Source organism: Pseudomonas sp. PvP027 (assembly GCF_017833005.1).
Taxonomy (GTDB): domain Bacteria; phylum Pseudomonadota; class Gammaproteobacteria; order Pseudomonadales; family Pseudomonadaceae; genus Aquipseudomonas; species Aquipseudomonas congelans.
The window spans coordinates 2,070,911-2,186,253 of record NZ_JAFIBK010000001.1; the positions used below are offsets into that span (position 1 = coordinate 2,070,911).

Sequence of the window (115,343 nt, forward strand, 5' to 3'; positions counted from 1 at the left end):
TGGTTTCCTTGTCATGCACGGTGGCGTTGGCAAAGATGCTCAGGCCGCGCGAGGCGTCGCCGTCATGAGTGGTCAGTTGTTGCTGAGCCACGACCCACCAGCCATGCTTGCTGCTGTGCGACTTGAACGCTGCGCCAGTCAAAGCCTGCGGCTGACCGTTCACGTCTTCATAGACATCGTTGGCGTTTGGCGTGCTCTTGTAGTAACCGATACGATACTCGCCAGGCAACGAATTGAAGGATGGAGTCCAGACCAGTTCGACCGGCAGAATCATGCCTTCGGTGCCACTGCCGCTAAGCTTGAAGCCGTTGCCTGTTTCCAGGTTGGACGGGTTCTGCTCGTACACACCCACCTGGGCATACACTTCAGGCGTGATGTTGTACTTGATGCGCAACGCCCACTGGCTGATTGGCCAGTTGTACCAGGTGCTTACGTAGTTACCGACCTGCGAGCCGCAGAAGGACAGGTTCTGGAAGTCGCACGGGAAGCTGTTGAAGTCTTCGCCCGGACCGAAACGGCCGGCCTTGACGTCCAGCGCGCCGTCGAAGTACTTCTGCTTGATCCACATCTGTGTCAGGCGCCAGGTCTGACCACGGCCCCAGACTTCCTGGGAGGAGCTGAGTGTACCGGCGCGAGGATCGCCGATACGGTCATTGGAGATGTTGCGACCGCTACGTTCGGTGATTGCCAGCTTGAACTCTGCGTCGTGCCAGCCGAGAACTTTCTGCAAATCGACTTTCATGCCCAGCGCGAACTGGTCGCTGTAACGACCGGTGGTGTCGTCGTTGTAGCCGCCTTTGAGGTTGCTGGCCATCTCGGAAACGTATTCCAGCGAGAAGTCATAACCCTTGTCCAGCAACTCGGTGCGCTTTCCACCCCAGTCACCCGTCATCCAGGGCGAATCTGCGGCAAATGGCTCGGCGGCGTGAACGCTGCCTGCCAGACCCATCGCACCCAACGCCGACAGCTTGCATACCAACTGGAGCCGGGAAAGCGATTTACCTTTGTTGATCTTCTTCATCCCATCAATCCTCGTTTTATTGTTATTAGCTTTGGTAGACGTGTTGCTTCATTCACTGCCTTGTATTCGCTGGTCGGCCGTGCGTTTTGGCAGCCAACGGCCAGCAAGCGATGCTCGTTGCTGAATCAATTTATCACTTGCGGCTCGACCGGTGACACATTGTTTTCCCGTTCGGCCGCCTGCCGCGCTCCCAGCACGCCAAGACGCTCGCCGCTCTGAGCATCGAAAATCAGCACCCTGGCAGGATCGAACTGCAAGGTAAGGCTCTCGCCCACCTGCGGTGCGACATCCGGGGCAAGGCGACAGCAGACCTTGCTCTGGTTGAGCGTGACGAACACCAGCGTATCCGGACCGGTCGGCTCGGTCACCTGGACCTCGGCACGAATGGTCGGCAGCCCGGTCGATTCAGCGCCGGCCAGCATAATCTGTTCGGGGCGAATACCGAGAATGATTTCTCGATCTTCAAGGCCGGCATCGGACACGCCCACCGGCAGTTCGCAACGGGCCTGACCACTGTCGAGCGCAGCGATCAACTGACCATCCTTGCGTTGCAGGCGCAGCGGGATGAAGTTCATCGGCGGTGAACCGATGAAACTGGCGACGAACAGGTTGGCCGGATCGGTGTAGATCTGCTTGGGCGTACCAAACTGCTGGACGATACCGTCCTTCATCACCGCCACCTTGTCACCCAGCGTCATGGCCTCGATCTGATCGTGGGTCACATAGACGGTGGTGGTTTTGAGGCGCTGATGCATCAGCTTCATTTCGGTACGCATCTCGACGCGCAGCTTGGCATCGAGGTTGGACAGCGGCTCATCGAACAGGTAGATCTTCGGTCGACGTGCCAGGGCACGACCCATCGCGACACGCTGTTGCTGGCCACCGGACATCTGACCCGGCTTGCGATTGAGCAGGTGCTCGATCTGCAACAGCTTGGCAACGCGAGCCACTTCAGCGTCGATGTCGGCTTGCGGCATCTTGCGGATCTTCAACCCGAACGCGATGTTTTCACGCACGCTCATGGTCGGATACAGGGCATAGGACTGAAAGACCATCGCGATGTCGCGGTCCTTGGGGCTGGTGCCGCTGACGTCCTGACCGTCGATCAGAATCTCCCCGCCACTGATGCTTTCCAGACCGGCAATGCAGTTCATCAGGGTGGATTTACCGCAGCCCGATGGACCGACCAGGATCAGAAACTCGCCATCCTTGATCGACAGGTCGATGTTCTTGAGTGTGTCCGGCAGGTTGCTGCCGTAGGTCTTGTTGACGTTGCGTAATTCGAGAGTCGCCATGATTACCCCTTGACCGCGCCGGCCGTGAGCCCACGCAGGAAATACTTGCCAGCCAGTACGTAGACCAGCAGTGTCGGCAGGCCGGCAATCATCGCCGCCGCCATGTCAACGTTGTATTCCTTGGCACCTGTGCTGGTGTTGACCAGATTGTTCAGAGCCACAGTTATCGGCTGAGAATCGCCACTGGAGAACACAACGCCGAACAGGAAATCGTTCCAGATCTGGGTGAACTGCCAGATCAGGCAGACCATCACGATGGGCGTGGACATCGGCAGAATGATGCGCCCGAAGATGGTGAAGAAACCGGCACCGTCAAGTCGTGCAGCCTTGACCAGCGCGTCGGGAATGCTGACGTAGTAGTTACGGAAGAATAGCGTGGTAAATGCCAGCCCGTAGACCACATGAACAAACACCAGCCCGGTGGTCGTGTTGGCGAGGCCCATCTTGCCCAGTGTGAAGGATGCCGGCAGCAGAACGGTCTGAAACGGCAGAAAGCAACCGAACAGCAACAGACCGAAGAACAGCTGCGACCCCTTGAAGCGCCACATCGACAGCACATAGCCATTGAGCGCGCCGATTGCGGTGGAGATGATCACCGCCGGAACGGTGATTTTTATCGAGTTCCAGAAATAACCATCGACCAGGTCCCAGGCCTTTATCCAGCCGATTGCGGTCACTACGCTCGGCCAGCTCAACAGGTTGCCGGTGCCGATGTCTTCGGGGGTCTTGAAGCTGGTGAACAGCATCACCACCAGCGGCACCAGATAAATCAGACAGGCCAGCATCAGCACGGCGTAAATCAGAACACGACTGAAGCTGATGCCCGGTTTGCCAACATGACTAGTCATGGCGTTTGGTCCTCAGCTCGGAATACAGATACGGCACCAGAATCGCCAGGATCGCGCCGAGCATCAGAATGGCACTGGCAGAACCCATGCCCATCTGGCCGCGGCTAAAGGTGAACGAGTACATGAACATCGCCGGCAGGTCGGATGAATAACCTGGGCCACCGGCGGTCATCGCGGCTACCAGGTCGAAACTCTTGATCGCAATGTGCGCGAGAATCATCACGGCACTGAAGAACACCGGGCGCAGGCTTGGCAGCACGACGCGCCAGTAGATCATCGGCAAACTCGCGCCATCCATCTGGGCCGCGCGAATGATCGATTGATCGACGCCACGCAGACCTGCCAGAAACAACGCCATGACGAAGCCGGAGGACTGCCATACCGCGGCGATGACCAGGCAGTAGACCACGCGGTCCTGGTCAATCAGCCAGTCGAAACGAAAGCCTTCCCAGCCCCAGTCGCGCAGCATCTTGTCCAGGCCAAGGCCAGGGTTGAGCAGCCATTTCCAGGCAGTACCGGTGACGATCATCGACAGCGCCATCGGGTACAGGTAGATAGTGCGAATCATGCCTTCGCGACGAATCCGCTGGTCCAGCAGGACGGCCAGCAGGACCCCGATCACCAGGCTGATTGCGATGAACATCCCGCCAAAGACCGCAAGGTTCTTGCTTGCCACCCACCAGCGATCGTTGTCCATGAGACGCGCGTACTGCGCCAGACCGACCCATTTATAGGAAGGCAGAAACGTCGAGTTGGTGAACGACAGTGCGAATGTCCAGAGGATGTAGCCATAGAAACCCACCAGCACGATGAACATGCTGGGGGCCAGCACCAGTTTTGGTAGCCAGCGTTGCAGCGCATCCATTGGCGAGGCTTTGCTGTTCGCAGCGACAGAGCTCATCGGGAGTATCCCATGCGGTATATCGAATCCAGGCCGCAGCCGCAGGTGAAATCAACCAGGGATTTCAACACTGCGGACGACGGTTAAAGGCGGTTCAGAACGAATTACTTGGCAGACTTGATCGCAGCGCCCAGCTTTTTGGCTGTTTCGGCCGGATCAGCTTTCGGGTCATTGATGTAGTTGGTCACCACATCGAAGAACGCGCCCTGCACTGCCAGCGTAGTTGCCATGTTGTGTGCCATGCTTGGCTGCAGACCACCGGTTTTCGAATCAGCCAGGAAGTCCTTCGCAGCGGTTTGCGCACACGAGTCGAAACCGTATTTGCTCATGTCGGACAGCATGTCTTCACGAACCGGGATCGAACCCTTGTTGATGCTGAAGACCTTCTGGAAGTCCTCGCCCATGGCGACCTTGGCCAGATCCTGCTGTGCGGCAGTCGTGCCCTTGTCTTTCTGCTTGAAGACGGCCAGCGAGTCGATGTTGTAGGTAAACGCCTTTTCGGTGCCCGGGAAGGCTACGCACTGGTAATCCTTGCCGGCGACCTTTTTGGCTGCGGTCCATTCACTCTTGGCCCAGTCACCCATGATCTGCATGCCGGCCTTGCCATTGATGACTTTGCCAGCTTCCAGGTTCCAGTCCTGGCCCTTGCCATCGGCATCCATGTAGGTCGCGACTTTCTTGAGTTCGGTGAGCGACTTGACCATGTCTGCGCCGGTCAACGCGCCGTTGTCCAGATCGACCAGGGCTTTCTTGTAGCCGTCAGCGCCCATGACCGAGAGCACGACAGCTTCAAAGACGGTGCTGTCCTGCCAAGGCTGGCCACCGTGGGCAAGCGGGATGAAGCCGGCTTTTTTCAGCTTGTCGCCTGCCGCATAAAACTCTTCGAGCGTAGTCGGCGCCTTGTCGATACCGGCTTTCTTGAAGACTTCAGGGTTGATCCACAGCCAGTTGACGCGGTGAATGTTCACCGGCACTGCGACATAATCACCGTCGTACTTAACGGTGTCGGAGACTTTCTTGTCCAGCAGGGAGTCCCACTTCTCGGACTTGGCGACCTCTTTCAGCGCATCGGTATCGAGCAGACCGGTAGAGGCCCACTCCTGGATATCCGGGCCTTTGATCTGGGCTACACCGGGAGGATTGCCAGCAACCGCACGGCTCTTGAGTACGGTCATGGCCGTGGAGCCGCCGCCGCCTGCAACGGCGCCGTCCTTCCAGGTAAAGCCGTCCTTTTCAACCTGAGCTTTCAGAACATCGACCGCAGCCTTCTCGCCACCCGACGTCCACCAGTGCACGACTTCTACGGTGCCTTTGGATTCAGCGGCATTAGCGCTCAGAGGGAACAACGAAGCGAGAGAGATGACAACAGCGAGACGTGACATGGAATTCATCGAATTGACCTTTCTTGTTGTTATGCATGAGCAAGTCTGGTGCTTGCGCTTCGTGGGAGTCTAACCAAGCCTGAGGCGACGACAGTAACGAAGGGACGCGCGATTGTCACAGGATGGTGACAATTCAAATACCGCTGTAATCACTAGCCAAAAGCCACTGCCCGGCAATTCATTCCGCCGTTCTCGGCAGGTACAACGTTACCCGCAACCCTCCATCACGCAGGTTCTGCAGGCTGACTTCGCCGCCATGACTGTGGGCAATGTTGCGAGCGATCCCCAGGCCGAGGCCATAGCCTTGCTGCTGACTGCCTGCCAGACGGAAATGCGGTTCGAAAACGTGTTCGAGACGCTGCTCGGGAACGCCAGGGCCTTCGTCATCGACATGCAGCACGAACGCCTGGGCATCGTCCTCGACCTTAAGGTGCGCGCGGTGACCGTATTTGAGCGCATTGTCGATCAGGTTGCCGATGCAGCGCTTGAGCGCCAGCGGTTTGCCTGAATAGGCCGCCTGTGCCTCACCCTGCTGTGTGACACGCCCGTTGCCGTCAGCAAGCAGCCAAGGTTCGACCAGACACTCAAGCAGCGCATTGAGGTCCACCGGCTCGATATTTTCATGAATGTCGGTGTCCTTGACGCACTGCAGCGCGCCTTTGACCAGCAACTCCAGCTCGTCCAGATCGCGACTGAATTTGCGTTGCAGCTGCTCATCCTCAAGCAGCTCGACCCGCAAGCGCAAACGGGTGATGGGCGTACGCAGATCATGGGAAATGGCACTGAACAACTGCCCCCGCTCGGTCAGGTAGCGACTGATTCGCGTGCGCATGGCATTGAACGCCCGGCTGACCTCGATGACTTCGCTGCCGCCGCCCTCGACCACAGGCTCGACGTCCGCGCCCAGTGACATGTCCCGTGCGGCCCGCGCCAGGCGCTTGAGCGGGCGACTCTGCCAGTGCACCAGCAGACCGATGAACAACAGCAGAAATGCGCTGGTCAGGACAATGAACGACACCTGCTGAAGAGGCAGTTCCTGTTCCTCCAGCGAGGTGTAGGGTTCAGGCAAAAGAGAAGCGATATAGAACCACTCGCCGGGCGCCATTTCGATTTGCGTGACCAGCACCGGCGGGTTCACCGGCTCGAGTGTCAGCGCATAATGCGCCCACGAACGCGGCAACTCGTCGAGCTTCAGGCCGCTGTTGAAAATCCGCAGTTCTTCGGGCCGCGCAAACCATACGGTGATATCCGGCCCATTGCCCAGACGCTGGCGCAGCACCTCGCCAACCACATCCAGCACCGCCTGCTTGCGAGGGGTGGGCTGCATGATCTGCATGTCCAGCGGGTGATCGTTGAGTGACACCACGAACCGTGTGCCGCCCATACTGCGCAGCTGGTCGAGCACCATAGGCCGGTAAGCCAGCGGCAATGAGCGAAAGTAGCTGACGCTGGCCGCCATCGAGTACGCCAGGCTGCGTGCACTGGTCACCAGGCCTTCCATCTGCGTGGCACGCAGCTGTGACAACCAGATCACGCTGGACAGCGCCTGAGCCAGCAAAACCGCCAGCAAGGTCAGCAACAACATGCGCCCCAGCAACGAGCGCGGCAGAGGCAGGCCGGTTCTCTTCGCTCCTGCCCCAGTCGGTTTAATAGCCGTTGCCTGCTTGCGAGTTGACGTTCGCGGCCAGCAGGTAACCACTGCCGCGAATGGTGCGGATCAGACGCGGTGACTTGCCGGTGTCGCGCAGACGCTGCCGCAGGCGACTGACCGCCATGTCGACGATTCGCTCCAGAGGCATCAGCTCACGCCCACGCGTGGCATTGCCGATGGTGTCGCGGTCGAGAATCTGCTGGGGGTTGTCGAGAAACAGTTTGAGCAGCGCGAAGTCGGCGCCGGACAGAATCACCTCTTCGCCGTCATTGTGAAACAGTCGGTGGCTGACCATGTCCAGTCGCCACTCATCAAACAGGATCACGTCGCCACCCGGACGCTCCTGACCGAACTGGGCACGTCGCAGCAGCGCCTTGATACGGGCCTGAAGCTCACGTGGGCTGAACGGTTTGCCCAAGTAATCATCGGCCCCCAATTCAAGACCGATGACCCGGTCGGCTTCGTCCGAACTGGCGGTCAACATGATGATCGGCACATGCGGTTGGCGCGGATGCTGGCGGATCCAGCGGCACAGACTGAAACCGTCTTCATCGGGCAGCATGACGTCAAGGATCAGCAGATCGCTCGGTTCGTCATTGAACGCCCGGCGGAAATCCGCGCCATCGCCCACCGTGCGCACCTGAAAACCGGCGCGGCTCAGGTAGGTGTCCAGCAACTCGCGAATTTCCTGGTCGTCATCCACCAACAGGATCGATTTACTGACTGGGCTCAAGTTGAAGCGTCCTTGTCTGGCTGTGAATTTTTATTGTTATGCCATATCGCTCAGATCTGCGCACCAAACGCCTGTTGCAGTGCCACGCCTGAACCCATGAGGCCCGGGTATTCGGCCGTAACTAGCCACACCGGCAGGCCGTTGAAATAGTCGCTCATGACGCCCTTCTCGGCCATGGCGCGCTTGAACCCGCTGTTGATGAAAAATTCCGTGAAGCGCGGCACCACGCCGCCGACGATATAAACCCCGCCCAGGCTGCCCAGGGCCAGCACATGATTGCCGACCACTCTGCCGAGAAACACGCAGAACTGTTCGAGTACCGCTGCGGCTACCGGGTCGCCCGACAGCGCAGCAGTGGTGATCGCGGCAGGCGACTTGAGCACCGGTTCGATGTCGTCCAGCGCGCAGCTGACCTGATACAGCAACAGCAAGCCCGCACCGCTGAGCACGACTTCGGCGCTGACATGTTCGTGCTCGGCCATCAACCGCGTCCACAGCAGTGCCTCACGCGCAGTGCCGATGGGCAGATCGGCATGACCGCCCTCGCCCGGCAACGCCATCCACCGACTGTCTTCGAGTTTGATCAGCGTACCGACGCCCAGCCCGGTGCCGGGCCCCACCACCACGCGCGGCCGATCAGGCTTGCCGACACCGTGGCAGACCGTCAGGTACTCATCGTCCTTGAGCCGGGTCATGCCCAGCGCCATGGCGGTAAAGTCGTTGATCAGCAGCAGTTCATCGACCTGCAGATCGGCACAGAAAGCCTTGCGGCTCAGTTGCCAGTGGCTGTTGGTGAACTGGAAAAAATCGCCATCGACCGGCCCGGCCACCGCCAGGCATACATGACCGATATCGCCGCGCTGCAGCTCCAGATCCTGCAGATAGACTTCGATGGCCTTCTCCGGGCCTGCGTAGTCAATGGTCGGGAATACCCGGACAGAATGCAGCGTGTCGTCTTCCCAAATGGCAAAACGTGCATTGGTACCGCCTATATCACCGACCAGGGCCAACTTCACTTAAGCGTCTCCAGACTAGAGGTAAAGGCGCTGGCGCCTTGCTCTGCGGAGCTGAAGGCCATGCGCATGAATCCAAAAAGCTCGCGACCGCAGCCGACACTGTTGTCGATCTGGTTGATGGCCGGTTCTCTGGCGGCCAATTCTGACGCTTCGACCAGAACTTGTAACGTACCTTTTACACCATCCACGCGAATCACATCACCATCACGCACGAGCGCCAGCGGGCCACCATCGAACGCTTCCGGGCAGACATGAATCGCCGCCGGGATCTTGCCCGAGGCGCCCGACATGCGTCCATCGGTGACCAGCGCAACCTTGAACCCGCGATCCTGAAGGACACCCAGAAACGGCGTCATCTTGTGCAGCTCGGGCATGCCATTGCAGCGCGGGCCCTGAAAGCGCATCACAGCGACGAAATCGCACTCCAGCTCGCCCGCCTTGAAGGCATCGGCCAGCTCTTTCTGATCCTGAAACACCTTGGCCGGCGCTTCGACGATCTGATGCTCAGGCGCCACGGCGGACACTTTCATCACGCCACGGCCCAGGTTGCCTTCCATGACCCGCAGGCCACCTTCAGGCGAGAACGGACGAGCAACCGGGCGCAGGATATTTTCATCGAGGCTTTCGAGCGGCCCTTCACGCCAGACCAGTTTGCCGTCTTCCAGGAACGGCTCCTTGGTGTAGCGGCTCAGGCCATAACCGGCCACGGTGTTGACGTTTTCGTGCAGCAGACCGGCAGCCAGCAGCTCGCGAATCAGGAACGACATGCCGCCAGCTGCCTGGAAGTGGTTGATATCGGCCTTGCCGTTGGGATAGACGTGACTGAGGGTTGGCACCACTTCGGACAGGTCGGCCATGTCCTGCCAGGTCAGCTGAATGCCGGCGGCCTGAGCGATGGCCGGCATGTGCAGGGTGTGGTTGGTCGAACCGCCTGTCGCGTGCAGCGCAACGATGGAGTTGACCAGCGAGCGCTCGTCGACGATCTCGCCAATCGGCATGAAGCTGCCACTTTGCATGGTCAGACGCGTCACTTGGCGAGCCGCTTCGACGGTCAGTGCGTCACGCAATGGTGTGTAGGGATTGACGAATGAAGCACCCGGAAGGTGCATGCCCATGACTTCCATCACCAACTGGTTGGTGTTGGCGGTGCCGTAGAAGGTGCAGGTTCCCGGACCGTGGTACGACTTCATTTCCGAGTCGAGCAACTCTTCACGGGTGGCCTTGCCTTCCGCATAGCGCTGCCGTACGTCGGCTTTTTCCTTGTTGGAGATGCCTGAAACCATCGGCCCGCCGGGCACGAAGATGGTCGGCAGATGACCGAAACGCAACGCGCCCATCATCAGACCGGGCACGATCTTGTCGCAGATGCCCAGCATCATAGCGGCGTCGAACATGTTGTGTGACAGGGCGACCGCCGTAGACATGGCAATCACCTCACGGCTGGCGATGGCCAGTTCCATGCCCGGCTCGCCCTGGGTGACGCCATCGCACATGGCCGGCACACCGCCGGCAAACTGCCCGACCGAACCAATGTCACGTAAAGCCTGTTTGATCTGGGCTGGGAAGTGTTCGTAGGGCTGATGCGCCGAGAGCATCTCGTTGTAGGAAGAGACGATTGCCACGTTGGCGGCGTTCATCAGACGCAGGCTTTGCTTGTCTTCCGGTCCGCAGGCAGCGACGCCGTGGGCAAAGTTGGCGCATTGGAGCTTGCCGCGCATCGGGCCATCGCTCGCTGCGCCGCGAATCAATTGAAGGTAGCGCTGACGGGTATCGCGACTGCGGGCGATGAGACGCTCGGTTACTTCAAGGACGCGGGGATGCATGTGATGAACTCCAGGCTAACGTCTAAGGTCACCCGTAAAGACGGCTCCGGTTTTCGAGCAGTGACTGTCAGGGAGCAAAACCCTGATCTCGATCAACTGGGAGTGCCTTTCAGGCTTGTAGTTGTAGATAAAACAAAATATTGCCACTAAAAAGGCTTGTTTTCTATTTCTATGAGAATAATCTTGTAATTCCAACAACAAATTCAGAAGGACGGCTGTATGACTCTTCGTATCGCAATCAACGGTTTTGGCCGAATCGGCCGCAACGTCCTACGCGCACTGTATACCCAAGGCTACCGTCAGGACCTGCAGGTCGTCGCCATCAACGATCTTGGCGACAGCGAAATGAACGCACACCTGCTGCGCTTCGACACCGTACACGGCCCATTCAGCGGCACGGTCGAGTGCGACAAGGACAGCCTGACCGTCAATGGTGACCGTATTTCGGTCAGTGCCATCCGCAATCCGGCCGAGCTGCCGTGGAAAGCGCAGGACATCGACGTGGTGTTCGAATGCACCGGTCTGTTCACCAGCCGCGACAAGGCTGCCGCGCACCTCACCGCCGGCGCCCGCAAGGTGATTATCTCCGCGCCAGCCAGCGGTGCCGATGCCACCATCGTCTATGGTGTCAACCACGACACGCTGCGCCAGTCGCACCAGATCATCTCCAGCGCCTCGTGCACCACCAACTGCCTGGCCCCGGTCGCCCAAGTGCTGCACCGCGAGCTGGGTATCGAAAACGGCCTGATGACCACCATTCATGCCTACACCAACGACCAGAACCTGATCGATGTCTATCACACCGATCCGTACCGCGCTCGCTCGGCCACGCAGTCGATGATCCCGAGCAAGACCGGCGCTGCCGAAGCGGTAGGCCTGGTACTGCCGGAGCTGGCAGGCAAACTCACCGGCATGGCGGTACGCGTACCAGTCATCAACGTTTCGCTGGTCGACCTGACCGTGACCCTGAAGCGCGAAACCACCGCTGATGAAGTCAACGCATTGATGAAAGAAGCCAGTCAGCATTCCAAGGTGCTCGGTTACAACACCCTGCCGCTGGTCTCCCATGACTTCAACCACAACCCGCTGTCGTCGATCTTCGACGCCAATCACACCAAGGTCAGCGGCAAGTTGCTCAAGGTGCTGTCGTGGTACGACAACGAATGGGCGTTCTCCAAACGCATGCTCGACAACTGCCTGGCACTGCATAACGCGCAGTAAAGGATAGCTGTCCAGCAACACCTGCTCTCATGCCCATGCACTGCGTGGGCATGCAGTTGCGGGCGTCTGCGGACAAATATTTACAGATCCAGGGTTGACCGGTCCAGAAGATGAGAAGCATTATCATTTGCTCGCATCTCCGGTCAGGCTTCTCTGTGTCGCACTCAGACTTCAACAAAGTGTTTCTGGCCCAGCGCCCGGTTCTTTTACGCACTCTGCAACGCATGGTCGGCAATCAAAGCGCTGCCGAAGACCTGCTCCAGGAAACCTGGCTGCGCGTCAGCCGAGCATTGACCGAACACCCTGTCGATCATCTTGAACCCTTCGTTTTCCAGACCGCTCGCAACCTGGCGCTGGATCATTTGCGTGCGCGGCGCATCCATGGCCGGACCATGCTCGAAGACGTGTCGCCTGCGCGACTCGAAAGTGTTGTGGCCCAGTTGGGCTCGCCCGAAGATGCTGCACACGCCAAGCGCTTGCTGGACAGCCTCAGCGCCAGTCTGAGCACGCTGAGCCCGCGCCAGCAGAAAATCTTTACCCTCAGCCGCCTCGATGGCCGCAGTTATCTGGAAATTGCCGAGCAGTTGCAGGTCTCTGCCAGTACCGTACAAAAAGAATTGAAACTGATCATGGCGATCTGTGTAGGCGTTCTTTCCAGGCTTGACCCGCCCTGAGCCCTGCCGCACGCTGCCAGACTCATATCGATACAGTTTCAGGATTACCGAGGAACACCGTGGCCCCGAACACAGAACGCCCGCACGCGATTGCGCAGGACGTGTTGAGCAACGCTGCAATGGATCAGGCCCTGACCTGGCTGATCGAACTGGAAGGTGCAGACGATGCACAGCAGGCCCGTTTTCAGGAATGGCTGAATGCCGATCCCGAACATACCCGCGCATTCGAGAAGGCCTGGGCACTCTGGAGCTCGCAGCCGGTTCGGCACGCAGCGGAAAATATTGCACCACCGCGCAAGCGCTCGACATGGCAGCGTGTCCGTCCCCACTGGAAACCTCTGGCCACTGCAGCGGTGTTGCTGCTGGGGCTGTTCAGCTTCAGCAATCTGCCGTTGCGCCTGCAGGCCGATCATCTGACGGTCGTCGGTGAACGCCAGCGCCTGGAACTGGCGGACGGTTCGAAGGTGCTGCTCAACACTGATTCGGCCTTCTCCAGCCAGATCGGAGAAAAACAGCGCTCTGCCCGCTTGTATCGGGGCGAAGCCTTCTTCGACGTCACGCCGAAGCCAGGACTGCCGCTGGAAATCGAAGCTGGCCCGGTACGCATGAGCGCCAACAGCACCGCGTTTTCGGTGCGCTATCTGAACGGCGTCACGCAGGTGCAAGTGCAGCGCGGCGCTGTCGACGTGCATGCCACCCACGGTGACTCCAGCGTCAGCCTGGGGGCTGGAGACAGTGTTCGCGTGGGGCCTGGCGGCTTCGGGCACCGTGAAAAGCTTGACCCGGTCCGGGATCTGGCCTGGGTGCAGGGCCGACTGATCTTCGACAACTCCCCACTGAGCGAGGTCCTGACTGAGCTGCGTCGTTACTATCCCGGCTGGATCGTCAGCACCAATGCGCAACTGGACCGTGTTGCCGTTACCGGCAACTATCGCCTGGACAACCCGCTCGACGTAGTGCGCTCGCTGGCGCAGATAACCTCGGCAAGCATTCATGAAATGCCCGCGCTGGTAATCCTCAACTGAAGCAAAGTTTTTTTACTCGATAGCGACTGCCCGTTCGTCTAGTCATAGCCAATGCAACTGATTCTCATTTTGAAACAGCTTGTAAACACTATGACGAGCAACACCCCAGGGAGCGCTACCGATGTCATCCACGTTCACGCCTGTCGCCCGACAACGCGCAAGGTTCATGCTTTCTCTGCTGACGATTGCGGTACTGGGCAGCAGTCTGCAGATTGCACACGCCAGTGCAGCCAGTCCAGACACCCCGGCGACACGCCCGGCTGGCACCTACCCGTTCTCGATCAGTCAGCAACCTCTGGTATCGGCGCTGAACGAGTTCAGCCGCGTGACCGGCTGGCAGGTAGGCATGTCGGCGGACCTGGCCCAAAACGTCATCTCTCCAGGAGCCAGCGGCGAACTGAGCGCTGCTCAGGCCCTGGAAAGGATGCTCTCCGGCAGCTCGCTGAACTACCGCAATCTGGGCAACAACAGCGTCGTGCTGGAAAAACGCGCCACCACCGCTGGCGTCCTGGCGCTGGATCAGATCACCGTCAGCGCCACACGCCAGGCACAGGGTGTCGCCACGGTGCCGAGCACTGTCAGCGTACATGCCCGTGAGGAACTGGATCGCAGCAACGTCAACACACTCCGTGACCTGGTGCGCTACGAGCCGGGGGTTTCCGTGGGTGGCGCAGGCCAGCGTGCGGGCACGACCGGCTATAACATTCGCGGTATCGACGGCAACCGCATCCTGACCCAGGTCGACGGCGTCGAAGTGCCCGACAGCTTTTTCACCGGTCCCTATGCGCAGACTCACCGCAACTATGTCGACCCGGAGATCGTCAAGCGAGTGGAAATCCTCCGCGGTCCCGCTTCGGCCCTGTACGGCAGCAGCGCCATTGGTGGCGTGGTCAGCTACTACACACTGGACCCGGACGACATCATCAAGCCCGGCAAGGATGTCGGCGCGCGGCTGAAGACCGGCTACAGCTCCGCAGACGAAAGCTGGCTCAACTCGGCCACCGTTGCAGGCCGTCAGGGCGATTTCGATGGCGTGCTGCACCTCAGCCAGCGCAATGGCCATGAAACCGAATCCTGGGGCAGCACCGGCGGTACCGGCTTGAGCCGCACGCAAGCCAACCCTCAGGATGCGCGCAGTACCAACGTGCTGGGCAAACTGGGCTGGAACTATGGCGACGGTTCGCGTCTGGCGCTGGCCTATGAAAAGTACAAGGACGACCGCGACAGCAATCTGAAAAGCGCAGTCGGTGGGCCGTTCACCAACGGCAGCGGTCTGGGGATGTATCGGTCACGCGAGGGTAACGACACCATCACCCGCGAGCGCTTCGGCATCGAAAACAGCTTCGCCCTCGACAGCCTGCTGGTCGATAACGTCAAGTGGAGCCTGAACTACCAGATCGCGAAAACCGATCAGAGTACCCGGGAGCGCTACTTTCCGTTCTCCCGCGATGTCATTCGTGATCGCAACACGCAATACCAGGAGAAACAGTGGGTGCTCGATGCCCAGCTGGACAAGGCATTCTCCATCGCCAGCACTGACCATGTGCTGACCTACGGCACAACGATCAAGCGTCAGAAAGTCACCGGATTGCGCAGCGGCAGCGGCACCTGTGCGCGAGTCTTCGGCTCCTGCCGCGCTGCAGGTGCGGACAGCCCGAGCGACCGGCTGGCCGCAACGAGTGATTTTCCCGACCCGACCATCACCAGCTACGCGTTGTTCGCACAGGACCAGATCAGCTGGAATGACTGGACCTTCCTGCCCGGCGTGCGTTACGACCACACCCGGCTCGATCCGACATTCACCTCGCAATTCCTCAGATCGGTCAGCCTGACCGACCCAGACCAGGCGAACGATGAAACGCGGACCTGGCATCGCCTGTCACCCAAACTGGGCGTGACCTATGCACTCAGTGATGCCTACACGTGGTACGGCCAGTATGCCGAAGGCTTTCGCACCCCTTCGGCCAAGTCGATATACGGACGCTTCGAAAACCCGACGGCCGGCTATGTGGTCGAACCCAATCCCAACCTGAAGCCCGAAACCAGCAAAAGTTACGAAACCGGCCTGCGCGGTCGCTTCGAGTCAGGCTCGTTCGACATTGCGGTGTTCTACAACAAGTACCGCGATTTCATCAACGAGGACGCCATCACACCCGGGTACAGCGAACTCACGTTCCAGTCCAACAACATCCGGCACGCCACCCTCAAAGGCGCCGAGCTGAAAGGCCGCATCAACCTCGACAGTCTGGGTGCCCCGAACGGCCTTTACAGCCAGGCCTCCATCGCCTATCTGCACGGCCGCAACAACGACACGGGCGAGCCGCTCAACAGCGTCAACCCGCTGACCGGTGTCGTCGGGCTCGGTTACGACCGCAATGACTATGGCGGGCTGTTGGGCTGGACACTGGTCAAGCGCAAGAGCCGCGTGGATGACAGCAGCTTTCATACGCCGGACGGCACCTCCAGTCAGTTCAGGACACCGGGCTTCGGCATTCTGGACCTGACCGGCTATTACAAGGTCAGCAACGACGTGACCGTGAATGCCGGCCTGTACAACCTGACCGACAAAAAATACTGGCGCTGGGACGATGTGCGCGGCTACGACGGCGTGGGAGAAGCCGGCGTTACCGCACCCGCAAACCTTGATCGCCTGACCCAGCCCGGACGCAATTTCAGCGTCAACGTGGTGTGGGACATCTGAGCCCGACAGTGACTGAAAGCCCGCCGTCAAAAACTGGCGGCAGGCTTTTTTTACGCTCTCGGGGCTGGCTGTTCGTCCATTCAACAAGCCCTATTTTTCAGCAAGGAAGACTTCGATGCCTCTCGACCCGACCATACCGGCCCTGCGTTCACAACGCCTGAACCAGATCACCCACGCGCCACATGAACAGCTCGATAAGGCGGTCAAGGCCCATGCGCCGTTTGACACGCTGGGCAGCTATTCGCGCTTCGTGGTTGCCCAGTATCTGTTCCAGACCGAACTGCAACACCTTTACAGCGACTCTGCCCTTGAAGCGATCATCAGCGACCTGCCGGCACGCTGCCGGGCCGAACAGACAAGGGCAGACCTTGCCGACCTGAACATGGACCTTCCCCTGCCGCTGGCAGGTGCAGTACAAAAACCGAGCAACGCAGAAGCGCTCGGCTGGCTATTTGTTTCAGAGGGTTCCAAGCTCGGTGCAGCGTTCCTGATCAAACGAGCCCAGGCCTTGAACCTGAGCGACAGCTTTGGTGCGCGGCACCTGGGCGAGCCTGCCGGGGGTCGGGCTGCCGGCTGGAAAGCCTTTGTCAGAACGCTTGATGAACTGCCAATGACTGCCGAACAGGAAGCAGAACTCGATCGCGGCGCCATCGCCGCATTCGAGCGTTTCAACGTATTGCTGCAATACGCCTACGCCGATGCTCCCGTTGCAGACATGACCCAGGCATGAAAAAGCGCCCGGTGCTGTTAAGCTGGCCGGGCTCCCCGAACCTGCCTGTAGAGACCATGACGTACAAACCACCCGGCTCAAGACTTTCACGCCTTTTATACGGCATCCTCGCCTATACCGCGTTGGGCATAGGCATCGTCGCGATCTTCGTTCCCGGCCTGCCGACCACAGAATTCATTCTGCTGGCGGCGTGGGCGGCAACACGCAGTTCGCCGCGCCTGAACGCCTGGCTGGAAAACCATCGTGTGTTCGGCCCGATTCTGTACAACTGGCGCAACGGCAGACTGGTCGCCCGCAAGGCCAAGATCAGCGCTACCATCAGCATGCTTGTCTGTGCCGTGGTGATGCTGAGCCTGATCGGTCATGCATGGTGGCTGTACCTGGCGCTCACGGGGATGGCGCTGGGCAATCTATGGATATGGTCGAGACCGGAGCCGGACAAAATCGACCGTTGAGCGCCGGCATGAGGCGAGCAGCACTCTGCACAAGGCTGAACCGTCCGGTCGCGGTCAGTGTCTGACTGAGCACACTCACCACTTGATGGAGTCACTTCATGTACGAGCCAGGCCATCTGCACCTCACCCACGTGGCGCTTCAACCGTCGGATATCAACTATGACATCCACCTGCGCTACAACGTGGAGGAAGATCCCAAGCAAGGCACGTCCATGCACTTCACCATGCAGGGCGAAATCAATGGCAAGCCGTTCGAAGAGCAATTTCAGTTGCCTCGCGACCTTGCCTTCAACTTCGCCCACGATGCGAGTCGCATCGCGATAAGGCACGGCTTGCCCAACTCGGCCGCACTGCCCATCGCCCAGCACAAGGACTACGACCGAATGTTCGCGGACATTCGCGACAAGCTCCACGCCAAATCAGGCGACCCGGTTAATCCAGAGCATCTGGAGTAAGCCAACGCGGGAGCGTGAGGAACGATAGATGCCTGCAAGAACACCTGCGGGCAGCAATGAGGCATCGGAAAACACCATCGTGCCCATGCTCCGCGTGGGCATGCCGTTCTGGACGCTCTGCGTTCTCTCCTGAATAGGCGGGACGGCATAAATCCATGACGCAGAGCGTCACGAAGGGCATTCCCACGCTGGAGCGTGAGGAACGATAGGTGCCTGCAAGAACACCAGCGGGCAGCAATGAGGCATCGGAAAACACCATCGTGCCCATGCTCCGCGTGGGCATGCCGTTCTGGACGCTCTGCGTTCTCTCCTGAATAGGCGGGACGGCATAAATCCATGACTCAGAGCGTCACGAAAGGCATCCCACGCGGGAGCGTGAGGAACGATAGGCATCCGGGAGAACACCATCGTGCAGTAGCGTGAGGAACGGCAGGCTCCGAAGCACACCAGCGGATTTCACCAAACCTGCCGCCACAAGGCATACTTGCCGCCTTCTCATTCGCGAGCCGTCAACGCCTCATGCGCATCCATGTCAGCTTCATCGACCGCGTCGGTATCACCCAGGAAGTGCTGGCAATCCTGGGTGGACGCAATCTGAATCTGGACGCGGTGGAGATGGTGCCGCCCAACGTGTACATCGATGCCCCGACGCTCAGTCATCAGATGCTTGAAGAGCTCAAGGACGCGCTGTTTCGGGTCCGTGGTGTCGAGGCTATCACCGTGGTCGATATCCTTCCGGGTCAGCGTCGCCACCTGCAACTGGACGCGTTGCTCGCCGCCATGACCGACCCGGTGCTGGCTCTGGACAGCGCCGGACATGTGCTGCTGGCCAACCCGGCACTCATCGCACTGATTGGCCGGGAGCCGGCGGGCGAATCCATCGGTGAGCTGTTCAGTGACCCCAGTCTGCACGTCGCGTTGCTGGAAAACGGCTTTCGCCTGCCGCTGCGCGAGATCACCCTGAACGGAGAAGCGCTGCTGCTGGATGCCACGCCGATCACCGAAGCCGGCGCGCTGATTACCCTGTACCTGCCCAGCCGAATCGGCGAACGCCTGTCGGCATTGCACCACGATCACGCCGAAGGTTTCGACGCACTGCTCGGTGACTCGGCCGCTATCCGCACGCTCAAGGCGCGGGCGCAACGTGTGGCGGCGCTGGACGCACCGCTGCTGATTCAGGGCGAAACGGGCACCGGCAAAGAGTTGGTGGCCCGCGCGTGTCACGCCAGCAGCGCCCGCCACGGCGAACCGTTCCTGGCTCTGAACTGCGCCGCGCTGCCGGAAAACCTCGCCGAAAGCGAACTGTTCGGCTATGCCCCTGGGGCCTTTACCGGCGCCCAGCGTGGCGGCAAACCGGGGTTGATGGAACTGGCCAACCAAGGCACCGTATTTCTCGATGAAATCGGCGAAATGTCACCCTATCTGCAGGCCAAACTGCTGCGTTTTCTCAACGATGGCAGCTTCCGGCGCGTCGGTGGCGATCGGGAAGTGCGGGTCAATGTGCGCATTCTCAGCGCCACCCACCGTGATCTGGAAAAGATGGTCAGCGAAGGCACCTTCCGCGAAGACCTGTTCTACCGCCTTAACGTCCTCAATCTGGAGGTTCCGCCGTTGCGCGAGCGCGGTCAGGACATCCTGCTGCTGGCCCGGTACTTCATGGAGCAGGCGTGCGCACAGATTCAGCGTCCGGTCTGCAGGCTTGCACCCGGCACCTACCCTGCCCTGCTTAGCAACCGCTGGCCAGGCAATGTGCGGCAATTGCAAAACGTTATTTTTCGCGCGGCTGCCATCTGCGAACACACTCAAGTGGATATAGGCGACCTCGATATCGCCGGCACTGCAGTGGCCCGTCAGAACGACAGCTCGATCGACAGCCTCGAACATGCCGTCGAAGCCTTTGAGCGGAATCTGCTGGAAAAGCTTTACGCGGACTACCCTTCAACCCGTCAACTGGCCAATCGCCTGCATACTTCGCACACCGCCATCGCTCATCGCCTGCGAAAATACGGAATTCCCGACAAGCGTTAGTCTATCGGCGTCATGTATCAAAAATATATTCCGAAAAGTTTCACTTAATAACTAATCTGCCGATAACGATCTGGTATCGTCAGTAAACCTCTTATCATCCATTTGAATGGGTGTCCGTAGTGTGATTACGGCCGTAATGGCAAAAAGGTCAGCTAGTACCGGGAAGTCATATGCCAACCTCGCCAGTGGACCGCCCGCTTGTCGACGCTCAGTCTCGCGCTGAAAAAATCGTCGAATCTCGCCGTCAGAAAATCCTCCTCAAGACCGGTGCGCTGCAGGATGCAATTTTCAACAGTGCCTACTTCTCAAGTATCGCAACCGACGAACACGGCGTTATCCAGATATTCAATGTCGGCGCCGAACGCATGCTCGGTTATCACTCCGAGGACGTGGTCGACAAAATCACACCTGCGGACATCTCCGACCCCGCCGAACTCATCATCCGCGCGGCAGCCCTCAGCCATGAACTCAACACGCCTATCACGCCGGGCTTCGAGGCCCTGGTGTTCAAGGCCTCGCGGGGCATCGAAGACATCTACGAACTGACCTACATCCGCAAGGACGGCAGCCGCCTGTCGGCCATGGTCTCGGTCACGTCCCTGCGCGACAGCGCCGAAACCATCATCGGTTATCTGCTGATCGGCACCGACAACACTGCACGCAAGCAGGAGGAAGAGGCTCAGGCCTTGCTTGATCAGCGCTTGCGGGACCAACAGTTCTATACCCGCTCGCTGATCGAATCGAACATTGATGCGCTGATGATGACCGATCCGCAAGGCATCATTTCCGACGTCAACAAGCAGATGATGGCGCTGACCGGACGTACCCGCGACGAGTTGATCGGTGCGCCCTGCAAGAACTTCTTCACTGACCCGGCGAGTGCCGATGCCGCGATCAAGCGCGTGCTCAGTGAGCACAAGGTCAGCGACTACGAACTCACTGTGCGCGCCTACGACGGCACTGAAACCGTAGTGTCCTACAACGCTGCGACCTTTCATGACCGTGACCGCAAGCTCAAGGGTGTGTTCGCCGCAGCCCGTGACGTGACCGAGCGCAAGCGTTTCGAGCGGACGCTGGAAGAAAAGAATATCGAGCTGGAACACGCCAGCCACATGAAGTCCGAGTTTCTTGCCACCATGTCCCACGAGCTGCGCACGCCGCTCAACGCCGTGATCGGTTTCTCCGAAGCGCTCAAGGACGGCATGGTTGGCGACATGACCGATGCCCAGCGACGCTACATAGGCGACATCTTCAACAGCGGCCAGCACCTGCTGTCGCTGATCAATGACATCCTCGACCTGTCCAAGGTCGAGGCCGGGATGATGACGCTGGAGCTCGAGTCAGTCGATCTGGACGAACTGCTGAGCAACAGCCTGCTGATCGTTCGCGAGCAGGCCGCCCTGCAACATATTCAGTTGAAGTTGGAAACAGAGGCCGACTTCGGCGTGCTTGAGCTCGACCGGCGCAAGACCAAACAGATCGTCTACAACCTGCTGGCCAACGCCGTGAAATTCAGCGAGCCGGGGGGATGGGTGACGCTGGCGGTGCGTCTGGTGCCATCTTCCCAGGCAGGTCTTATCGACGGTGACTGGCCGACCTACGGGTTCGCGCTTCCGTCCGGTGACTGTGAGCAGTTTCTGGAACTGAGTGTCAGCGACACCGGAATCGGCATCGCCCAGAGCGACATGAACAAGCTGTTCAAGGCGTTCAGCCAGATCGACAGCGGCCTGGCACGCAAATTCGAAGGCACCGGCCTGGGCCTGGCGATGGTCAAGCAACTGACCGAACTTCACGGCGGCTGCGTCGCAGTCGCCAGCGTGAAGGACCTCGGCGCGCGCTTCGTGGTGTGGCTGCCCATCCGCCAACCTGAATCAGCGGAGGCACGATGGCCCAGATCCTGATCATTGAAGACAATGCGGCGAACATGCGTCTGGCAGAGCTGTTGCTGACCAGCGCCGGGCACGCCGTGCTGTCGGCCGTCGATGCCGAAAGCGGCCTGAAACTGGCTCGCGAGCGTCAGCCCGACCTGATCCTGATGGACATCCATCTGCCGGAAATGGACGGCCTGACCGCCACATCGCTGTTGAAGAAAGACGCCGGCACAGCTGCGATCCCGGTGATCGCACTGACCGCGATGGCCATGAAGGAAGACAAGGAAAAGATCCGACTGGCGGGCTGCAACGCTTATGTCATCAAGCCGTTGCGCTACAAGGAGTTGTACCGGGTCATCGACACCCTGCTGGAAAAAAATCTGCCTCAACAGCCCATTACCTGAGCATTCGATATGACCCAGAGCGCCGCGACCATCCTGATTATCGATGACGACGTCCATGTCCGGGACCTGCTGGAGGTGCTCTTGCAGAACCAGGGTTATCGGACACTGACGGCGGAATCAGGCGAGTTGGCGCTGGCCATGATCAAACGACAGGCACCCGACCTGATCCTGCTGGACATCATGATGCCGGGCATGGACGGCTATGAGGTCGCCAGCCAGATCAAGGCCGAAAAGGGCACCGCCAATATACCGATCATCATGCTCTCGGCACTCGACGACCAGAGTTCCCGCCTGTCGGGGCTGGAGGCCGGGGCCGAGGAATACCTCAACAAGCCTGTGGACAGCGCCGAACTGTGGCTGCGCGTGCGTAATCTGCTGCGCCTCAAGGCGTTCGGCGACTACCTGAAGAGCCACAGCCTGATCCTCGAAGATCAATTGCAGCAACGGACCATCGATCTTGAGCGTTTTCGCACGGTGATGGACGCCTCCGAAGACGCGATCTTCCTGATCAACCGCAACACCATGAGCCTGATCGAATTCAACCGCCGGGCCTGCCAGTTGCTGGGGTATACCGCCGAGGAGCTGTCGCACAAGACGCCTGCCGAACTGGGCGAAACATCCATGGAGCAGCTTGAGGTCGTGTACGACCAGATCATTGCCGGTAAAGGCCCCAGCGAACCTCTGGAAACCCAGATTCGCGACAAGAGCGGCCGGGATGTCGAGGTCGAAATCCATCGCCAGGCTTACCGCACCGGCGAGGACTGGGTCATCGTCGGCATCGTGCGCGACATCACCCGGCGCAAGGAAAGCGACCAACGCCTGCTGACCATGGCTCACTACGACACGCTGACCGGCCTGCCCAACCGCGACCTGTTTTTTACCAGCCTGCAAATGGGCATGACCCAGGCGGCCATCAGTCGCTGGAAGCTGGCGGCCTTGACGGTCGATATCGACGGTTTCAAGAACATCAACGAAACCTGGGGGCATGTGCTGGGCGATGAGGTGCTGCTGGAAGTCAGCCGCCGACTGTCGAACTGCCTGAATGCCAGCGACACCCTTGGCCGCGTGGACGGCGATCAGTTCGCCCTGATTCTGATGCTTCGTCCCGGCCAGGCGGATACCCGGCAAACGCTCGAGCGCATCCGCAACGCATTGCGAGCGCCCTTCCGCATAGAAGGCCAGAGCCTGGTCATGACCGCCAGCATCGGTATTGCGCTGTACCCGGAGGATGGCGAAGACTCACGCGAGCTGATCAGACATGCCTACACCGCCATGAACAGCGCCCGAAAGATCGGCCCGGACAACTACCGGTTCTACACGCCGCAGATGAACGCCGACGTTTCGGCACGCCTGGACCTGGAGGCCGCGCTGCGCGAAGCGGTGCGTAACCAGGCCTTCGAAATCGTCTACCAGCCCAAGCTGGACCTGAACAACGACCGTATCTGCGGACTTGAGGCACTGTTGCGCTGGCCACGCCCTGGCCACCCAGGCGTTTCGCCTGCTGTATTCGTTCCCGTGCTGGAAAGCCTCGGCCTGATCGGTGAAGTCGGCAACTGGGTCGTCGACAGCGTCTGCGCCCAGATCGCGCGCTGGCAGCGCTCCGGGTTGGGATTGTTTCAGGTAGCGGTCAACATTTCCGGGCAACAGATTTCCAGCAGCAGCCTGGTGGCCGACATCCGTCAGGCACTCGAAAAACATAATGTTGCGCCGCAGTGGCTCGAGGTCGAACTGACAGAAAGTTCGTTGATGGAAAATACCGCGCACACCATCGCCACCTTGGGAGCGCTGCGGGCCAATCGCGTGAGTATTTCCATCGACGATTTCGGCACCGGCTATTCAAGTCTGGCGTACCTGCGCCGATTCCCTATCGACAAGCTTAAAATCGACATCGCGTTCATTCGCGAAGTGACCAGCAACCCGCAGGATGCGGCCATCGCCAGAGCCATCATCGAGCTGGCTCACAGCCTCGACCTGCAGGTGATCGCCGAGGGTGTGGAAACCCCTGAGCAACTGGCGTTCCTTCGTGAAAACCACTGCGATCAAATTCAGGGCTATCTGATCAGCAAGCCGCTGCCGCTTGACGAGCTCGAAACATTTTTGCGCTCACCGGAAAGCCGCGCCGGATAAGCCAGTGTCATCGGCACACGCTGTGCCGATCATGCCATTTTTCAAGGAGTTCGCTGCATGCGCTGTTTGCCGGCTGTACTTGTAGGGATGCTAAGTGTGGCGGGCCTGGCTCAGGCGCAAACGCCCAGCGATGCGGGGTTGATCGAGGACAACGCAACAGCCGGTACATCCGCCTCGTCCAATGACGCCAGGGGCGTACTGCGGGCGACCAATCAAGCGGTTCTTGCCAGCGAACTGTCGGGCCGCATCGTTGATCTTCCTTTCCAGGAAGGCGAGTCGTTCAACAAGGGCGACACACTTGCCCGCTTCGACTGTTCGGCCTATCAGGCACAACTCAATGCAGCCCAGGCAGCCAGTCGCGGGGCCAGTGAGGAACTTGCCCACAACCGGCAACTGGCAGCGCTCAACTCGGTGGGCCGTTTCGAGGTGGCTCGCGCAGAGGCCAGGCTCTCCGAAACCCAGGCGCAGTCCGGCGTCTATCAGGTACAGATCAAGCGTTGCAGCGTGGTTGCGCCATACGACGGACAAGTCGTGGAGCGCAAGGTCAAGCGGTACGAGAGTGTTGCAGCTGGTACACCGATGCTCGAAATCGTCGATAACCGCACGCTGGAAATCCACCTGCTGGTGCCCTCGCGCTGGATGAGCAGACTCAAGCCCGGACAAACCTTCAGTTTCGTTCCCGACGAGACGGGCCAGCCGCTGACCGCCACCATCAAGCGCCTGGGTGCGCGCATCGATGAAGGCAGCCAGACATTGCTGCTCATCGCCAGCCTGCCCAAGGCCGAGGGTCTGCTGGGAGGCATGAGCGGCACAGCACATTTTGCGGAGCTCAAGTGAACGCCTCTGCACAGGGCGCGATTGAAAGGGTTTTCGCGCAGTTTCTCGACCTTGAACGGCTGACCCGCGCCGCGCCCACCACCGAGCAACTGGCCTACAGCCTGGTCAACGATAGCCAGGGGCTGTTCGGCTACCGTCATGCGGCGCTGATAATTGCCGGTAAGGTGCGCGCGGTGACGGGTGTCAGCGTCATTGAGCCGAATGCGCCGTTTGTGGCCTTCGTCGAGCATGCGGTCGGCCAACTGCTCAAACTCGAGCAGGTCAAACCCGCCCGCGTCGTGCACATGGACTCGCTGAGCGCTTCGGTACGCGACGACTGGAACAGTCTGTCGGCACCGCATGTTTTCTGGCTGCCGCTACAGGATCGCAAAGGTGATGTCTTTGGCGGCCTGTGGCTGGCCCGCGACACACCCTGGGCTCCGGCAGAGCAAGTCCTGCTGGCACAACTGGGCGATACCTGCAGCCATGCATGGCTCGCCCTGCAACCCGGTAAACCTTGGCGCTTGCGGTTCAATCGTAAACGTCAGGCTCTGTTGGCGATGCTGGCATTGCTGTGCCTGCTGATTCCGGTGCGTCAGTCGGTGCTGGCACCGGCCGAGGTCGTACCGCTGGGCGGGCGGGTAGTGGCCGCACCGCTGGACGGTGTGGTGGCCGAGTTTCTGGTCAAGCCCAACCAGATCGTCAAGACCGGTGATTTGCTGCTGCGCTTCGAGAACACCACCCTCAAGGCTCAGGCCGACGTGGCCGAGCGTGCGTTGGGCGTTGCCGAAGCAGAACTGAAAGCCAATTCGCAACGCTCTTTCGCTGACGCCGAATCCAGTTCGCGAATCGACCTGCTGGCAGCCCGCGTCGAACAGAAGCGTGCCGAACGCGACTACGCTCGCGAACTGTTGAAACGCAGTGAAGTACGCGCCGAGCGCGACGGTATCGCGGTGTTTGCCGATGCCCAGCGCTGGCTTGGCAAACCCGTGCAGACCGGTGAACGGCTGCTGGAAATTGCCGACCCGAGCCAGGCTGAGCTGCGTATCGAACTGGCGGTTGGCGACGCCATCGCACTGCAACCGGATGCAGAAATCGCGCTGTTTCTGGACAGCGACCCGCTGCAACGTCACGCCGCTCGACTGGAGCGGGCGGCGTACGAGGCGCAAGCCACCCCTGGCGGGCAGTTGGCGTACCGCCTGGATGCCAGCTTTCTCGACTCACCACCGCCTCGAATCGGTCTGCGCGGCACCGCCAAGGTATTCGGTGACCGCGCGCCTCTGGCGCTTTACCTGCTGCGCCGCCCTCTTGCCGGTCTGCGTCAGAGTGTAGGCCTGTAATGAGCCTGCCCAGCCTGCGCGCCGACCTGCAGCTCACACCTGCCGCCCCGGACCTCGACGGCTCACCACGCTGGACCCTGGCCGATCCGGTCCGCGGTCGCTATTTCAAGCTGGGCACTCAGGCCATTCGCCTGTTGCGCCATTGGGCACTGGGCGACGCCTCGCGGGTGCTCCAGGCTGCCAATCGCGAACCGGGCCTGCCACTGGGCAACACCGAGGTGGACGAGCTGCTGCGCTTTTTGCGCGGGCATGACTTGATCGCGGCACAAGACCCGGAACAACGCGCCAGCTACGCCGGCAAGGCAGCGGCGTCGCGCCATGGGCTGTGGCAGATGCTCTTGCATCAATACCTGTTTTTCCGCATCCCGCTCTGGCGTCCGGACGCTTTTCTCAACCGGGCCTGGCCGTGGCTGGCGCGCTACGGTTCAAGGCTGCTGCGCTATGGGCTGCCACTCACGCTGGGGTTGGGAATTTTTCTGGTAGCCCGCGACTGGCAGCGGTTTGTCGGCACGTTCCCGCACTTGTTCAGCCTCGGCGGCGCCCTGGCGTTCGGCGTTGCACTGTTTTTTGCCAAGCTCTGTCATGAATTCGGACATGCCTTCATGGCCAAGCGTGCCGGATGCCGGGTGCAGAGCATGGGTGTAGCGTTCATGGTTCTGTTGCCCTTGTTCTACACCGATGTCAGCGATGCCTGGCGGGTCAATGATCGACGCGCCCGCCTGCTGATCGGCGCGGGCGGCGTGCTGGCAGAAATGCTGCTGGCGTGCGTCGCCCTGCTGGCCTGGTCGCTGCTGCCCGATGGTCCGGCACGCACCGCAGCGTTCATGCTGGCCAGCGCCACGTGGCTGACCACGGTCATGGTCAACCTCAATCCATTCATGCGCTTTGACGGCTACTTTTTGATCAGCGACTTTTGGGAAGTCGACAACCTTCAGGGGCGGGCCTTTGCGCTGTGTCGCTGGCGGCTGCGCGAGGCACTGTTCGGTTACGGTCTGCCTGCGCCCGAGCCCTGGTCACCGGCCATGCAGCGTCGTCTGCTGTGGTGGGGCTATCTGTCCTGGCTATGGCGTGCCGCATTGTTTTTCGGTATCGCGCTGGCGGTCTATCACCTGTTTTTCAAGTTGCTGGGGATTTTCCTGATGCTGGTGGAGCTGGGCTGGTTCATCTTCCTGCCGATTTTCAAGGAATGTCGCCACTGGTGGTCAAACCGTGAGCAGGCACAGGCGCCGCGTGTATTGCTCAGCGCAGCAGGCTTGCTGGCGCTTCTGTTACTGCTGAGCGTGCCGTGGCACAGCAGTGTCGAGCTGCCGGTGATGCTGGAGGCCGAAAGCGTGACCGCCATTCACGCCCCCGCCGCCGCCAGGGTCAGACAGCTCAACGTGCAGGACGGTCAGAAGGTCGAACAGGGCGCAGTGCTGATGGAGCTGGAGTCTCCGGATATCGACTCGCGGCAAAGCATCGTGCGCCGTGAAATCAATATTCTGCAGTTGCAGATGCGCCGCCAGGCCGGTCGTAGCGAAACGGCCGCCGATGCAGGCATTCTCGAGCAGCGCCTGGCCGAGGCGGTTGCCGAATATCGCGGTCTGGCAGCACGTCGCGAGCGCTTGGTGTTGCGCGCGCCAAAGGCCGGACAAGTGCGCGACCTGCTGCCGCAATTGAGCGTCGGTCGCTGGGTCTCGACCAAGGATCCCCTGTTGCGTATTGTCGAGAACGGCACGCGGATTCGTGGTTATGTGGCAGAAAATGCACTGTGGCGTATTACTCCCGGTGATCGTGGCCGCTTCATCGCCGACGACCCGATGCGCGAATCACTGGCCGTTGAATTGCTGGAGGTCGATGCCAACGGTGTGGCCTGGCTGGATCAGGAGGCGCTGAGCTCAGACCACCACGGACCGATTGCTGTGCGCCGTGACGAGAATCAACGCGCCGAGCCGGTCCAGGGTCAGTATGGTGTACGCCTCAAACTGGTAGACAACACCGCAGCACCCTCCCAGCCTCTGCGCGGAGTCGCCGTGCTGGACGGCCGCAGCGAATCCCTGCTGGGCGCAACCTGGCGCCGGCTCGCCGCATTGGGAGTGCGTGAAAGCGGGTTCTGAAGCTGACACATGGAAAGAGGACAGCAGACATGCAAAACAAGCCATTTGCCAACACCGATGGACTGGTCGTGCGGCCATCCAGAGAAACCGACGGTGCCTTTCTGCAGATGCTCTATCACTCGGCGCGTCCAGACCTGCAATTGGTCGACGGCGAACGCGATCAGGTGGAAGAGGTGATCGCTCAGCAGTTTCGTGTACAGGATCAGGGGCTGGGAGAGAACTTCCCCAATGCCATGCACTATGTCATTGAAAAGCTCGGAACACTCATCGGTGCGCTGGTCACGGATTTCGGCCATAACGAGATTCGCGTCCTGTATCTGGCATTCATGCCGGCCGCACGTGGCAAGGGTTATGGGCGCAAGGTCTTACAGGGCGTCCAGCAGGCCGCAGAACAGATCCGCTGCCCGGTAGCGACAGTGGTCTGGTCCAACAACCCCCACGCACGCCAGCAGTATCTGGCATTGGGGTTTCAGGTAGAGGAGCAGGATGTGGCAGCGGCAAGGCTGATCTGGTATCCAGGCCAGTCCGCTGCCTTTTGATCAATTGAAGCTGATGCAGTAATAAGCCATGTTCTCGTCGCGGCCCATGGCGGGAACGCGAGAGACGAAAACCCCCGTCAACAGCCCCAGTTCAGGCAGCTCGATAGCACAGGCGCCCTCGACAAACTCGCTGGGCTCCAGTGACTCGAGGGACACGTTGAACGGCATGCGTTGTTGCCGGGCAGCTCGTGCCTGTGGTTTTTCGGCCACCGAGGCGACATGCACAGGCAACCGGCTCCCGTTGCTTGTTTGCAGCAGGCAGGTAGTGCCCAGCAGATTCTGGAAGTGTTCGACCGTAACGTCCTGCAGCATGATGCATCTCCAGCATGAAAGAGTTGGAAGAGCCCGTCCCTGGGCTCGTATCAGTCAATCCCGCTGAGGGAAATAACCCTGCAGCGCAATACTGAAGTTCACCACCAGGAACGGATTCATGCTGTCGAGAGGAAGGCTGCCACCCACGGCCTGCATGCTTCCGCTGATGGCCGTGCTGACGCCCTTCTGCACCACCGGTGCAGTGCCCACACTGGGCGAGAAGATATTGGCGGAGGTCGGGCCGGTAGTCGAAGCGCCGATAAAGGCATTGTCAGCGGTTGGCGCGATGGACGCTCCTGCCACTGCCGGACTGGCCAGGTTGATCGTGGTGGTCGCCGTCAACGCGCTCATCTGATGCACGTGCGACGGCATGTTGGCGATGGCCACAGTGACCTTTTCGACGCCCGAAGCTGTTCCGATCACCCTGCTGGTGAGATTGACCCCGGTCCCCTGATTGACCGGCACCCGGCCCTGCAGGTTGGGCAGCATGAAGCCCTGCGCGCCGTCACCACCATAAGTGACGCCCAACAGGCTGTACAAGGCCATGTACTGATTGATGCTCAATGTTTGTCCATTGCACTGCATCCAGCCACTGGGAGCAAATGGAAAGGCAAACGTCATGATCGAACCCATAAAAACTTCCATACAGCCTCATCCTTCTTCTGTGTCATGGGAAACTTCGATCCACCGGGGCACTGTCCCGCAGGTGGCAGGAAAGGAGCGTAGACGCAGTTTTCAGAGTGTGGATGTATTTGCAGGTCGTCTTTCAGCTATACATCCAGTGACATTTGCCTGGCAAAACCGAAAAGTTCACTACCGTTCATCTGATAGTCATCATCCTTCCCTTGAGGCAGGCCTGTTAAACCGCGGGTCCCGGAGCCATGCACGGCTTTTTCGCTGGCTTCCCTACTTAAGATCTGCACAATGATGTCGAACTACTAGCATACAAGTACATTTTTGTTACGCAGTTCTCACACTCAAGCAAGTCATTCTATGGGTGCATGGATGCAGAAATTCCATTTCATTGCAGGCTTGCCCAGATCGGGCTCCACACTGCTCTCAGCCATTCTTCTACAGAACCCGCGCTTCCATGCGGGCATGAGCAGCCCGGTCGGCTCATTGTTTTCCTGCATTCTGGGGCAATGCAGCGCTGGCAGTGAATTCTCTTCAGTGATCAGCACCGAGATGCGCCGCCGTTTGTTGCGCGGGATATTCGAGTCCTATTACGCCGACAAGGCCGACAAAGACGTGGTGTTCGATACAAACCGCGGCTGGTGCGCGCGCCTGCCTGCACTCATGGACCTGTTCCCGCAAGGCAAAGTGATCGCCTGCGTGCGCAATGTCGCCTGGGTGATGGACAGCATCGAACGCCTGTACCGCGCCAATCCTTTCGAAAACACTAAGCTGTTCAACGACGACGTCGAACGCAACACGGTTTACAGCAGGGTAGAGACGCTTGCGCAGCGCAACCGTCTGGTGGGTTTTGCCTGGGCCTCGCTCAAGGAAGCCTATTACGGAGAGCATGCCAGTTCGATTCTGCTGATCGATTACGACCTCCTGTCTCAGGCACCGGATCGCGTCATGCGGCTGGTCTACGACTTCATTGGCGAACCGTGGTTTGAACACGATTTCAATAACCTTGCCTATGACGCCCCGGAGTTCGATGAAGCGCTCGGCGTGTCCGGCCTGCACAAGGTCAAACCCCGCGTCGCGCTGGAGCCCAGGGCTACCATCCTGCCACCAGACTTGTTCGAGCAGTATTCAGCGTTGTCGTTCTGGAATGACGGGTCTGCCAGCGCAGCCAACGTCATCCGCATGAAATCAGACTCCGCCGTCAACTGACCGCGGTTTTATCACTCGTAACGTTCGATCTCTGGTGAGCAGCATGTGGTGGAACAAACAAAAGTCGCGGACTACAAAGCGGGCACCCTCGAGTGCAACCTCCCCCGTTTCGCCCATGATCATGTCTCTCGAACCGCGCATGCTGTTCGACGGTGCGGTCGCGGCGACGGTCGCTGAAGCGGCCCAGCCGGACAGCCAGCCAACGCCCGACGCATCGGCCAAGAGTGCCGAACAGGCCAGTAGCGCCAGTAAAGACACCCATGCGCAGAGCGGCGCCACGTCGGATGTACCCGTCAAACCGGCCGCCGTGCCCGGCAGTACGGTGGTATTCGTCGACTCCCGGGTCAAGGATTCGCAGGCTCTGCTGACTGGCGTTGCACCCGGCACTCAAGTGGTCGAACTGGACGCTACCAGGGATGGCCTGCAACAGGTTGCCGATTACCTGGAGTCCCATCAGGGCGTCAGTTCAGTGCAGATCATCGCACACGGCAACTCCGGTGATCTGTGGCTGGGCAACAGCTACGTTTCTGCCGACAACATTGCGCAACGCAGCGCACTGCTGGCCGAAATCGGCAATGACATGAACGCTGGCGGCGATATTCTGATTTACGCCTGCAACACTGCCGAAGGTGATCCGGGCCTGAGCTTCGTCGATTCTCTGGCCACCCTCACCGGCCGGGATGTTGCTGCGTCCACCAACCGTACCGGCGTGGGCGGCGACTGGGATCTGGAAATTGCCACCGGCAGCATCGAAAGCGTCAGCGCCCTGTCGCAACAGTCGATGGACGCCTACCAGTGGGGGCTGGCGACCTTCACCGTGACGTCTACCAGCAACACCGGCACAGGCAGCTTGCGCGAGGCGCTGACCAATGCCCAGAACGGCGATATCGTAACCTTCTCGACCGGCATGACCGTTGCACTGCAAAGCCAGCTGGTGGTCAGCAAGAACATCACCCTCGATGGCGACCTGAACAACGACGGCGTGGCCGACGTGACACTGGACGGTCAGAACAGAACCAGTGTCATCAGGGTCAATTCCGGGGTCACAGCCACACTCGATGGCGTGATCATTACCCGAGGCGTGGCCAGCACAGCGGGTGCGAGCAGCGGCGCGAGCATTGCGGCCTCTGATGCACTGGGCGGCGGCATCAACAACGCCGGCAACCTCACATTGCGCAACGTCACCGTCACTGCCAACTCGGCAGCGGGCGGTGGCGGTGGCGGTGGCGTCAACTCGCCAAACGTGGGCGGCGGCGGCGGCGGTGGCGGCGGCATTGGCGGGCAGAACGGTGCTGCGGGTGGCAGTGCCGGCACCTACACATCCACCGCCCCGTCAGCCAATACCGGCGGCAACGGGGCATCGTTCAGCACTGCTTATCTGGCAGGCCAGGGCGGTAATTCAAGCGGCGGCGGCGCAGGGGGAAACGGCACGCCTGTCGGCTACACCAACGGCGGTGCGGGCGGCACCGCGACCAGCGGCGTTCGGACCATCGGCGGCGGTGGCGGCGGCTCGGGCTTTGACGCCAATGGCGGCAGAGGCGGATCAGCCGTCGGCGGCATTTACAACGCCTCGACCGGCACTCTGGCGATCATCGGCACCTCGACCATCAGCAGCAATATCGGGGCCGGCGGTGGCGGTGGTGGCGGCGGCACGATTGGTGGCAACGGTGGCCGTGGTATCGGCGCGATCTGGAACAAAGGCACGGTCAACATCACGTCCAGCAACAACTCGGCGATGACCGGCAACGTCGGCGGCAGCGGCGCAGGCGGCCAGGGAAACGGCAGTACGGGCAGCGCCAACGGCACATCACCCACTGCCGTCAATAACATCCTCAACGATGGCGGCACGCTGAACATTGCCTATACCGCGGATACAACTGCGCCGACGGGCTCCAGCATCGTGATTGCCAACACATCCTTGAGTTCGGGTGGCACGTCGCTGGTCACGTTCACGTTCAGTGAGCCGGTCTTCGGCCTGGAAATCTCCGAGATCACCGTGCCCAACGGTACGTTGAGCAACCTGGTGACCACCAACAACATTACCTGGACAGCCACTCTCACGGCCTCCGGCAATATTTCCGACAGTTCCAATGCGATCAGCCTGCCGTTAACGGCGGTGCAGGACTCTGCCGGCAATATCGGTACCGGAACCGTGACCTCCAACAACTACGCAGTCTCCGATACCGTGCCGCCGACAGCGACCGTCGTGGTGGCGGACACCGCACTCGCTGCAGGCGAAACGTCACTGGTCACCATTACCTTCAGTGAAGTGGTCGCCGGCTTCGACAATACCGACCTCACGGTGGCAAACGGCACATTGACCGCTGTCAGCAGCAGTGATGGCGGCAAGACCTGGACCGCGACGCTGACGCCGACCGCCGACCTTACCAGCACCGTCAACCAGATCAGCCTCAACCGGGCAGGTGTACAAGATCTGTCCGGGAACACCGGATCAGGTGTCGCCACATCCAACAACTACGCCATCGACACCGCACGTCCGACCGCAAGCGTCGTGCTCACCGACAGCGCCCTGAGCATTGGTGAAACCTCACAAGTGACCATCACCTTCAGTGAGGCAGTGACCGGTTTCACCAACGCCGACCTGACCATCGTCAATGGCACGCTGAGCACTCTGACCACGAGCAACAACATCGTCTGGACGGCGACGTTCACACCGACCAATAACATCACCGACAGCACCAATGTGATTACTCTGGCCAACACAGGTGTCAGCGATGCGGCGGGCAATACGGGCTCGGGGACCACAAACTCGAACAACTACGCCATCGATACACAGCGCCCGACCGTGAGCATTCTGGTGGCAGACGCCAGCCTCACGGCTGACGAAACATCACTGGTAACCATTACATTCAGCGAAGCCGTCAGCGGGTTTACCAATGCCGACCTGACAGTGCCCAATGGCACCTTGAGCACCGTCACCAGCAGCGACGGCGGCATCACCTGGACCGCGACCTACACGCCGAACAACAATGTCAATGACACCACCAACCTGATCAGCCTGAGCAACACGGGTGTAGCGGACCTGGCTGGCAACGCCGGGGCCGGGACGAGCAACTCGGGCAACTTTACCATCGACACCGTGCGCCCGAGCGCCACAGTGGTCGTCGACGACAGCGCCCTTTCCGCCGGCGAGACCTCTCTGGTCAGCATCACCTTCAGCGAAGCCGTGACCGGGTTCACCAATGCCGACCTGACCATTGCCAATGGCACCTTGAGCGCGGTGAGCAGCAGTAACGGCGGCATCACCTGGACCGCAACCCTCACACCAGGCGCAAACGTAACCGACACCACCAACCTGATCACGCTGGATACAAGGGGTGTTGCCAACGCTTCCGGTAACGCAGGCACAGGCACGATCAACTCCAACAATTACGCCATCGACACCCAGCGGCCTACCGCCAGCATCGTGGTGGCAGACAACGCTCTGTACATAGCTGAAACCTCGCTGGTGACCATCACCTTCAACGAAGCGGTCAGCGGTTTCACCAATGCTGATCTGAATATCAGCAATGGCACCCTGAGCGCGGTCAGCAGCAGCGATGGCGGTATCACCTGGACCGCAACCCTGACGCCGACAACAGGGATTACCAGCAACAGCAATTCGGTGATTCTGAACAACGGCGGTGTGGCCGATCTGGCGGGTAACGCAGGCAGCGGTCTGAGCACCTCGAACAACTACGCCATCGACACAGCGCGCCCGACAGCCAGTATCTCGATGTCGGACAGCGCCCTGACCGGCGGTGAAACCTCACTGGTGACGGTCACGTTCAGCGAAGCCGTGAGCGGTTTTACCAACGCCGACCTGACGGTGCCGAACGGCACGCTGAGCGCGGTCAGCAGCATCGACGGCGGCGTCACCTGGACCGCGACCTACACGCCGAATGCCAATGTGGCCGATACCACCAACATCATCACTCTGGCCAACACAGGCGTAGCCGATCTGGCAGGAAATATCGGCAGCGGCACGACCGATTCCGGCAATTTCACCATTGCCACACAGCAGCCGACCGCCACCGTCGTGGTCGCCGACAGCGCCCTGACGGTGGGGGAAACCTCGCTGGTGACCATCACCTTCAGCGAAGCAGTCAGCGGCTTCAACAATGCCGACCTGACGGTCGAGAACGGCACATTGAGCGCAGTCAGCAGCAGCGATGGCGGCATCACCTGGACCGCGACCTTCACGCCGACGACCAATGTCACCGACGCGAGCAACCTGATCACGCTGGACAACACCGGGTTTGCCAACGGCTCTGGCGTTACCGGCACCGGCACCACCGCGTCGAACAACTACGCCATCGACACCCTGCGCCCGACTGCGGCCATTGTAATCGCCGACAGTACGCTGAGCATCGGTGAAACCTCGCTGGTGACCATTACTTTCAGCGAAGCGGTCAGTGGCTTCAGCAACGCCGATCTGGTGGTGGCCAACGGTACGTTGAGCGCGCTGAGCAGCAGCGACGGAGGCCTCACGTGGACAGCCACGCTGACCCCATCGGTTGGCACTACCGACAGCAGCAATCTGGTGACCCTGAACAACGCTGGCGTCACCGATCTGGCGGGTAATGCAGGAACCGGTCTGACACCTTCCAATAATTACGCCATCGACACAGTACGTCCGACTGCCAGCATTGTGATGGCCGACAACGCACTGTCAGTGGGTGAGACCTCCCTGGTGACCATCACCTTCAGTGAGGCCGTCGGCGGTTTCGACAACAGCGACCTGAGCGTTGCCAATGGCACCTTGAGCGCCGTCAGCAGCAGTGATGGCGGTGTCACCTGGACGGCAACCTTCACGCCAGCCATCAACATCGCCGACAGCACCAACCTGATCACGCTGAACAACGCTGGCATAGCCGACCTGGCCGGCAATACCGGAAGCGGCGTAACCAACTCAAATAATTACAGCATCGACACCTTTCAGCCGACCGCCACCATTGTGGTCGCCGACAGCGCCCTGTCGGTTGGTGAAACCTCGCTGGTGACCATCACCTTCAGCGAAGCGGTCAGTGGCTTCAACAATGCCGACCTGACAGTCGAGAACGGCACATTGAGCGCAGTCAGCAGCAGCGATGGCGGCATCACCTGGACGGCGACCTTCACACCGACGGCCAATGTCACCGACGCGAGCAACCTGATCACCCTGGATAACACCGGGTTTGCCAATGCCTCGGGCAACCCCGGCAGCGGCATTACCTCCTCCAACAACTACGCCATCGATACCCTGCGCCCTGCTGCGAACATCGTGATCGCCGACAATACGCTGACCATCGGTGAAACCTCGCTGGTTACCATTACCTTCGGCGAAGCAGTCAGTGGCTTCAGCAACGCCGATCTGGTGGTGGCCAACGGTACGTTGAGCGCGCTGAGCAGCAGCGACGGTGGCATCACATGGACAGCCACGCTGACGCCATCGGTCGGCACTACCGACAGCAGCAATCTGGTGACCCTGAACAACGCAGGCGTCACCGATCTGGCGGGTAATGCGGGAACCGGCCTGACACTCTCCAATAATTACGCCATCGACACAGCACGTCCGACTGCCAGCATCGTGGTGGCCGACAACGCACTGTCAGTGGGTGAAACCTCGCTGGTGACCATCACCTTCAGTGAGGCCGTCAGCGGCTTCGACAACAGCGACCTGAGCGTTGCCAATGGCACTTTGAGCGCCGTCAGCAGCAATGATGGCGGTGTCACCTGGACGGCAACCTTCACGCCAGCCATCAACATCGCCGACGGCACCAACCTGATCGCGCTGAACAACACTGGCGTAGCCGACCTGGCTGGCAATACCGGAGGCGGCGTAACCAACTCCAATAATTACAGCATCGCCACCCTTCAGCCGACCGCCACCATTGTGGTCGCCGACAGCGCGCTGTCGGTCGGTGAAACCTCGCCGGTGACTATCACCTTCAGCGAAGCGGTAAGCGGCTTCAACAATGCCGACCTCAGCGTGGCCAACGGTACCTTGAGTGCGGTTTCCAGCAACGATGGCGGCATCACCTGGACCGCGACCTTTACGCCAGCGGCGAATGTGACTGATGCGACCAACCTGATCACACTGGACAATACGGGCGTCAGCAATGCGTCGGGCAACACAGGCGGCGGCACCACGGCCTCGAACAATTACACCATCGACACTCAGCGCCCGACTGCGACCATAACGGTCGCCAACCCGAGTCTGGCCATCGGTCAGACCTCAGTGGTGACCTTCGCCTTCAGCGAGCGCGTGACCAATTTCGACCTGTCGGACATCAGCGTGGGCAATGGCACCCTCTCCAATCTGACCAGCGATGACGGCGGGCGCACCTGGACCGCGACCCTGACGCCGGACACCAATGTCACCGCACTCAACAACTTCATCGTTCTGGACAGTGGCACGGTGAATGATCTGGCAGGCAATGCTGGCGCGACAATAGCGCTCTCCAGTAATTACACCATCGATAATCAGCGCCCGACGGCGAATATCTCTATTGCCAACCCGAACCTGGCGACGGGCCAGACCTCAGTGGTGACGTTTGCCTTCAGCGAGCCGGTCACCAACTTCACGCTGTCGGACATCAGCGTTGCCAACGGCACGCTGTCCAGTCTGGCCAGCAGCGATGGCGGGGCCACCTGGACCGCGACCCTGACACCGACAGCGAACGTGACTGACCCGAGCAATTTCATCGTGCTGGACAGCAGCAACGTGAGTGACCGGGCCGGCAATGCAGGCACAGGCATCGCGCTGTCTGCCAACTACAGCATCACCACGACATCGCTGGCGGGCGACCCGCAGTTCCGGGTCGATGCACCGGCGCCGCTGATCAGCACGGCAAATCTGTCACTTCAACCGGCACTGTTCAGCCTGCCTACCGGCAACCTGGGATCGCCGTTGAGCTTCTCGCCGTTGTTCGAACAGCGCACCACGGGGGGTGATCTGCCGCCTGTGGGCAATATTTTCATTACCAATCGTGCCCTGGCACCGAGCTTCATCGCTCAGGTCTTCGACTCGAACAGTGTCGGGGGCCCGGGGTCCGGGTTCATAGGTTTCGGCAGCGGAGAAGGCAGCGTATTCGGCACCAGTACGCTGTCGACCCTGTTTTCACGTGAAACAGCTACCGGTACTTCGACGACAGCAGCGTTCGAAGGCGCAGGCAGCAATAGCTTGCAAGATTCGTCGCAGAGCATCCAGGCAGGTTTCGGTGCACTGACCCTGGGTCAGCAGTTGCAACAGATCACTGATAACGAGCAAGAAAAACTGCGCGAACTGGCATGGGCTTTAGGGGAAGTCGGTGTGAGTCAAGCGCAAGCCTGAAACAGAGTTTGAGTCATGCGCCGTCCCTGTACGGCGCTCATAAAAAAAGAATGCGGTAGCAAGGGGCGGTCGGAGCATGAAAAGAAGTCATACGTTGTTCAGCATCAGCCTGCTGGCGCTGGTAGTGAGTGGTTGCGCTGTCACCAGCCAGCCGATCGACCGGAGCGTCAGCGAGCAGCGCGCTAAAAGTGACCTGCAACTGATGTACCGGGATCAGGAGCCATTGAACGGCGCCTTGACCCTGCACCAGGCCATGGCCCGCGCGGTGAAGTACAACCTTGAGGCGCGTCTGAAAATCATGGAGGAGGCCCTGGCCAAGCGCCAGTTGGACCTCGCCAGCTTCGACATGCTGCCGCGCATGGCACTCTCCGCCGGCTATGCAGGGCGCAGCAACGTCAGCGCGTCGAGCAGCGAAAGTGTCGAGACCGGAACCCAGTCCCTCGAACCTTCGACTTCGCAAGACCGCAGCCGCCGGGTCGCTGACCTGACCATGGTATGGAACGTGCTCGACTTCGGCGTCAGCTACATCAGCGCCAAACAACAAGGCGACCAGCGCCTGATCGTTCAGGAACGGCGTCGCAAGGTGGTCAACACCATCGTTCAGGACGTGCGCTCGGCCTACTGGCGCGCCGTAGCTGCCGAACGCATGCTCACGCAGATCGACAGCCTGATGGCGCGGGTCGAGAAAGCCCAGGCCAACAGCCAGAAAATGAGCGAGCAGCGTGTGGGTGATCCGGTGCAGGCACTGGGTTACCAGCGCTCGCTGATCCAGGCGACGCGTCAGCTGGAAGAGCAGCGCAAGGCGCTCTCGCTGGCCAAGACCGAACTGGCGACCCTGATCAACCTGCCGTTGGGCACGGATTTGAAGCTGGCCACGCCGGACGACTACTCGATCCCGGAACTCAAGGTCGACATGGCACGCCTGGAAACCGAAGCGCTGGCCAGCCGCCCCGAACTGCGCGAGCAGGATTATCAGACCCGCATCAGCTCGGCCGAAACCCGCAAGGCCATGTTGCGCATGCTGCCGGGCCTGGAGTTCTCGGCAGGAGGCCATTACGACAGCAACTCGTTTCTGGTCAACGACAAATGGGCTGACCTGGGCGTAAAAGTCACCTGGAACCTGTTCAACGTGCTGTCGGCACCTGCCGCCATTGACGCAGCCAAGGCTGGCGAAGAAGTTGCTGCCGCACGCCGCCAGGCGATGTCCATCGCAGTGCTGGCCCAGCTTTATGTAGCCAATGCCAACTACAACGAAGCCTTGCGCCAGTTCAAGACAAGCCAGCAGTTGTCGAACATCGACAGCCAGATTGTCGGCCAGCTGCGCAACCGTTACCAGGCTGCCAGCCTGGGCGAACTGGACTTGATTCAGGGCGAACTAAACACCCTGCAAGCCGACTTGCGGCGTGACCTGGCGTATGCCGACCTGCGTAACGCTTATGGCCAGATCTTCGCCAGCGCGGGACTTGATCCGCTGCCACAGGAACTTCCTTCGACCAAAGTACAGGCCATTGCTGTTGCACTGGGTGCGCGCGAGTCCCAATGGGAAGCAGGAAATATTTCGGTAGCCGCTACCACGCCCAAGCCGTAAACCGCTCTATGAACACCATTCAGCCAGTGCTCATGCGCTGGCTGAATGCGACGACACTCCTGCCGAAACGAAATCGTTCCACTGTAACGTTTTCACTCCAAAGCACTCCACTCCGCGCGTATCAAGGCCTTGATCAGACACACATTTTCAAATGGCTGAACAGTGTATCGATTTCGCTACAGCCAGAATCGGCACGTTCGCGTAAAAAACTGTTAAACCACTGATTTAAATAGATAAATAAAACATGGCCGCTAAATTGCTAAGTCATGACTCATATTGCTCGCGTGCTGCGCGAGCCCTGTTCTCCGAGGAGTTTGTATGAGCGAGTTGCGATTCACCGTTGACCATGAATGGCTGCGTGCCGAAACCGACGGCAGCGTGACGGTCGGCATTACGCCCTACGCGCAGGAGTCGCTGGGCGATGTGGTCTTCGTGCAGCTCCCGGAATTACAGGCCTACACTCAACACGCTGAAGTGTCGGTGGTGGAATCGGTGAAAGCCGCCAGCAGCATCAACATGCCGTTGGACGGTGAAGTCGTCGAGGTCAATTCCGCCCTCGACGCCACGCCGGAGCTGGTCAATGGAGATGCCCTTGGTGCGGGCTGGTTCTTTCGCTTCATCCCACAAGACGCCAACGCCATTCACGGCCTGCTGGATCAGGACGCCTATGACCGTCTGATCAAAGCCAACGCCGAAGCCTGAGGAGCACGCCATGACTGACCGTATTGAACTGACCACTGCCAACGAATTCATCGCCCGCCACATCGGCCCGCGCGCGGCCGACGAACAGGCCATGCTGCAAACGCTGGGTTTCGATTCCATTGAAGCGCTGAGCGACAGCGTCATTCCGGAAAGCATCAAGGGCACCAGCGTTCTGAACCTGCCTGCCGGGCAGAGCGAAGCCGATGCGCTGGCGTCGATCAAGGCCATCGCCAGCAAGAACCAGTTGTTCAAGACCTACATCGGCCAGGGTTACTACAACACCCACACGCCAGCACCGATCCTGCGCAACCTGCTGGAAAACCCGGCCTGGTACACCGCCTACACGCCTTATCAGCCAGAGATTTCCCAGGGCCGCCTGGAGTCACTGCTCAATTTCCAGACACTGATCAGCGACCTCACCGGCCTGCCGATTGCCAATGCCTCTCTGCTCGACGAAGCCACCGCGGCCGCCGAAGCAATGACCTTTTGCAAACGCTTGAGCAAAAACAAGGCTAGCCAGCAGTTTTTCGCGTCCAGCCACTGCCACCCGCAGACCCTGGATGTGTTGCGTACCCGCGCCGAGCCATTGGGCATCACCGTGGTCGTGGCCGATGAGCACGAGCTGGAGGATGTCAGCGATTACTTCGGCGCGCTGCTGCAATACCCGGCCAGCAATGGCGATGTGTTCGATTACCGCGAGCTGGTCGAGCGCTTCCACGCGGCCAACGCCCTGGTCGCCGTGGCTGCCGACCTGCTGGCCCTTACCCTGCTGACCCCGCCAGGCGAGTTCGGCGCTGACGTGGCGATCGGTAGCGCCCAGCGCTTCGGGGTGCCGCTGGGCTTCGGTGGCCCGCATGCGGCCTACTTCTCGACCCGCGATGCGTTCAAGCGTGACATGCCAGGCCGTCTGGTCGGCGTGTCGGTGGACCGTCACGGCAAGCAGGCCCTGCGCCTGGCCATGCAGACCCGCGAACAGCATATTCGTCGCGAGAAGGCCACCAGCAACATCTGCACCGCACAGGTGCTGCTGGCCAACATCGCCAGCATGTACGCCGTCTACCATGGTCCGCGCGGCCTGACACAGATCGCCAATCGCGTTCACCAACTGACCGCGATTCTTGCCGAAGGTCTGAGCACGCTGGGCCTGAAGGCCGAGCAGGCATTTTTCTTCGACAGCCTGACCTTGCACACCGGGGACAGGACCGCTGCACTGCACGCTGCCGCCCGCGCCAGGCACATCAATCTGCGCGAAATCGATGACCAGCGTCTGGGCCTGTCCCTGGACGAGACCACCTCGCAGTCGGCAGTCGAAACCCTGTGGGCAATCTTCGCCGGCGAAGGCCAGAGCCTGCCGGACTTCGCCGCGCTGGCAGACAGCGTGCAGTCACGCCTGCCGGCCGGGCTGCTGCGTCAGTCGGCGATCCTCAGTCACCCGGTGTTCAACCGCTACCACTCGGAAACCGAGCTGATGCGCTACCTGCGCAAGCTGGCCGACAAGGACCTGGCGCTGGATCGCACCATGATTCCGCTGGGCTCGTGCACCATGAAGCTCAATGCCGCCAGCGAAATGATCCCGGTGACCTGGGCCGAGTTCGGCAACCTGCACCCTTTTGCCCCGGCCGAGCAAAGCGCCGGTTATCAGCAACTGACCGATGAGCTGGAGGCCATGCTCTGTGCGGCCACCGGTTACGACGCGATCTCGCTGCAGCCGAACGCCGGCTCGCAGGGCGAATACGCCGGACTGCTGGCTATCCGCGCCTACCACCAGAGCCGTGGCGACGAACATCGCGACATCTGCCTGATCCCTTCTTCGGCGCACGGTACCAACCCGGCGACCGCCAACATGGCCGGTATGCGCGTCGTGGTGACTGCCTGCGATGCACGCGGCAACGTCGACATCGAAGACCTGCGCGCCAAGGCCACTCAGCATCGTGACCAGTTGGCGGCGATCATGATCACCTACCCGTCGACCCACGGCGTGTTCGAAGAAGGCATTCGCGAAATCTGCGGCATCGTTCATGACAACGGTGGCCAGGTCTACATCGATGGCGCAAACATGAACGCCATGGTCGGTCTCTGCGCACCGGGCAAGTTCGGCGGCGACGTATCCCACCTCAACCTGCACAAGACCTTCTGCATCCCCCACGGCGGTGGCGGCCCGGGCGTTGGCCCGATCGGCGTGAAATCCCATCTCGCCCCTTTCATGCCCGGCCATGCCCGCATGGAGCGCAAGGAAGGCGCAGTCTGCGCAGCACCATTCGGCAGCGCCAGCATTCTGCCCATTACCTGGATGTACATCCGCATGATGGGCGGTGAAGGCCTGAAACGCGCTTCGCAGCTGGCGATTCTCAATGCCAACTACATCTCGCGCCGTCTGGAGGAGCATTACCCGGTGCTCTACACCGGCAGCAACGGCCTGGTCGCGCACGAGTGCATCCTCGACCTGCGCCCGATCAAGGACAGCAGCGGCATCAGCGTAGACGACGTGGCCAAGCGCCTGATCGACTTCGGTTTCCATGCCCCGACCATGTCGTTCCCGGTCGCCGGGACCTTGATGATCGAGCCGACCGAAAGTGAGTCCAGAGAAGAACTGGACCGCTTCTGCGACGCCATGATCAAGATCCGCGAAGAAATCCGCGCGGTTGAAAACGGCAGCCTGGACAAGGATGACAACCCGCTGAAAAACGCGCCGCACACCGCTGCCGAAATCGTCGGCCAGTGGAGCCATCCTTACAGCCGCGAACAGGCGGTGTACCCGGTCGATTCGCTGATCGAGAACAAGTACTGGCCTCCGGTCGGTCGTGTCGACAATGTCTTCGGCGACCGCAACCTGGTCTGCGCCTGCCCGTCCATCGAGAACTATCAGGAAGCGTGACAGCCCCTGCCTGGCACTGCCTGATCGCGCTGCGCGAACAGGGAGTGCCATCGGTACGGCCCGCTCAACAAGGAATCGAACATGTCCACAGAATCACTGCTGACCACTCCCCTGCACGCGCTGCACCGCGAACTCGGCGCAAAGATGGTGCCCTTCGCCGGTTACGACATGCCTGTTCAATACCCGGCTGGCGTAATGAAAGAGCACCTGCACACCCGCGCTCAGGCCGGTCTGTTCGATGTCTCGCACATGGGCCAGATTCGCCTTACCGGTGCAGACGCCGCCAAGGCGCTGGAAGCCCTGGTGCCGGTGGACATCATTGACCTGCCGGTCGGCATGCAGCGTTATGCGATGTTCACCGACGAGAACGGCGGCATTCTCGATGACCTGATGGTTGCCAATCTCGGCAACGACCAGTTGATGCTGGTGGTCAACGCAGCCTGCAAGGATCAGGACCTGGCGCACTTGTGCAAGCATATGGCCGGGCATTGCAAGATCGAACCACTGTTTGAAGAACGCGCCCTGCTCGCGCTGCAAGGGCCAGCCGCTGTGACCGTACTGGCACGCCTCGCCCCGGAAGTCGCCAAAATGACTTTCATGCAGTTCGCCGGCGTCACGCTGCTGGGTATCAAATGCTATGTCAGTCGCTCGGGCTATACCGGTGAAGACGGCTATGAAATTTCAGTGCCTGCCGAACAGGCTGAAGCCCTGGCGCGCCGCCTGCTGGAAGAACCGGAAGTTGCCCCGATCGGTCTGGGCGCACGTGACTCGCTGCGGCTGGAAGCCGGCCTGTGCCTGTACGGCCATGACATGGACACGCACAGCTCGCCGATCGAGGCCAGTCTGTTATGGGCCATTTCCAAAGTGCGCCGCGCCGACGGTGAGCGTGCAGGCGGCTTTCCGGGAGCCGAGCGAATCTTTGCCCAGCAGCAGAACGGTGTCAGCAGGAAGCGGGTCGGACTGCTCCCCCAAGAGCGCACGCCAGTGCGTGAAGGTACAGAGATCGTCGATGAACAAGGCACTGTTATCGGTACCGTGTGCAGTGGCGGTTTTGGCCCCTCTCTGGCCGGGCCGCTGGCCATGGGTTATCTGCATAACGATTACACCGCACTGAATACACCTGTGTGGGCAATGGTGCGCGGCAAGAGAGTCCCCATGCTCGTTGCAAAAATGCCTTTCGTTGCGCAACGTTACTTCCGCGGTTAAATAGCGGCGTCAAAAAAACAGCAACACTTCGGTGTTGCTGGAGCACTCTTCCCCTGCAGTGTTTCGGCAGTATTTCAACCGCGTGAACAGTCCGTCATATATGCAAAAAATGCACCTATAAAGTGCAAAATGTTATGAGGGATCAACCACCGTGCACGCCATGCAAACACTCCCGGTATAAGGCCAACCCCCCGGAAACAGGGTGTCCGGCAAGGGGGTTGTATTTGTAACTGGACTTGGCGTAGAGTTTCCGAACTGTGTTTGCATGGGTCGCCGAATCTGGACCTGGGCAGTAGCTCTAGGTTTGCTACAACCCGTTCTACGTTTCTTACTTCCTGCAACCAGCCCCAGTGCTCTTTCATGTGAAAGAGGCTGTAACCAATTCAAGTCAAGCGTCAGGGAAATAAGAAAATGGCTGAACGTCAGAGCGGTACCGTCAAGTGGTTCAACGACGAAAAAGGTTTTGGTTTTATCACTCCTGAGAGCGGGCCGGATCTGTTCGTACACTTCCGCGCGATCCAGGGTAACGGCTTCAAGAGCCTGAAAGAAGGCCAGAAAGTTACCTTCGTTGCAGTGCAAGGCCAGAAAGGCATGCAGGCTGACGAAGTTCAAGCCGAAGGCTGAGAACGACGCACCACGTCTCCACAAGAAAGCCTCTGGCAGCGATGCCAGAGGCTTTTTTGCATGCGGGATTTGCAGGGCTGAGAAAGCGCCCATGAAAAAGCCGACCCAGGGGTCGGCTTTTTCAGTCCTGCAGGTGCATTACCCGGCACGACGTAACAGAAGAACCCCGGCCAGCGCACAGGCTGCGGCAGGCAGCAGTACTGCCAGCAACGGCGGGAAGCCGAACAGCAGGCTCGACGGGCCGAGCAGGTCCTGAATGATGCGGAAGGTAAAGCCGACCACGACACCGGTGAACACGCGCTGCCCCAGCGTAACCGAACGCAGCGGGCCGAAGATGAACGAGATCGCCATCAGCACCAACGCGACAGTCACCGCCGGTTGCAGGACCTTGGTCCAGAACGCCAACCAGTAGCGGCCATTGCTCAAGCCCTGATCAGCCAGATAATGCGCGTAGCTCCAGAGGCCGCTGATGGACAGCGACTCGGGCGGCATGATCACCGTGCTCAGCAGTTGCGGGCTCAATGCCACGTCCCAGCGCTCTACCGGCGTATTGACGACCTCGGTGCTGCCGTCATTGAAGTGCGTGGTGGCGACGTCCTTCAATTCCCAGTAATCGGTCTTGAAGTTGGCCTCTTTGGCAAAGCTGGACGTGAGCATGTGGCGCTGGTCGTCGAAACGATAACGCGTCACACCGAGCATCAGGCCATTGGGCTGCACCGTGTTGATGTGGATGAATTCGTCGCCCTGGCGGTGCCACAGACCATGGCGGGCACTCTGCGCATCACCTGAGCCCTGAGCCAGCGAGCGCGCGGCCTGAGCCTGGTTCTCGGCATAGGGAGCAACATACTCGCCGACCAGCACGCCAGCGATCATCAGTACCAGCATGGGCTTCATGACCGCCCAGACAATGCGCCCGATGGACACACCCGCCGCACGCATGATGGTCAGCTCGCTGCTGCTGGCCAGCGTACCCAGACCGATCAGGCAGCCGATCAGGGCAGCCATCGGCAAGGTGTCGTAGACGCGACGTGGTGCCGTCAGCATGACGTAGCTGAGGGCATCCGCCAGCGTGTAGGTGTCGCTGATATCGCCCATCTCGTCGATGAACGCGAACAGCGAGACCAGCCCCAGAATAATGCCCAGAACCGCGAGAATCGCCAGCAGGACGCTTTTGCCAATGTATCGATCAAGCTTGACCACGAGTCACCTCCGTGACGCTGCGACGACTCGCCATCTTCAGACGCAGAGGCTCCCAATAGAACAACAGCAGGCCGATGGACAGGTAGATGGCATGCACCCACCACATCCCCAGGCTGAGTGGCAGCTTGCCTTTCTCCAGCGAGCTGCGCACCGAAATCAGAATGGCCAGGTAGGACATATACAGCAGGATCGCCGGCAGCAGTTTCAGGTAACGGCCCTGACGCGGATTGACCCGTGACAGCGGAATGGCCATCAAGGTCACGATGAACACCGACAGCGGCAGCGAAATACGCCATTGCAACTCGGCGACGGAACGCGGTGCCGGATTGCCGATCAGTTCGCTGGTCGGAATGGCCTCACGGTCGGTGATTTCTTCGCTGATTTCCGGCTTGGGCAGCATCGCCCCGTAGGTGTCGTACTTGATCACGCGATAGTCGGCCGCCCCCGGATTGCCGTCATAGCGATAACCGTTCTCGAGGATCAGGAAGCGACTGCCATTGGGCCGTACTTCCTGGTGGCCCTTCTCCGCGACCAGCACGGTGATGCCGTTGTCCTTGCTCTTGTCGCTGGACATGCGCTTTTCAGAAATGAAGACACCAGCCAGTTGCGAGCGGTCTTCCGACAGCTCCTTGGTGTAGGTGATACGCGTACCGTCACGCAGCGCCTGAAAACGGCCCGGCACCAGCGTGTCGAACTCGGTCATGGCGTCCTGCTGATTGATCAGCAGCGAAAACTGCGTAGCACCCTGCGGAGCCAGGCTGAAGCTCAACCAGGCAACCAGCAGGCCCACCAGCGTGGCCGGCCCCATGGTGATGGCCAGCAGGCGCTGCTGACTCATGCCGGTTGCGGCCAGCACGGTCATCTCGCTTTCCAGATACAGGCGTCCGTACGCCATGAGGATGCCGAGGAACAGGCCCAGCGGCAGAATCACCTGCAGAAAGCCCGGCAGGCGGAAGCCCATGATCAGGAACAGCACGCCAGGATCGAGCGCACCGGACGCGGCCTGCGCCAGGTACTTGATGAAGCGTCCGCTCATGATGAAGACCAGCAGTACGGCACTGACCGCACTCAAGGTAAGCAGCACTTCTCGGGACAGATAACGGAAGACAATCAAACCAGACACTCCAGAGTTGTCAGGCTCAGGCAGCCAAACAGGGAAAATTTGTGAGCCACGGCAACCAGAGCTTCACGCCGACAAAAGGCGTGGGCCTCAAAAAATATGCGGCATTATCCTGTGATTGTGTGTTTCTGTCACTGCGCACCGGGGATAGTTCGCACATAGACGCCAGACAGGCCGCTTTGCGGGGTTGTCAGCAGTCGTGCAGCGGGGTCAAACTGCAAGGCTTAGCGCAGGCATCGCCCCTGAAAACACTCAGGCCATGCCGCGTACGACATTCATATTGCGACTCTCATCGTCTATTCGGGGACCCCACATGGAATTGGTTGTTAAAAGCGTAAGCCCAGAAACCTTGAAAACCGCAACGCTGGTGGTCACCGTCGGCGAAAGCCGTGTACTGGCCGGTGCTGCCAGGACTGTGGACATCCTCAGCGGCGGAGCCGTTTCGCTGATCCTCAAGCGCGGCGATCTGGCCGGCAAGGTGGGTCAGAGCCTGCTGTTGCACAATCTGCCCAACATCAAGGCCGAGCGTGTCCTGCTGGTCGGCACCGGCAAGGAAGACGAGCTGTCGGACCGTCAGTTGAAAAAAATCGTCGGCGCAGCGCTCACTTGCCTCAAGGGCCTGGGCGGCACCGATGCAGCGATTGCACTCGATGACCTGTCGGTGAAAAAACGCGACACCTATGGCATGGCTCGTCTGCTGGTCGAAGCCCTGGCCGACGGCGAATACGTCTTCGATCGTTTCAAGACCCAGAAGGCCGACGTTCGCGCCCTGAAGAAAATCACCCTGCTGACCGACAAGGTCAAGGCGGCCGACGTCGAGCGCGCTTCGACTCACGCTCAGGCAATCGCCACCGGCATGGCACTGACCCGCGACCTCGGCAATCTGCCGCCGAACATCTGCCATCCGACCTACCTGGGCGAAGAAGCCAAGGCGTTGGGCAAGGCCCACAAGAACCTGAAAGTGGAAGTCCACGACGAGAAGAAACTGGCCGACCTGGGCATGGGTTCTTTCCTCGCGGTAGCACAGGGCAGCGCCCAGCCGCCGCGCCTCATCGTCATGAACTACCAGGGTGGCAAAAAAGGCGACCAGCCGTTCGTGCTGGTCGGTAAAGGCATCACCTTCGATACCGGCGGCATCAGCATCAAGCCTGCCTCGGGCATGGACGAGATGAAGTTCGACATGTGCGGTGCTGCCAGCGTGTTCGGCACCCTGCGTGCAGTGCTCGAATTGAAGCTGCCGATCAATCTGGTGTGCATTCTGGCATGTGCCGAAAACATGCCGAGCGGCACCGCAACACGTCCGGGCGATATCGTCACGACCATGAGCGGCCAGACCGTCGAAATCCTCAACACCGACGCCGAAGGCCGACTGGTGCTGTGCGATGCACTGACCTACGCCGAGCGCTTCAAGCCGCAGGCGGTCATCGATATTGCAACCCTGACCGGCGCCTGCGTCGTTGCGCTGGGCGGCCACACCTCTGGCCTGCTGGGCAATAACGACGCGCTGATCAATCAGTTGCTCGACGCCGGCAAACAGGCCGATGACCGTGCCTGGCAGTTGCCGTTGTTCGATGAGTACCAGGAACAGCTCGACAGCCCGTTCGCCGACATCGCCAACATTGGTGGTCCGAAAGGCGGCACCATCACCGCTGCCTGCTTCCTGTCGCGCTTCACCAAGGCCTACCACTGGGCTCACCTGGACATCGCCGGCACTGCATGGCTGAGCGGCGGCAAGGAGAAAGGCGCCACCGGACGTCCTGTTCCGCTGCTGACCCAATACCTGCTCGACCGCGCCGGCGTATAAAAAGAGACCCTGGCGTATCGGCTGCACAGTCGATACGCCTCCGGTTCTGGAACCCACATGACTCAAGTCGACTTCTACATCCTGCCCAGCGCCGATCCTGCGGCTCGCCTGGACTTTGCCTGCAAGCTGACGGAAAAGGCCTGGCGCCTGGGTCACAAGGTCTATCTGCATTGCAGTGATGCGGCGCAGCGTGAGGACCTCAATGCCCGCCTCTGGCGTTTCAGAGGGGAAGTGTTTCTGCCGCATGGCGACGCCGAGAGCGATCACGATGCTGCCGTGGTACTGGGCCTGGGCGACGATTCGGGCGAACACAGCGACCTGCTGGTCAATCTCGACCTGAGCATTCCGGCCTTCTTCAAACGTTTCGCCCGCGTGGCCGAAGTCGTTGTCGAAGACCCGGCCATACGTCTTGCCGCACGCGAGAGTTTCCGTTCCTACCGTGAACAGGGCTATCCTCCGCAAGATCACCGACTGCAGCGCCTTTGAGGACACGATGGATACTTCAAAAAAAGCTGAATCTGCGCATTTGCTGAACGACCTCGAGTCGATCCGCCAACTGCTCGGCGATGACCCCGCACATTCCCCCCTGGCGAACGACACCACTCGTCCCGAAGGCCAGATTCCCCTGTTGTTCGATGTCGTCGGCGCTCGCCCCGACGCGGCGTATCAACAGGACTTCGACGAAGACGACATCCCGACACTGACACCTGATGCCCCTGCAGCACCCGCCCCGCAGGTGCAGCAGGCGGCCCAGTCGCAGACGCTGCCCAACCCTGATGCACTGCTGCATCTGGACAGCGAATTGCGCGCAGCCGCGCAATTGATCATGCAGGACGTGATCGACGACTTCGCCCCGCATATCGAAAACGAAATCAAGCGTCGGCTGGAGGCAAGGCTGGAGCGGTTATTGGCGCAGCAGCCGAAGTGAAGTTCATGGCTCGGGAACTGCCCCTTGGGTAAATAGATACTTCGTTGGCGAGTATCCAGTCGCGAGCTTATCAGAGCAGCCAGCCGCCCCCGGCCCACTCGCCACCTGCTGACAGATCTGCCAGTTGTGGCCCGGCACTTATGGCTTGTCGCTTACCGTCAGGTCTATACTTACCGGTTTCCGAATCAATGCCACAGGTTCCCGCCGCGCATGGACAAGACTTACCAGCCGCACGCCATCGAAACTTCCTGGTACCAGACCTGGGAGTCCGAGAACTATTTCGCTCCGCAAGGCGTGGGTGACTCGTACACCATCATGATCCCGCCGCCGAACGTTACCGGCAGCCTGCACATGGGCCACGGTTTCAATAACGCGATCATGGATGCCCTGATCCGTTTCCGTCGCATGCAGGGCCGCAATACGCTCTGGCAACCGGGCACCGACCACGCCGGTATCGCTACGCAGATGCTGGTCGAGCGTCGCCTCGAAGCGCAAGGCGTAAGCCGTCATGAGCTGGGCCGCGAGAAGTTTCTGGACAAGATCTGGGAATGGAAGGCCGAGTCCGGCGGCAACATCAGCCGTCAGATCCGCCGCCTGGGCTCGTCCGTCGACTGGAGCCGCGAGCGCTTCACCATGGACGACGGCCTGTCCGAAGCGGTGAAGGAAGCCTTCGTGCGTCTGCATGAAGACGGCCTCATCTACCGTGGCAAGCGCCTGGTCAACTGGGACACCAAGCTGCACACCGCCATTTCCGACCTCGAAGTGGAGAACCACGACGAGAAAGGCCATCTGTGGAACCTGCGCTATCCGCTGGCCGACGGTGCAAAGACCGCCGAAGGCCTGGACTATCTGATCGTGGCCACCACCCGCCCGGAGACCATGCTCGGTGATGCCGCCGTTGCGGTGAACCCGCAGGATGAGCGCTACAAGGCGCTGATCGGCAAGTTCGTCGAATTGCCTCTCGTAGGCCGCCGCATTCCGATCATCGCGGATGATTACTGCGACCCCGAATTCGGTACCGGCTGCGTGAAAATCACGCCGGCCCACGATTTCAACGACTATGAAGTCGGCAAACGCCACAACCTGCCGCTGCTGAACATTTTCGACAAGAATGCCAACGTGCTGCCTGCCGCTCAGGTGTTCAACCTCGATGGCACGCTGAACGAAAGCGTCGACGGCAGCCTGCCCGCCGCCTATGCCGGACTGGACCGCTTCGAAGCGCGCAAGCAGATCGTTGCCGCGTTCGACGCCGCCGGGTTGCTGGTCAGCGTTGATGATCACGCACTGAAGGTGCCGAAAGGCGACCGTTCCGGCACCATCATCGAGCCGTGGCTGACCGATCAGTGGTACGTCTCCACTAAGCCGCTGGCCGAACCTGCGATTGCCGCTGTCGAAGACGGCCGCATCGCGTTTGTGCCCAAGCAGTACGAAAACATGTACTTCTCGTGGATGCGCGACATCCAGGACTGGTGCATCAGCCGTCAGCTCTGGTGGGGCCACCGCATTCCGGCCTGGTACGACGAGTCCGGCAAGGTCTACGTCGGCCGCGACGAAGCCGAGGTTCGCGCGAAGAACAACCTGGGCCCGGAAATCGCGCTGCAGCAGGACAACGACGTACTGGACACCTGGTTCAGCTCGGGCCTGTGGACCTTCTCCACGCTCGGCTGGCCGGAAAAGACCAAGGCACTCGAGACCTTTCACTCTACCGACGTGCTGGTCACCGGCTTCGACATCATTTTCTTCTGGGTCGCCCGGATGATCATGCTCACCATGCACCTGGTGAAGAACGAGGACGGTACGCCGCAAGTCCCGTTCAAGACCGTCTATGTGCATGGTCTGGTGCGCGATGGCCAGGGCCAGAAGATGTCCAAGTCCAAGGGCAACGTGCTGGACCCGCTGGACATCGTCGACGGTATCGACCTCGAAACGCTGGTAGAAAAACGCACCAGTGGCCTGATGCAGCCGCAACTGGCGAAAAAGATCGAGAAACAGACCCGCCAGGAATTCGCCGACGGCATCGCCAGCTACGGCACCGATGCCCTGCGTTTTACCTTCTGCTCGCTGGCGTCGACCGGTCGCGACATCAAGTTCGACATGGGCCGCGTCGAAGGCTACCGCAACTTCTGCAACAAGATCTGGAACGCGGCGCGCTACGTGCTGGACAAGGGCGAAGACTGCGGCCAGAACGGCGAAGCCGTCGAACTGTCGCTGGCTGATCGCTGGATCATCTCGCAGTTGCAACGCACCGAAGCCGAAGTGACCCGTCAGCTGGATCAGTTCCGCTTCGACCTCGCAGCTCAGGCGTTGTACGAGTTCATCTGGAACCAGTATTGCGACTGGTATCTGGAACTGTCCAAGCCGGTACTGTGGGACGAAACGGCGCCGGTCGAGCGTCAGCGCGGCACACGCCGCACGCTGGTCCGCGTTCTGGAAGTCGCGCTGCGTCTTGCGCACCCGTTCATGCCGTTCATCACCGAAGAAATCTGGCAGCGTCTCGCGCCGCTGGCCGGTGCGCAAGGCAAGACCATCATGCTGCAACCCTGGCCGGTGGCCAATGAAGCACGCATTGATCAGGCCGCCGAAGACGACATCGAATGGCTCAAGGGCCTGATGCTCGCCGTGCGCAACATCCGTGGCGAGATGAACATCGGCCCGGGCAAGCCGCTGCAACTGTTCCTCAAGAACGTCAGCGCCGAAGACCAGCGTCGCCTGAGCGAAAACGATTACCTGCTGAAGAAGCTCGCCAAGCTGGAATCGATGACCCTACTCACCGAAGGCGCAGAAGCACCGCTGTCCGCCACCGCGCTGGTCGGTGACATGGAAGTGCTGGTGCCGATGGCCGGACTGATCGACAAAGGCGCAGAACTGGCGCGCCTGGACAAGGAAATCCAGCGCCTGCAAGGCGAAGTGCAACGCGTCGGCGGCAAGCTGTCCAACGCCGCCTTCGTCGACAAGGCACCGCCTGAAGTCATCGCCAAGGAACGCGCCAAGCTGACAGAAGCCGAACAGGCGCTGGGCAAGCTGGCCGAGCAACACGCACGCATCGCCAGCCTGTAAGGTGGCCGGAAAAGCCAGCCCGATCATGGGCTGGCTTTTTGTTATCTGAATATCTGTACTGACTTATTCGCGAGCAAGGCGTACCCCGCCAAAGGCGACGCTTCGCTTGCTCGCGAATAAGCCAGGCAACTCAACCTCACGGCTGACAATCGAATCCATGACCGATACCCGCAAACCACCGCGCAAGAAGCCTCAGCGGCCAGGCAAACCTGCTGCGCCGCGTGAAAAGGCCACCTTGCACCCGCGCAATCGGCATCAGGGCCAGTACGACTTTCCGAAGCTGATCAAATCCAGTCCCGAGCTGGCAGCGTTCGTGATCCTCAACCCCTACGGCAAGGAAAGCATCGACTTCGCCAATCCGCAGGCGGTACGGGTATTCAACCGCGCGCTGCTCAAAGCGTTCTATGGCATCGCCCATTGGGACATTCCGGCCGATTACCTGTGCCCGCCGATTCCGGGGCGTGCGGACTACCTGCACTTTCTCGCCGACCTGCTGGCCGACGACAATGACGGCGTGATACCACGCGGCGCATCCATCAAGGCGCTGGATGTCGGCACCGGCGCCAATTGCATCTATCCCCTGCTGGGGCATAGCGACTATGGCTGGCAGTTCGTTGGTTCGGACATCGACAGCACCGCCATCGCTGCAGCGACCACTATTGTGAAGGCCAACGGCCTGAGCAAGGCCATCAGCGTGCGCCAGCAGGGCAATCGCAAGCAGATCCTGCTCGGACTACTCGACAGCAGCGAACGCTTCCATGTCAGCCTCTGCAACCCGCCCTTCCATGCCTCGCTGGAAGAAGCGCAGCGTGGCAGCCAGCGCAAATGGCGCGCGCTGGGCAAGGCTGATCCCAAGCGTAAATTGCCGGTGCTCAATTTCGGCGGCCAGTCGCAGGAGTTGTGGTGCGAAGGTGGCGAGATCGGCTTCGTGACCCAGCTGATCCAGGAAAGCGCCTTGCTGCCGAGCCAGGTGGCATGGTTCAGCACACTGGTGTCCAAGGCCTCCAACCTGCCGCCGATCCAGAGCGCGCTGAAAAAAGCCGGCGTACTTGAAGTGAAAATAGTGGAAATGGGCCAGGGCCAGAAGCAAAGCCGCTTTGTAGCCTGGACGTTTCTCGACAAGGCTCAGCGCGCGCAGTTTTGACTGGCATGCTCCGGACGCTCGGCGTCCAGACCAGAGTATGCAGTGCGGCTCAGCCATGTGACGCAGAGCGTCACGAACGGCATTCCCACGCGTGGCGTGAGGAACGATAAACGTCCGCGGAATCAAGCGCCCACAAAAAAGCCGTGCCCGGTTAACCGGTGCACGGCTTTTTCACAGCAAGCGGTTGCTTACTTGTTGATCGAGTCGGTCAGCACTTTGGCTGGAACGAACTTGATAACTTTCTTGGCAGCGATTTCGATGGCAGCGCCAGTCGAAGGGTTGCGGCCAGTGCGAGCCGGACGCTCTGCAACTTTCAGTTTGCCGATACCTGGCAAAGTGATTTCCACGCCGTTTTCCAATTGGTCGGCAACAATTTGGCCCAATTGCTCAAGAGCATTACGCGCGGTGGTTTTTGGCGCGTCGATAGCTTCAGCGATATCGGCGATCAATTGGTCTTTAGTAAGAGCCATGGTGGTGTTCCTTCCCTATCAAATTCATTTGGATTGCAGAGCGCAACGTCGGCCCGTGGCCAGGCAACGAACCTGGCCACCCGCTAGCAGCCACGATTAATCGCGAAAGTGTAGATACTGAAACCGGGCAATGGTTCGACCTACGTGTGCGCTAACTGCATGCTTGACGCGCTAAGTGCGCAAGACCGCGCAAAACTAGCACAGAGCCGGGCAAATATCCGCCTCTACCTATCCTTTTGGTCAGGTTTTAATACTAATTGCACAAAAAACACCCAGCAAACGCTCGCTGCTGGCGAAAACCAGCCTGCCCGGGGCCATCAGACGCATGCGTGCGTTACACTTGGCATCTTGCAACGAGCTGCACGCTCTTCACCTTTTTCAGCCGAGAAGCCCATGCCGATCCGTCACTGCATCGTCCACCTGATCGATAAGAAACCCGACGGTACGCCCGCTGTTCTCCATGCACGCGACTCCGAACTCGCTGAGTCCCAGGCCATCGAGAACATGCTGGCCGACCTCAACGAAAGCTATAACGCCAAACAGGGCAAGGCCTGGGGCCTGTTCCATCCCGAGTCCGGTGCGCACCCTTTCAGCGGCTGGCTGAAAGAATATATCGACGGTGGCAATGACTTCACGGCGTTCTCGAGGGTGGCGGTGGAGCACCTGCAAAAGCTCATGGAAGAATCCAATCTTTCAGTCGGTGGCCACGTGCTGTTCGCCCACTATCAGCAAGGCATGACCGACTACCTGGCCATCGCCCTGCTGCACCACAGCGAAGGCGTGGCTGTGAATGCCGAACTGGACGTGACCCCGTCCCGACACCTGGACCTCGGCCAATTGCACCTCGCCGCCCGGATCAATATTTCCGAGTGGCAGAACAACAAGCAGTCCAAGCAATACATCTCGTTCATCAAGGGCAAGAACGGCAAGAAGGTTTCCGAGTACTTCCGCGACTTCATCGGTTGCCAGGAAGGCGTGGATGGCCCCGGCGAAACCCGCACCCTGCTCAAGGCGTTCAGTGACTTCGTTGAAAGCGAAGACCTGCCGGAAGAATCGGCCCGCGAGAAAACCAAGACCCTGGTCGATTACGCCAGCAGTCAGAGCAAGATGGGCGAACCGATGGGCCTGGAGGAGCTGTCCGAGCTGATCGACGAAGAGCGTCCGCGCGCGTTCTACGATCACATCCGTAACAAGGACTACGGCCTGTCTCCGGAAATACCGGCGGATAAGCGCACCCTCAATCAGTTCCGCCGCTTCACCGGCCGCGCCGAGGGCCTGTCGATCAGTTTTGAAGCCCATCTGCTGGGCGACAAGATCGAATACGACGAAACTGCCGGTACCCTGATCATCAAAGGGCTGCCGACGCAACTGACCGACCAGTTGAAGCGACGGTAACCGACATGCTGCTGCGCACCCTCAAGAAATTTGCCCTGATCATGCTGGTGGTCGTGATTTACCAGAACTGGGGGAGGATCGAGAATTTCGTCAACCCGCCGCCGGCAGACGTCGCGCAGAGCTACAGCCAGGCCAAAGTGGTGATGTACGCCACCGACTGGTGCGGCTACTGCAAGCAGACCCGGCGTTTTCTGGACAGCAAGGGGATCGCGTATCAGGAGTTCGACATCGAGAAGTCGGAAGAAGGCCGTAAGGCGTATGAAGCGCTGGGCGGGAGAGGTATCCCGTTGATCGACGTCAACGGCACACTGATCCGGGGCTTTGACCCGGATCAGATACTGGCGGCGTTGAAGTAGCTCAACCTGACTATCGTGCCGATGCTCCGCGTCCCCTTGGCGACGCAGAGCATCGTTGAACCTCAGCGTTTCTCGATCCGATAGCCCATTCTCGGGAAGTGCACATGCACGACACCCGCACGCGCGTCCTCGCGGCGCAGGATCAGTTCTTCGCGGCCGGTAAATACCAGCTCGCCCTCAACCGCTTCGACGCCATAGTCGACCGCAGAAACCGCAACCTGGTCACCTGCCTTGAAGCCATTCGGATCAACCAGAGTTTCCTCGGGCAACGGCGCAGGCGTGGCGTTTCTGGCGATCTCGATGGCATCTGCCGAGCTCAGGTCGCTGAACGTGCCATGACCAAACCCCAGAACGCGATCAAGCCAGCCCCTGACAGTCGGATAATCATCGACAAAGGGCGCGGTGACCGGCGTCTGCTTGAGGAACCACAATGTATGGGCGACCGAGAAATCGGCAATCGACGCTACGCCGAACAGGAAGTCGCCGCCGTGCGAGAGTTGCAGCTCCAGGCGCGACATCAGGGTGGGCCATTGGTGTTTGACCTGCTCCACGGGCGGCCGCGACGCAGTGCCACCGTTGAACAGCGTCGAACGATCGGCCACGAACGCCTTGGCGGCGTCGGGCGGCACCTTGGCGAAGCGCACAGCCATTGATTCAGGCTGAAACACCAGACTCACAGCATGCATGAACAACACCGAATCGGCCCAGGCGGCCAGCCCGGCAACGTTGAACTCCTGCCCTTTCGGGTAAAAGGCAGGCGAAGCTTTTTCCTGCTCCAGACGCCGAGCCATCAGCGCAGTGTCACAGTAGATGTCTGCACCGGCCTGCAGTACCGGGGTTCTGCGGTAGCCGCCCGTCAAGGCGGTCAGGTCAGGCTTGGGCATGATCGAAGGGATAGTCACCGAACGCCATGTGAGGCCTTTGAAACCCAGCATCAGACGGGCTTTTTCGGCGAACAGCGACGTGGGGTAGTGGTGAAGGATCAACTCGGACATGTTCAGCCTCTGTGCACGTGGGAAAAACACAGCTTAACCCGCAGCACCCTGTCCGCCCACGACCTCAAACTGATGGGACGACATCAAGGTCATGGATCGATGAGTTTACGTAGCTGGCAACCAACGCCTCTTTGGCGATTTTTTTGAGCTTCTTGATCAACCGTTCATGGCGCAACGCTTCGCCCTTGCTGGGCCATTGTTCAACGTAGACCAGTGCCATCGCCGGGCTCGAAGAGAAAAAGCGCGCGCCCTTGCCGCTCTGGTGCGCAGCGAACCGCCGCTGCGGGTCATCACTGATGCCACAGTACAGTGAGCCATTGGCAGCGCGCACAAGATAGACAAACCAGGGTTTACCGAGCGCCTGTTCGGCAGTCGACGCAGTCGAAGTGCTGGCAACCTCAGGCACGGCGGCTCTCTGAAAAGGTTTTCAGACCCTTGAGCGCCTGAGCCCTGACGGCATTGCGCACCAGTGGCGTCCAGCCAAGCAACAGGCCCTTCAGACCCAGCGCCTGACGCGACCAGCGCCACATATCGAAATGATCACGATGCTCGCAGATCTTGCCATCGCGGAACACGAAGCGGGCCTGAATATCGTTCACCACTGTGCGCCCGGTCTGACTGAACAGATACGTCGCCACCCAGTGCGCACTGCCAGTCTGGTCATCGGCTCGCACCTGATCGAAGACCACCGAGAAATTCTTCGCCCGGGAAGTCAGCATGCGCCACATGTCGCCGACCTGAGCGCCGCGCAATTCACCAAAGGCAGGGTCGCTGAACAGCACGTCATCGGTATAGCAGGCAGTCATCGCCTCGGCATCCAGCTGCGCGAATGCCTCGTAAAACCGGGTGATCAGTGCGCTGTTGGCCTGACTTTGTTCTTCGTAGTTCATGCGTGCACATCCCTTGGCGAATTATCCGTGCACGATAAGCGGCGCCGCGGAAAATGGCGAGGGGTTGATGGCGCATCAGCCATCACTTTGCCTGTCGGGATAACGATTTCGCGCGGCACTGAAGGCCTCCGAGTTTTCAATGACCCAAGTCCACAGTGGAATCATTTGTACCAGCAGCCCCATGCCCAGGTCGGTCAACGAATACTCCACCCTGAGCGGCTTCTCGCGGTAGTCGTGGCGGGTGATCAGCCCGTCCTGCTCGAGCTGGCGCAAGGTATGGGTGAGCATACGCTGGGTCACACCGTGCAGCCTTCGGCGCAATTCGGCATGGCGCAGAGGGCTGCTGACGCCGAGGGCATGTACCACGCCCAATGACCATCGGTTACCGGCGTGGCCGAGAATCTCCCGCTTGAGACCATCCTCATCATCGCTGAGCGCAGCACAGGCCGCTTCGGAGCGTCTGACCACTTCCTGCGCGTCGAGCCCGCCCGGTATCACCGATGTGCCTACTTTTTGTCTGTCGACAGGCATGCCAGCATCTCTCCCGCCTGAATTGAAAGGCCGTCCAAAGGGGTCACCATGCAAGCCGATAACGCAAACGTCAAACAACGCATTCTGGTAATAGGCGCAGGAGAGCTTGGGCTCGCCGTGCTGCGAGGGCTGGTCGAGAAAGCCGGAGCACATGACTTGAGCATCGCCGTGCTGCTACGCCAGAGCAGCTTGAGTACCGAGGCGCCTGCCAAGCGTGTGGAAATCGAAGAGATCCGCACGCTGAACATTGCCATCGAAACCGCCGATCTGGCCGATGCCACCGTGGACGAACTTGCCACTGTCATGAAGCGCTACGACACAGTAATCAGTTGTGCAGGTTTTGCCGCTGGCCGGGGCACTCAACGCAAACTGACCGATGCAGCGCTCAAGGCCGGCATAAAACGCTACCTGCCCTGGCAGTTTGGCGTTGACTACGACCTCATCGGCCGGGGCAGCCCTCAGGATCTGTTCGACGAGCAGCTCGATGTGCGAGAAAAGCTGCGCGCCCAGCAGCACACCGAATGGGTGATCGTTTCAACCGGTATGTTTACAAGCTTCCTGTTCGAACCCGCGTTCGGTGTCGTCGATCTGCAAGGCGCGCGGATCAATGCGCTGGGCAGCCTCGATACTGCCGTGACGGTCACGACCGCGGAGGACATTGGCAGGCTGACTGCGGCCATCGTGATGCACGAGCCGCGCATCGTGAATCAGGTGGTGTACACCGCTGGCGACACATTGACCTACGCCGGGCTTGCCAACCTTGTGGAGCGTGTCACAGGGCGCGATATCGAGCGGCACGTATGGAGTGTTGCGCAGTTGCAGGCCGAACTGACGGATATGCCGGATGACAATCTGCGCAAATACCGGACCGTCTTTGCCATGGGCCGAGGCGTGGCATGGGACGTCGCCGGTACCTACAACGCGCAATCAGGGCTGAGCGTCACCAGTGCCGAACAATGGGCACTGGCCAATCTGACTCAGGCTTGAAGCAACTCAAGCCCGGGCCGAACGATCGACAATCATCGAAAATCAAACCTTCTCGCTGCTGACCTGAACCTGCAGCGCCCGACCGGCGCCCATGCCCGCGATGATGGCGCCCAGCCCGAGTACCGCGAAGATCCAGCCAATCGCGTTCCAGCTGCCGGTCATGTCATGCACCACGCCCACGGCAAAGGGTCCGGTCGAGGCGATGGTGTAGCCGACGCCTTGCGCCATGCTCGAGAGGTTGGCGGCGACATGAGAGTCACGCGAGCGCAGGACAATCAAGGCCAGCGCCAGACTGAACGTGCCGCCCTGCCCGATCCCCAGCAGGATCGCCCAGCCCCACAGCCCGCCAAGCGGCGCGTACAGGCAGCCGAACAGACCGGTCAGGGTCAGCGACATGACCAGCATGATCGCCAGACGCTGATCCTTGCCGCGTGTGGCCAGATAAGGCACCGCCAGCGCGCTGATGACTTGGGCGATGATCGAGCCGGACAGCAGCAGACCGGCCTGGGTCGGCGTCAGGCCGCGACCGATGAGGATCGAGGGTAACCAGCCAAAGACGATATAAGACAGCGACGATTGCAGGCCCATGTACAGCGTGACCTGCCAGGCCAGCGGGTCGCGCAGCAAGCCGCGGACCCGGTAGACATCACGATGCGTGCCATGCACTTCACGCGCCTGCGGAAACCAGAACGCGGCGGCAATCAGGGCCGGCACCAGCCAGAAGCCCAGGCCAATCTGCCAACTGCCACCGACGTACTGACTCAGCGGCACCGTCGAACCGGCTGCAATCGCCGCGCCTAGGCACAAGGCCATTGTGTAGACACCGGTCATGGCTCCGGCCTTGTGCGGGAAATCACGCTTGACGATACCCGGCAGCAGGACGCCGACGATTCCGATGCTCGCACCCGCCAGCAGACTGCCGGCAAACAGTCCGGTCTGGCCAAACAGACTGCGTACTGCCAGGCCTGCGGCCAATGTCAGAAGCACCACCAGAACCACCCGTTCACTGCCAAACCGGCGGGCAAGAATCGGTGCCAGCGGCGCGAACAGGCCCAGACACAGGACCGGCAAGGTGGTCAGCAATCCGGCTTCGGCAGCCGACATGCCAAGGCTGTCGGACACCGTGTCAAGCAGTGGCGCGATGCTCGACAGCGCCGGGCGCAGGTTGAGGGCGACCAGTACCAGACCCAGCAGCAACAGCCAGGGGCGCTTCAAGGCAGAGTGGGGTTTATCGGTAGTCGGTTGTGGGCTGGGTTGAGCCTTGGCAGTCATCGGTTTCTCGGTCATCAGGTATGTCGACCCTTTTCAGGGGGGCGGTATCCTGTTGGAGAATCATCGCGAATACAAGGTTCAGCGCAATTGCATACAACCCAAGCAGTAACGACAGGCATAAAAAAACCGGGCACATGGCCCGGTTTTTTACTCAGCAGATGTCGACTCAGTGAATGATCTGACTGAGGAACAGCTTGGTACGGTCGCTCTGCGGGTTATCGAAGAAGTCGTTCGGCGCAGCCTGTTCGACGATTTCGCCCTTGTCCATGAAGATCACCCGGTTCGCCACGGTACGGGCAAAGCCCATCTCGTGGGTCACGCACAGCATGGTCATGCCTTCTTCAGCCAGACCCACCATGGTGTCGAGCACTTCCTTGACCATTTCCGGGTCAAGGGCCGAAGTCGGTTCATCGAACAGCATGATTTTCGGCTTCATGCACAAGGCACGGGCAATCGCCACACGCTGCTGCTGACCACCGGAGAGCTGACCCGGAAACTTGTGGGCCTGCTCAGGAATACGCACACGCTCCAGATAGTGCATGGCGATTTCTTCGGCTTTCTTCTTCGGCATGTTGCGCACCCACATCGGCGCCAGCGTGCAGTTCTGCAGGATGGTCAGGTGCGGGAACAGGTTGAAGTGCTGAAACACCATGCCCACTTCGCGGCGGATGGTCTCGATCTGCTTGAGGTCCGAGGTCAGCTCGGTGCCATCGACAATGATGCGACCCTGCTGGTGCTCTTCCAGACGGTTGAGGCAGCGAATAGTGGTCGACTTGCCCGAACCCGACGGGCCGCACAGCACGATACGTTCACCCTGGCGCACATTCAGGTTGATGTCCTTGAGTACATGGAACTGGCCGTACCACTTGTGTACGCCCTCCATGCGGATCATGCCTTCAGCGCCCAGAGGCTTATTGATAACTTCACTCATCACAAAACTCCTAACGCTTGTGGCCTGTGTCCAGCTTACGTTCCAAATGCATGGAATAGCGGGACATGCCGAAACAGAAGATCCAGAACACCAGGGCCGCGAAGACGTAGCCTTCAGTGGCCATACCCAGCCATGCCGGGTCGGCGGTAGCCTGCTTGACGCTGTTGAGCAGGTCGAACAGACCGATAATGATCACCAGACTGGTGTCCTTGAACAATGCAATGAAGGTGTTGACGATGCCGGGAATGACCATCTTCAACGCCTGCGGCAGGATCACCAGACCCATGCTGCGCCAGTAACCCAGGCCCATCGCCGAGGCAGCTTCGTACTGGCCCTTGGGGATGGCCTGCATGCCGCCGCGCACCACTTCAGCAATGTACGCGGACTGGAACAGGATGACGCCGATCAGTGCACGGAGCAGCTTGTCGAAGTTCATGCCCTCTGGCATGAACAGCGGCAGCATGACCGACGACATGAACAGCACGGTAATCAGCGGCACGCCGCGCCAGAACTCGATGAACGTCACGCACACCACACGCACGGCCGGCATGTTGGAACGACGGCCGAGCGCCAGCAGGATACCCAGCGGCAAGGCGCCGACGATACCTACGGTGGCGATGACCAGAGTCAGCATCAGACCGCCCCACTGGCTGGTCGGCACGTTGGTCAGACCGAACGCACCGCCATGCAGCAGGTAGAACGCGACCACCGGGTAGATCACCAGGAAGGCAATACCGTAGACAGCCTTGCGTGGAAACTTCGAGATGAACAGCGGCGCAGCACCGACAATCGCCAGGATAGCGGTCAGGTCGACCCTCCAGCGCAGTTCATTGGGGAAGTAGCCATACATGAACTGACCGAAGCGCTGCTCGATGAACACCCAGCAGGCACCCGCCTTGGTGCAGTCTGCCTTGGTCGTCCCGATCCAGTTGGCATCCAGCAGGGCCCAGCTGATGATCGGCGGCACGACCAGATAGATCAGATACAGCGAGAGCAAGGTCAGCAGGGTGTTGATCCAGCTGGAGAACAGGTTCTGCCGCATCCACGCCATCGGGCCGAACACTTTGCCCGGTGGTGGCATATCAGGTTTGAAAGTATGAGTTGTCATGCGCTTTTCCTCACCGCTCGATCAGCGCAATGCGCTTGTTGTACCAGTTCATCAGCAGGGAAATGCTGATACTGATCGCCAGGTACACGCTCATGGTGATGGCAATGACTTCAATGGCCTGTCCGGTCTGGTTGAGCACCGTACCGGCAAACAGGGAAACCATTTCCGGGTAGCCGATGGCTGCTGCCAGCGAAGAGTTCTTCGCCAGGTTCAGGAACTGACTGGTCAGCGGCGGAATGATCACTCGCAGCGCCTGCGGGATGATCACCTTGCGCAGCGTCGGCCCAGGGCGCAGGCCCAGTGAGCGGGCCGCTTCGGTCTGGCCGTGGCTGACCGACTTGATGCCGGAACGCACGATTTCGGCGATGAACGCCGCCGTGTAGATGGTCAGTGCCAGGGTCAGGGAGATCAGTTCAGGGATCAGCACCCAGCCGCCCGAGAAGTTGAAGCCCTTCAGTTGTGGCAGCTCCCAGTGCACCGGGCTGCCGAAGATCAGCATGCTCAGGCCAGGGATGACCAGCAACAACGCCAGGCCGACCCAGAACTTGTGAAACGGCTGGCCGGTGGCTTCGAAGCGCTTGTTGGCCCAGCGCACCATCATGACGATGGCGATCACGGCAACGACGAGACTGACCAGGAATGCCCACGCGCCTTCGGCAGGCAATGCTCTGGGCATGTTGAGCCCGCGGCTGCTGACGAAGAACATGTCCAGATAGCCATGCGCCTGACGCGGACCGGGCAGCGTGAGGAATACGGCGGTGTACCAGAAAAGGATCTGCAGCAGTGGCGGAATGTTGCGAAAGACTTCGACATACACGGTGGCCAGCTTGCTGATCATCCAGTTCGGAGACAGGCGAGCGACACCAATGACAAAGCCCAGCAAGGTCGCCAGGACAATACCGATAACCGACACCAGCAAGGTATTCAGCAGGCCGATGACGAACACACGGGCATAACTGTCCGCTTCGCTGTAGTCGATCAGGTGCTGAGCGATACCGAAACCGGCACTGTTCTCAAGAAAACCGAAACCCGAGGTGATACCACGGTGTTGCAGGTTGGTCTGGGTGTTATCGAAGATAAACCAGCCCAACGCGATCACCGCCACGACAGTGATGATCTGAAATAACCACGCGCGCACTTTCGGATCGCTCAGAGAGAGCTTTTGCTTGGGTGCGACGATTTGCTTTTCCATGAAATGCCCCAGGAAAAATCCAACAGAACAACGCCCGACAGGCTGGGAAGCCTGTCGGGCGCCGGGTCAATCAGCGAATAGGTGGAGCGTACTGAATGCCGCCGGCATTCCACAGAGCGTTCTGACCGCGCTTGATTTTCAGCGGGGTGCCTTCGCCCAGGTTGCGTTCGAACACTTCGCCGTAGTTACCTACCTGCTTGACGATCTGCACGACCCAGTCTTTCGGCAACTTGAGGTCCTTGCCGTAAGTACCGTCGGCACCCAGCATACGGGCTACGTCAGGGTTCTTGGTCGACTTGGCTTCAGCTTCAACGTTCTTGGAAGTGATTTTGGCTTCCTCGGCGTTGAGCATGGCGAACAGGGTCCAGCGAACGATCGAGAACCAGTCTTCGTCGCCTTTACGCACGACAGGGCCCAGAGGCTCCTTGGAGATCACTTCAGGCAGCACGATGTAATCGTCCGGCTTGGCCAGCTTGCTGCGCTGTGCGTAGAGTTGCGACTGGTCGGAAGTCAGTACGTCGCAACGGCCGCCTTCCAGCGACTTGGCGCTTTCGTCGGAGGTGTCGAAGGTGATCGGAGTGTATTTCAGGCCGTTCGAGCGGAAGTAGTCGGAGACGTTCAGCTCGGTAGTGGTACCGGCCTGGATGCAGATGGTTGCACCGTCCAGTTCCTTGGCGCTTTTGACGCCCAGCTTGTTGTTTACCAGGAAGCCGATACCGTCGTAATAAGTCACGCCGGTGAACACCAGGCCCATGCCCGCATCACGGGAGCTGGTCCAGGTGGTGTTACGCGAAAGGATGTCGATCTCACCCGATTGCAGTGCAGTGAAACGCTCCTTGGCGTTCAACTGGCTGAACTTGACCTTGGTGGCGTCGCCGAATACTGCGGCAGCGACTGCGCGGCAGACGTCAGCATCGATACCGGTGATCTTGCCGGTGGAGTCCGGAACGGAAAACCCTGGCAGGCCATCGCTGACGCCGCACTGAACAAACCCTTTCTTCTGAATAGCGTCAAGCGTGGCACCGGCGTTGGCAGCCCCGGTCACACCAAACGCGGCCAAGGCGGTGACGACAGCCAGGGTGGATTTCAACATCTTCATTCAAAAACCTCCAGTTTGCTCTTTGTTGTGTAGGTGTCTCAGTCGCGTCGCACCTTTGTGAGGCGCTAATGACCCGTGCTGGCTTATTTTTGGGTCATGCGACGCTGGGCCTGAATAATGAATTGCCTGCAGGATCATCCCGTCATTCGTCTTCATCACTCAGAATCGGCCCCGTGGACTGAAACCCCATGATTTTCCCGGACCTGAGCGGTACAGGTTGAATCGTGCCGCGAATCCTGACGCATGGACTCCCGAGCTGCTTTTCGATCGCTATAAGTAATAGCCTTATAGTGTTACCGAACGATGTGAGCAACTCGACTCCAGTCCTGCTGTAGCAAAGCCCGTACCAGCATGCTGGCTAAGTCGAATTAGCGACAGGTCAAGACAAAAACTTGTAACCTTGCGACATCTTCTTTCATTTTTAATCTAACCGCGCACTTTATTAATGCGTTCAAAAAGAGCCCGCGCACACAAATGGAGCAGACATGAGCGATTCTCTGATCATCGAACCTTCCAGCCCCGCCGACGCCTGCGTTATCTGGCTGCATGGACTGGGCGCTGACCGCTATGATTTTCTGCCGGTCGCCGAAGCACTGCAGGAGTCGTTGCGTACCACTCGCTTCGTACTGCCTCAGGCACCGACACGCGCGGTGACCGTCAATGGCGGTTATGCAATGCCCAGCTGGTATGACATCAAGTCCATGAGTTCAGAGGCCCGGGCCATTGACCATGATCAGATGGAGGCCTCGGCGCAGAAGGTGCTGGACCTGATCGAACAGCAGCGCGACAGCGGCATCGATCCGGCGCGAATTTTCCTGGCCGGCTTCTCCCAGGGTGGCGCGGTGGTCTTGCACGCCGGCTACCGACGCTGGCAGGGCCCGTTGGGCGGCGTACTCGCGCTGTCCACTTATGCCCCCACATTCAGCAGCGAGATGACCCTGTCGGCGAGTCAGCAACGCATCCCGGCCTACTGCCTGCATGGCAAGCATGACGCGGTCGTGCACTATCCGATGGGGCGCGCCGTCTACGACCACCTCACCGCCCGGGGTGTAACCGTTGAATGGCAGGAATACCCAATGGAGCATCAAGTGTTACCGGAGGAAATTCGCGATATCGGCGTCTGGCTGGCTGAAAGGCTTCGCTGAAGCGCTCTGAACCCCTTGCGGCGGACCGCTTTTTGTAGCCCGCCATGGATGGCACTACGCCGAGCACGGTTCTTGCTTTACACTGCTCGGCGTACATTCCTTAACCAATTGATGAGATGACCGTGCTCAAAGCACTTAAAAAGATGTTCGGTAAGAGCGAGGCTGAGCAGCCTGCGCCTACTCCGATAACCTCTATTCCCGCCTCTCCCGCTGCCACAGGCGACACACCGGATCATGCTGTCCAGACTCAGGCTCTGGACACGACCAGCGAGCCCTCCAAAGCCAGAGCGCCGCGCACCGACAAGCCAAGGGCAGAACGCCCGCGTCGCGAGCGTGTGACAAAACCGCCTGCGCCGGCCTGGAAACTCGAAGATTTCGTCGTCGAGCCCCAGGAAGGCAAGACCCGCTTCCACGACTTCAACCTCGCACCTGAGCTGATGCACGCCATTCAGGACCTTGGTTTCCCGTACTGCACACCAATCCAGGCGGGCGTACTGGGCTTCACCCTCAAGGGCAAGGATGCGATCGGACGCGCCCAGACCGGCACCGGCAAGACCGCTGCGTTTCTGATCTCGATCATCGAGCAGTTGACCCAGACGCCTCCGCCTGCAGAACGCTACATGGGTGAGCCGCGCGCGCTGATCATCGCACCGACCCGCGAACTGGTGGTGCAGATCGCCAAGGACGCCGCCGACCTGACCAAGTACACCAACCTGAACGTCATGACGTTCGTCGGTGGCATGGACTTCGACAAGCAGCTCAAACAACTCGAAGCGCGGCACTGCGACATCCTGGTCGCCACGCCAGGCCGCCTGCTGGACTTCAACCAGCGCGGCGAAGTGCATCTGGACATGGTCGAAGTGATGGTCCTCGACGAAGCCGACCGCATGCTGGACATGGGTTTCATCCCGCAGGTACGTCAGATCATCCGTCAGACGCCGCACAAGGGTGAGCGCCAGACCCTGCTGTTCTCTGCGACCTTCACCGAAGACGTGATGAACCTCGCCAAGCAGTGGACGACGGACCCGTCCATCGTCGAGATCGAATCGTTGAACGTTGCCAGCGACAACGTCGAACAGCATATCTATGCCGTCGCCGGTGCCGACAAGTACAAGCTGCTCTATAACCTGGTAACCGACAACGGTTGGGAACGGGTCATGGTCTTCGCCAACCGCAAGGACGAAGTCCGACGCATCGAAGAGCGTCTGGTGCGCGATGGCGTGAACGCGGCGCAGCTGTCAGGCGATGTGCCTCAGCACAAGCGCATCAAGACCCTCGAAGGCTTCCGCGAAGGCAAGATCCGCGTGCTGGTCGCCACCGACGTAGCCGGTCGCGGCATTCACATCGACGGCATCAGCCACGTGATCAACTTCACCCTGCCCGAAGTACCGGACGATTACGTGCACCGCATCGGCCGTACCGGTCGCGCTGGCGCCGATGGCGTGTCGATCAGTTTTGCCGGTGAGGATGACTCTTACCAGTTACCTGCCATCGAGGAAAAACTGGGCCGCAAGATCAGTTGCGAGACACCACCGACTCATCTGCTCAGGGCAGTGGTGCGCAGTAACGCCTGATGTTTACTTCCAGCGATCAGCCGCCTGGTGATCGCTGTGACGGCCTTCGACCCAGCGCGTGCCTTCCGACGTGTTTTCACGCTTCCAGAACGGCGCACGGGTCTTGAGGTAATCCATGACGAAATCACAGGCTTCGAATGCCGCCTGACGGTGCGCGCTGGCAACGCCCACGAACACGATCGGCTCGCCGGGCTCCAGCGCACCGACCCGATGCAGCACATCCACACGCAGCAACGGCCAGCGCTGCTCGGCTTCGGCAACGATTTTCGCCAGTGCCTTCTCGGTCATCCCCGGATAATGCTCCAGAAACATGCCGGACACTTCTCGACCTTCATTGAAATCCCGAACATAGCCGACAAAACTGACTACCGCGCCGATGCCCAGGTTGGCAGCATGCAGCGCGTTGACTTCAGTACCGGGATCGAAAGCTGCTGCCTGGACGCGAACGCTCATCATCAACCTCCGGTCACGGGCGGAAAGAACGCGACTTCATCGCCATCGGCCAACGGCTCGTTCGGTTTGCACAGTTCCTGGTTGCGAGCGCACATGAGGTTCTGCTCGCCAAGCACCTGCCAGGCGTCACCGCGCTGCAGCAGCATCTGGCGCAACGCGTCCAGCGTGGCGAACTCGCCTTCGACAGACTCGTTATCCAGGCCCAGAACTTCACGGTAACGGGCAAAATACTGAACCTGAACCTTCATGAGGAGACCTGTGCCTGATCGGCAATAAAGTGACCGCTCTTGCCGCCCAGCTTTTCCAGCAGACGAACCGACTCGATGACCATGCCACGGTCTACCGCCTTGCACATGTCGTAAATCGTCAGCGCGGCAACGCTGGCAGCCGTCAGGGCTTCCATTTCCACACCGGTCTGACCGGCCAGCTTGCAGCTCGCGGTAATGCGCACGGCATCATCACCCTCGGCAGCGAGGTGGATCTTGATGCTGGTGAGCATCAACGGATGGCAAAGCGGGATCAGATCGCTGGTTTTCTTCGCCGCCTGAATACCGGCGATACGCGCAACGGCAAACACGTCACCCTTGGGATGACCACCGCTGACAATCATTTGCAGCGTCGTCGGCAACATGCGCACGAACGCTTCGGCCACCGCCTCACGGGACGTCACGGCTTTATCCGTGACATCAACCATATTGGCGCGACCCTGGGAATCGAGATGAGTGAGCACAACGTTACTCCTTGGCAGAAGCAAGAAGTGTAGAGGGAGTGGCAGTTACACGCTACAAGCTGCAGGCAAGGAACCCATTTACGCATGGGCTCCCCGCTTGCCTCTTATTTACAAATGACTCTCCGCGTATTCGGCCAGTATCGAGCGTGGCACGCCTTGCAGGGTGATGTGCACGCCGTTCGGGAAGTCCTTGAAGCGCTCCGTCAGGTAGGTCAGCCCGGAACTGGTGGCCGACAGGTAAGGGGTGTCGATCTGCGCCAGGTTGCCCAGGCAGACCACTTTGGAACCGGCACCGGCACGGGTGATGATGGTTTTCATCTGGTGCGGAGTCAGGTTCTGGCATTCATCGATCAGGATCAGGCTTTGCTGGAAGCTGCGACCTCGAATGTAGTTGAGGGATTTGAACTGCAACGGCACCTTGCTGAGGATGTAGTCGACACTGCCATGGGTGTTTTCGTCATCCATGTGCAACGCTTCGAGGTTGTCGGTGATCGCACCGAGCCAAGGCTCCATCTTTTCCGCTTCGGTGCCGGGCAGGAACCCGATTTCCTGATCCAGCCCCTGAACGCTACGGGTGGCAATGATGCGCCGATAGCGCTTGGTGACCATGGTCTGCTCGATGGCAGCAGCCAGGGCCAGAATGGTTTTACCCGAGCCTGCAGCGCCTGACAGGTTGACCAGATGAATATCCGGATCGAGCAGCGCGAACAGCGCCAGCCCCTGATAGATATCGCGCGGCTTCAGCCCCCAGGCCTCCTGATGCAGCAAAGGCTCCTGGTGCATATCCAGAATCAGCAGTTCGTCGTTCTTGACGCCCTTGATCCAGCCTACAAATCCCTGCTCATCGACAATGAACTCGTTGATATGAACCGCCGGCAGCATTTCGGTAAGCTGCACGCGGTGCCAGGTACGGCCGCGCTCCTGACGGGTATCGACCTTGCTGACGCGGTCCCAGAACGAACCGGTCATGTCGTGGTAGCCACGCGACAACAGCGAAACGTCGTCGACCAGCTGGTCGGTGCTGTAATCCTCGGCAGCAATGCCGCAGGCGCGCGCCTTGAGGCGCATGTTGATGTCTTTGGTCACCAGCACGACGCTCAAGTCCTTGTTGCGCGCATGCAGGTCGATCAATTGGTTGATGATGATGTTGTCGTTCAGGTGCTCGGGCAGCAGACTGTTGGGTTCCTCGCGCTTGCTCATCAAAATCGACAGGTAGCCCTTGAGCACGCCTGTTCCACGGTCGATGGGCACGCCCTTCTCGACTTCCTCAGGCGAAGCTTCGCCCAGAGTCTTGTCGATCAGGCGGATGGCCTGGCGGCACTCGGCAGCAACCGAATGTTTACCGGCCTTGAGCTTGTCCAGTTCCTCCAGAACCGTCATGGGGATGGCGACGTGGTGTTCTTCGAAGTTCAGCAGTGCGTTTGGATCATGAATCAATACGTTGGTATCGAGCACGTAAAGGATTGGCTGGTTGGTGGAAGGGGTGCGTCCGTGGTCATCCATACTCGCTCACCTTTATAGAAGCCGGGCGACGCAGAACCACGACAGTACTGCGCCACGAAAAGGCCGCCGGATTCTCCCCTTCAGGCAGGGCAGAAATGTCGCTCAAGGTGGGTCTTGGAAGACGCCACCTGTGTTGCAGGTTTCGGCGGTCTGTATTCGTAATACAGCAAAAGGGATGACAGAAAAAAGCTCTTTGACAGTTTTTTGAAGTTTATTTCACAGCCTGACGAATAGGGCTTGGCGGACGTACCCGGCGCGTTTAAAGTCGGAAGTCCGCCCACGCCGAATCTGCCTTCATTCCCCTTCCGGCGCAGCCTCTTCACTGCTCTGCGGCCCTTGTTCCACGGGCGCTTCAGAGATATTCCGGCAATCTTCCCAGATCAACTCGCTTTGCGCGGTATTGGCCAGCAGCAATGGCAGCGCTGACTGCGCCTTGTTGGCCACGTCATGGAATACCACCGTCCCTTTGCGCCAGAGCAGCATGAGGGTCAGTACACGGTCGCCCACCTGCTCCGCAGAAAGCCGTCCGGTGTCGTCTTCGGCGTCGATATTCCACAATGACACGCGTAGATGCTCGGCGCGGAAGAAGTCGCCGCTGTCGGCACGTCGATGGCCATAAGGTGGGCGAAACAGCGGCACAAAGTTGTCCGGCAACACCTGCTGAACCAGTGCCGCGCTGCGTCGCACCGAGTCCTGCCAGTCCAGCCACTGGCTGTGCGAGCGGTACTCCCAGCCCTGAATGCCCACACATTGCTGGCGATACAACGCCTGCAGGCCTGCGACCGATGTGCTGTCGAGGCGCTCCTGAAGGCTTTTGCCCAGCACGAAGAAGGTGGCGGTCATCTTCTGCTGGCGCATGAAGTCGGCCAGCCAGTCGGTGCCACCGTCGGCCGGGCTCGGGCCACTTTCGAAGTTGAGCATGAAGGTGCGATCCGGCATCTCGTCGCCGCTCATCTCATCGGAGTTGTAACGCTCGATCTCGCTGCTGGTCTGCGGAAACAAGGCAGCCATGAACAGCAGCTCGTTCAGATAACGCTGGTGGAATACGGCGCCGGGTCTGGCCCAGTTGGCGTAGAACGAATCGTTCGATACCTGATACTCCTCGGCGCGCTGTCGCAACTGGTCCATGTCCTCGACCAGCACACAGAAATTGGCGTCCTGCTCGCAGCTCTTTTGCGCGTTCTGGTAGTTCTCCAGCAAGCGCAGCCACAACCGATGACGAACCACGTTCAACGACGGCACGTTGACGAAACGCAGGCCGAGGCGCTGCTTGAGGCCCTCCTCGTCCAGCTTTTCGCTCAGGTACAGTTCGTGGGCAAAGGCAAGGATCTCCGCACGCGACGCGACGTCGAACAACTCCGGCGTCTCGAGCCGCTCCGGCCAGACACTGCGGTCAATGGTGGCAATGACCGGCGCAGCCGCCTGCGCCTGAAGCCAGAACAGACCTGCACACACTGCTAAAACGATACGCAAACCCGATGTCCTCTCGATCAACCATTAACGTCATGACCAGCGCGCCACTATAGCTGATATGCGCCTGGCTTCTTATGTCGGCGCGCATACAAAGCCGCACGCCCTGACGCCATCACCATCGGAGCGACCTCTATCGCTACCATAGCTGGAGTCGCAGGCTATCAGCCCCTAGAATCCACGGACGATAAAAAGGAGACGACTTCATGCTGATGGTGATTTCCCCGGCAAAAACCCTCGATTTCGAGACACCGCCCACTACCGGCCGCTTCACTCAGCCGCAATACCTGGATCATTCCCGGGAGTTGATCGACCAGCTTCGTGAACTGACGCCGGCGCAGATCAGCGAACTGATGCACCTGTCCGACAAGCTGGCCGGACTGAACGCGGCACGCTTTGGCAGCTGGAGCCCGGACTTCACCCTCGACAACGCCAAGCAGGCGCTGCTGGCCTTCAAGGGTGATGTCTACACTGGCCTGGAAGCGGAAACACTGAGCGAAGCGCAGCTCGACTACGCGCAGGGACACTTGCGCATGCTGTCAGGCCTTTACGGCCTGCTGCGTCCACTGGACCTGATGCAGCCTTACCGGCTGGAAATGGGTACACGACTGGCCAACGCTCGTGGCAAGGACCTTTACGCTTTCTGGGGCACGCGGATCAGCGAGTGGCTGAATGAAGCGCTGGCCGATCAGGGCGACGACCTGCTGCTCAACCTTGCCTCGACCGAATACTTCTCAGCCGTCAAGCGTTCGTCGCTCAAGGCTCGGATCATCGATACCGAGTTCAAGGACTTCAAGAACGGGCAGTACAAGATCATCAGCTTCTACGCGAAAAAAGCCCGCGGCATGATGAGCCGCTTCGTTATAGAAGAGCGCATCAACCGCCCCGAGGCATTGCAGGCGTTCGATGTACAGGGCTACCGTTACAACCGCGAACAGTCGACCCCCGACAAGTTGGTATTTTTGCGCAACATCGCAGAAGACTAGATACTGTAACCGTCGTGTAACCGCGCGCTGTTACACGACCTGTCCTACGATCCAACACTGAATGCCAACTTCATGACGCCAGACAAACGTCAAGTTTTCGACTGCTAGCTCGAGTGCGATTTTTTCTTAAAAAAAAATCCACTTTTTTAAGTAGTGGCGCTTCAGTATTTTGCAGTAGTGGCACTCTTACCCCCTCCCCTCTACACCCCTCGTAATTCGAGGCTTTTAAGAAAAAAGCCATCATCTCGATACCGTCCCCGTGACAAAACGGATACATCAAAATCTGCAAATCAGGACGAGTGGCCAGGAACTAAATGCGAATTCGTACGCTCCTACATCCCGTAACAATTCTGGGCTGACGTGTAAGAGATCACTTACAGGTCGCCTTGAAGAACGGGAAGTTACCGACAGGGAAGCCGGGTCCACGTGGCCCTGGCGTCAGGTACCAGAATTAAACTCACATCACTAGTTGATGTTGTAGACAGGCGAAGCGCCGACCCGGTGTGATGCGCAGGATTCGAACAGGACGGCCATGGCTAGCGCCATAGGCATTCTTACCGAGGTCCGCCGTCAATCGTCAAACAAGGAGTGGTTTACTGCATCCAAGGAGAGCAGGGCCCTGACCGAACGGACAGGTTACTTGCCGCTTGCACTTAGTGTCATTTGAGTTCGCCTCACTTGTTTTGGGCACTCACTCATTAAATATGCCTGCGTTAGTTCCACGGCGTTGTTAGCCGTGAGGGATGGCGCGTGACATCTGCTGGCCAAAATTAATATCCAGCCAATTTATGGCGTGAAAAATCGAGGAGAATACGATGCGTATCAGCATATTTGGTTTGGGTTATGTCGGTGCAGTCTGTGCCGGTTGCCTGTCTGCCCGCGGTCACGAAGTAGTTGGTGTGGATATTTCCAGCACCAAGATCGACCTGATCAATAGCGGCAAATCACCTATCGTTGAACCGGGTCTGGAAGAGTTGCTGCAGAAAGGTATCAGTACCGGAAAACTGCGCGGCACTACAGACTTCGCCGAAGCCATTCGCGCCACCGATCTGTCGATGATCTGCGTCGGTACGCCGAGCAAGAAGAACGGCGATCTGGAACTCGATTACATTGAATCGGTGTGCCGCGAAATCGGTTATGTCCTGCGTGACAAAGACACCCGTCACACTATCGTGGTTCGCAGTACTGTATTGCCGGGCACTGTTGCCAACGTCGTTATCCCGATTCTGGAAGACTGCTCCGGCAAGAAAGCCGGCGTTGACTTCGGCGTGGCCGTGAACCCTGAGTTCCTGCGTGAAAGCACCGCGATCAAGGATTACGACCTGCCGCCAATGACCGTGATCGGCGAGTTCGACAAAGCGTCGGGCGACGTTCTGCAATCGCTGTACGAAGAACTCGATGCACCGATCATCCGCAAGGACATCGCCGTTGCCGAAATGATCAAGTACACCTGCAACGTGTGGCACGCGACCAAGGTTACTTTCGCCAACGAAATCGGCAACATTGCCAAGGCCGTCGGCGTCGATGGCCGTGAAGTGATGGACGTGGTCTGCCAGGACAAGGCGCTGAACCTGTCCCAGTACTACATGCGCCCTGGCTTCGCATTCGGCGGCTCCTGCCTGCCGAAAGACGTTCGCGCCCTGACCTACCGTGCCAGCAGCCTGGACGTTGAAGCCCCCCTGCTCAACTCGCTGATGCGCAGCAACACCTCGCAAGTGCAGAACGCTTTCGACATGGTCGCCAGCTACGACACCCGCAAGGTTGCACTGCTGGGTCTGAGCTTCAAGGCCGGCACTGACGATCTGCGTGAAAGCCCGCTGGTAGAGCTGGCCGAAATGCTGATCGGCAAGGGCTTCGACCTGAGCATCTTCGACAGCAACGTTGAATATGCACGCGTTCACGGTGCCAACAAGGACTACATCGAATCCAAGATTCCGCACGTCTCCTCGCTGCTGAACTCGGACTTCGACAAAGTCATCAATGACTCCGACGTCATCATCCTCGGCAACCGCGACGAGCGTTTCCGCGCCCTCGCCAACAAGACCCCTGAAGGCAAGCGCGTCATCGATCTGGTGGGCTTCATGGCCAACGCCACAAGCGAAGACGGTCGTGCCGAAGGTATCTGCTGGTAAATCAGCCGCAAGCCACAAGCGCCAGGCTCCAGGCCACAGGCTCAAGCAATGTGCTTGCAGCCTGGGGCTTGAGGCTCGCAACTGACTTAGGGATACGATTATGCAGAGGCTCAAGCACGGCCTGTTACAGGCCGCCGGTTGGCTGTTCTATTTAAGTTTACTCATGGGCCTTGCCGCGGCATTGCCTACCAGTATCTTCGACTCGCAGTCGAAGAACTTTATATTCCTGATTGGCGCCGTTGGTATCTGGCGCTACTCGATGGGGATCACGCACTTCGTGCGCGGGATGATCTTCCTGTACATCGTTTACCCGCACTTGCGCCGCAAGGTTCGCAAGCTGGGCAGCGCAGCAGACCCATCCCACGTGTTTCTGATGGTCACCAGCTTCCGTATCGACGCGCTGACCACCGCCCAGGTGTACAACTCGGTTATCCGCGAAGCCATCGACTGCGGCCTGCCGACGACTATCGTCTGCTCGCTGGTGGAAATGTCCGATGAACTGCTGGTCAAGAGCATGTGGGCGAAGTTCAACCCGCCTGAGCGCGTCAAGCTGGACTTCGTACGCATTCCGGGCACCGGCAAGCGCGACGGTCTGGCCTATGGCTTCCGTGCCATCTCGCGGCACTTGCCCGACAGCCGTGCCGTGGTTGCGGTGATCGACGGCGACACCGTGCTCAACGAAGGTGTGGTCGCCAAGACCGTGCCGTGGTTCCAGCTGTTCGACAACGTCGGCGGCCTGACCACCAACGAGTTCTGTGAAGTACGTGGCGGCTACATCATGAGCGAGTGGCACAAGCTGCGTTTCGCTCAGCGCCACATCAACATGTGCTCGATGGCCCTGTCCAAACGCGTGTTGACCATGACCGGTCGCATGTCGGTGTTCCGCGCAACCGTGGTAACCGACCCCGAGTTCATTGCCGACGTGGAAAGCGACTCGCTCAATCACTGGCGTCTGGGCACCTTCCGCTTCCTGACCGGCGACGACAAGTCCAGCTGGTTCAGCCTGATGCGCCTGGGTTACGACACGTTCTACGTGCCGGATGCGGCAATCAACACCGTGGAACACCCGCCCGAGAAGAGCTTCCTGAAAGCCAGCCGCAAGCTGATGTATCGCTGGTACGGCAACAACCTGCGTCAGAACTCGCGGGCACTGGGTCTGGGCGTACGTCGCCTGGGGATCTTCACCAGCATCGTACTGTTCGACCAGCGCGTGTCGATGTGGACGTCCATCCTCGGCCTGACCGTTGCCCTGATCGCCAGCTTCAAGTATGGCGGTGCGTTCCTGCTGATGTATCTGCTGTGGATCGGCATGACCCGCCTGATCCTCACTCTGCTGCTGTCCCTGTCGGGACACAGGATCGGGCCTGCCTACCCGATCATTCTCTATTACAACCAGATCGTCGGCGCGCTGATGAAGATCTATGTCTTCTTCCGCCTGGACCGCCAGTCCTGGACACGCCAGGACACCAAACTAAGCCGCGACATGGCCAGCTTTCAGGGCTGGTTCAACACGTGGTCGTCCCGAACCATGACTTTCTCGGCTGGCACCATCTTCGTCGCTGTGCTGTTGACGATGGTTTGACCGGGCCAACGGATTAATCGCTTAAGTAGGAAAAATAGCCATGAATACAGCCGTGAATGCGAACGTCGTACATGAATCCGAAGCCCAGCGCCAACACGCGCGGATCAAGATCCCTGCCAAGCTGCGCCTGCTGAACGATCAGCCCAACGCGCCACTGGTGCGTGTCGAAGATCTGTCGGCCGGTGGCCTGAGCTTCGTTGCTCCGTCCGGGCAGAAATTCAGCGAAGGTCAGATCGTCAAGGGACGCCTGCAATTCATCATCGACAACCTTGGCCTGGCCATGGACGTCGATCTGCAAGTGCGCTCGATAGACAACGCCAGCAACCGCATCGGTTGCCAGTTCCAGAACCTGGAACCTCAGGACATTGCTACCCTGCGTCACCTGATCACCTCGCACCTGTCCGGCGAAGTCGTCACCCTTGGCGAAGTGCTGGCCACGCTGCAGCGCGACAACTTCACCAAAGCCCGCAAGGTCAAAGGCAAAGACAGCGGCATGAGCGCCATGGGTCGCCTGCGCGCCGTGACGTTCAGCCTGGGCGTCTTCATTGTCGGTCTGGCCGCTTTCGGCTTTATCTTCAAGACGATCTACGGCCTGTACTTCGTCAGCCATGCATCGGCCGGCCTGGTCACCATTCCAAGCATGGATGTGACCATGCCGCGTGAAGGCACCGTGCAAAGCCTGGTCGCCCCGAACGGCGAAGCCGCCAAAGGCGCGCCACTGGCGTCCTTCAACACCAGCATGCTGGAAATGCTCAAAGGCAGCCTGACCGGTGAAGATCTGCAGCCAGCCAAGATCGAAGAGCTGTATGGCAAGCAGATGAGCGGCACCATGACCAGCCCGTGCGATTGCGTCGTGGCTCGCCAACTGGTTGCCGACGGTCAGTTCGCGTCCAAGGGTCAGGTAATCTTCCAGCTGGTACCACGCAACGCGCCGGCCACTGTTGAAGCACGCTTCACCTATCGCCAGTTCAACGACGTGAAGCCAGGCACACGTGTCAGCTTCCAGATCGCTGGCGAAGACAAACTGCGCACCGGCCAGATCATCAGCAGCACCAACCTGAGCGACGCCGACCTGTCCACCGACATCCGCGTGCAGATCAAGCCTGACGAAAGCCTGAGCAGCTCGCTTGCCGGTCGCCCTGTCGAAGTGGTCAGCGATCGTGGCCCGTCCGTGAACTGGCTGATCGATAAAGCAATGGCTGCGGGTCTGTAACCATGAACAGCCCACTACGACGCCTGTCGACCCCCACGCTATTGAGCCTCGCCGTCGCGCTCGGCCTCAGCGGCTGTGCCGGCCTGCCTGATCAACGCCTTGCCAATGAAGCCCTGAAAAACGGCGACACTGCATTGGCGGAGCAGAACTATCGGCAGCTGGCGGACCTGGGCTATAGCGACGCGCAAGTCGGCCTGGCTGATATTCAGGTCGCGACTCGCGACCCGGCTCAGCTCAAGCAGGCCGAGGCTACCTACCGCGCTGCAGCACAGACCTCCCCCCGGGCGCAGTCGCGCCTGGGCCGTCTGCTGGCTGCCAAGCCCGACGCTACCGAAGCCGAACATCGCGAAGCCGAGGGCCTGCTGAAAAAGGCCTTCGCCAATGGCGAGTCCGGCACGCTGATCCCACTGGCGATGCTTTATCTGCAATACCCGCACACCTTCCCTGAAGTGAATGCGCAGCAGAAGATCAGTGAGTGGCGCGCCGCCGGTTATCCGGAAGCAGGTCTGGCTCAGGTGCTGCTGTATCGCACTCAAGGCACTTATGCTCAACACCTCGACGAGGTCGAGAGCATCTGTAAACAGGCGCTGTCGGCCACCGATATCTGCTACGTCGAACTGGCCACTGTCTACCAGACACGCGGCCAGGCAGAGCAACGCACGGCCTTGATCGAAAAGCTCAAGAGCGAATACGCCGCTGGCCGCGTCAATGCACAACGAGTGGACAGCGTCGCGCGTGTACTGGGTGACTCCACCATCGGTACGCCGGACGAAAAGACCGCTCAGCAATTGCTGGAAAGTGTCGCGCCGGGCTACCCGGTCTCGTGGGTCACGCTGGCCAAACTGCTTTACGACTTCCCCGAACTGGGCGACGTCAACAAGATGATGGAATACCTGAACAATGGCCGCGCGGCAGACCAGCCTCGCGCCGAGCTGCTGCTTGGGCGCCTGTACTACGAAGGCAAGTGGGTCACGCCCGATGCCTTCAAGGCCGAGGAGCACCTGAAGAAAGCCACCGCCACGGAAATCTCTGCCCATTACTACCTGGGGCAGATCTACCGTCGTGGCTACCTGGGCCAGGTTTACTCGCAAAAAGCCGTGGACGAGCTGCTGACCGCCGCCCGTGGTGGCCAGAACAGCGCCGACTTCGCCCTCGCGCAACTGTTCTCGCAGGGCAAGGGCACCATGCCCGACCCGGTCAACGCCTGGGTGTTCGCACAACTGGCACTGGCCAGTCAGACCCCGCAAGCGACCGAGCTTGCCGAGGCCCTCAACACACAACTGCCGCCTGAAAAGCTCGCCACCGCCAAAGACCTGTTGGCACGCGAGCAAAAAGTCCGGGGCGCTACCGCCACTCAGAACGCGATGGCATTGCAAGCCCTGCAAGAAGAAAAAGACGGTGAGGAAGCATTATGAAGTTGAATCCCCTGATGGCCGCCGGCATGGGCCTTGGCTTCACCCTGTTGTGGGCCTGCCCGACGCTGGCAGCGCTGACCGAACAACCGCAAAATTTCGGTATCGAAATCAAAGCCACGGCGCAGGCCGAGGATGATCGCGATCTGGGCACCCGTTCGGGCGGCGACGTCAACGGTGTGGGCCTGGACCTGCGTCCCTGGGTCTATGGCGAGCGCGGCGACTGGAGCGGTTACGCGATGGGCCAGGTGGTCACTGCCACCGACATCATCCAGACCGACCCGCTGGAGCAGAGCAACAGCGACGGCAGCGGCACGCAGACGTCGCGTGGCACGGCCAGTGAGCGCGAAACCGACAAGACCTACGCGGCACTGCGTGAGTTCTGGATCGGCTACAGCGGTTTCACGCCCTACCCTGGCGAGATCCTGAAAGTCGGTCGTCAGCGTCTGCGCAACGACGACGGTCAATGGCACGACACCAACATCGAGGCCATCAACTGGTCGTTCGATACCACACTGCTGCGCGCTGAACTGGGTGCTGCCCAGCGTTTCAGCGAATACCGCACCGACCTGACCGAACTGGCACCTGACGACGAAGATCGCAAGCACCTGTTCGGCTCGGTCAGCTATCAGTGGACACCAGGCAACTGGGCCGGCATTCGCGCTCACCACAGCGCTGACGACGGCAAGCTCAAGTCCCAGGGCCAGGTGCTGGATGATCTGGACAAGACCTCCAATGGCGATCTGACCTGGGTCGGCCTGCAGGCTGACAGCGATGCCTACAACTATCGCAGCAACACCAATCAGCTCAACTACTGGGGCAGCCTGACCTGGCTCAACGGAACGCGCGACGAAATCGGCGTGACCTCCGCTCCCAACGACCAGTTCATCGCCGGCGAAAAGAACAGCCGTGACATGAATGGCTGGGCCACTGACCTGGGCCTGCGCCTGCGCCTGGATCCGCAATGGCAAGTCGGCGCCGCCTACTCGCGCGCCAGCAAGGACTATGTCCAGAACGGTCTGGAAAGTAACCGCTCCAACTGGACCGGCACACGTTCACGCATCCATCGCTTCGGTGAAGCCTTCCAGGGCGAAATGGCCAACGTGGAAACCGGTTCGCTGTTCGCCTCCTGGCAGATGAACGAGGAATACGACGCGTCGCTGATCTACCACAAGTTCCGTCGCGTGGACGGCAACACCGGTATCGGCGGCTCGGGCATCAACGCGGTGAACGACAACCAGGACGGTACGTTCAGTTCGCTGCCACTGGAAGACGGAAGCAAGGACCTGGGTCAGGAAATGGACCTGGTCGTGACCAAGTACTTCAAGCAAGGCCTGCTGCCAGCCTCGCTGAGCCAGTCGTTCGATGAACCTTCGGCACTGGTGCGTCTGCGCGCAGGTGTCTTCAAGCCAGGCGACGCGTATCAGAACAACGTGGACAGCTACATGCACCGCGCTGTTGTCGACGTCATCTGGCGCTTCTGATGCGAACCGCCAAAGGAGTGCCAGAGATGAACAGTCATACAAGCAACGGGCGTAGCCGGCACTGGCCGCACGCCCTGCTCGAAAGCGCACTGCTGACCAGCGCCCTGCTGATGGTCAGCGGTGTGGCGCTGGCCAACGCGCCTGTCGTACCCGACGCACAGAAGGCGGTGGTCAAGGAGTTGCACCAGGCCAAGACCTACACCATCACCAGCCCGCCGACCGCGCCGCTGGAAATGGCCAAGCCGGTGTTGCCCGACCTCAAGGGCTACACCGCAGAAGCCGCCTTGAAAAAGATCGTGCGCAACAAGCCGGGCAAGGTCACTGTTTCGCGGATGATGGAAGAAACCGGCCTGAAGGAATTCATCGGCGGTGACAACAAGATGGCCGAGTGGGTCAACCGCCAGCGCGGTATCCCGCAGGCCATCATGATTTCCGACGGCTACGTGAACCTGCAGGACCTGGCCAAAAAGGTGCCCAAGCAGTTCCTCAACGAGGTCTCGCCAGGTGTCTACGTGGCGCGCCTGCCGATTCTGGTAAAGGAAACCGGCACCTTCGAGATCGACAGCAAGACCAAGGAATTGCGTCTGTCTCAGGAAAAGGGCTCGTTCATCGTCAGTGAAGGCAAGATGCTGATCACTCACACTCAGGTCAACGCCTGGAGTGAAACCCGCAACAGCCTGGCGACCTATCGCAAGCCTGACGAGTTTCGCCCTTTCCTGCTGACCTGGGGTGGCTCGGAAACCTGGATCGCCAACACCAAGATGGCGAGCCTGGGCTATGACCAGAGCAAGTCCTACGGCATCAGTATTTCCCAGTACACGCCCAACACCGCGAAGGTGCTCAAGCGTCCCGAACCGACGGGCTGGATCATCGATTCAGAGTTCTCGGACATGTGGTACGGCTTCTACTGCTATGAAACCCGCGACTTCGTGGTCAAGGGCAACACCTACCGCGACAACATCATTTACGGCATTGACCCGCACGACCGTTCGCACGGTCTGATCATCGCCGAAAACGACGTTTACGGGACCAAGAAGAAGCACGGGATCATTATTTCCCGGGAAGTGGACAACAGCTTCATCTTCCGCAACAAGAGCCACAACAACAAATTGTCCGGCGTGGTTCTGGACCGTAACAGCGTCGGCAACATCGTCGCCTACAACGAGATTTACCAGAACCACACTGACGGCATCACCCTGTACGAAAGCGGCAACAACCTGCTGTGGGGCAATCGCGTGATCGCCAACCGCCGCCACGGGATCCGCGTGCGTAACAGTGTGAACATCAAGCTGTACGAGAACGTCGCCATGGGCAACGGCCTGATGGGCGTTTACGGCCACATCAAGGACTTGAGCGACACCGACCGCGACATCGAGCTCGACCCGTTCGACGCTCAGGTATCGCTGATCATGGTCGGCGGCGAGCTGTCCAGCAACGGCTCCGGCCCGCTGTCCATCGATTCGCCACTGAGTGTCGAGCTGTATCGCGTCTCGATGCTGATGCCTACCAAAGAAGTCGGCATCAGCCTCAACGGCGTCCTCGGTGAGCGCCAGGACGAAATCCTCGACCTGCTGGTACGCCAGAAAAAAGCCGTATTGATCGACCCCGTCGAAAGCCAGACCGAGCTGCGGGAATGAGGAAGGGTATTGTTATGCACGCACATCTGATCAAGCTGTTGAGCCTGTCCAGCCTCACCGCCGCCTTGATGGCCGCCGCTGGTGTCGCTCGGGCAGACGACGCGCAAGCGCCGACGTTCAAGGCCGAGCCTTGCTGCTCGCTGTGCCCGGCCGCACATGATGCGAAAAACTACACCACGCGCTATCAGCAGAACTTCACCACGCTGGTCCAGGCTCAGGGCGACTGGCTGTTCCGGACACAGGAAGACCTGCGCACCGAGTTCGACACCACACCTGCCGGCTACCGCCGCATGAAAGAACTGCACGATGCGTTCAAGAGCAAAGGCGTCGAACTGGTCGTGGTTTATCAGCCAACCCGTGGCCTGGTGGATCGCAACAAGCTGTTCCCGGCCGAACGCGACAAGTTCGACTACGACAAGGCGCTGAAAAACTATCAGGCCATGCTCGGCCGCTTCAGCAAGATGGGCTACTGGGTCCCTGACCTGTCGCCGTTGACCAACGAGCAACAGGCGCATGACTTCTACTTCCGCGGTGACCAGCACTGGACGCCGTATGGCGCGCAGCGTACGGCGAAGATCGTTGCTGAAACCGTGAAGAAAGTTCCGGGTTATAGCGACATCCCGAAGCGTGAGTTCGAAAGCCATATTTCCGGACGCATGGGCAAGACGGGCACTTTGCACAATATGGCGGGTCAATTGTGCGGCACCAGCTACGCGATCCAGTACATGGACCAGTTCACCACCGAGCCCAAGGGTGAGGCGGGCGACGGCGACCTGTTCGGCGATTCCGGTAACCCGGAAATCACCTTGGTCGGTACCAGCCACAGCGGCAAGAACTACAACTTCGCGGGCTTCCTGCAGGAGTACATGGGCGCTGACGTGTTGAACGTGGCGTTCCCTGGTGGCGGTCTGGAAGGTTCGATGCTGCAGTACCTGGGCAGTGAAGACTTCCAGAAGCGTCCGCCGAAAATTCTCATCTGGGAATTCTCGCCGCTGTATCGCCTGGATCAGGAGACCATCTATCGCCAGATGATGTCGCTGCTGGACAACGGCTGTGAGGGCAAGCCTGCCGTCATGAGCGCCAGCACCACACTCAAGCCGGGCACCAACGAAGTGTTGGTCAATGGCAAGAATGGCATCAAGGATATTCGCAACGGCAGCAATCAGATCGACATCAAGTTTGACGACACCTCGGTGAAAGTCCTTCAGGCCAGACTCTGGTACATGAACGGTCGCCACGAAGATCTGAAAATCGAGAAACCGGAAACGTCAGACACCGATGGACGCTTCGCCTTTGAATTGCGCGAGGACGAGGATTGGGCCAACCAGCAACTGCTGGCGCTGGAAATCCAGGGACCGGAAGCAGGCACGGCACCACAAAAAGTCGAAGCCAAAGTATGCAAACGCAACGTGTTCCCGAGCGCTGCGACACACACCGCTCAAGCCGGACTATGAGGTGACTTATGCAGACTCCTAAACTGATACGCCCTACCCTGCTGTCGATGGCAATCCTGTCATCGATGGCCTGGGCCACGGGCGCGTCCGCCGCACTGGTTCCACCCAAGGGCTATGACGCCCCGATCGAAAAAATGAAGACTGGCGATCACAACTTCAGCTGTGAAGCCATTCCAAAGCCCTACACCGACAAGCTGGTCTTTCGCAGCAAGTACGAGGGTTCGGACAAGGCACGCGCAACGCTCAATGCAGTCTCCGAAGAAGCGTTCCGCGATGCGACCAAGGACATCACCACCCTTGAGCGTGGCGTCAGCAAAGTCGTGATGCAGTACATGCGCGACGGTCGTCCGGAACAACTCGATTGCGCGCTGAACATGATGACCACCTGGGCCAAGGCCGATGCGCTGGAGTCACGCGAGTTCAACCACACCGGTAAATCCATGCGCAAATGGGCACTGGGCAGCATGTCCTCCGCCTACCTGCGCCTGAAGTTCTCCGAGTCGCACCCGCTGGCCAATCGTCAGCAGGACGCAAAGATCATCGAAACCTGGTTCAGCAAGCTGGCCGATCAGGTGGTCAGCGACTGGAGCAATCTGCCGCTGGAAAAAATCAACAACCACTCGTACTGGGCTGCCTGGTCAGTGATGGCAACCGCTGTCGCCACCAATCGTCAGGACCTGTTCGACTGGGCCGTGAAGGAATACAAGGTCGCTGCCAATCAAGTGGACAAGGACGGTTTCCTGCCCAACGAGATGAAGCGCCGTCAGCGTGCACTGTCGTATCACAACTACGCATTGCCACCGCTCGCGATGATTGCCAGCTTCGCCCAGGCCAATGGCGTGGACCTGCGTCCGGAAAACAATGGCGCCTTGAAGCGTCTGGGTGACCGGGTTCTGGCCGGCGTCAAAGACCCTTCGATATTCGCTGAACACAACGGCGAGAAACAGGACATGACGGACCTGAAGAAAGATCCGAAATTCGCCTGGCTCGAACCGTACTGCTCGCTCTACAACTGCAGCCCGGATGTGCTGGAAGAGAAACACGAAAAGCAGCCATTCAAAACGTTCCGCCTGGGCGGTGACCTGACCAAGGTCTACGACCCGTCGCACGAGAAAGGCGACAAGGGCGACAACGTCAGCGAGTGATGCGCAGTTGATTTTTGTCGAAGCTGGCCAGGCGATGCATCCCTGAAAGCAGGGCTCGCCTGAACAGCTTCGCAAGCGCGCAGTGAAGTGATTTACCCCTCCTTTTTTACGGGGGGGTTTGGGGGGGCTTTGAGCCCTTGAATGTTGGACAAACGGAGAGATAAGGATGGTTTTCTCATCCAACGTGTTCCTGTTCCTGTTCATGCCGGTCTTTCTCGGCTTGTACTACCTGAGCGGGCAACGCTATCGCAATCTGCTGCTGCTGATTGCCAGCTATATCTTCTACGCCTGGTGGCGAGTGGACTTTCTGGCGCTGTTCATCGGCGTGACCGTCTGGAACTACTGGATCGGTCTCAAGGTAGGCGCAGCAGGTGTGCGGACCAAGCCGGCACAGAAATGGTTGCTGCTTGGTGTGATCGTGGACCTGTGTATTCTGGGCTACTTCAAATACGCCAACTTCGGCGTGGACAGCATCAACGCAGCCATGACCTCGATGGGTCTTGAACCGTTCATCCTGACTCACGTGCTGTTGCCGATCGGTATCTCGTTCTATGTCTTCGAGTCCATCAGCTACATCATCGACGTTTACCGCGGCGACACCCCGGCCACGCGCAACCTGATCGACTTCGCTGCATTCGTCGCGATCTTTCCGCACCTGATCGCCGGCCCCGTGCTGCGTTTTCGCGATCTGGCCGACCAGTTCAACAACCGTACACACACGCTGGACAAGTTCTCCGAAGGTGCCACGCGCTTCATGCAGGGCTTCATCAAGAAAGTGTTCATCGCCGACACCCTGGCTGTAGTCGCCGACCACTGCTTCGCCCTGCAGAACCCGACCACCGGCGACGCCTGGCTGGGTGCGCTGGCTTACACCGCACAGCTGTACTTCGACTTCTCCGGTTACAGCGACATGGCCATCGGTCTGGGTCTGATGATGGGTTTCCGCTTCATGGAAAACTTCAAACAGCCTTATATCAGCCAGTCGATCACCGAGTTCTGGCGTCGCTGGCACATCAGCCTGTCCACCTGGCTGCGTGACTATCTTTACATCACGCTGGGCGGTAACCGTGGCGGCAAATTCGCGACCTACCGCAACCTGTTCCTGACCATGCTGCTGGGTGGTCTGTGGCACGGTGCCAACGTCACCTACATCATCTGGGGCGCCTGGCACGGCATGTGGCTGGCGATCGAAAAAGCGGTCGGCATCAACACCAAACCCTACAGTTTCAACCCGATCCGCTGGGCACTTACCTTCCTTCTGGTAGTCATAGGATGGGTCATCTTCCGCGCTGAAAACCTGCACGTCGCCGGTCGTATGTACAGCGCAATGTTCAGCTTCGGCGAGTGGCAGCTGTCGGAACTCAACCGTGCCAGCCTGACCGGTCTGCAAGTCGCGACACTGGTAGTGGCTTATCTGACGCTGGCGTTCTTCGGTCTGCGCGACTTCTACCAGAACCGCGAAAAAGACACCGGCAAGAGCGCCAAGGCCGACGGTCCTGCGACCGCACAACCGGGCACCATCAAAGCGGTTCCTGGCGACGCGCCTGGCAGCCTGCACATGCCTGGCTACACCGTGGGCAGCGAAGCCCAGGTGCAACCTGCCTACTGGGTTGCCGACTGGCCACGTTACGCCATGCGCGCACTGATCCTGCTGCTGTTCGTGGCTTCGATTCTCAAACTTTCGGCGCAAAGCTTCTCGCCGTTCCTTTACTTCCAGTTCTGAGGAGCCTGACATGACCCGTTCATTACGAATCCTCTACATCGCCCTCTTCCTGGCCATTCTGCTGGTCCTGGGCGTCTGGTCGCTGCGCAGCTTCAGCACTTTCTCGACTTCTGCCGAGACCACCGTGCTCAACGGCAAATGGACCAAGGCGGCGGAAACTCATTACGACGATGAGTTCCCGATCAAGCGCCTGGGCACCAACCTCTGGGCGGCGCTGGATTTCAAACTGTTCAACGAAGGTCGTCCGGGCGTCGTGCTCGGCAAGGACCAGTGGTTGTACACCGACGAAGAGTTTGATGCGGTTGCCAACGGCGAGCAGAACGAAGCCGACAACCTGGCGATCATTCAGGGTGTGCGTGACGCACTGGAAAAACAGGGCACCAAGCTGGTCCTGGCGATTGTTCCGGCGAAGACGCGCCTGTACCCGGAACACATCGGTAACACCAAGCCTGCCAGCCTGCACGCCGATCTGTATCAGCAGTTCCATGCTCAGGTGGCCAAAGCCGGGATCTTTGCCCCTGACCTGCTGGCGCCACTGCAAGCTGCCAAGCAACAGGGCCAGGTTTTCCTGCGCACCGACACCCACTGGACGCCAATGGGTGCCGAAGTCGCCGCGCAGCAACTGAGCGCCGCGATTGCCCAGAAAACGCCACTGGAAGGCGAACCTGAGCAGTTCGTCACACAAGCCAAGGGAACCGAAGCTTACAAAGGTGACCTGACTACATTCCTGCCGCTCGATCCGCTGTTCAGCAACATGCTGCCCAAGCCGGACGAATTGCAGAAACGCAGCACCGATCCGGTAGCAGGCGAAGCGGCAGGCGGTGACGCGCTGTTCGCAGACAGCGACATCCCGGTGGGTCTGGTGGGTACCAGCTACAGCGCCAACCCTAACTGGAACTTCGTCGGAGCCTTGAAAGAAGCGCTGCGCAGCGACGTCGTCAACTACGCCGAAGACGGCCATGGCCCGATCCTGCCGATGCTCAAGTACCTGCAGACCGATGCCTTCAAGAACACCCCGCCGCAAGTGGTGATCTGGGAATTCCCGGAGCGCTATCTGCCGGCCCACAACGACCTTGGCGAGTTCGATCCGAAGTGGATCGCCGAGCTGAAGAAATCGCGTGACACCCAAGAAAACGTGGCGCTCAACGCCAAACAATCCGAGTCGCCCAACCGGGCGCAAAACTGAGAGGACTGACTCATGACTTTTAACACTACTGCTAACCGTTCGGCCGCAAAACGCCTGTTCAAAACCTGCGCAATGGCCGCCGGTCTGGGCCTGATGTCCCTGCAAGCTTTCGCCGGTGACTCCGCCCTGTACGGCCCGACCGCACCAAAAGGCTCGACCTTCGTGCGTGTCTACAACGCCAGCAACGCCGAAATCAGCGCCACCGTTGGCAACACCAACCTCAACGAAGTGGCGCCACTGGGCAGCACTGCGTTCAGCTTCATGCCGCAGGGCGACTACACCGCCAAGCTGGGCAGCCAGAGCCTGCCGGTGAAACTGGCGGGTGATCACTACTACACCATCGTCAACAACGCCAGCGGCAAACCACAGCTGGTCGAAGAGCCACCGTTCAAGAACAAGCAGAAATCCCTGGTTCGTGTGCAAAACCTGAGCGACAAGTCCCTGACCCTGAAAACCGCTGATGGCAAGACCGACGTGGTCAAGGCTGTAGCGGCAAAAGGCACCGGTGAGCGTGAAATCAACCCGGTCAAGGTCAGCCTGGCGCTGTACGACGGCGACAAGAAAGTCACCGATGTGAAACCTGTGGCACTGGAGCGTGGCGAAGCCGCTGTGCTCTACATCACCGGCAGTGGCAGCAGCCTCTCGCCAGTGTGGGTCAAGCCACCGGTCGCTACCCGCTAAACGGATTATGCCGGTCGGTTCAGGGCATAGCGCTGAGCCGGCCCGCGCGGAACAAGAACAAGACAGAAACGACAGACACCTCGTACGGCCCTAATTGAATGCTTTTGGAGAAACAAAATGATTCCAGTTATCTTGTCAGGCGGTAGTGGTTCACGACTCTGGCCGCTTTCGCGTAAACAATTCCCTAAACAGTTCCTGGCATTGACCGGCGAGCACACCCTGTTCCAGCAAACCCTGGAGCGTCTGGTGTTCGAGGGCATGCAGGAGCCTATCGTGGTCTGCAACAAGGACCACCGCTTCATCGTCAACGAACAACTCGGTGCGCTGAACCTGGAAACCCAGGCGATCCTCATGGAACCGTTCGGCCGCAACACGGCGCCAGCCGTTGCACTGACTGCCATGAAGCTGGTCAACGAAGGCAATGACGGCCTGATGCTGGTGCTGCCGGCCGACCACGTCATCGAAGACCAGAAAGCCCTGCAACGCGCTCTGGCACTGGCAACCGTAGCCGCAGAACGTGGCGAAATGGTGCTGTTCGGCGTACCGGCCAACAAGCCTGAAACCGGCTACGGCTACATCAAGTCCACCGCCGATGCCCTGCTGCCGGAAGGCGTCAGCCGCGTGTCGCAGTTCGTCGAAAAACCTGACGAAAAACGCGCCAAAGAGTTCGTTGAAGCCGGTGGCTATTACTGGAACAGCGGCATGTTCCTGTTCCGCGCCAGCCGCTTCCTTGAAGAGCTGAAAAAGCACGACCCGGACATCTACGACACCTGCCTGCTGACCCTCGAGCGCAGCGTGCAGGACGGCGATGCTCTGGAAATCGACGCCTCGACCTTCGCCTGCTGCCCGGACAACTCCATCGACTACGCAGTCATGGAAAAAACCCAGCGCGCCTGCGTTGTACCGCTGTCGGCCGGCTGGAGCGATGTCGGCTGCTGGTCGTCGCTGTGGGAAGTCAACGCCAAGGACGCCAACGGTAACGTCACCAAGGGCGACGTCGTCATCCAGGACAGCCGCAACTGCATGATCCACGGCAACGGCAAACTGGTGTCGGTGATCGGTCTGGACAACATCGTCGTCGTCGAAACCAAGGACGCGATGATGATTGCCCACAAGGACAAGGTCCAGGGCGTCAAGCAGATGGTCGCTACCCTGAACGAACAGGGCCGCACCGAGACCCAGAACCACCTCGAAGTGTACCGTCCGTGGGGCTCCTACGATTCGGTGGACATGGGCGGTCGTTTCCAGGTCAAGCGTATCTCTGTCAAGCCGGGCGCCTGCCTGTCGCTGCAGATGCACCACCACCGCGCCGAACACTGGATCGTGGTATCCGGTACTGCGCAGGTCACCTGTGACGAGAACGTGTTTTTGCTCACTGAGAACCAGTCCACCTACATCCCGATCGCCTCGGTCCATCGCCTGCGCAACCCAGGCAAGATCCCGTTGGAAATCATCGAAGTACAATCGGGCAGCTACCTGGGCGAAGATGACATCGAGCGTTTCGAAGACATCTACGGTCGTTCGAACGCGCTGGAAGCAGGTGTGAAGACCCAGACTATCGCTCGCTGATAGCGTTTCAAGCGGCAACAAGCGGCAAGTAAGACAACCCTCGACAGCTCTTTACGTATGTTTATACGTGGAGAGTTGTCGGGGGTTTTTCATTTGCGCGACTTCCCCCTTACAGGTTCTGTAGGATGTCCTGCACTCACCCCCGCTGGAGAATCGCCGCATGTTCATCGGCATCCTGTTAATCCTGACCTGGCTCATCCTTCTGCTCCGCTACCCGGCAAAGGCCTTGCCCGTTTCGCTGGCTGCGGCGGTCGGGCTCGGGGCGGTGGCGGCTATCGTCATCTGGCAGGACAGTCGGGAAACACGCCAGCTTGAGCGTCTGGATATCCGCCTGAGTTACGACCCGCAAGGCTGCCCGGCAGACCGTCCCTTGCAGGTCAGCATCACCAACACCAATCAGGTCACCCTGCAGGAACTGCGTTGGCGGATTGCTGCCTATGCGCCCGGTGATTCGGTGAACCTGACCGACAACACCTACGCGTCCGCACGCTATCGCGGCCCTGGTGAACTTCAGGCCAAAGGCACGTGGCAGGATTGCGTGCCGGTACCGGCACTGCGCAGCGGGTATCGCCCACAAACCCTGGAATTTCGCGCAGAACATCTGCAAGGCAGTTTCTCGGACTGACCACAAGGATCGTAAACATGCCTATTGCTCTTATAACTGGCTGCTCCAGCGGAATAGGCCGCGCCCTGGCCGACGCGTTCAAGGCCGCTGGCTATGAAGTCTGGGCCACTGCACGCAAGGCCGACGATGTCGCGGCACTCAGTGCAGCGGGTTTCATCGCCGTGCAACTGGATGTCAACGACAGCCTGGCGCTGGAGCAACTGGCCGCCGGTCTGGAACACAGCGGCCTGGATGTGTTGATCAATAACGCTGGCTATGGCGCGATGGGCCCCCTGCTCGACGGCGGTGTGCAGGCCTTGCAGCGGCAGTTCGAAACCAATGTGTTTTCCGTGGTGGGGGTGACCCGGGCGCTGTTTCCGGCACTGCGTCGCAACAAGGGTCTGGTGGTGAACATCGGCAGCGTATCCGGTGTGCTGGTCACGCCGTTTGCGGGTGCTTACTGCGCGTCCAAGGCGGCGGTGCATGCTCTCAGTGATGCGCTGCGTCTGGAGCTGGCGCCGTTCGGCGTTCAGGTAATGGAGGTACAGCCCGGCGCGATTGCGTCGAGTTTCGCGCAGAACGCCAGCCACGAAGCCGAGCAACTGATCAGCGAGCAATCGCCCTGGTGGCCGATCCGCGAGGGCATTCGTGCACGCGCCAGGGCTTCACTGGACAACCCTACCCCCGCCACGTCATTCGCTCGCGACCTGCTCAAAGCCGTGCAACAAATCCATCCGCCACGCCTGCTGCGCCTGGGCAACGGCTCACGCCTTTTGCCGTTGATGGCGTGGTTGCTGCCCAAGGGACTGCTGGATATGGGCCTGAAAAAACGCTTTGGGCTGAACGCTGATCTGTAGCCGAGTCGTGTAACTATCGTGCCAATGCTCCGCGTTGGCATGCCGTTCTGGACGCTCTGCGCCCTCAAGCATCAGCCGTCTACCGGCCTGACAATCACGGTGCAGGTCATCCCTGCTGCCAGCAACACGCCCTCTGGCACCTGATCCAGGTGAATGCGCACCGGCACGCGCTGGGCCAGGCGTACCCAATTGAAGGTCGGGTTGACGTCGGCGATCAGTTCGCGGCTTTGCGGGTTGTCACGGTCGTAGATGCCGCGTGCGATGCTTTCGACATGGCCCTTGAGCACCTCGCCGCTCATCAGTTGCAGGTCCGCCGGATCACCCACTTTCAGGTGCGGCAACTTGGTTTCCTCGAAGAAGCCGTAGACCCAGAACGAGTTCATGTCGACCACAGCCATCTTCGCTTCACCGATGCGCGCATAGTCGCCGCGATGGACATTGAGGTTGGTCACATAACCGTCCACCGCAGCCAGCACTCGTGTGCGTGACAGGTTCAGCTCCGCCGCCTCCAGTTGCGCCTGGGCCAACTGGTAATCGGCCAGGGCCGAGGTGGCAACGTTGCTCGCGTCGTCACGATTTTCCGCAGAGATGACCAGTTCATCCATGTCGGCACGCCGCCTGGCATTCAGTTTGCGCATCTCCCAGGTCGCCTTGCGCGAAGCCAGCAAGGCCTGCGCCTGCTTTACGGCGATCCGGTAATGCTCCGGGTCGATCTGCATCAGCAGATCGCCACGTTTTACCCACTGGTTGTCATGCACCGGGACGTCGACCACGGTACCGGACACATCGGCGGCCACGTTGATGATATCGGCGCGTACCCGGCCATCGCGGGTCCACGGAGTATCCATGTAGTCGACCCACAGCGTACGACCGATCCAGAGCGCGATTGCCAGCACCAGCAAGGTGGCAAACAGACTGAAAAGCTTTTTCATCCAGAGATTTTTCCCGACTCAGGCGTCAACGATAAAGGGGCAGCGCCAACGCGCCGAAGATGCAGATAAACAGGCTCAGACGCAGCAGGGCCGGGTGCCAGAAATGCCGGTACAGGTCAAAACCGGCCAGCAGTCGATCCAGCCGCCAGGCCAGAACCACGGCCAGCAGAAAGATCAGCGTGAGGGCCGGCATGTACAGGCCGTGGAAGGCTATTTCACGCGGCATGAGCGACTCCTGAAGCGGTTCGCGCGACGCCATAGGCGGCCAGCGGCGACTGCGGGTCCAGCAGCGAGGTGCGGATAAAGTGCAGATAGCTTTTTACCCGGCGCAGCACCGACGTGTCGAAATGCGAGGCGAAGGGTTCATCCGCTTCCTGCACCCGCTTGATGGCCTGATCGACTGCCGACAGACAGCGCTGCAGATTGACTGCATCAGGCAGGATGAACAGCCGCACCAGAGCGCGACCCATGACTCGCAGCGCGATGCGCCAGGGCTGGTAGTCGGCGTAGGCAGGGTGAACCGGCAGAATCGCCTGCTCATGGCGCAGCTCGATAATGGCGTGGCCGATTTCCAGCACCACGAACATCCAGCGCAACAGCTCGCGCTGTACCAGCGGTTTGCCAATCGCCAGGCCATACGCCTGATGCATCAGGTCGCGGGTCTGGCTTTCGAAGCTTGAGCCCAGACGCTTGAGCGGTGCGCTGATCGCAAACACCACCTGATTGCGCACGGCTTGCTCGAGGCGTTGCCACATCCAGCGGCTGTTGGGTGGCAGGATGATTGCCCCGGCAGCGGCACAGATCAGCATGCCGATGACCATTGCGATGTAATCGTTGATGAAGGTGTAAGGGTCATAGATCGTCAGGTTGTCCGGCACCGAGCCCAGGCTGAAAAAAATCAGCAGCCCCAGCCCGTACCCCGTCCACTGTGGGCGTGAGCCCAGGTACGCGCCGAGCACAAATACCGGGGCCAACAGCAGGCACAGCAACGGAAAACCGTCGATGTGCGGGAACAGAAAAAACGTTTCGATAAAGCCCGACAGCGCGCCGAGCAACGTTCCGCCGGCCATCTGCAGCGACATGCGCCTGGGGTTGTGGGTGGTCGACGACAGTGCAACGGTGGCCGCCGAGGCCAGGACCATGCTTGCGCCGCTGGGCCACGCCGTCAGTACCCAATACACACTCATCAGACCGACCACGCAGGTCGCCCGGGCGCCGGCTGCCAGCGCGGTCATCCAATGGGTGCGCGGCACGAACGAGCCTTTCCACTGTTCACGCTCATGGCTGTGCTCGGCCAGCGATGCATGGGTTCTTGCGTAGTCGAGCAACTCGCTGAGCAGGCGGTACAGCAGCTCGAACGAGGTGTGAAAGTCCAGTCGCTCGGCGTCGCTGGGCAGGCTGCGCTCCAGCTCGGCGCGCAGGCTTCTGACCTGCTCGGGAAAGTGCGCCCTGCACGACTCCAGGCGCGTGACCAGCAGCGCAGCGTCATCGTTGGTCAAGGCGCGCTCGGCGAAGCCGTCGAGCAGTTCTGCAAGGTTCTCAAGGCCAGGATCAATATGCTTCAACACCTGATCGGCCTGCTCGAGACGCAGACGCTCGAGCAATTGGTGCAGGGCATTGAAACGTGTGGTGACCGCCATGAATTCGCTGTTCAAACGGTTGAGTCGCCCGTTGCGGCGTCGCATGTGCGGGTCTTCGAATACCGTGACGCTGCGCAGTCCCTCCAGGCCGATGGCCTCGGCCACAAAGCGTACGTTGCCGGTTTCAAATTCAGCGCGTGAAATGTCGCCGCGCAGGCCGTTGGCCACGAAGCGAGCGAACCCGCCGAAGCGCAGATACAGCGCGTTGCGCATCGCAGCGCTGGAACTCTGCGGCAGCACCGCCGCACTGATTGCCGTAGAACACAGGATGCCCAGAGTGATTTCCACTACCCGCCACACCGCCGACATGAACGAACCTTCAGGATGCGCCAGCGCTGGCAGGCCCACCATGGCGGCCGTGTACCCGGCCAGCACAAAGCCGTACGCGCGAAAGTTGCGATAGCGCGCCGCACCGGCCGAACACAGGCCGACCCAAAGCGCGAGACTGCCGAGAAACGGTAGCGGATTCTGCGCAAACAGGGCCATCAACAGCACCATCATCGCCGACCCGGCCAGCGTTCCCAGCAGGCGATAAAAACTCTTGGCGAACACCTGGCCGCTCTGCGGTTGCATGACGATGAACACCGTGATCATCGCCGTGTGCGGCTGCGGCAGTTCCAGACGCAGTGCCAGCCAGTAGGTGAGGAATGCGGCGAGCAGCACCTTGAAGATGTAAACCCAGGTCACCCCGTCACTGCGCGCCCAGCTGTGCAATTCGCGACGCCACGGCAGGTCGGTGATGCGTTGCAAAGAGGCAATCATTGCCCGCCCCCGGATTCGGCAGCAGTGTGTGCGGAATGATCATCGCCATTGTCATTGCCGCCACCGTCACCACCCAGCGCCACCACCAGCCCGGCGTAGGCTTCAAGCCGCGCGGCCTCGACCTGTTGCTGAACCTGCTGCTGGCGAAACAGTTGCGTGCGCGCATTGAGCACGTTCAGGTAGTCGGTCAGGCCGCGCTGCCAGGCAATCAGGGCAATGTCGTAGGTCTTTTGTGCAGACGCCACCGACTCGGCGGCGAGTGCCTGTTGCTTGTCCATCGAGGCGCGCCGAATCAACTGGTCGGAAACACCTTTCAGCGCCATCACCAGCGTCTGGTTGTAATGCGCCACGGCCTGATCGTAAGCAGCCGACGCCCGTCCCAGCTCCGCCCGCAAGCGTCCACCGTCGAAGATCGGCAGGCTGATGGCCGGTCCGACCTTGTAGCCCAGCTTGCTGCCGGTCAGAAACTCCAGCATGCCGCCGCCCGTGGCCATATAGCTCAGGCTGCCGAGCAGATCGACATTGGGATAAAAGCCGGCATGCGCAACGTCGATACCGCGTGCCTGCGCCGCCACCTGCCAACGAGCAGCCACCACGTCAGGCCGCTGACCGAGCAGTTCGGCTGGCAATGCCGAGGGCAATGTCAGTGCGGTGTGCAAGGACAGCGCGGGCCGTCGCAACGCCGCGCCCTGCCCCGGTCCCTTGCCTGCCAGTGCGGCCAGCTGGTTGCGACTCAACGCGATGGCCTCTTGCAGCGCATCGATCTGCCGATGCGCCTCAGGCAGCGGGGTTTCGGCCTGACTGACGTCGAAGTGCGTGCCGATCCCGCCCTTGAGGCGACGCTGCGCCAGGTCGAGTATCTGTTGCTGCTGGGCCAGGGCCGCCTCGGCGATATCCAGTCGGGCGTAGTCGAGGGACAGCTGGATATAGGCGCGGACCACGTTTTCCTGCAATTCGAGCTGCGCCTGACGCTGCTCGGCAGCACTCGCGTGCGCCAGATCAACGGCCTGCTCGCTGGCATTGCGTTCGCGTCCCCACAAGTCCAGCGCGTAGCTCAAGCCCAGCGCCGCATTGTTGTCCCAGCTGCGAGTATCGGCCAACGCTCCGGGGCCATAAAACTGATCCTCGGGCCAGTCGTGACGCATCAGGCTGGCGCTGCCTTGCAGCTGCACAGACTCGGCGGACTCGGCGACCTGCGCCATCGCTTTTGCCTGGCGCACACGCGCAGCGGCAAGGGCCAGGCTCGGGCTGCCCAGCGTCGCCATCTCGACCCAGCGGTCCAGTTGCGCGTCGCCGTAGGCACGCCACCATTGCGCCGCGGGCCAATGGGCGTCGAGGGCAGCGCTCTGAATCGCCTGATCGGTGGCCAGGTTGTCAGCGTGCAGGACACTGCCCTGCGGTTTGATTCCATGTGTTCCGATACAGCCGCTGGTGACCAGCGTAAAAGCCAGAAGACCGACGGGCCAGAGCCCTCTGATGATGCGACGCGGCACAGCTGCAAGTTCCCGAACGAAGGTGACACACCTTGAATGGCGGCGATTCTAGGCGGCGCTCGGGGCGGCGATAAGCGGGGAGATTTGTGAATCTTTGTTACTGAAACGGCGATAATCCTTTGGTCTGGATACATGCATCCGTTACTTCATGTCACAATTTGCCATCTACTCAGAGAAGTACCCATGGACACCCTGCAAAACATGCGTGCCTTCAGCTGCGTGGCGCAAGCGGGCAGCTTCACTGCTGCCGCCGCCGTGCTGGATACCACCACCGCCAACGTCTCGCGTGCGGTCTCCAACCTTGAAGCGCATTTACAGACGCGCCTGCTCAATCGCACCACTCGCCGCATTGCTCTCACCGAAGCAGGCAAGCGTTATCTGTTGCGCTGCGAGCAGATTCTCGCCTCGGTAGAAGAAGCCGAGGCCGAAGCCAGCGACGCCCATGCCCGCCCGGCCGGGCAGCTCAAGGTGCATTCCATGCCCGGCGTCGGCCAGCATTATGTGATCGACGCCATCGCACGTTACCGACGCAACCACCCGGACGTGGCGTTCGACCTGACCATGACCCACCGCGTGCCGGACTTGCTGGAAGAGGGCTATGACGTGTCGATCGTGCTCGCCAGCGAACTGGCCGACTCGGGTTTTGTGTCTCAGCGCCTGGGCATTACCTACAGCATCGTCTGCGCGTCCCCCGAGTACGTCAAAACGTTCGGCATGGCGCACAAGCCTGCCGACCTGCTGAATCATGCGTGTCTGCGTCTGGTGAGCCCGGTATTCCCGCTGGACAAATGGCTGTTCGATGGCCCGGAAGGTCAGGAGATGGTCACCATCAACAGCTCGCCGCTGCTGGTCAACTCTGCGGATGCGATGAAGACTGCGATTTCCAGCGGCATGGGGATTGGCATCCTGCCGATCTACTCGGCGATCGAGGGGCTGCGCAACGGCACGTTGGTGCGCGTGTTGTCCGATTACCGTTCGCAGGAGCTGAACCTGTACGCCATCTACCCGTCACGCCAGTATCTGGATGCGAAGATCAGAACCTGGGTTGAATACCTGCGCGGGTCCCTGCCGGAAATTCTCGCTGCCGATGAAGCCGATCTGCATGTGCAGGCCCTCAAGTCATCGTTCTGACATCGTACAACTGCAAAAAGCGGCTGCCAAAGAGCGGGGAGGAATGTTAGCGTGCTACTCATTCAACCGCTCGAGAGTGACTGCCCAATGAAAAAAACCGTACTCGCCTTCAGCCGTGTTTCTCCTGAAATGGCCGAGCGCCTGGCGCAAGACTTCAACGTGATCGTGCCCAACCCCAAGCAGGGTGATATCAACGCCCAGTTTGCAGAAGCCTTGCCTGAATCCCACGGGCTGATCGGCGCAGGCCGCAAGCTGGGTCGCGAACAACTGCAGAACGCCACCAAGCTGGAGGTGGTGTCCAGCATCTCGGTGGGTTACGACAACTACGACGTCGACTACCTGAGCGAGCGCGGCATTCTGCTGACCAACACGCCGGATGTACTGACCGAAAGCACTGCTGACCTGGGCTTCTCGCTGATCATGAGCAGCGCCCGTCGAGTAGCCGAACTGGACGCCTATACCAAGGCCGGACAGTGGACGCGCAGCATTGAACCGCCGCACTTCGGCACCGATGTGCATGGCAAGACGCTGGGTATCGTCGGCATGGGCAATATCGGCGCAGCCATTGCCCGGCGCGGTCGTCTGGGCTTCAACATGCCGATTCTGTACAGCGGCAACAGCCGCAAGACCGAACTCGAACAGGAACTGGGCGCACAGTTTCGTAGCCTGGATCAATTGCTGGCCGAGGCGGATTTCGTCTGCCTGGTCGTGCCGTTGAGTGAAAAGACCAAACACTTGATCGGCCGCCGCGAGTTGAGCCTGATGAAGCCAGGCGCAATCCTGGTCAACATCGCCCGCGGCCCGATCGTCGACGAACCCGCGCTGATCGAGGCGCTGCAGAACGGCACCATTCGCGGTGCCGGTCTGGACGTCTACGAAAAAGAACCGCTGAGCGAATCGCCGCTGTTCCAGCTCAAGAACGCAGTGACCCTGCCGCACATCGGCTCAGCCACCACCGAAACCCGCCAGGCCATGGCCGACCGCGCCTACGGCAACCTGCGCAGCGCACTGCTCGGCGAACGACCGCAGGATCTGGTCAATCCGCAGGTGTGGAAAGGCTGAGGCCGCACCTCTGCCGATCTGCAGAAAAGTAACGGTCAACATCGATTCAGGCCAGTTTGCCGTCGATCACGACGGCAACCGGTCTGATCTTCCTGAACACCAGCACATTGCCGACCATCACCAGCAGCAGACCCAGCAGCGCAGCCGAGGTCCACTGATAGCCCTCCACCCAGGCAGAAATATTCAGCGCCACGACCGGGAACAGCACCGTGCAGTAAGCCGCGCGCTCCGGGCCCATGCGCCCGACCAGGGTCAGGTAGGCAGTGAACGCAATCACCGAGCCGGGGATAACCAGGAACAGCAGTGAGCCTACATAGCGCGTGTTCCATTCGAAGGTGAACGGCGTGCCGCTCAGCAGGCAATACATACCCAGTATCGTCGCCCCATAGAACATGCCCCATGCATTGGTGGTCAGCGGACGCAGCCCGGCTTTCTGCTGCAGGCTCGACAGCATGTTGCCCGCCGAAAAGCACAGCGTGCCCAGCAAGGCCAGTCCCAGGCCGATGAGGGTTTGCTGGCTCGCGCCATGCCCGGACATCTCAGGCCAGAACAGACAGGCCAGACCGATCAGACCCATGGCGCCACCGGCCAGTACATTGCCGGCGATTTTCTGGCGAAAGAACACCCGTGCGTTCAGCGCATTCCACAGCGTCGAGGTCGAGAACACCACGGCGATCAGGCCGCTGGGTATCCACTGGCTGGCCGTGTAGAAACACATGAAGTTGACGCAGAACAGGCACACGCCCTGCGCCAGGCAAATCAACTGGCCACGACGATTGACCGGCTGCAGACGTTTGCTCAGCAACAGGAATGCAAACAGCACCAACGCTGCCAGGGCGAAGCGATAGACGATCGATACCGGAATCGCCACATCGCCGAGTTGAAGTTTCAGGGCAATCCAGGTGGTGCCCCAGATCAGCACGGTCAGCAGATAAAGCGAGAGGTTCATGGTGCAGGCTCCTTGGTGAGCCATCAGTCTGCTGCGTGCCGGCCTGCCAGCGCTTGCACAATCTTGCGCATTTGCTTCAGGCGCTACTGGCAGCGGCGTCGCCAGCGAGTAGGATACAAATCCAAGAGGAATCGTCATGCCCGCCATTGAATCCATCCAGGTCTTTCAGGCCCTGAACAGTTCACCCAATGCCAATCTGGAGCAGAGCGCGCCGCTGGGCGACGGTCTGGTGGCGGCACTGTGGAACAATCGGCATGACTCGCAGGAGTATCACGCACCGACCCACCATACGCTGTCGTGCTATATCGAGGACGGTACCGGGACTTTCCGACGCGGCAGACCCGACCAGAAAGGCGCGCCGGGCAAGCTGTGCATATTGCCTGCCGGCCATGAGTCCGCCTGGGTAGTGAATGGCGAGATCCGTCTGGCGCATCTGTATTTCAGCCCGGAACAGTTCGCGCTGGGCTGCGTGACCCTGCTGGATCGCGAGCCGCGCGAGATGCAGCTGCGGGAAAACACCTTCCTGGAAGACCCCGCACAAGCGGCACGCTTCCGGCAACTGATTCGCCTTAACTGGGCAGAACCCGGCGAGCGCCTGCTGACCAGCAGCCTGGCGCACGAGATGGTCAGCCACGCGCTGCTCAGCCAGGCGGGCCTGCGCGACGGGCTGCGTTTGAAGGGCGGCCTGGCGCCGCATCTGCGCCGGCATCTGGTGGACTTCATCGAAATGCATCTCGCCGACCCGCTGAGCCTTGGCCAACTGGCAGGCCTGTGCGCGCTGTCGGAATACCACTTCGCACGCATGTTTCGCGAAAGCTTCGGTTTGCCGCCGCACCAGTACCTGCTGGCGCGGCGTATCGAGCAGGCGCGACAGTTGCTGCGCAGTACCGGCAAGCCGCTGGGCGAAATCGCGCTGGCCTGCGGTTTCGCCAGCGCCAGCCATTTCAGCAACCGTTTTCGTCAGGCCATGGGGGCGACACCTGGTGAGTACAGGACGGCCTTAGGCCAATAACTGACTCACCGCTGCCAACGGGCTCAGCAGCACACCGCACCCCACCAGCGCAAGTACCCAACGCGGCCGGAACGACAGCAACGCAACCAGCAGCACCGCACTGCCCATCAGCGCAGCGAACCAGTGCACCGTCCCCATCATCCAGCCATGGTCATCAACCGCCGCCCACGACGACAGCAACAGCGCGCCCCAGCCGGCCAGCTTGAACGCCCGACGCCGCTGCACGGTCAATGGGCCCTTGAGCAGTTCGCCGTAATGGCGCGCCATGGACAGGCACAGGCATGTGAACCCCACGTAGCACAGCAAGGCTGCCAGCAGCATCAGGGAGTCTCCCGAGGTACGACCGGCAACGAGACGCGCGTGGCTTTAGCGGCGACAGGTGCAACCTTGAACTTCAGCGCCGCCCAGCCCAGAAACAGCCCGGTGACCAGCGCCGTCAGGTCAAAAGCCACCAGCACCCAGTGTCCTGACATCAAAGCACCCAGCAGGTAGCGACCGCAGGTCAGCAGATCGAGCAGCGGCAGACCGGCGAACAGCAGCGCGCCCAGCCCCAGTTGCTCTCGCCATGCATGACGCCCCTTGCGCAGTACAGCGTGCATGACTGACAGGGCCCAAAACGTGAAGAACACGCTGACCTCCCAATCGGCACGCCCGGCGAATTCGCCCGGCAGCAAACGATTGGCCCAGAAGAAGCTGGCCACGGCAATCATCAACCCGGACATGCTGGCAATGTTCAGCACTTCGACCACACGCAATTCCAATGGCAGCACGCCGGCCTTTGCATGCTTGAGCTGACGCTTGCCCAGCCACATGACCGACCCGGTGCCGATCATTGCAGTCCCGGCGACACCGAAAATGAAGTACAGCCAGCGCAGCAAGGGTTCGGCGAAATGGCCCACGTGCAGGCCGTACATCCCGCTGGAAATCAGCAGCGCCAGCGGGCGCTCGGGGACTTCGTTCAACAGCTCGCCACTGGCACCGCTGAACGTCAGCGCCCCGCCCCGGTCCGGCACGATGCTGCCCTTGTCGTCACGCGTCAGCAAAACCGAGGCGCTGCTGTCTCCCGGATTGTTGACGATGACCCGACCGACCTGGCCGCTGTCCCATTTCGCATTCGCTGCATTGACCAACGGCGCAAGCGCCACCAGCGGCGCAGCCGTGCCTTCACGCTTGACCGTTTCCGGAAACGGATAGGCTTCACTGTAGAAAGCCTGAACAGTGTCGTACTGGCTGAGGATGCTCGCGGGCATCACCATCGACATGAAGATCACCAGACTGCTGTAGGTGATCATCAGGTGGAACGGCAGCACCAGCACGCCCAGCGCGTTATGCCCGTCCAGCCAGGAACGCTGGCCCTTGCGCGGACGGAAGGTGAAGAACTCCTTGAAAACCTTTTTGTGAATGATGATGCCGGTGATCAGCGCGACCAGCATCACCATCGCGGCGCTGGTTGCCAGCCAGCGGCCCCAGGGATAAGGCATCTGTAATTGATAGTGAAAACGGTAGAAGAAATCGCCACCGCGCGTGTCACGCGCCTGCACCTCGCTGCCGGTTTGCGGATCGAGCAGCTTGCGCACGAAGTTGTTGCGCTGGCCCTGCTTGCCTTCGGGCAGCCAGCCGACCATCAGGCCTGGCGTGCGCTGATCGGGCAGGCTGATGAACCAGCGCGTGGCCCCGGCCGCATGGCTTTGCAGGTAATGCTGAGCCTGTTGCACGCTGGTGCCTGCATCGAGGGTGCGCACCGGAATCTCCGGCTGCATCCAGTGGGTAATCTCGTCCTTGAAATAGGAAAGCGTGCCGGTCAGAAAAATCGCGAACAGCAGCCAGCCAAACAGCAAACCGACCCAGGTGTGCAGCCAGGCCATCGACTGGCGAAACCCCTCCTTCACAGCAACCACCGACCGCAGGCATAGGCCGCCCCCAGCAATGCAGATGGCGTCAGCACCCCGACCCATGCCTGCAGCGCCGTGCGGCAGGCAAAACACCAGAGCACCGCGCCCAGATAAGCGAGGAACGACAGCATCATGCCCGTCACTACTGCCTCGGCACGGGTAATCGGCAGCCATTGTGCGATGCAGGTGCTGAACAACGAGGCCAGCAGGTAACCGGCAAATACCGCAGCCAGTGACCGCGAGGCAATGGCAAGGCGATAGGCAGCCGTCACGCCACTGGTTCTGGCTTTTGCCGCGCGTTTTTCCGGCAGCGGGCGGCTTGCAGTGGTGACATCCATCAAAGGGTCTTCATTGATTCATGAAACCTGGGAAGCCGGTCCTGGGCGACCGGGAAGCGGTCGCAACGAAAGCCAGCGGTATGCGCCATTCATCCCGGACGGGACAAATGAACCGCAATATTAATGATAAATATTCTCATACGCAAAAGAGTCTGCCAGAATCCACGCCACCAATGAGTCCCCGTGGATTGTTCCCCGTGATGCCCGTCGCCCACTCCGCTCTCAATCACACTGTCGAAGGCCTGTACAGGGCACACAACGCCTGGCTGACGACCTGGTTGCGACGCAGGCTCGGCTGCCCGCACAGCGCAGCGGACCTGGCCCAGGACACCTTCATAAAAGTGCTGGGCGCACGCGATACACCGCAAATCGTCGAGCCGCGAGCCTTCCTGACAACGATTGCCAAGCGTGTGCTGTGCAACCACTACCGGCGTCAGGACCTGGAGCACGCCTACTATCAGGCACTGGCCGAACTGCCGGAGAGCGTGGCGCCTTCGGAAGAAGAGCGGGCGATCATTCTCGAAACCCTGGTCGAACTCGACCAACTGCTGGACGGCTTGCCAACCCTGGTCAAGCGGGCATTTCTGCTGTCGCAGGTCGATGGGCTGAGTCATGGCAGCATCGCTGTCGAACTGGGGATTTCCATCGCCACGGTCAAGCGCCACCTGAACAAGGCCGCCCTGCGCTGCTATTTCGCCCTATGAATCCGAACAGTGACTCCCTGAACAAATCCGACATCTCGCCTGCCGTGGCACAGCAGGCCGTTGGCTGGCTGCTGGAAATACAGGAAGGCACGCTGGATGCCCGCCGTCAGCACGCCTGGCAGCTGTGGCTCAATGGCAACGCCGAGCACCAGCGGGCATGGGCGCACATGCAGCGGGTCAATCAGCGCCTGAGCGGGCTGTCCTCGCCGCTGGCGCATGCGGCACTCAATGCGCCGAAGTCCGCCAGCCGTCGGCATGCGCTGAAACTGCTGTTGCTGCTCGGTGCGGGCTCGGCAGCGGGCTGGAGCCTGCGCGAGCAGATCGCCCTGCAACCTTTGCTGGCCGACTACGACAGTGGCGTGGGCGAACAGCGCAAGGTGGCGTTGAGCGACGGCAGTCAGGTGCAGTTGAATACGGCCAGCGCAGTGGATGTGCGTTTCGATGCACAGCAGCGCCTGATCGAACTGCTGCAGGGCGAAATCCTCATGACTGCCTCGGCGGACACGCGCCCGCTGAACCTGCTAAGCACCGAAGGTACGGTCAAGGCGTCGACAGGCGCCAGCCGTTTCAACCTGCGCCAACTGAATGGGCGCACGCAATTGGCAGTATTTGCCGGAGCGCTTGAAATATCCCCTGCCGGCAAGAGCGGCCCCGGTTTGATGCTGCAGGCCAGTCAACAAGTGACGTTCAGTCGTGATGCCTGGGATAAGGTTGGTCCGCTGGACGCTGGCAGTGGCGCCTGGGCGGACGGGATGCTGGTGGCGTCGCGCATGAGGCTGGCGGATTTTCTCGCAGAATTGAGCCGCTACCGCCGCGGTCGCCTGAACTGCGATGCCAGGGTTGCCAGCCTGCTGATTTCCGGTAGCTACCCGCTGGCCGACAGCGAGCGCATCCTCGACATGCTCGAACTCGCCCTCCCGGTGCGCGTGCAACGCTTCACCCGCTATTGGGTGAACGTGCAGGCGCGGGTGTGATCGTGATTGCTCGTTCCCACTTTTCAGTACTCACGTGGACATACGCGTCTTGGAGAGCCCGAAATACAGGGCTGACTACGCTGACTATCGTTCCCACTCAGCGTGGGAATGCAGTTCGTGACGCTCTGCGTCACACAGCGGTTCTGTGACATCAGTGATGACTATCGTTCCCATGCTCCGCGTGGGAACGCCTTTCGTGACGCTCTGCGTCACACAGTGGTTCTGCGATGTTAGTTGGATTGGTGTTTGGCTCCGGTCACCTTTGCGCCCTTACGGCGCCTTACTTTGAGGGACCAAAGTAAGCAAAGTCCCCGCTCCGTTTCCGGCCCGACTTCGTCGGGTTCCTTCGCCCTGTCACTGATCCGGGGGTCGCCGCAACGGGCCATCCATGGCCCGGTGCGGCTAGCCTGGCGTCCTGCCAGGCTAGCCCCGGATCAGCGCCAGGGCTCAGCCGTCACTTACGTCGCACTCTGCGTCGTCTGTGCCACCGTGGTTGGACTATCGTGCAGACGCTCCGCGTCGGCATGCAGTTGACTATCGTTCCCACGCTCCGCGTGGGAATGCCGTTCGTGACGCTCTGCGTCACACAGCATTTTTTGGATGTCAGGTGGATTTGCACTGGCCAGTTAAAAATTTTCAAAATCCGTGAGCCGTTTTTCAATGCTCGCGTGACAGACAGGGAAAGCCTCTCTCAACCTTCCGGTCAAAGGACTCCCGCATGTCAGCCCGCCCTACTCAACTTTCTCCGCTGGTGCGCACATTGCGCCATGTCATTTTCGGCGCCAGCCTCTCGGTCGGCAGCCTGTCGATGGCGCAGGCCACCGAGGTCGCACCCAAGGTGTATCACATTGCGCCAAGCGAGCTTGAAGCGGCGCTGAACCAGTTCGGTCGTGAGTCCGGCGTGCTGATTTCCTATGGCTCGCAGATTACCAGCGGCCTGAAAAGCCGTGGCCTGGAAGGTCAGTACACACCCGAGCAGGGCCTGAATGCCTTGCTCGAAGGCACCGGCCTGCAGGCCATGGCCGATGGCAATAACGGCTTCACCCTGCAATCGGCAAATACGGCTGGCGCGCCGATCGAGCTGGGGGTTTCCACGGTGGTCGGTGACTGGCTGGGCGCTGCGCAGCAAACCAACGTTTTCGAACATCCCGGCGCACGTGACGTGATTCGCCGTGAGGAATTCGAGCGGGTCGGTGCGACGTCGGCGCGTGAAGTGCTCAATCGTATTCCGGGCGTCAATGCTCCGGACAACAACGGCACCGGCAGCCATGACATGGCGTTGAATTTCGGCATTCGTGGCCTCAATCCACGCCTGGCGTCGCGTTCTACCGTGTTGATGGACGGTATCCCGGTGCCATTCGCGCCCTACGGCCAGCCGCAACTGTCGTTTGCGCCGATCAGCATGGGCAACATGGACGCGGTCGATGTGGTGCGTGGCGGTGGCGCAGTCCGTTACGGTCCGCAGAACGTGGGCGGCATCGTCAACTTCGTGACCCGCGCGATCCCCGATGCCCCAACTCTCAAGGGCGGCATACAAACCGAGACCAGCCCGTCTTCCAGCCACGACGGTTTCAAGACCACCGGTAACCTGCTGGCAGGTGGCACCGCGGACAACGGCCTGGGCGGCGCGGTTCTGTATTCCGGCGTACGCGGCGGAGACTGGCGCGAGCACAGCGACACCGAAATCGACGACCTGATCCTCAAGGGTAAATACCAGATCGACGACGCCAACAGCCTTAACGCCATGGCGCAATACTACGATGGCGAAGCGCAGATGCCAGGTGGCCTCAGCGTCGCGGACTACGATGCCGATCCGTACCAGTCGACACGCTTGAAGGACAAGTTCTGGGGCCGTCGCACGATGTTCAACTTCGGCTATCGCTACGAACAGGACGCGCGCGTTTTCACCGCCAACACGTTTTTCACCAAGACCCTGCGCAGCGGCTATCTGGATCAGGGAAGCTTCGTTTCCCTGTCGCCTCGCGAATACTGGGTGCGTGGCTTGGAAACACGATTCTCGCAAGGCTTTGCGCTGGGCGAAACCTGGCATGAAGTCGGCGTTGGCTACCGCTACGTCAACGAGGCCGGTCACGAACTGCGCTACCGCGAGCCGGTCACCGGCAACCTGCCGACCACCGCCAGCCGCAACGACCGCGACACACGCGGCGCGACCGAAGCGCATGCGTTCTACATCGACGACCGCATCGATATCGGCAAGTGGACCATCACGCCGGGCGTTCGCTACGAGATGATCGACACCGCCCAGAACAACAACCTGACCAATGCCCGATACCAGGGCGACTACAGCACTGCGCTGCCCGCGTTGAATGTGCTTTATCACCTGACCGACACCTGGAATCTGTACGCCAACACCGAAGGCTCGTTCGGCAGCGTGCAGTACAGCCAGATGCCTAACCGCGTCACCGGTGACGAAGTCAAACCGGAAAAAGCCCGCACCTGGGAACTGGGCACACGCTACGACAATGGCAACCTGAGGGCCGAGATCGGCGCGTTCCTGATCAACTTCGACAACCAGTACGACAGCAACCAGACCAACGACACGGTGATCGCACGCGGCGAGACGCGCCATCAGGGCATCGAGACCAGCGTCAACTATGCGCTGGAGGGGCTGAGCCCGGTGCTGGCCGGGTACGATATCTACGCGACCTACGCCTTCGTCGACGCCACGATTCGCGAAGACGGCCCGAACAAGGGCAATCGCGTGCCGTTCTCGTCAAAGCACAAGGGAACGATGGGCGTCAGCTACACCGAAGGGCCGTGGAAGCTCAATTTCGACAGCTCCTTCCAGAGCGATCAGTTTGCCGACAACGCCAATACCTCGGCTGAAAGCGCCGACGGCAGCACCGGCAAGATCCCCGGGTACATGCTGTTCAGCACCCGCGCCAACTACGATTTCGGACCGCAACTGTCCGACCTCAACGTAGCGGTCGGGATGAAAAACATCTTCAACCGCCAGTACTACACCCGCTCGTTCGACGACAACAACCGCGGCAAGTACGTCGGCGAACCGCGCACCGTTTACGTACAGACGTCGGTCGCGTTCTAGTTTTCGGGCGCAAGAGCGAGAGCAGTGTTCTCCCGGACACCTCTCGTTCCTCGCGCTCTGCATGGGAATGCCGTTCCGGACGCTCTGCGTCCGCTCCTGATTCGCAGCCTCGCGCCAAGGCAGCCATTTTTTGCTGCGAAATATTTCTTACACATTGGGGTTGAATTGTCAGGCCATTGCCGCCAACACTGTGAATGAGCGCAAACGAAAACGATTCCGAGAGGAATCATGCAGTCCAGCCTCGCACGAGCAAGCCCTAATAAGGATTAACTATGCAAATCCAGGTCAATAGCGATAATCACATCGAAAGCAGTATCCGACTGGAGGAGTGGGTTCGTACCACCGTTGAAAGCACGCTCGAACATTACGATGAAAACCTGACCCGCGTGGAAGTCCACATCCGCGACGAGAACGGCGACAAGCCTGGCCCGCACGACATCAAGTGCCAGATGGAAGCTCGCCCCAAAGGACACCAACCCATTTCTGTTTCCCACAAGGCTGATACGGTAGATCAGGCTGTGGATGGCGCTGCTGTAAAACTCGATCATGCCCTCGAGCATCTGTTCGGTAAACTGCGCGGCAAACGAGGCGCCGCACCGACCATCGTCGAACAGGATGAAGATCCGGTCAGCCCGGACGCGCTGCTCGAAGAAGAATTTCTGGAAAAAGAGCAGGAGAAAGAAGCCGCTCGTCTGACCTGATGCTTCACTGACACGTTTTGCAAGAAAAGGGCGAACCGGCAACGGTTCGCCCTTTTTGTTGCGATGGGCCGACAAGCGCACCACAAACGGTCGCTGCACAGCTTTGGCCACCTTGACCCATCGCTCGCCTCGCAGCCATTTTGATCGCCGCGTGCCGTCCATCGAATTTAACATCTTGCGCCGAACAGCCTGAGCGCTGCGCCTGACAGCCATCAGCGAGCAAAAAATCATGCCGCTCCCCTCCATGAACGGGCGGGTCAGCCCTCCATACCGGCAACCGCTCAACACTCTTCTCGCCGCTCCGCCGCACGACGCTCAACACCAGAACCTGGACAGTGGACGAGTACGGTTTCGACCCCGTCTTTACGAATCTCTGACGTCAAGATTCGGTTGTCGGAGTGTCAGACAATCATTCGAAAAAGTCATACCGCAACTGCATCCGCGAGAGGACCAGACCATGTGCGAGACATGTTTCCAGCCCGTTTTGGAGAGCACTTTTTTCAGCCGAATTGACTGGTTCGTCTTGCTGCAACGCAACCCACGAAGCGGCTTCGCAGTGCTCCCGCTCGGCGGTTTCCAGCGCATCGCCCCTGCAATATGGCCCGAACCGTGCAGTGTCCTCTAGTAAGCGCCACGAGGCTGGCCAACAGGACGGCTACTTCCTGACGCGGACTCAATGTTGTAAATGCCGCAAAGCTTGTCGAAACGCAACCTTTCATCAACGCGAAAGACGACAGCAACACTGTCAGCAGCCAGCGCAGGAGTAACGCAACCGCTGATCAGTCGTCGAGAACCAAAAGGACTACTACCCGGTCAACTTATGCAGACCATTGAGCAGGTGAATGATATGGACAATCCTTTTCAGATGATCACGGACACTTTTCACCCCGACTATCGGGTGAATCTGAGCATTCAAGGGCTGGACGGCAGTATCATGCTGACCTTGTCCAACGAACGCGGAGTCGTTGCGAAGCGCTTGATCAGCGCCGCCCAACGCAATGACCCACAACGCCTGCGCAAGCTGATAGAAAGCGTGCAATTCGGCATCGCCATCGAACGTGGCGACAGCGCGATCAAGATTCTTGCGGCGATGACCGATGGCGCGACCCTGAAAAAGACGCCTGTCCCGGCCAATGGTCTGTGGCCACAGAGTCAGGCAACGGTGAATGCCGGGGTTTGATTCACACCTGCCCTTCCCTTCTGTGCAGTGCCGTTGTCGGCGCTGCACAGAGCAAGAATAGGTTGATGCCTTTCAATATTCTCCAGCCTGCTTGAACGAGCTTCTCCCCCCGTAGAACCGGCCTTTCGCTATCATTCCCCCTCCCTCCTCTTCAGCAAAAGTACAGATACATCCTGCTACAACAATCCTTGCGCAGAAACATTCGAGCGACTGAGCACTGAGTTCAGCGCCACTGCACCTGCGGTTGATTCCGAGGAGGCAACATGTATTTACGTTATGGGGTATTGATCGCATCACTTGCGATAGCGTCAGGCTGTGTCGAGGAGCGTGTGGTCCACGAACGACCGCACGTCCATCATGAATACGTCGAAGAAGTGATCGCGCCGCAACCGCCACCGGAGCGCGTGGTCGAGGTGGAACCGGCCCCTCGTCCAGGCTATGTATGGGCACGCGGTTACTGGCACTGGAACGGCCAGCGATTCGTCCCGGTACATGGCCACTGGGAAACCGAACGACCCGGCTATCACTATGTGCATCCGCACTGGGAAAGCGCTGGTGACGGCTGGCACTGGCGTGCCGGGGTCTGGCTGAACTGATTGCCTTCTTTTAGTAAGCAGCGTGCTGGCGGCATCTTGCACAGATGCCGCCATTGCCTTGATCAGATTTCGCCCTTCTCTTCCGTCACTGCACCTTTGACGGCGCTGGAAGAATCGGGAATCTTCGCCGACGGGTATTTGTACGACGCGTAGCGCACCACCAGAATCGCAAAGGCCAGCAACAGGATGCCGCCACACAGGTAGATGATGCCGATATCCGGTGGGTTGTGGTGGGACACGTCGGAAATCAGCAGGCGGGTCAGTGCAGTGATCGCGACATAGATCAGGAAGCGCACGGGCATGTGGTTGGTCTTGAAATAAATCCCGGTCATCGCCCCCAGCTCGAGGTAGATGAACAGCAGCAGGATGTCATCGACCGTGACGTTGCCTTTCTCGACCATCCCCAGGAATGCGACCACTGACGCCCAGGCAGTGATTGCGCCGATCGCGAACAGGGCGAGAAAGTGGAAGCTCTCTACACACAGATTGCCCAGTGACTCGGCCTGCGCATGCACGCGGTGTCTTATCTTTACTGCCCATTTGTTTCCCATGACGCGTTACCTCTGAAACTTCGTTTATGCCGACCGGATGATGCCGGGTACTCGTGACACCGTTGTGGCCTGCTTTTTAAAGCAGGAACAGGGCCATAGGCTATGGTTGAGAGCGCGGCGGGTTGTCGCAAGGCACATTTGCGGCGCAAAAAAGATGCGTAAACGCCACTATTCAGGCAGGGCTTGATTGGCACATGGCTTTTACTGTATAAAAACACAGTAATCGAGAAATCGCTTTCGCTGTTGCGTCGCAGGTCAGCTTCCATAAAGGCCTTCACGCAGTGCCCCGCTACACCTGACCGGCGCGCTGGTCATGCACGATCAATGCTTTGCATACCCGCTGGTCAGAGCACAAAGCGCTGAACGTCCGGGTCTAGCCCTTTCAACACTGGATAAGACGACGAGGCCAAAATGGCTGTTGAAACCCTTTACCGCAGTACCCGCGATCTGGAGACTACTTTCGTGGACCGTAAACTCGCCGATGCGCACGACCAAATGCTCGAGCTGGCCGAGCTTCTCACCGACGTCCTGATCAAGAACGTGCCGGGGATCTCGGAGAAGCATGCGGAGGACGCGAGCATTTACATGGCGAAGAATCGCGCCGTGTTCGCAGCGGCTTTCAAAAACAACGCGACCGCGCTCAGCGAGCTGTCGGAGCCGGCCGAGGCGAAAGACTGATTCCGCTGTGGGCTGCGACTCCCCTCATTGCGAGGGGGTCGCCAATCATTCTCATTTAAAGGCTGGGCAATCATTCGTATTGCTGCTACAACTCAATACTGTATATGCCGCACAACTTGAACAGTATCTAAGCCCATTCCTAACATCCCGTCTGCCTGTCAGCGTGTCAAACTCGATACCTAATCAAAGTTCCCGACCGTCATTATATTAGCGTCATTTTTGTGAACCCCTTCTCTCTTCCTGTCATTAAACAGGCGTCAGGATTCTGCTGTAGTGACGCATGCCTCAGCGCTGCCCTTTTTGTTGGAGCTTTTTGCCATCAGCCATAACTATCGCGGGTAGGTTGGCATTCAAAGCAGTCGGAAAAGCGTTACTGAAAACCTCTGAAATCCACGTATTCATTGGTCATAACGTCATTTTTCAAAAAAACAATCCTGTACTGACCGTGGTGAAATTCTAAAGTTCATACCCATCATTACTTTGAAAAATACTTAATAAAACGTTTTGCTTTATTATCTTGTTCTGTTAATAATCCCGACAACTCCGGGTAACAAGGCATATTGCTACATTCACACTGAAGTGAACATCGAGCCACAAACTCCGATCTTTCCGCCCGAGAAATTCATCAACTCGCAAACGACCAAGCTGTTCTCAGCCTGGTTTTTTTGCTGCTGTGCGGCGCGCTAAAGGCGCGGGAGGAAATAATGGCTGGTCTGCACCCCAGAATGAAGGTCCTTTCCATTTTCGGTACTCGTCCGGAGGCCATCAAAATGGCTCCCCTGGTCAGAGCACTGGCTGCAGAGCCAGGTATCGACTCAAGAATCTGCATTACCGGGCAGCATCAAAGCATGCTGCAACAGGTGCTGGACATGTTCGAGCTCAAAGCCGACTACAGCCTCGATGTGATGCGCCCCGATCAGACACTGAACTCGCTGACAGCTGCGCTTTACGCGGCGATCGACCCGATTCTGGACGAGATGAAGCCGGACAAGGTGCTGGTTCACGGCGACACCACATCGGCAATGGTGGCGGCCATGTCGGCCTTTCATCGCCGCATCCCCATCGGCCACGTCGAAGCAGGCCTGCGCACCGGCGACATCCGTCAGCCATGGCCTGAAGAGATGAACCGTCGTTGCATCGATCTGATTTCCGATCACCTGTTCGCCCCCACCGCCGAGTCGCGCCGCAACGTGCTGGGCGAGCGCCTGCAGGGGATCTCGTTCGTGACCGGTAACACCGTGATCGACGCCCTGCACCTGACCGCGCAACGAATCGACAGCAACCGTCAGTTGCGCCACGCCCTTGATCGCCAGTTTTCGTTCCTGGTGCCCGAGCGCAGAGTATTGGTTGTGACCGGTCATCGTCGCGAGAACTTTGGCGACGGCTTCCTGAACATCTGCAAGGCGCTGGGCGAACTTGCCAGACGCGACGACATACAGATCGTCTACCCGGTGCACCTGAACCCCAACGTGCTGGGGCCAGTGACCGAGCACTTGGGCGAACTGCCCAACGTGCACCTGATCAAACCGCTGGACTACCTGTCGTTCGTGCGCCTGATGCAACGCGCTCACGTGATCCTCACCGATTCCGGTGGCGTGCAGGAAGAAGCGCCGTCGCTGGGCAAACCGGTATTGGTCATGCGCGATGTCACCGAGCGCCCGGAAGCGGTCGCCGCAGGCACCGTGCGCCTGGTAGGCACAGAAACGGACGCCATCATTCGTGGCGTGAACGCCCTGTTTGACGATGACGTCCTGTGGCAGAACGCCTCCCGCTCAGCCAACCCTTATGGCGACGGTAAAGCCAGTTCACGGATCGTCGATGCCCTGATGGGCCGTCCGGTGGATGAATTTGTCGCCGAGCTGCCGCGTCAGCGCCAGGACCCGGTGGACATGCAACTGGATACGCGAATCAAGCCCCAGCACGAACATGCAGAGTTGCGCTCGATGGCCAGTTAGCACGAAGGACGCGCAGGTAGCGCAAGCAAACCCTAAAAATCCGCAGGAAGCAGTCCGCAAACGATACGGGCACCCGGTTCAGACCGAGTGCCCGAAAAACGTTGTAGAAGACCGGCGCCTGTATCAAGACCCAATGGCCTTGAGCCTTTACCGAGATCTGCACGATGAAATCTTCCGTTGCCGTAAACATGGGCGCGTTTGGCGTACTTGCCTGCGGGGTGAGCCTGCTGGCTCTGATGCCTGCATTCGCCCTGGCTGCCGAAAGCCCGCTGACCCAGGCGATCAACCGAATCACTGCCGACAATCGCCAGGAGAGAGTGGTCGAGCTGAGGGAGCTGGGTATTGATCGCCCGATCATCCTCAATGCCAGCGATGCCCGCCGCGAGCTGTACCTGCCGGTGCCTGCCAATGTGCCGTTGACCGAGGCCACGCTGAATTTCGATGCCAGCTATCTGAACGGCGAGGCAGGCCGCAACACGCTGCTGCTGTCGCTGGACGGTTATCCGGTACGTGCGCTGGGCCTCAGTGAAGAACAGGGCAACGCCAGTGCGACACTGGGCGTCGACAAGGCAGCGCGCGAAAACGGTTCTGTGCGGCTGGGGATTGCCTGGTCGTCGGTGATCTCGAAAGTGCTCTGCGAAGATGAACGCGCTATCGGCAACGTGTTGCGCATCGATCCGCACACGCGCCTGACCTACAGCTACGACGCCAGCCAGTTGCAGGACGTCGGCGCAGTATGGAATGCACTGCCCGGCAAGCCCGGGCTGCTGGTTGCACCCGGCACATTGTCGAACGCCAGCTACGATGCCGCCTGGCGTCTGGGCGTAGCGCTGGAGCGCATCGGCAAGCAGGCACGCATCCTGCCGTTCCCTGCGGTGCAGGACAGCGTGGACCTGAGCGGCCTGACTATTCCGGCAGAACTCAAGCAGATCCCGGCGTTTGCAGGGCTCGAAGGCAAGGGCCAGTACACCCTGCGCGACCCGGCGGAAATCGGTGCATTGCTGATGCTCGGCCAGACACCGGCCTTGCAGGCCGACCTGGCGATCAGCGATCCACAGCTGCTCAAGGCAATCGACGACGCCATGGACGCT

At 59.9% G+C, this 115,343-nt stretch carries 96 protein-coding genes (2 of these 96 running past the window's edge); 59 read left to right on the plus strand and 37 right to left on the minus strand.

The window, feature by feature from the left end; all coding sequences use genetic code 11:
• The 9 genes from JOE33_RS08565 to edd form a co-directional block, all read right to left on the minus strand.
• On the minus strand, positions 1-1,021 hold the 5' portion of the coding sequence (locus JOE33_RS08565) for a carbohydrate porin (RefSeq protein ID WP_010431724.1). It extends 341 nt beyond the left edge of the window; 1,021 of the gene's 1,362 nt are visible here — the first part of the coding sequence; the start codon lies at positions 1,019-1,021; its stop codon lies off the left edge, out of view.
• A 125-nt stretch (positions 1,022-1,146) separates the two neighbouring features.
• A complete protein-coding gene (locus JOE33_RS08570; protein WP_011266834.1) occupies positions 1,147-2,316 on the minus strand; it encodes an ABC transporter ATP-binding protein in 1,170 nt (389 codons plus the stop codon).
• A gap of 2 nt (positions 2,317-2,318) precedes the next feature.
• Complete coding sequence (locus JOE33_RS08575; protein WP_003433593.1) at positions 2,319-3,164, minus strand: carbohydrate ABC transporter permease; 846 nt, start codon at positions 3,162-3,164, stop codon at positions 2,319-2,321.
• Positions 3,157-4,065, minus strand: coding sequence for a sugar ABC transporter permease (locus JOE33_RS08580; RefSeq protein ID WP_003314048.1), 909 nt, complete (start codon positions 4,063-4,065; stop codon positions 3,157-3,159). Before JOE33_RS08580 ends, JOE33_RS08575 begins: the two co-directional genes overlap by 8 nt.
• Positions 4,066-4,169: 104 nt before the next feature.
• Positions 4,170-5,456, minus strand: coding sequence for an ABC transporter substrate-binding protein (locus tag JOE33_RS08585; RefSeq protein ID WP_032615781.1), 1,287 nt, complete (start codon positions 5,454-5,456; stop codon positions 4,170-4,172).
• A gap of 169 nt (positions 5,457-5,625) precedes the next feature.
• Positions 5,626-7,032, minus strand: coding sequence for an ATP-binding protein (locus JOE33_RS08590; protein WP_010431707.1), 1,407 nt, complete (start codon positions 7,030-7,032; stop codon positions 5,626-5,628).
• 61 nt (positions 7,033-7,093) lie between these two features.
• The gene (locus tag JOE33_RS08595; protein ID WP_003408952.1) at positions 7,094-7,831 is read right to left on the minus strand and encodes a response regulator transcription factor; all 738 of its coding nucleotides are present in this window, start codon (positions 7,829-7,831) and stop codon (positions 7,094-7,096) included.
• Positions 7,832-7,881: 50 nt separating this feature from the next.
• A complete protein-coding gene (locus JOE33_RS08600; RefSeq protein ID WP_032615783.1) occupies positions 7,882-8,847 on the minus strand; it encodes a glucokinase in 966 nt (321 codons plus the stop codon).
• The gene (gene edd, locus JOE33_RS08605; RefSeq protein WP_010431703.1) at positions 8,844-10,670 is read right to left on the minus strand and encodes a phosphogluconate dehydratase; all 1,827 of its coding nucleotides are present in this window, start codon (positions 10,668-10,670) and stop codon (positions 8,844-8,846) included. The genes JOE33_RS08600 and edd overlap by 4 nt, the downstream gene beginning before the upstream one ends.
• 219 nt (positions 10,671-10,889) lie before the next feature.
• On the opposite strand from edd, the gene gap reads away from it, so the two are divergent.
• From gap to JOE33_RS08680, 15 genes are all read left to right on the plus strand, one after another.
• Entirely contained in the window at positions 10,890-11,891 is a 1,002-nt protein-coding gene (gene gap, locus JOE33_RS08610; protein WP_209924067.1) for a type I glyceraldehyde-3-phosphate dehydrogenase, read from the plus strand.
• A 155-nt stretch (positions 11,892-12,046) separates the two neighbouring features.
• The gene (locus JOE33_RS08615; RefSeq protein ID WP_187625138.1) at positions 12,047-12,565 is read left to right on the plus strand and encodes a sigma-70 family RNA polymerase sigma factor; all 519 of its coding nucleotides are present in this window, start codon (positions 12,047-12,049) and stop codon (positions 12,563-12,565) included.
• Between the two features lie 59 nt (positions 12,566-12,624).
• On the plus strand, positions 12,625-13,590 hold the full coding sequence (locus JOE33_RS08620; RefSeq protein WP_187625139.1) for a FecR domain-containing protein: 966 nt from the start codon (positions 12,625-12,627) through the stop codon (positions 13,588-13,590).
• 121 nt (positions 13,591-13,711) lie between these two features.
• Positions 13,712-16,291: a TonB-dependent receptor gene (locus tag JOE33_RS08625; protein ID WP_187625140.1), complete on the plus strand. Its 2,580-nt coding sequence runs from the start codon at positions 13,712-13,714 to the stop codon at positions 16,289-16,291.
• A gap of 115 nt (positions 16,292-16,406) precedes the next feature.
• Complete coding sequence (locus JOE33_RS08630) at positions 16,407-17,021, plus strand: biliverdin-producing heme oxygenase (RefSeq protein ID WP_122693563.1); 615 nt, start codon at positions 16,407-16,409, stop codon at positions 17,019-17,021.
• Positions 17,018-17,476 (plus strand): YbaN family protein, encoded by a 459-nt coding sequence (locus JOE33_RS08635; protein WP_010431683.1) that lies wholly within the window; start codon positions 17,018-17,020, stop codon positions 17,474-17,476. Before JOE33_RS08630 ends, JOE33_RS08635 begins: the two co-directional genes overlap by 4 nt.
• Positions 17,477-17,574: 98 nt before the next feature.
• Entirely contained in the window at positions 17,575-17,931 is a 357-nt protein-coding gene (locus JOE33_RS08640) for a DUF5064 family protein (protein ID WP_096124952.1), read from the plus strand.
• A gap of 519 nt (positions 17,932-18,450) precedes the next feature.
• On the plus strand, positions 18,451-19,959 hold the full coding sequence (locus JOE33_RS08645; RefSeq protein WP_122579338.1) for a sigma-54-dependent transcriptional regulator: 1,509 nt from the start codon (positions 18,451-18,453) through the stop codon (positions 19,957-19,959).
• Positions 19,960-20,129: 170 nt separating this feature from the next.
• Positions 20,130-21,860 carry a PAS domain-containing sensor histidine kinase gene (locus JOE33_RS08650; RefSeq protein WP_032615797.1) on the plus strand — a complete coding sequence of 577 codons (1,731 nt, stop codon included), beginning with the start codon at positions 20,130-20,132 and terminating at the stop codon, positions 21,858-21,860.
• Entirely contained in the window at positions 21,845-22,234 is a 390-nt protein-coding gene (locus tag JOE33_RS08655) for a response regulator (protein ID WP_003314036.1), read from the plus strand. The genes JOE33_RS08650 and JOE33_RS08655 overlap by 16 nt, the downstream gene beginning before the upstream one ends.
• Before the next feature lie 9 nt (positions 22,235-22,243).
• Entirely contained in the window at positions 22,244-24,361 is a 2,118-nt protein-coding gene (locus JOE33_RS08660) for an EAL domain-containing protein (RefSeq protein ID WP_187625141.1), read from the plus strand.
• 87 nt (positions 24,362-24,448) lie between these two features.
• Positions 24,449-25,198 (plus strand): efflux RND transporter periplasmic adaptor subunit, encoded by a 750-nt coding sequence (locus tag JOE33_RS08665; RefSeq protein WP_082429570.1) that lies wholly within the window; start codon positions 24,449-24,451, stop codon positions 25,196-25,198.
• Positions 25,195-26,517: an HlyD family efflux transporter periplasmic adaptor subunit gene (locus JOE33_RS08670; RefSeq protein ID WP_010436700.1), complete on the plus strand. Its 1,323-nt coding sequence runs from the start codon at positions 25,195-25,197 to the stop codon at positions 26,515-26,517. Before JOE33_RS08665 ends, JOE33_RS08670 begins: the two co-directional genes overlap by 4 nt.
• Positions 26,517-28,613 carry an HlyD family efflux transporter periplasmic adaptor subunit gene (locus tag JOE33_RS08675; protein WP_187625142.1) on the plus strand — a complete coding sequence of 699 codons (2,097 nt, stop codon included), beginning with the start codon at positions 26,517-26,519 and terminating at the stop codon, positions 28,611-28,613. Before JOE33_RS08670 ends, JOE33_RS08675 begins: the two co-directional genes overlap by 1 nt.
• Before the next feature lie 29 nt (positions 28,614-28,642).
• Positions 28,643-29,152, plus strand: coding sequence for a GNAT family N-acetyltransferase (locus tag JOE33_RS08680; RefSeq protein ID WP_010436694.1), 510 nt, complete (start codon positions 28,643-28,645; stop codon positions 29,150-29,152).
• Here the strand turns inward: JOE33_RS08680 and JOE33_RS08685 are convergent, their stop codons facing one another.
• Both JOE33_RS08685 and JOE33_RS08690 read right to left on the minus strand, forming a co-directional pair.
• Positions 29,153-29,464 (minus strand): hypothetical protein, encoded by a 312-nt coding sequence (locus JOE33_RS08685; protein ID WP_010436691.1) that lies wholly within the window; start codon positions 29,462-29,464, stop codon positions 29,153-29,155.
• 54 nt (positions 29,465-29,518) lie between these two features.
• Positions 29,519-30,109, minus strand: a complete 591-nt coding sequence (locus JOE33_RS08690) for a tail fiber protein (protein ID WP_010436688.1) — start codon at positions 30,107-30,109, stop codon at positions 29,519-29,521.
• Positions 30,110-30,469: 360 nt separating this feature from the next.
• On the opposite strand from JOE33_RS08690, the gene JOE33_RS08695 reads away from it, so the two are divergent.
• The 7 genes from JOE33_RS08695 to JOE33_RS08725 all read left to right on the plus strand — a co-directional run bounded on the left by JOE33_RS08695 (position 30,470) and on the right by JOE33_RS08725 (position 45,616).
• Positions 30,470-31,306 (plus strand): sulfotransferase, encoded by an 837-nt coding sequence (locus JOE33_RS08695; protein ID WP_187625143.1) that lies wholly within the window; start codon positions 30,470-30,472, stop codon positions 31,304-31,306.
• Positions 31,307-31,445: 139 nt separating this feature from the next.
• Positions 31,446-38,621 carry an Ig-like domain-containing protein gene (locus tag JOE33_RS08700; protein ID WP_209924148.1) on the plus strand — a complete coding sequence of 2,392 codons (7,176 nt, stop codon included), beginning with the start codon at positions 31,446-31,448 and terminating at the stop codon, positions 38,619-38,621.
• Positions 38,622-38,715: 94 nt separating this feature from the next.
• Complete coding sequence (locus JOE33_RS08705; RefSeq protein ID WP_187625184.1) at positions 38,716-40,209, plus strand: TolC family protein; 1,494 nt, start codon at positions 38,716-38,718, stop codon at positions 40,207-40,209.
• 318 nt (positions 40,210-40,527) lie between these two features.
• Positions 40,528-40,911, plus strand: coding sequence for a glycine cleavage system protein GcvH (gene gcvH / locus JOE33_RS08710; protein ID WP_187625144.1), 384 nt, complete (start codon positions 40,528-40,530; stop codon positions 40,909-40,911).
• 10 nt (positions 40,912-40,921) lie between these two features.
• Positions 40,922-43,786: an aminomethyl-transferring glycine dehydrogenase gene (gcvP, locus tag JOE33_RS08715; RefSeq protein ID WP_032615803.1), complete on the plus strand. Its 2,865-nt coding sequence runs from the start codon at positions 40,922-40,924 to the stop codon at positions 43,784-43,786.
• Positions 43,787-43,867: 81 nt separating this feature from the next.
• On the plus strand, positions 43,868-44,992 hold the full coding sequence (gene gcvT / locus JOE33_RS08720) for a glycine cleavage system aminomethyltransferase GcvT (RefSeq protein WP_032615805.1): 1,125 nt from the start codon (positions 43,868-43,870) through the stop codon (positions 44,990-44,992).
• Positions 44,993-45,403: 411 nt separating this feature from the next.
• The gene (locus JOE33_RS08725; RefSeq protein WP_003365337.1) at positions 45,404-45,616 is read left to right on the plus strand and encodes a cold-shock protein; all 213 of its coding nucleotides are present in this window, start codon (positions 45,404-45,406) and stop codon (positions 45,614-45,616) included.
• Between the two features lie 138 nt (positions 45,617-45,754).
• Here the strand turns inward: JOE33_RS08725 and lptG are convergent, their stop codons facing one another.
• The gene (gene lptG, locus JOE33_RS08730) at positions 45,755-46,816 is read right to left on the minus strand and encodes an LPS export ABC transporter permease LptG (RefSeq protein ID WP_054993100.1); all 1,062 of its coding nucleotides are present in this window, start codon (positions 46,814-46,816) and stop codon (positions 45,755-45,757) included.
• Positions 46,803-47,930: an LPS export ABC transporter permease LptF gene (gene lptF / locus JOE33_RS08735; protein WP_003316899.1), complete on the minus strand. Its 1,128-nt coding sequence runs from the start codon at positions 47,928-47,930 to the stop codon at positions 46,803-46,805. The genes lptG and lptF overlap by 14 nt, the downstream gene beginning before the upstream one ends.
• A 319-nt stretch (positions 47,931-48,249) precedes the next feature.
• Between lptF and JOE33_RS08740 the strand changes: the two genes are divergently transcribed.
• The 5 genes from JOE33_RS08740 to rlmF all read left to right on the plus strand — a co-directional run bounded on the left by JOE33_RS08740 (position 48,250) and on the right by rlmF (position 54,869).
• Entirely contained in the window at positions 48,250-49,740 is a 1,491-nt protein-coding gene (locus tag JOE33_RS08740; protein ID WP_122592238.1) for a leucyl aminopeptidase, read from the plus strand.
• 57 nt (positions 49,741-49,797) lie between these two features.
• Positions 49,798-50,226 carry a DNA polymerase III subunit chi gene (locus JOE33_RS08745; protein ID WP_187625145.1) on the plus strand — a complete coding sequence of 143 codons (429 nt, stop codon included), beginning with the start codon at positions 49,798-49,800 and terminating at the stop codon, positions 50,224-50,226.
• Between the two features lie 7 nt (positions 50,227-50,233).
• On the plus strand, positions 50,234-50,668 hold the full coding sequence (locus JOE33_RS08750; RefSeq protein ID WP_010435411.1) for a hypothetical protein: 435 nt from the start codon (positions 50,234-50,236) through the stop codon (positions 50,666-50,668).
• Positions 50,669-50,878: 210 nt separating this feature from the next.
• Positions 50,879-53,725: a valine--tRNA ligase gene (locus tag JOE33_RS08755; protein WP_054993101.1), complete on the plus strand. Its 2,847-nt coding sequence runs from the start codon at positions 50,879-50,881 to the stop codon at positions 53,723-53,725.
• Positions 53,726-53,882: 157 nt separating this feature from the next.
• Positions 53,883-54,869, plus strand: coding sequence for a 23S rRNA (adenine(1618)-N(6))-methyltransferase RlmF (rlmF, locus tag JOE33_RS08760; protein WP_010435416.1), 987 nt, complete (start codon positions 53,883-53,885; stop codon positions 54,867-54,869).
• A 188-nt stretch (positions 54,870-55,057) separates the two neighbouring features.
• Here rlmF and JOE33_RS08765 read toward each other — a convergent pair whose 3' ends face one another.
• The gene (locus tag JOE33_RS08765) at positions 55,058-55,339 is read right to left on the minus strand and encodes an HU family DNA-binding protein (protein ID WP_002552279.1); all 282 of its coding nucleotides are present in this window, start codon (positions 55,337-55,339) and stop codon (positions 55,058-55,060) included.
• Positions 55,340-55,732: 393 nt separating this feature from the next.
• Between JOE33_RS08765 and yejK the strand changes: the two genes are divergently transcribed.
• Positions 55,733-56,734 (plus strand): nucleoid-associated protein YejK, encoded by a 1,002-nt coding sequence (yejK, locus tag JOE33_RS08770; protein WP_032615817.1) that lies wholly within the window; start codon positions 55,733-55,735, stop codon positions 56,732-56,734.
• A 5-nt stretch (positions 56,735-56,739) separates the two neighbouring features.
• Positions 56,740-57,090: a glutaredoxin family protein gene (locus JOE33_RS08775; RefSeq protein WP_003408919.1), complete on the plus strand. Its 351-nt coding sequence runs from the start codon at positions 56,740-56,742 to the stop codon at positions 57,088-57,090.
• A 62-nt stretch (positions 57,091-57,152) separates the two neighbouring features.
• Here JOE33_RS08775 and JOE33_RS08780 read toward each other — a convergent pair whose 3' ends face one another.
• From JOE33_RS08780 to JOE33_RS08795, 4 genes are all read right to left on the minus strand, one after another.
• Positions 57,153-58,085 carry a glutathione S-transferase family protein gene (locus tag JOE33_RS08780; protein WP_122530403.1) on the minus strand — a complete coding sequence of 311 codons (933 nt, stop codon included), beginning with the start codon at positions 58,083-58,085 and terminating at the stop codon, positions 57,153-57,155.
• Between the two features lie 64 nt (positions 58,086-58,149).
• Positions 58,150-58,491 (minus strand): GIY-YIG nuclease family protein, encoded by a 342-nt coding sequence (locus JOE33_RS08785; RefSeq protein WP_187625146.1) that lies wholly within the window; start codon positions 58,489-58,491, stop codon positions 58,150-58,152.
• Positions 58,484-58,975, minus strand: a complete 492-nt coding sequence (locus tag JOE33_RS08790; RefSeq protein ID WP_010435425.1) for a nuclear transport factor 2 family protein — start codon at positions 58,973-58,975, stop codon at positions 58,484-58,486. The genes JOE33_RS08785 and JOE33_RS08790 overlap by 8 nt, the downstream gene beginning before the upstream one ends.
• A 75-nt stretch (positions 58,976-59,050) precedes the next feature.
• A complete protein-coding gene (locus tag JOE33_RS08795; RefSeq protein WP_010435426.1) occupies positions 59,051-59,506 on the minus strand; it encodes a helix-turn-helix domain-containing protein in 456 nt (151 codons plus the stop codon).
• A gap of 48 nt (positions 59,507-59,554) precedes the next feature.
• On the opposite strand from JOE33_RS08795, the gene JOE33_RS08800 reads away from it, so the two are divergent.
• On the plus strand, positions 59,555-60,493 hold the full coding sequence (locus tag JOE33_RS08800) for an aromatic alcohol reductase (protein ID WP_187625147.1): 939 nt from the start codon (positions 59,555-59,557) through the stop codon (positions 60,491-60,493).
• A gap of 42 nt (positions 60,494-60,535) precedes the next feature.
• Here JOE33_RS08800 and JOE33_RS08805 read toward each other — a convergent pair whose 3' ends face one another.
• The 5 genes from JOE33_RS08805 to JOE33_RS08825 all read right to left on the minus strand — a co-directional run bounded on the left by JOE33_RS08805 (position 60,536) and on the right by JOE33_RS08825 (position 66,095).
• Positions 60,536-61,765 carry a CynX/NimT family MFS transporter gene (locus JOE33_RS08805; RefSeq protein ID WP_025991060.1) on the minus strand — a complete coding sequence of 410 codons (1,230 nt, stop codon included), beginning with the start codon at positions 61,763-61,765 and terminating at the stop codon, positions 60,536-60,538.
• 166 nt (positions 61,766-61,931) lie between these two features.
• Complete coding sequence (locus JOE33_RS08810; protein ID WP_003365366.1) at positions 61,932-62,696, minus strand: amino acid ABC transporter ATP-binding protein; 765 nt, start codon at positions 62,694-62,696, stop codon at positions 61,932-61,934.
• A gap of 10 nt (positions 62,697-62,706) precedes the next feature.
• Positions 62,707-63,804: an amino acid ABC transporter permease gene (locus JOE33_RS08815; RefSeq protein WP_010435434.1), complete on the minus strand. Its 1,098-nt coding sequence runs from the start codon at positions 63,802-63,804 to the stop codon at positions 62,707-62,709.
• A 10-nt stretch (positions 63,805-63,814) separates the two neighbouring features.
• Positions 63,815-64,996: an amino acid ABC transporter permease gene (locus tag JOE33_RS08820; protein ID WP_032615821.1), complete on the minus strand. Its 1,182-nt coding sequence runs from the start codon at positions 64,994-64,996 to the stop codon at positions 63,815-63,817.
• Between the two features lie 70 nt (positions 64,997-65,066).
• Entirely contained in the window at positions 65,067-66,095 is a 1,029-nt protein-coding gene (locus JOE33_RS08825) for an amino acid ABC transporter substrate-binding protein (RefSeq protein ID WP_002552268.1), read from the minus strand.
• A gap of 485 nt (positions 66,096-66,580) precedes the next feature.
• On the opposite strand from JOE33_RS08825, the gene JOE33_RS08830 reads away from it, so the two are divergent.
• Both JOE33_RS08830 and rhlB read left to right on the plus strand, forming a co-directional pair.
• Positions 66,581-67,240, plus strand: coding sequence for an alpha/beta hydrolase (locus JOE33_RS08830; protein WP_010435439.1), 660 nt, complete (start codon positions 66,581-66,583; stop codon positions 67,238-67,240).
• 116 nt (positions 67,241-67,356) lie between these two features.
• On the plus strand, positions 67,357-68,814 hold the full coding sequence (gene rhlB, locus JOE33_RS08835) for an ATP-dependent RNA helicase RhlB (protein WP_162492623.1): 1,458 nt from the start codon (positions 67,357-67,359) through the stop codon (positions 68,812-68,814).
• Positions 68,815-68,817: 3 nt separating this feature from the next.
• On the opposite strand, the gene moaE is transcribed toward rhlB, so the two are convergent.
• The 5 genes from moaE to JOE33_RS08860 all read right to left on the minus strand — a co-directional run bounded on the left by moaE (position 68,818) and on the right by JOE33_RS08860 (position 72,973).
• Entirely contained in the window at positions 68,818-69,267 is a 450-nt protein-coding gene (gene moaE / locus JOE33_RS08840) for a molybdopterin synthase catalytic subunit MoaE (RefSeq protein ID WP_010435442.1), read from the minus strand.
• Positions 69,268-69,269: 2 nt separating this feature from the next.
• Positions 69,270-69,515: a molybdopterin converting factor subunit 1 gene (gene moaD / locus JOE33_RS08845; RefSeq protein WP_010435444.1), complete on the minus strand. Its 246-nt coding sequence runs from the start codon at positions 69,513-69,515 to the stop codon at positions 69,270-69,272.
• Positions 69,512-69,997 (minus strand): cyclic pyranopterin monophosphate synthase MoaC, encoded by a 486-nt coding sequence (gene moaC / locus JOE33_RS08850; RefSeq protein WP_010435447.1) that lies wholly within the window; start codon positions 69,995-69,997, stop codon positions 69,512-69,514. The genes moaD and moaC overlap by 4 nt, the downstream gene beginning before the upstream one ends.
• Before the next feature lie 108 nt (positions 69,998-70,105).
• Positions 70,106-71,500, minus strand: a complete 1,395-nt coding sequence (locus JOE33_RS08855) for a PhoH family protein (RefSeq protein WP_003365383.1) — start codon at positions 71,498-71,500, stop codon at positions 70,106-70,108.
• 294 nt (positions 71,501-71,794) lie between these two features.
• Positions 71,795-72,973, minus strand: a complete 1,179-nt coding sequence (locus tag JOE33_RS08860; RefSeq protein ID WP_122693553.1) for a polysaccharide deacetylase family protein — start codon at positions 72,971-72,973, stop codon at positions 71,795-71,797.
• Between the two features lie 203 nt (positions 72,974-73,176).
• On the opposite strand from JOE33_RS08860, the gene yaaA reads away from it, so the two are divergent.
• The 15 genes from yaaA (at position 73,177) to JOE33_RS08935 (ending at position 92,635) form a co-directional block, all read left to right on the plus strand.
• Positions 73,177-73,956, plus strand: coding sequence for a peroxide stress protein YaaA (gene yaaA / locus JOE33_RS08865; RefSeq protein WP_032615825.1), 780 nt, complete (start codon positions 73,177-73,179; stop codon positions 73,954-73,956).
• An 815-nt stretch (positions 73,957-74,771) separates the two neighbouring features.
• Positions 74,772-76,088 carry a nucleotide sugar dehydrogenase gene (locus JOE33_RS08870; RefSeq protein ID WP_010435458.1) on the plus strand — a complete coding sequence of 439 codons (1,317 nt, stop codon included), beginning with the start codon at positions 74,772-74,774 and terminating at the stop codon, positions 76,086-76,088.
• A gap of 97 nt (positions 76,089-76,185) precedes the next feature.
• Positions 76,186-77,670, plus strand: coding sequence for a mannuronan synthase (gene alg8, locus JOE33_RS08875; RefSeq protein WP_170846032.1), 1,485 nt, complete (start codon positions 76,186-76,188; stop codon positions 77,668-77,670).
• 40 nt (positions 77,671-77,710) lie between these two features.
• Positions 77,711-78,883 carry an alginate biosynthesis protein Alg44 gene (locus JOE33_RS08880; protein ID WP_010435461.1) on the plus strand — a complete coding sequence of 391 codons (1,173 nt, stop codon included), beginning with the start codon at positions 77,711-77,713 and terminating at the stop codon, positions 78,881-78,883.
• A 2-nt stretch (positions 78,884-78,885) separates the two neighbouring features.
• Complete coding sequence (gene algK / locus JOE33_RS08885; RefSeq protein ID WP_010435463.1) at positions 78,886-80,298, plus strand: alginate biosynthesis TPR repeat lipoprotein AlgK; 1,413 nt, start codon at positions 78,886-78,888, stop codon at positions 80,296-80,298.
• Positions 80,295-81,779 (plus strand): alginate export family protein, encoded by a 1,485-nt coding sequence (locus JOE33_RS08890; protein WP_010435466.1) that lies wholly within the window; start codon positions 80,295-80,297, stop codon positions 81,777-81,779. The genes algK and JOE33_RS08890 overlap by 4 nt, the downstream gene beginning before the upstream one ends.
• Before the next feature lie 26 nt (positions 81,780-81,805).
• Positions 81,806-83,416: a mannuronan 5-epimerase AlgG gene (gene algG, locus JOE33_RS08895; protein WP_010435469.1), complete on the plus strand. Its 1,611-nt coding sequence runs from the start codon at positions 81,806-81,808 to the stop codon at positions 83,414-83,416.
• A 14-nt stretch (positions 83,417-83,430) separates the two neighbouring features.
• On the plus strand, positions 83,431-84,870 hold the full coding sequence (locus JOE33_RS08900; RefSeq protein WP_010435472.1) for an alginate biosynthesis protein AlgX: 1,440 nt from the start codon (positions 83,431-83,433) through the stop codon (positions 84,868-84,870).
• An 8-nt stretch (positions 84,871-84,878) separates the two neighbouring features.
• The gene (locus JOE33_RS08905) at positions 84,879-86,015 is read left to right on the plus strand and encodes a mannuronate-specific alginate lyase (protein ID WP_010435474.1); all 1,137 of its coding nucleotides are present in this window, start codon (positions 84,879-84,881) and stop codon (positions 86,013-86,015) included.
• Positions 86,016-86,181: 166 nt separating this feature from the next.
• Positions 86,182-87,738 carry an MBOAT family O-acyltransferase gene (locus tag JOE33_RS08910; protein ID WP_010435476.1) on the plus strand — a complete coding sequence of 519 codons (1,557 nt, stop codon included), beginning with the start codon at positions 86,182-86,184 and terminating at the stop codon, positions 87,736-87,738.
• Positions 87,739-87,748: 10 nt separating this feature from the next.
• A complete protein-coding gene (locus JOE33_RS08915) occupies positions 87,749-88,924 on the plus strand; it encodes an alginate O-acetyltransferase (RefSeq protein WP_010435479.1) in 1,176 nt (391 codons plus the stop codon).
• Between the two features lie 12 nt (positions 88,925-88,936).
• Positions 88,937-89,605: an alginate O-acetyltransferase AlgF gene (locus JOE33_RS08920; RefSeq protein WP_003316943.1), complete on the plus strand. Its 669-nt coding sequence runs from the start codon at positions 88,937-88,939 to the stop codon at positions 89,603-89,605.
• A gap of 117 nt (positions 89,606-89,722) precedes the next feature.
• The gene (locus tag JOE33_RS08925) at positions 89,723-91,174 is read left to right on the plus strand and encodes a mannose-1-phosphate guanylyltransferase/mannose-6-phosphate isomerase (protein WP_096129682.1); all 1,452 of its coding nucleotides are present in this window, start codon (positions 89,723-89,725) and stop codon (positions 91,172-91,174) included.
• A gap of 160 nt (positions 91,175-91,334) precedes the next feature.
• Complete coding sequence (locus tag JOE33_RS08930; protein WP_122530411.1) at positions 91,335-91,799, plus strand: multidrug transporter; 465 nt, start codon at positions 91,335-91,337, stop codon at positions 91,797-91,799.
• Positions 91,800-91,816: 17 nt separating this feature from the next.
• Positions 91,817-92,635, plus strand: coding sequence for an SDR family oxidoreductase (locus tag JOE33_RS08935; protein WP_187625149.1), 819 nt, complete (start codon positions 91,817-91,819; stop codon positions 92,633-92,635).
• A 71-nt stretch (positions 92,636-92,706) separates the two neighbouring features.
• Here the strand turns inward: JOE33_RS08935 and JOE33_RS08940 are convergent, their stop codons facing one another.
• From JOE33_RS08940 to JOE33_RS08955, 4 genes are read right to left on the minus strand one after another with little or no spacing between them, the layout of a single operon-like run.
• The gene (locus JOE33_RS08940) at positions 92,707-93,567 is read right to left on the minus strand and encodes an HlyD family secretion protein (RefSeq protein WP_010435486.1); all 861 of its coding nucleotides are present in this window, start codon (positions 93,565-93,567) and stop codon (positions 92,707-92,709) included.
• A 25-nt stretch (positions 93,568-93,592) separates the two neighbouring features.
• Positions 93,593-93,793: a DUF1656 domain-containing protein gene (locus tag JOE33_RS08945; protein ID WP_010435489.1), complete on the minus strand. Its 201-nt coding sequence runs from the start codon at positions 93,791-93,793 to the stop codon at positions 93,593-93,595.
• Positions 93,783-95,969, minus strand: a complete 2,187-nt coding sequence (locus JOE33_RS08950; protein WP_010435491.1) for an FUSC family protein — start codon at positions 95,967-95,969, stop codon at positions 93,783-93,785. The genes JOE33_RS08945 and JOE33_RS08950 overlap by 11 nt, the downstream gene beginning before the upstream one ends.
• On the minus strand, positions 95,966-97,462 hold the full coding sequence (locus tag JOE33_RS08955; RefSeq protein WP_010435494.1) for an efflux transporter outer membrane subunit: 1,497 nt from the start codon (positions 97,460-97,462) through the stop codon (positions 95,966-95,968). Before JOE33_RS08955 ends, JOE33_RS08950 begins: the two co-directional genes overlap by 4 nt.
• 183 nt (positions 97,463-97,645) lie before the next feature.
• Here JOE33_RS08955 and JOE33_RS08960 point away from each other — a divergent pair, with 183 nt between their 5' ends.
• A complete protein-coding gene (locus JOE33_RS08960; protein ID WP_002552240.1) occupies positions 97,646-98,593 on the plus strand; it encodes a LysR family transcriptional regulator in 948 nt (315 codons plus the stop codon).
• A gap of 87 nt (positions 98,594-98,680) precedes the next feature.
• Entirely contained in the window at positions 98,681-99,655 is a 975-nt protein-coding gene (locus tag JOE33_RS08965) for a D-glycerate dehydrogenase (protein WP_010435500.1), read from the plus strand.
• 46 nt (positions 99,656-99,701) lie between these two features.
• On the opposite strand, the gene JOE33_RS08970 is transcribed toward JOE33_RS08965, so the two are convergent.
• Positions 99,702-100,604, minus strand: a complete 903-nt coding sequence (locus tag JOE33_RS08970) for a DMT family transporter (RefSeq protein ID WP_010435504.1) — start codon at positions 100,602-100,604, stop codon at positions 99,702-99,704.
• Between the two features lie 136 nt (positions 100,605-100,740).
• Between JOE33_RS08970 and JOE33_RS08975 the strand changes: the two genes are divergently transcribed.
• Complete coding sequence (locus JOE33_RS08975) at positions 100,741-101,616, plus strand: AraC family transcriptional regulator (RefSeq protein WP_187625150.1); 876 nt, start codon at positions 100,741-100,743, stop codon at positions 101,614-101,616.
• Here JOE33_RS08975 and JOE33_RS08980 read toward each other — a convergent pair.
• From JOE33_RS08980 to JOE33_RS08990, 3 genes are read right to left on the minus strand one after another with little or no spacing between them, the layout of a single operon-like run.
• On the minus strand, positions 101,605-101,937 hold the full coding sequence (locus tag JOE33_RS08980) for a DUF3325 domain-containing protein (RefSeq protein WP_187625151.1): 333 nt from the start codon (positions 101,935-101,937) through the stop codon (positions 101,605-101,607). The two genes, JOE33_RS08975 and JOE33_RS08980, sit on opposite strands and share 12 nt — an antisense overlap.
• Positions 101,937-103,481 (minus strand): PepSY domain-containing protein, encoded by a 1,545-nt coding sequence (locus JOE33_RS08985; RefSeq protein ID WP_187625185.1) that lies wholly within the window; start codon positions 103,479-103,481, stop codon positions 101,937-101,939. The genes JOE33_RS08980 and JOE33_RS08985 overlap by 1 nt, the downstream gene beginning before the upstream one ends.
• A gap of 20 nt (positions 103,482-103,501) precedes the next feature.
• A complete protein-coding gene (locus tag JOE33_RS08990; RefSeq protein ID WP_010435515.1) occupies positions 103,502-103,846 on the minus strand; it encodes a DUF3649 domain-containing protein in 345 nt (114 codons plus the stop codon).
• Positions 103,847-104,046: 200 nt separating this feature from the next.
• Between JOE33_RS08990 and JOE33_RS08995 the strand changes: the two genes are divergently transcribed.
• The 6 genes from JOE33_RS08995 (at position 104,047) to JOE33_RS09020 (ending at position 111,068) form a co-directional block, all read left to right on the plus strand.
• Positions 104,047-104,550 (plus strand): sigma-70 family RNA polymerase sigma factor, encoded by a 504-nt coding sequence (locus JOE33_RS08995; RefSeq protein ID WP_010435518.1) that lies wholly within the window; start codon positions 104,047-104,049, stop codon positions 104,548-104,550.
• Positions 104,547-105,524, plus strand: coding sequence for a FecR family protein (locus JOE33_RS09000; protein ID WP_096125178.1), 978 nt, complete (start codon positions 104,547-104,549; stop codon positions 105,522-105,524). The genes JOE33_RS08995 and JOE33_RS09000 overlap by 4 nt, the downstream gene beginning before the upstream one ends.
• A gap of 718 nt (positions 105,525-106,242) precedes the next feature.
• The gene (gene fecA / locus JOE33_RS09005; protein WP_187625152.1) at positions 106,243-108,591 is read left to right on the plus strand and encodes a TonB-dependent Fe(3+) dicitrate receptor FecA; all 2,349 of its coding nucleotides are present in this window, start codon (positions 106,243-106,245) and stop codon (positions 108,589-108,591) included.
• A 272-nt stretch (positions 108,592-108,863) separates the two neighbouring features.
• Entirely contained in the window at positions 108,864-109,292 is a 429-nt protein-coding gene (locus tag JOE33_RS09010; protein WP_010437598.1) for an HPF/RaiA family ribosome-associated protein, read from the plus strand.
• 847 nt (positions 109,293-110,139) lie between these two features.
• Positions 110,140-110,472 carry a DUF3509 domain-containing protein gene (locus JOE33_RS09015; RefSeq protein WP_025991111.1) on the plus strand — a complete coding sequence of 111 codons (333 nt, stop codon included), beginning with the start codon at positions 110,140-110,142 and terminating at the stop codon, positions 110,470-110,472.
• 263 nt (positions 110,473-110,735) lie between these two features.
• Positions 110,736-111,068 carry a YXWGXW repeat-containing protein gene (locus JOE33_RS09020; RefSeq protein WP_010437601.1) on the plus strand — a complete coding sequence of 111 codons (333 nt, stop codon included), beginning with the start codon at positions 110,736-110,738 and terminating at the stop codon, positions 111,066-111,068.
• A gap of 62 nt (positions 111,069-111,130) precedes the next feature.
• Here JOE33_RS09020 and JOE33_RS09025 read toward each other — a convergent pair whose 3' ends face one another.
• Positions 111,131-111,619, minus strand: a complete 489-nt coding sequence (locus JOE33_RS09025; protein WP_010437603.1) for a phosphate-starvation-inducible PsiE family protein — start codon at positions 111,617-111,619, stop codon at positions 111,131-111,133.
• Positions 111,620-112,030: 411 nt separating this feature from the next.
• Here JOE33_RS09025 and JOE33_RS09030 point away from each other — a divergent pair, with 411 nt between their 5' ends.
• From JOE33_RS09030 to JOE33_RS09040, 3 genes are all read left to right on the plus strand, one after another.
• On the plus strand, positions 112,031-112,297 hold the full coding sequence (locus tag JOE33_RS09030) for a YebG family protein (RefSeq protein WP_003365454.1): 267 nt from the start codon (positions 112,031-112,033) through the stop codon (positions 112,295-112,297).
• Between the two features lie 704 nt (positions 112,298-113,001).
• The gene (gene wecB / locus JOE33_RS09035) at positions 113,002-114,252 is read left to right on the plus strand and encodes a UDP-N-acetylglucosamine 2-epimerase (non-hydrolyzing) (protein ID WP_025991112.1); all 1,251 of its coding nucleotides are present in this window, start codon (positions 113,002-113,004) and stop codon (positions 114,250-114,252) included.
• Between the two features lie 164 nt (positions 114,253-114,416).
• Positions 114,417-115,343, plus strand: the 5' portion of a protein-coding gene (locus JOE33_RS09040; protein WP_025991113.1) for a cellulose biosynthesis cyclic di-GMP-binding regulatory protein BcsB. The gene runs 1,290 nt beyond the window's last position; 927 of the gene's 2,217 nt are visible here — the first part of the coding sequence; the start codon lies at positions 114,417-114,419; the stop codon falls past the right edge of the window.

Excerpts from the sequence above, each read along its gene's own strand:
- JOE33_RS08570 (WP_011266834.1), bottom strand. The coding sequence starts at position 2,316 with ATGGCGACTCTCGAATTACGCAACGTCAACAAGACCTACGGCAGCAAC.
- JOE33_RS08575 (WP_003433593.1), bottom strand. The coding sequence starts at position 3,164 with ATGACTAGTCATGTTGGCAAACCGGGCATCAGCTTCAGTCGTGTTCTG.
- JOE33_RS08580 (WP_003314048.1), bottom strand. The coding sequence starts at position 4,065 with ATGAGCTCTGTCGCTGCGAACAGCAAAGCCTCGCCAATGGATGCGCTG.
- JOE33_RS08585 (WP_032615781.1), bottom strand. The coding sequence starts at position 5,456 with ATGAATTCCATGTCACGTCTCGCTGTTGTCATCTCTCTCGCTTCGTTG.
- JOE33_RS08590 (WP_010431707.1), bottom strand. The coding sequence starts at position 7,032 with ATGTTGTTGCTGACCTTGCTGGCGGTTTTGCTGGCTCAGGCGCTGTCC.
- edd (WP_010431703.1), bottom strand. The coding sequence starts at position 10,670 with ATGCATCCCCGCGTCCTTGAAGTAACCGAGCGTCTCATCGCCCGCAGT.
- gap (WP_209924067.1), top strand. The coding sequence starts at position 10,890 with ATGACTCTTCGTATCGCAATCAACGGTTTTGGCCGAATCGGCCGCAAC.
- JOE33_RS08625 (WP_187625140.1), top strand. The coding sequence starts at position 13,712 with ATGTCATCCACGTTCACGCCTGTCGCCCGACAACGCGCAAGGTTCATG.
- JOE33_RS08630 (WP_122693563.1), top strand. The coding sequence starts at position 16,407 with ATGCCTCTCGACCCGACCATACCGGCCCTGCGTTCACAACGCCTGAAC.
- JOE33_RS08635 (WP_010431683.1), top strand. The coding sequence starts at position 17,018 with ATGAAAAAGCGCCCGGTGCTGTTAAGCTGGCCGGGCTCCCCGAACCTG.
- JOE33_RS08640 (WP_096124952.1), top strand. The coding sequence starts at position 17,575 with ATGTACGAGCCAGGCCATCTGCACCTCACCCACGTGGCGCTTCAACCG.
- JOE33_RS08645 (WP_122579338.1), top strand. The coding sequence starts at position 18,451 with ATGCGCATCCATGTCAGCTTCATCGACCGCGTCGGTATCACCCAGGAA.
- JOE33_RS08650 (WP_032615797.1), top strand. The coding sequence starts at position 20,130 with ATGCCAACCTCGCCAGTGGACCGCCCGCTTGTCGACGCTCAGTCTCGC.
- JOE33_RS08655 (WP_003314036.1), top strand. The coding sequence starts at position 21,845 with ATGGCCCAGATCCTGATCATTGAAGACAATGCGGCGAACATGCGTCTG.
- JOE33_RS08660 (WP_187625141.1), top strand. The coding sequence starts at position 22,244 with ATGACCCAGAGCGCCGCGACCATCCTGATTATCGATGACGACGTCCAT.
- JOE33_RS08665 (WP_082429570.1), top strand. The coding sequence starts at position 24,449 with ATGCTAAGTGTGGCGGGCCTGGCTCAGGCGCAAACGCCCAGCGATGCG.
- JOE33_RS08675 (WP_187625142.1), top strand. The coding sequence starts at position 26,517 with ATGAGCCTGCCCAGCCTGCGCGCCGACCTGCAGCTCACACCTGCCGCC.
- JOE33_RS08680 (WP_010436694.1), top strand. The coding sequence starts at position 28,643 with ATGCAAAACAAGCCATTTGCCAACACCGATGGACTGGTCGTGCGGCCA.
- JOE33_RS08685 (WP_010436691.1), bottom strand. The coding sequence starts at position 29,464 with ATGCTGCAGGACGTTACGGTCGAACACTTCCAGAATCTGCTGGGCACT.
- JOE33_RS08690 (WP_010436688.1), bottom strand. The coding sequence starts at position 30,109 with ATGGAAGTTTTTATGGGTTCGATCATGACGTTTGCCTTTCCATTTGCT.
- JOE33_RS08695 (WP_187625143.1), top strand. The coding sequence starts at position 30,470 with ATGCAGAAATTCCATTTCATTGCAGGCTTGCCCAGATCGGGCTCCACA.
- JOE33_RS08700 (WP_209924148.1), top strand. The coding sequence starts at position 31,446 with ATGCTGTTCGACGGTGCGGTCGCGGCGACGGTCGCTGAAGCGGCCCAG.
- gcvH (WP_187625144.1), top strand. The coding sequence starts at position 40,528 with ATGAGCGAGTTGCGATTCACCGTTGACCATGAATGGCTGCGTGCCGAA.
- gcvP (WP_032615803.1), top strand. The coding sequence starts at position 40,922 with ATGACTGACCGTATTGAACTGACCACTGCCAACGAATTCATCGCCCGC.
- gcvT (WP_032615805.1), top strand. The coding sequence starts at position 43,868 with ATGTCCACAGAATCACTGCTGACCACTCCCCTGCACGCGCTGCACCGC.
- JOE33_RS08725 (WP_003365337.1), top strand. The coding sequence starts at position 45,404 with ATGGCTGAACGTCAGAGCGGTACCGTCAAGTGGTTCAACGACGAAAAA.
- JOE33_RS08740 (WP_122592238.1), top strand. The coding sequence starts at position 48,250 with ATGGAATTGGTTGTTAAAAGCGTAAGCCCAGAAACCTTGAAAACCGCA.
- JOE33_RS08745 (WP_187625145.1), top strand. The coding sequence starts at position 49,798 with ATGACTCAAGTCGACTTCTACATCCTGCCCAGCGCCGATCCTGCGGCT.
- JOE33_RS08750 (WP_010435411.1), top strand. The coding sequence starts at position 50,234 with ATGGATACTTCAAAAAAAGCTGAATCTGCGCATTTGCTGAACGACCTC.
- JOE33_RS08755 (WP_054993101.1), top strand. The coding sequence starts at position 50,879 with ATGGACAAGACTTACCAGCCGCACGCCATCGAAACTTCCTGGTACCAG.
- rlmF (WP_010435416.1), top strand. The coding sequence starts at position 53,883 with ATGACCGATACCCGCAAACCACCGCGCAAGAAGCCTCAGCGGCCAGGC.
- JOE33_RS08765 (WP_002552279.1), bottom strand. The coding sequence starts at position 55,339 with ATGGCTCTTACTAAAGACCAATTGATCGCCGATATCGCTGAAGCTATC.
- yejK (WP_032615817.1), top strand. The coding sequence starts at position 55,733 with ATGCCGATCCGTCACTGCATCGTCCACCTGATCGATAAGAAACCCGAC.
- JOE33_RS08775 (WP_003408919.1), top strand. The coding sequence starts at position 56,740 with ATGCTGCTGCGCACCCTCAAGAAATTTGCCCTGATCATGCTGGTGGTC.
- JOE33_RS08780 (WP_122530403.1), bottom strand. The coding sequence starts at position 58,085 with ATGTCCGAGTTGATCCTTCACCACTACCCCACGTCGCTGTTCGCCGAA.
- JOE33_RS08790 (WP_010435425.1), bottom strand. The coding sequence starts at position 58,975 with ATGAACTACGAAGAACAAAGTCAGGCCAACAGCGCACTGATCACCCGG.
- JOE33_RS08795 (WP_010435426.1), bottom strand. The coding sequence starts at position 59,506 with ATGCCTGTCGACAGACAAAAAGTAGGCACATCGGTGATACCGGGCGGG.
- JOE33_RS08800 (WP_187625147.1), top strand. The coding sequence starts at position 59,555 with ATGCAAGCCGATAACGCAAACGTCAAACAACGCATTCTGGTAATAGGC.
- JOE33_RS08805 (WP_025991060.1), bottom strand. The coding sequence starts at position 61,765 with ATGACTGCCAAGGCTCAACCCAGCCCACAACCGACTACCGATAAACCC.
- JOE33_RS08810 (WP_003365366.1), bottom strand. The coding sequence starts at position 62,696 with ATGAGTGAAGTTATCAATAAGCCTCTGGGCGCTGAAGGCATGATCCGC.
- JOE33_RS08815 (WP_010435434.1), bottom strand. The coding sequence starts at position 63,804 with ATGACAACTCATACTTTCAAACCTGATATGCCACCACCGGGCAAAGTG.
- JOE33_RS08820 (WP_032615821.1), bottom strand. The coding sequence starts at position 64,996 with ATGGAAAAGCAAATCGTCGCACCCAAGCAAAAGCTCTCTCTGAGCGAT.
- JOE33_RS08825 (WP_002552268.1), bottom strand. The coding sequence starts at position 66,095 with ATGAAGATGTTGAAATCCACCCTGGCTGTCGTCACCGCCTTGGCCGCG.
- JOE33_RS08830 (WP_010435439.1), top strand. The coding sequence starts at position 66,581 with ATGAGCGATTCTCTGATCATCGAACCTTCCAGCCCCGCCGACGCCTGC.
- rhlB (WP_162492623.1), top strand. The coding sequence starts at position 67,357 with ATGACCGTGCTCAAAGCACTTAAAAAGATGTTCGGTAAGAGCGAGGCT.
- moaE (WP_010435442.1), bottom strand. The coding sequence starts at position 69,267 with ATGAGCGTTCGCGTCCAGGCAGCAGCTTTCGATCCCGGTACTGAAGTC.
- moaD (WP_010435444.1), bottom strand. The coding sequence starts at position 69,515 with ATGAAGGTTCAGGTTCAGTATTTTGCCCGTTACCGTGAAGTTCTGGGC.
- JOE33_RS08855 (WP_003365383.1), bottom strand. The coding sequence starts at position 71,500 with ATGGATGACCACGGACGCACCCCTTCCACCAACCAGCCAATCCTTTAC.
- yaaA (WP_032615825.1), top strand. The coding sequence starts at position 73,177 with ATGCTGATGGTGATTTCCCCGGCAAAAACCCTCGATTTCGAGACACCG.
- JOE33_RS08870 (WP_010435458.1), top strand. The coding sequence starts at position 74,772 with ATGCGTATCAGCATATTTGGTTTGGGTTATGTCGGTGCAGTCTGTGCC.
- JOE33_RS08880 (WP_010435461.1), top strand. The coding sequence starts at position 77,711 with ATGAATACAGCCGTGAATGCGAACGTCGTACATGAATCCGAAGCCCAG.
- algK (WP_010435463.1), top strand. The coding sequence starts at position 78,886 with ATGAACAGCCCACTACGACGCCTGTCGACCCCCACGCTATTGAGCCTC.
- JOE33_RS08890 (WP_010435466.1), top strand. The coding sequence starts at position 80,295 with ATGAAGTTGAATCCCCTGATGGCCGCCGGCATGGGCCTTGGCTTCACC.
- algG (WP_010435469.1), top strand. The coding sequence starts at position 81,806 with ATGAACAGTCATACAAGCAACGGGCGTAGCCGGCACTGGCCGCACGCC.
- JOE33_RS08900 (WP_010435472.1), top strand. The coding sequence starts at position 83,431 with ATGCACGCACATCTGATCAAGCTGTTGAGCCTGTCCAGCCTCACCGCC.
- JOE33_RS08905 (WP_010435474.1), top strand. The coding sequence starts at position 84,879 with ATGCAGACTCCTAAACTGATACGCCCTACCCTGCTGTCGATGGCAATC.
- JOE33_RS08910 (WP_010435476.1), top strand. The coding sequence starts at position 86,182 with ATGGTTTTCTCATCCAACGTGTTCCTGTTCCTGTTCATGCCGGTCTTT.
- JOE33_RS08915 (WP_010435479.1), top strand. The coding sequence starts at position 87,749 with ATGACCCGTTCATTACGAATCCTCTACATCGCCCTCTTCCTGGCCATT.
- JOE33_RS08920 (WP_003316943.1), top strand. The coding sequence starts at position 88,937 with ATGACTTTTAACACTACTGCTAACCGTTCGGCCGCAAAACGCCTGTTC.
- JOE33_RS08925 (WP_096129682.1), top strand. The coding sequence starts at position 89,723 with ATGATTCCAGTTATCTTGTCAGGCGGTAGTGGTTCACGACTCTGGCCG.
- JOE33_RS08930 (WP_122530411.1), top strand. The coding sequence starts at position 91,335 with ATGTTCATCGGCATCCTGTTAATCCTGACCTGGCTCATCCTTCTGCTC.
- JOE33_RS08935 (WP_187625149.1), top strand. The coding sequence starts at position 91,817 with ATGCCTATTGCTCTTATAACTGGCTGCTCCAGCGGAATAGGCCGCGCC.
- JOE33_RS08940 (WP_010435486.1), bottom strand. The coding sequence starts at position 93,567 with ATGAAAAAGCTTTTCAGTCTGTTTGCCACCTTGCTGGTGCTGGCAATC.
- JOE33_RS08945 (WP_010435489.1), bottom strand. The coding sequence starts at position 93,793 with ATGCCGCGTGAAATAGCCTTCCACGGCCTGTACATGCCGGCCCTCACG.
- JOE33_RS08950 (WP_010435491.1), bottom strand. The coding sequence starts at position 95,969 with ATGATTGCCTCTTTGCAACGCATCACCGACCTGCCGTGGCGTCGCGAA.
- JOE33_RS08960 (WP_002552240.1), top strand. The coding sequence starts at position 97,646 with ATGGACACCCTGCAAAACATGCGTGCCTTCAGCTGCGTGGCGCAAGCG.
- JOE33_RS08965 (WP_010435500.1), top strand. The coding sequence starts at position 98,681 with ATGAAAAAAACCGTACTCGCCTTCAGCCGTGTTTCTCCTGAAATGGCC.
- JOE33_RS08970 (WP_010435504.1), bottom strand. The coding sequence starts at position 100,604 with ATGAACCTCTCGCTTTATCTGCTGACCGTGCTGATCTGGGGCACCACC.
- JOE33_RS08975 (WP_187625150.1), top strand. The coding sequence starts at position 100,741 with ATGCCCGCCATTGAATCCATCCAGGTCTTTCAGGCCCTGAACAGTTCA.
- JOE33_RS08980 (WP_187625151.1), bottom strand. The coding sequence starts at position 101,937 with ATGCTGCTGGCAGCCTTGCTGTGCTACGTGGGGTTCACATGCCTGTGC.
- JOE33_RS08985 (WP_187625185.1), bottom strand. The coding sequence starts at position 103,481 with ATGGCCTGGCTGCACACCTGGGTCGGTTTGCTGTTTGGCTGGCTGCTG.
- JOE33_RS08990 (WP_010435515.1), bottom strand. The coding sequence starts at position 103,846 with ATGGATGTCACCACTGCAAGCCGCCCGCTGCCGGAAAAACGCGCGGCA.
- JOE33_RS08995 (WP_010435518.1), top strand. The coding sequence starts at position 104,047 with ATGCCCGTCGCCCACTCCGCTCTCAATCACACTGTCGAAGGCCTGTAC.
- JOE33_RS09000 (WP_096125178.1), top strand. The coding sequence starts at position 104,547 with ATGAATCCGAACAGTGACTCCCTGAACAAATCCGACATCTCGCCTGCC.
- fecA (WP_187625152.1), top strand. The coding sequence starts at position 106,243 with ATGTCAGCCCGCCCTACTCAACTTTCTCCGCTGGTGCGCACATTGCGC.
- JOE33_RS09010 (WP_010437598.1), top strand. The coding sequence starts at position 108,864 with ATGCAAATCCAGGTCAATAGCGATAATCACATCGAAAGCAGTATCCGA.
- JOE33_RS09015 (WP_025991111.1), top strand. The coding sequence starts at position 110,140 with ATGGACAATCCTTTTCAGATGATCACGGACACTTTTCACCCCGACTAT.
- JOE33_RS09020 (WP_010437601.1), top strand. The coding sequence starts at position 110,736 with ATGTATTTACGTTATGGGGTATTGATCGCATCACTTGCGATAGCGTCA.
- JOE33_RS09025 (WP_010437603.1), bottom strand. The coding sequence starts at position 111,619 with ATGGGAAACAAATGGGCAGTAAAGATAAGACACCGCGTGCATGCGCAG.
- JOE33_RS09030 (WP_003365454.1), top strand. The coding sequence starts at position 112,031 with ATGGCTGTTGAAACCCTTTACCGCAGTACCCGCGATCTGGAGACTACT.
- wecB (WP_025991112.1), top strand. The coding sequence starts at position 113,002 with ATGGCTGGTCTGCACCCCAGAATGAAGGTCCTTTCCATTTTCGGTACT.